The organism is Haloarcula sp. Atlit-47R (assembly GCF_003665985.1).
Classification (GTDB): domain Archaea; phylum Halobacteriota; class Halobacteria; order Halobacteriales; family Haloarculaceae; genus Haloarcula; species Haloarcula taiwanensis.
Genome location: NZ_QPLQ01000006.1, coordinates 57,672 through 141,765 on the forward strand (window position 1 = coordinate 57,672; position 84,094 = coordinate 141,765).

Genomic DNA, 84,094 nt, shown 5'->3' on the forward strand with positions numbered 1-84,094 from the left:
CAACCTTGCGCATCACTTGTTCACACGTTCAAGATAGTGGTTGACGACGACTTGTCCCTTTGAGGTGAGGACCGGACCATGAGCGCCAGACTCAATCAGGTCTACTTGGTGAAGACTGTGGAGATGATGTTTGACCTTCTCGGGTTCGACCTCGAGGACATTAGCGAGTGAAATATCCCTGTCCCTAGTCGAATAAATCGTCGTCAATACTTCCGTGTCGGTCTCAGATAGCGACAGCTCCCGCAGGTCTGCCATATGCTTCTCGTATTCGCGTCGGAGCAACCGACCAAGAATCGAGAGCGTACGTGTCGATTCGGTAGCCACTATCGTCGTCTTCGCGTCGCCGTTGTGCATATGGTCAACGATTAGTACTGGTCGGTCCTGGCCGCCGACAGTGCGCGTCTCACGGCTGAAATCAGTGACTGTGTCCAGAGAAACAACAACCGGTCCGTCTTCGGTTTCGATACGGACTGCGCCCGACTCGGCACTGAGAAGGCCACCTCGGAAGTCAGTATCGAGGACGCGCCCGCCAAGTTTGGCAGGATGTTTAATTGTCGCACGGGTCCCGTTCAGTATAGCTTTGAATAGTACTGTACTGAATTTCTCAATGACGGATTCATCAGCCGCAACGAGTGCGACCGCATGAGCGCTGTTCTGCCTGAACGCAACGCTTACTGGCGTGCCTGGTATTGGGTCAAACACTTGAGGAACCGACCGCGGTGAGATATCGATTACTGACGAGAGGGGGATTGTCACTTTCTGGTCGCCGCTTGCCGCCAGCACCAGTTGTCTCTTTCCGAGTACAATCCGTCCCTGAACCGGGGCGTCGATTTCGCCTGCCTCGACGTTGAACCGGGCAGTGAAGTCAGCCAACACCGAGGACATTGCTACCTGGTATGTACGCCAGTGGTATTCTTGAGAGTTCCCAAAACTCCTAATATTGCCACGTTACACTCTTCTACTGATAAGTCTCACTATCGTTGTAAAAAGAGCTGTACTACTGTGTCGACTCACTCTCAATCGGGAACACAAACACTATTACACATTGATAAGTTTCGAAAGCCGTTCGTATATAGAGCCCTTAGCGGATAGACAGTAAAGTTGGTACCAGCTACCCGTGCAGTCACGGCACAGTGCGACATTACTCAATATAGCCGAGGTTGCGGAGATTACTCATAATCTGCTCGTCACTGACAGCATCATCGATGGCTTCGTCGAGAGTCTCATGACGTTGTTGAACTACTTGAAGCAGTTGTCGGGCACTTCGGAGTTTATATCGTACATCCGGGTCACTGATGTCATCAAACGCCCCTTCTAGCAGTTCGTCTATCGTATCAAGTGTCGTTTCGGCCATGGCAACGCTATGCCGAACAATTTATTAAATTTTGCTGAATTTACTCTATATCCCTTACACAATTACTGAAACGAATTGAGAAAGAGGGGAGCCGTTGTTGGACGGCGCATGCACTCTCCTTACAACTGCACTTGCGCTGCGAAGCAGGCGCATGACAGAGGGTAGCTATATTAACAATTGAAACAAGTTACACACCGACCGTACCGCTATCGTGCGGTTGGGTGTGCATTGATTTTCAAAATCTACTATAACAGAGAATCACGCTGATAGCCGGCTTCTTTGGCGCTAGCGTGCAAATCTGGGAAATATATAAAATGTGTTAGGTAAAACACTCAGTTTGTTACAGTCATTATGAAGGAACATGTCTGCCACTGAGTCAGTGCAGAACTGGGACGTTCGCATCGAGGACAACACTGTTGTTGTCGAGCTGCCAGAAAACATCAAATTCGACCAGCAAACCGGTGAAAAAATTAACCAGCAGTTCTTCGTGGCGACCGGACAGACCCACGTTGAAAGCGTACTCACACTGTTACGTGTCGAGGAGCCCTTGAGCTCAGGACTGTTCGAAGAGGTCAAGCGCGGGGCTAATAAGGCGGCCGTGGATGGGGCGACCCGATGGGCCATTTATTTCCAGGAGAAAATCAAGGGAATGGCTTTCGAGAGCAATATCGAGGGGCTCGAAACGAAGGTTTTCGAGAACGAACAGCGGGCTCGCGACTGGGTTTATTAATAGGAGGCTCGCCTTCCTCCTGCCTAGGCAAGCCCGAGCCCGGCGCTCAGTCTGGTATGTAGTAGATCGATGTCCGGTCGTACTCCCCGCGGAGCGACCAACCGACCAGACCGACGGTCAGTATCGTGACTGTCGCTTTCAGTGTGATTCGGAGATGAGATATCTTTACAACTATTTGACGGTAAACAACTCCCGTAGGTCTGAGTAGCCGTGACGCTCGCATTCTTCCGCGAGTTTCTGCCGCGGGTCTTCAGCCGCCACAATGTGGTCACCGAATGTCTCCGTAAGCCACTCAACTGAGTAGTACTGCGCTTTGTAACTCTCATTATTATAAACTACCGTCACACCAGCGACGGTTTTTGTCGGGAACGTGGACCTGATCCACCCTGCTGGAGAAGATTGTCTTCGTGTCATCGAAATTGACACAGAGTTGTTTTGTACGTATACTTTGGCTGCATAACTATGCTATTCTAGCGTACAAGGTCGGAGCACCTCATTACTGGTCCATACAGGTTAGGGGTGTTTGCATCCTGATTTGCAGCAGTGTGGTCAACTCACACGCATACGGACCAAATGGTTCGTCCCACTGATCCTGAAGTCAGCTCTGTGGGAGCTGTCTGTTGACTCCATATCTGCTTATTCGATACCTGCTCGTGTGCCTCGCACTAATTAGCGGTGGTAACTCTCTTTAGTAGAGCGGTGTCTGCAGTTCAATCTCGCTGAGTCCGGATTCCGTCTCTCTGTATTCGATTTGCGCTCGTGTGTCTCGCGAATTCATGCTGGCAGCACTCTTCAGAAGACTTGTCGTGCTTCTCGAGTGACTCAGTGTCTTTCACTAACCGCATGACGAATAAAGCGGTTCAATGCAGCGCTCAGTCACTGCGAACCCCACAATAGTACAACTCGACTAGTTATTCTATAGATTTGTTTTCCTAAAATCTTTTTCTATCCAGTAGAAAGTACAAGTATGGAATTTGACTTCCTGCCCTCAGTGGTCCCGCTCGTCGTGATTGTTGCCGTTGCGACAGTCGCGCTCACGTCCGTGATGACTCCCTCGACGGTCTTCATGATGGTCTTGCCCTCGATGATCGTCTTCTCAGTCATCGCGTTCTTTTTCGGGATGAAATACGGGGAGTTCAACGCCAGTCCGTAGCGGTCCAGCTCGATAGCCAAGGTCCACGTTCGCCACAAGTTGCTTCCATCCCGAATAGCGCAATATTGGACCGGTTAGGTACGGGGTGTTCCACTGGAAGCGCGAAACTCGGGAGGCCACCAACAAGCCCACTGCGCCAGCAGTGAGTCGGTGACAATCGAAGTACTATTCTCTATAGTTTTGCCGGGTTATTGTTTTGAGATGAATAGGCTCTGGTGAATCGCTGTATAGCGTCGACTTCGACCGTCAGAACTAGAAAGTTGAAGCGGGAAACCGCCGATGGTTCATGTCTAAGATTTATCACTTCACGCAGAAAGCGGTCCAGTTAGCTAAAAATGCTGTTGGTGAGCGAGGTGAAGTCGCCGCCCCCGAAGGGGGTGGCGGCTTCGCCGAGTATGCGGTGGTGTCGCTGCACTGTCTGCGGGTTTACCTGGAAAAATCCTACCGCGAAGCACTTGATTTGCTGAGCGAGATGCCACAAATACTCGGGGAGATCGGCCTCGACGCGGCCGATCTCCCCGATCACTCGACGCTAGTCAAGTGGTTTGATAGAATCAAGACAGCACTCTGGCGAGTGCTGCTGCGCCTCTCGGCGCAGGAGCACGAGCCATCCGGTCACGCCGCTATCGATGCAACGTTCTTCGACAGAGAAAACGCTAGCAAGCACTACTGTCGGCGGACGAATTACCGGGTTCAGACGCTCAAAGCGACAGCTCTCGTCGACACGGAAAGCCAAGCAATTCTGGATGTTCATTGTACGACTGAGAAACGCCACGACACGCAGCTCGGCTGGCAGGTCGCCCGCCGCAACGCGGGCGCCCTCGCCAGCCTCGCTGCCGACAAAGGGTACGACTGGATGGAGTTACGCGACAAACTCCGCGAAGAGGGCGTAAGACCGCTAATCAAACATCGAGAGTTCCGGCCCATCGATCACGCGCACAACGCGCGAATCGATGAGCCGCGATACCGCCAGAGAGCCATGTGTGAGACCGTCTTCTCCACGATCAAGCGCACGCTCGGCGACGCCGTGCGTGCGCGAACCTGGTACGGTGAATTTCGTGAACTCGTTCTGATGTGTGCGGTTCACAACATCAAGCAATCGCTAAAACAGTGAAATCAAGCTATGTCTGGCGATTCACCACGGCCGATGAATACTATTTTTTGTCTACTGTTGGTACGGCCGGGCAATGCAACCGCTTGAGATCGGATTACGGATTCTTGGGGGTATCATTCTCATTGGGGTAAACGCATACTTTGTCGCAATCGAATTTGCCCTAACCCGTGTCAGGCAGTATCCTGAGTCAGAGTTCAACACACCCGGACTGGAACTCGCGTGGGAGATGACTAACGATCTAGAATTTTATTTAACAACGTGTCAAGTCTGGATTTCTGCTACAAGTATCGCACTTGGGATCATTGCCGAGCCCGGACTGGCAGCACTGTTCGAACCGTTGTTTGCAAACACCACACTCGCATCAATCGGGGCTGGCTCGTTACTTGGGTTTCTCCTTATTAACCTGGTCCACCTCACGCATGGCGAACAGACGCCAACGTACCTCGGTGTCGAACGGTCCAAACAGGTCGCTGGGTACGGTGCGCGGCCTCTATACTGGTTCGCCAAGATACTCGCCCCAGCCATCTGGGTCGGTGATTCTGTTGCTAAGGCAACACTGGGTTTGTTTGGTATCGAGATGACTCAAGCCTGGACTGAAACAGAGCGAGAAGTCATCGAGACACGGGGGGACCTTCGTAATCGGCTTGGCTCAGTGCTTAAGGAAGGTGACGTGGCTGACGACCGCATCGTGTTAACTTTGGCATCGGTTCCACCAGACAGCGAAGGCTTCAAGCCATGATTCTGCTGTCGTCGGTTCGACGTGGCTGAACGTATTTGAAAACGAAGAGGTTCGTCGTTTTACTTCACGAAAGACACGTTCGACGCTATTCCGATTTCCGTGACGACGAATATGAAATCGGAGTCCAAGTCTCGACAGTGCCGCTTGGAGGTGGTCGGCATCGTCGATGAGAAACGTTGCATCGTTGATGTCGTGTTTCTCGCGGAGTTCACGCAGAAACACGAGCGTTAATCCTGAATTTGTCGTGGGAAACAGACGTAAATGTAGAAATTCATTGGTTTTGGGATCGACGGCGGCGTACAGCCAGTAGCGCTCGGTCCCGACCTGAATTACGGTCTCGTCCACCGCAACGTAATTCGACGATCTCGTGCCAGTGGGCTGTAGTTCTGCTTTCTGCACCCAATTATGAATGGCGGTTCGACTGCGTTGGACACCCAACCTTTCAAGATGTTGTTTGGTATTCGAAAGTGATAAGCCAGCCAGATGCAACTGAATACCCACTTCAACAATCTGCTCGGGTGTCCGCTCGCGCTCCACAAATTCCAAATCAATCCAGCCGCTATCTCCGATGAGGCGGTCGATTTCGGACATAGAGCATTCGAAACTCTGACCGCCTCATCCTTATCTTAACACGACGGACGACCGGCGCGAAGAGATTATGAACGCTTTGACTATCGGCGAACAGTCAGTCAGTGAGATTATGATTCCGCCCGAGGAGATTGTGGCACTATCGATTGCGGACAGTCCCGACTCGAATTTCAAGAAACTTGAAGCCCATCCACACACTCGGTATCCACTTGTAGGCAAAGACCTGACCGAGTTCCGTGGTGTCGTCTACAGTCCAGCTCTCTTCAAACGTCGTGAAGAACTGTCAGCTGGTGACGTCGAGTTTACTGAATTGGCAGCCCCAACCATGACACTATCGCCTGATACCGATGTGAGCGATGCTATCGACCAGTTCCAGGCAGAGCGGCAGGAACTCGCACTTGTCATTGAGGATGGTACTGCTGTCGGACTGGTAACCGTAACCGATCTACTGGAGACAATCATCGGCGATCTCGAAGATCCGCTTGATACGGACGAAGACGTACTCGACTGAATCAATTTATACTCCATACAGAGAGATACTCCTCATTATTGACGCATGCACATGTGAGCAGACCGGCCATCAGTACGGAGACATCTATCAGCAGGAATTGCGAAAAATCTGAATGGTGTCAGGGTACTCGTGCGAGTTGCAAGTCCTATACGTACCAATTACAGGCCCCTCACAGAGTTTCGCAGCACTCTTTTTGCTGTTCGGAAGGTACAGATAGACATGTTCCACGACATCCTGATCCCGACGGATGGGTCCGATGCGAGCACAACTGCGTTGGAACAGGGAGTGGAAATCGCGTCGGGTACGGATGCCACAGTCCACCTCCTGCACGTTGTCGATGTCGGAACGGAAATGGCTGCATCCGGTGTCGGTAATATAGCAGACGGCCTCACCAAAACGCTCGACAAGGAGGCGAAAGAGGCGTTGAATCAAGCCGAAAAGATGGCCGACGAAGCTGGTGTTTCAGCAGAGCGGGCCATTCTCGAGGGGTTTCCCGAGGACGCAATACAAAAATACAGCAACGAGAACGGGATCGATCTTATCGTGATTGGAGAAAGTGAAGATTCGACCCTCTCAGAACAACTCTTCGGGAGCACGACAGACGACGTGATCCAGTCAGCGACTGTCTCGGTTCTAGTCGCTCGCCACTGAACCGGTTACCGTCTGAATCGCACTCAGTGAGTCCTGGATACCGGTGGGTCCCCGAAGCCACGAGTAGTAGGTGGCTTCGGTTAGTCGTCAATGCCGTGTTCAAAGGCTGGACTGGGCGATTCTCCGCTGGCTGTTTCAGCGGAATAGCTTGATCGATACGCGCTCACCATCTTGCACGGTGCTTAGAAAACATGTAAAAATTTTTACGATGGTGGCGATTCCTGTTGATTCGGATCTGGAACCAGCGGTATGATGGGTCCTTAGAATATTGGTCGTACTTGTCGCAGTGTGCTGGACCCTCAGCTATTGCGTTGTTTGAGGAACCAACACTCCTTTACCGTTGGCCACGAAACCAACATAGTACCGGATGGAACCAACGGCCGACAACCTCGATGGATACGATAACGCTACAGTGTACGAGGATGGGACCGTCATTCGCGTGTCAATCCGGCGGACGGACGACAATGCCTATCCATCGGGATGGCGGTACACGCTTCACTACGGAGCGCTGACCGCCGGTCCAGAGACACTCGACGACGGAACGATCCGTCGCTACGATAACTCACACGAGGATACGAAAGGCCATGAATTACACGTCGCTCCCGACCCAGAATCCGAGTTCGTAGATTTCCCCGGCATCGAGGAACTCTACGAACGGTTCTGGGACGAGATTCCGAAGCCACGATTCGGTCCATCCGACGACAACGGTGATACCAATGACTGAACAGAACGTACTCGTAGTCACGGTCGACGATGAGACCAATCCGTACGAAGAAGGCCTCGAAGCGATTCAGACACTCAAAGAGGGGAAACACCTCGACCGGCCGGCTACTGTCCGGTTTCCGAACGAGAGCCAGTTGACCGACGTGTTCAACGAACGGACGTACACGCTCTTGCGCGTGATCAGAGACGAAGAACCCGGAAGCATTCGCGAGACAGCACGACTGGTCGGTCGTGACAAAAAGAACGTACACAAAGAATTGACCACACTGGAAGCACTTGGCGTCATCAGCTTCGAGGCAGTCGGACGGGCAAAGAAGCCAGTATTCCCCTACGACAACCTCGTCGTCTCACCGCTTGCTCACGACCCTGGAGACGGGGCCACTGCAGCCCCCTGATATTTGTGTTCTCCCGGGCATTTCATATACGCCCGTTTACCCAATTCGGGCCGACAAATGAGCCGCCGGATAGGAACCAGAGGCTACCCGAAACTATGTCTTTCCCAGTATTATGGAACAGAATATGTCAAGAAAAGTCTGGTCGAGATTATCGCCGTAATCGGGACTGCATTCTTGACATTTCGCATCCTTTCCGGAAATCCTGGAAGCGACGGTTTACCGGAAACAGAACCGCATGACAACGGCAGAGTTGGCGATAAGAACAAACTAGAGACCCCAATTTCCGGAAACTACCCAGCCACCATTATATACCGCGCTAGAAAACCACTCTACTGATCAATCCATGATTCGCGATGCTCGTGTGCTTCGGGCGGGGTTCATACCGAAGGAAATTGAGCATCGCGACGCCGAGTTGAACCACCTTTCCAGCGTTCTGGAGCCGATTACGAACGGGGAACCCGCCGACACCGCCATCGTCACAGGCCCCAGTGGTGCCGGGAAGACGTGCATTTCGAAATTTGTCACCGAGAGACTCCGCGAGGAGGTACTAGACATCGAGACAACCTACGTCAACTGCTGGCGAAACTACACCCGATTCCGAACGCTGTATCAGATTCTCGACGACCTCGGCCAGACCATCGATATCCACCGGCAGTCCACACCCCACGACGAACTTGTCGACCGGATCCAACAGTACGATGGACCGCGAACGGTGATCATCCTCGACGAGGTCGACCAGCTGGAAGATCCGGGCATCCTCTACGACCTGCACAGCTTGGAGCAGTTCGCGCTGGTCTGTATCGCTAACAAAGAAGAGGAGCTGTTCAGCCGTGTCGACGACCGGCTCGTAAGCCGACTCCGCTCCAGCGAACACGTCCGGATGGACAAGTACCACGACGAGCAACTCTACGACATCCTGAGTGCCCGTGCGAAATGGGGTCTCGACGAGGATGTTATCACCGACGATCAGCTCTATCGCATCGCCGACGCGGCCGCCGGCGACGCCCGTCTCGCGATAGGGATTCTCCGTACTGCCGCTAGCGAGGCTGACAGAGAGGAACAAGAGACGATCACAGACGAAATGCTCTTGGACGCTGCGGATGACGCCCGGGCACAAATTAGGCAGACGAGCCTCGATTCACTTACACCACACCAACAATCCGTCTACGAAATCGTTCACGAGGATGGTCCCCTCGGACCGGGAGCCATCCACGAGCGCTATCGCGACGCCGTCGACGAGCCGCGAACGAAACGGACCGTTCGGACGTACCTCTCGAAGATGGTTCAGTACAACCTCCTAGAAGCCGAGGGGACAAGCCGAGACCGGCAGTATTCCGTCGTCACCGAACCAGTCAGTTCGCCGGCTAACTGAGTCTCACGCAGCGATTCGACGCTAGAGTTGCTTCGTTAACCAACAGTCGGACTGGTTTGACCCGTTCTGTTGGTTAATACACTCACAGCCGATTCCGGAGAGTTTCGCGGAAGCGGTCGAGACACTCAAAATCCCGGGTACAACGGTCTATTCCAGATTGCTCCGGTCGGTTTCCTGAAACACGGAAGCTACACGCCGCAGGTTATCGGATCCGTGGACCTCTACTCACGTATGTCAGACCACCCACCCTCGAATCGATTGGAAATTGAGCAACCAACGCGAGGAGCTGACCGGAATCGGTCCATTTCCAGCCAACCTGATACAGCGAGCGACGACATCCTACTTCCCTCACTTGAGGACGGCATCACGCTGTTGGACGTCGACGGCAGTCGGGGCGTGCCTATCCTGCAGTCGATAATCCTCGATCATCTCCTCATGCGCGACGGGCCCGCTTTCTGGGTTGACGCCAACGGGCACGCCACGACCACCACGCTCTCACGAATCGCTCCCAGCCAACGGTTGCTCGACCGGATCCACGTTGCACGCGGATTCACCGCCTCCCAACATTACGGCGCTGTCTGTGATCTCCCGACGGCAGTGAACCACTGTATTCAGGAATCGACGACAGAGGACAGCCTGCGAGGGCAACAGTCCACGGGTCATGACGAGGACACATCCCCGTATACGCCGTCGCTCATCGTCGCCCCAGCCATCGATGCACAGTACCGTGCCGACGATACCCTTGGAGAGGCACACGCCGAGACGCTCCAAGCCCGAGCGCTCGCCAAGCTAGCGACCTATGCTGAGGGGTACGACATCCCCGTTCTGGTCACCCGAAGCAAGCGCGACGAGTTCGCGGCACCGGTCGAGACGGCCGCTGATCACTATCTGGAGTGCGAGCAGACCCGGATGGGACCGAAAATTAGTGGCGACGACTTCGAGACACTCCTCTACCCCGTCGTCGACGGCGCTTACTACCAGACGACGTTTGCCTACTGGCGACAGTTGCTCGCGGCACGCGCCACGCAGGTCGGCGTGGAACCGGCGACGCCGTCAACGCCGACCCAGGAGGGCGTCGGGACAGGCGTCACAGCCGACGGTGAGACGGTTTCGGCCACCGCGGACCCCTTACTCGATGCGTGGACCGCGACCGGGACAGGAGGCCGATAGCGATGGGGCGCACCAACCCAACGTACCGAGACGCTCTCCGGGCCATCGAAGAACGTTGGGCGGAGTTCCGCCGGGCACTGCGGCGTCGCGACCAGCCCCGGTTCGACCGACTGTTCGAGTACGCCCGCGAGCATGCTGACGCGAGCGGGCTGTTGAACCACCAGAACCCGCTGCTGCCGGCGCTGCTTAGCATCAATCTCGAACAAGAGGCCCGCCTCGACGACCACGAAGAGCGTCTCGAGGAACTCGAAGCCGCGGTCGCAGTAAGCGAGGACCAGGAGACAGCTCCACCGGACTCGAACTCGTGACGATGCCGTTCACCATCGACTTTCTGGACGACGGCCGCGTCCTGGAGTGGGAAGCAACCGACGACGGCGCCGTCGCGACCGAGCGCAATGACTACACCCCTCGCTTCTACGTCGCCCCTCGCGACCCAGAGACTGACCTCGACCTCACGACACTCCAGTCGGTGTACGACCAGCACCCGGACGTCGTCGCGACCGAGATGGTTGCGCGACGGCCGGGCTTTCGGCGAGGCGAGGAGACAGTCCTCGCCGTCGACGCCGCCCAGATCGACCGCGTCACTCCACTCGCCCGGCAGGCACGCCAGCTGTCCGATTACCCTATCGGAGATCTCGCCTGTTTCAACGTTGATTTCTCGCGGGAGTTCCGGTACTGCTTGGAGAAGGGCGTCAATCCCACGCCGGCGAGCGAGCTGTCGACGCTCCGGCTCAGCGTCCCGGTGACCGAAACGAGCAACGATATCTATGGAGAGCTGTCCGTCGCCGGCGACACCGTCACCGGCTCGCCGACGGATATCCTGACCGCCGTCCAGGGGGCGCTCGAAGCACATGATCCGGACATCCTGGTCTGCTCAACCAGCGAGATTGTCCCGACGCTGTACGAGATGGCAACAGACACCGGCGTCGACGACTTCTCGCTGAGTCGGTGGCCGGAGGTGGACTACCAGCAACTCGCAGGTGCGTCGACCTACGCCAGCTACGGCCAAGTGGGCCACTCACCAGCACGGTACAATGTTCCGGGCCGGGCCATCATCGACGAGTCGAACACGTTCTTCTACGGAGAGACGAACCTCGATGGTGTCCTCGACCTCGTGTCGCGCTCGAAAAAGCCCGTCCAAGAACTCGCCTGGGCATCTATCGGGAACGTTCTCACAGCGATTCAGATCTGTGAAGCCCACGACCGCGGCGTGCTCGTCCCGTGGAACTCCTGGCGTCACGAATTCTTCAAGCCGATGGGCACGCTGCACGATGCCGACCGCGGCGGGTTCATTTTCGCGCCGGAGGTCGGTTTTCACGAGGATGTTCACGAACTCGACTTTTCGAGTCTCTACCCGAATATCATCTGTACGCGAAACGTCTCACCAGACGTCATCCGTTGTGACTGCCATAGCGACCGTGGCGATGTGCCCGGATTGGGGTACTCGATTTGTGACGAGCGTGGCTACCTCGTCGACGTCCTCCAGCCAATCATCGACGCCCGAGACGAGATCAAGGCGGCCATCCGTCGAGAACGCCAACGTGACGAGCCCAACGAAAAGTGCCTCGACGAACTCGAGGGGCGCTCGGGAGCGCTGAAGTGGATCCTCGTCGCGTGCTTCGGCTACCAAGGGTTCAGTAACGCGAAATTCGGTCGTATCGAGTGCCACGAAGCGATCAACGCCTACGCTCGTGAGATATTGCTCTTGGCGAAACAGCGCCTGGAGGCGGGCGGCTGGCGCGTCGTCCATGGTATCGTCGACTCAATCTGGGTCACGCCCGATCCAGACGTCGACAACGCGTACCGCGAGGACCTCGAAACGCTCGCGATGGACATTACTGAGGAAGTCGAGATTCGCCTCGAGTACGAAGCTCACTACGATTGGGTGGCGTTCGTCCCGCAGCGAGAGAGCAACGCCGGCGCGTTGACGAAGTACTTTGGAAAAGTCAGCGGCGAGGAGGAGTTCAAGCTCCGTGGCATCGAAGCTCGCCAGCGGTCGACACCGCCGTTCATCGAAGGGGTACAACGGGAGTGTATAGAGGTGCTTGATGAGACACGGTCAGCAGACGCAGTCATCCGCCGGCTCAAAGCCGCGATTGCGAGCCTGCATTCCGGAGAGGTTGCTGCCGACCAACTCGTCGAACGGAATCGAGTCTCAAAACCACTGGAAGGGTATACCCAGAACACGCAGAATGTGGCCGCGCTCAAACGAGCACGAGATCAGGAATTGGGCGTCCATCCGGGACAGGACATCAAGTACGTGGTCGTCGACGATCAGAAATCATCTCGGGACCGTGTCGCCCTAGCTCATGAAGAGATTGAGGAATACGATCCCGAGTACTACGAGACACAGCTCGTTCGTGCGGTCGAGAGTATACTCTCTCCAAAGGGTTGGGATCGGACAGATATTCGACGGGAGCTCGCTGATACGACTACGAGGAGACTGAGAGACTATTGTTGAGATGTGGTAAGGGGGACACCGGATTTCCGGTGAAATACAGTGCTGGTGAGAGTCACGGTAGTAATCAAGAGGGCTTAGTACCAACTATCACAGTGTTATTTTTGAAACGCCACAGTTTCTGCATGAAATAGGTTGATTGTACTATTCGCTAGCGGCTCTGGCGACATATTTCCCTGCCGCTTCAACCGAATATCTAAACGCAAGAGTCAACATTTACACTTCGATGACGGGGGGTGTGGCCGACAGATGATTTGAACGACAATATCAGAGCGTTATCCAAATCCAGCCAATCCACTCGCTGTTACACTTCGAGAACGGGGGGTGAACCACAGCAATGTACTTCGTTACCGGTACAGAGCCCAGATATTCCAGATTGGCAAATATGAGGGATAGCCCAAATGAGGCGGAGAGATATACATCGACGGAGGTTGATCTTTTTAGTACCTGCGTCACACAGCAGGAGTATGGCCGGCAGCAATCAGGGTGGGAGTGACCAATCTACGTTGGAAGGGGAATCAACGCAATCAGAGGTAGAGGAGAAGCCCAACGCCACTGAAGATAATCCCGCTGCCGACGACGCATCCCTCAGTCTTTCTGAAGAGGATTCTAGCGAGAGTACACAGCAGTCGATTCGGGATATGCTCAACGAGGAGGGTAACGGGTCAGTATTTGTCAATCGTGATCTCGTCGAGCCCGACACCATCATCGACGAAGAGCGAATCGTCGGTCGCGACGATCAGCTCGAATCGGTCGTGTCATTCCTGAAGCCGACACTGCAAGCAAACCGACCGCCGAATATGCTCCTCTACGGCCCCGCCGGTACTGGAAAGTCACTTATTATCGGTGCTGTGACCCAGCAAATTGTCGAGCTCTGCAAATCGAAGGGCGAGAGCTTCGGTGTTGTCGACATCAACTGCCAGCCGATCAATACGCTCGATCAAGCGGTCTACGAACTTGTCCAGACAGTCGCCAAAGACGTCGGCGCAGAAGTGGGCGTCCCCGAAACTGGCGTGTCGACGAAACGCAAGTACCGACGTCTCTACGAACTCATCAACGAACACTACGATTCGGTCATCTTCATCCTCGACGAGATCGACCTCCTGGTCGGACGCCGCGCTAACGACGAACCCGCCTACTCGAAGTTGCTCTACCAGCTCTCACGGGCCAGCAACACGAACGAAATAGAGGGCAGAGTATCCGTCGCAGCGCTGACGAACGACCCGAAATTCATGGAGGACATCGACGGCCGAGCCGAGAGTTCGTTCAACCCACGGGACATCTACTTCCCAGATTACGACGCTAATCAACTGCGCGAGATACTCCAGAATCGTCGCGATGCCTTCCGACCAGACGCCCTCTCTGATGACGTGATTCCACTCGTCGCTGCTTTTGCAGCGCAGAGTCACGGGGACGCTCGGAAGGCAATTGACCTGTTCCGTGGCGCCGGCGACCTCGCCGACGAGCGTGGTGAGGACAGCGTCGACGAACACCACGTCCGAGAATCCCAGGAAGAAATCGATAAGGACCGCTCGTTGAAACTCGTGGAGGGGCTCACGACGCAGAAGAAGATCTCGCTGTACGCCACTGCCGCCGTCGCACATTATTCGAAGCGCTCAGGCAGTTCCGTTCCGAGCCCAGTTGGATTCAAAGTGTATCAGTGGGTTACTGATGAGCTCGACGCGGATCAAATGACTCGAGAGACGTATGTCAAGTACGTCAAAGAACTTTCTACGTACGGGCTCATCTCGACATCGAGGAAGAGTCGAGGCCGCGGCGGGGGGATGTACATGGAGTTCACCTTCACGGGTGACCCTACGGGGATTATGGATCGAGTCACCGACGATACTCGTTTAGAGGGCATCGTTGGCCAAGGAGAACTACTCCGAACGGTGGTTAACGCGCAACTCAAAGAGTTCCACCAAGACTGAGGGACGGTATTTTCATCAAGTTCGAGTAGGGACACACCCCCCGCCGTCGATGTGTAAGTTCCTGACCCCACCCCCCGTCATCGAAGTGTAACTGATTTCGATGCAGTGACTGATTCCACGAAACCGGACAAGGGAGATCGTGATGATTGAATACAGAGTCCAGGTCGTCTATAGTGGCAAGCACTCTCGCTAGATTCTACTGATTCTGTAGGATGCATTCATTCAAAAGAGAGGAGAGAGGTCCCTGAAGAATTACCTCGAGTTGATACTGCAACCCCCTCCCCCCGTCATCGATGTGTAAAACCGTGAGAAGGGGGCGGGGGGAGAAGACAAAATCGAGGAAAACGGAGGGAACAGCCGCAAACACGGGCGAGAGGTCCTCACACTCTATAAATAACTTCTCTAGAACTTATGACTATAGTCTGACGAAGTTTTATGTGACCCCCGAGTTAACCTAATCCGCAGTGGACCTAGAGTGAGTGTCAACTGGAGTATATCTCCAGTTGATCGAACGAGGCCAATCGCTGTGGATGACTGTCTTTCTACACCCTTCTTCTCTTACTATCACAAGCGTTAGACGCTCTCTACCTGAATGAGACTACTTGTTCTGTCGCCTCTACCCATCCCTCACTGGTGATTTACACATCGATGACGGGGGGAGGGGGTCATCGCTTCCAAACTCATCGACAATCTTCACTTGGGGTTAACCGGGGCAATGTACTCATTCTTCCACGAATCGCCCTCTCGCCACTGCCAGTAAAAATATCGGTACGACTTATCGCCAGTCTCTTTTGTAGTCTTCACCGTGATGTAGGCTCCACCCGGAACATCGCTGTAGTCCTCGGAATCGGTCGAAATATCTCGTTCACTAAGCTCTTCAAGCACCTCTTCATCTACTTCTTCCTCAGCTCGACGTTGTTCCAGTTCTGCCTCTCGTTGTTCTCGTTTCCACTCGGCAAGGTCACTTGCGTAGGCCGCTACCGTTTCCAGCCGTTCCGGGGACTGTTTCTCGAGTGGCTCGCGAAGATACTTCGGAAGATCCGGAGTCGGGGGCCTCTCTGCCATAGTTACCCCACGAGGCGAATACACTTTGTATTTGTGGGGTAACTATGAAGAGCGTGTTCTATCCGATAATACATATCGCACACGGAGGGTGCTCGATTGGATATTTCAGCCGCTCAAACAGAAACTTCACACTACGGTTCCAAGTGTGACACTCGAACACTGCGCGAGTTCATATTCCATGCCGGCGTAACTACCCTCCGTAGATGACTACACCCTCCCAAAACGACGGGTCATCAGATGTCGATACCCCCAGCAATACGCCTAAGTACAGCCCAGTCACACTCAGTTCGATCCACGCTGCTATTGGCGAACTGGGTTACTCGAAAGAGTACATTCCTGTGGTCTCTCAAGCCCTCGATGAACTCCAGCTCGCGCTGTCGACCGCACAGGGTGGCACCTTCCTCTCTGTAGAACTCGCGAACAAAGCGAAATCCTCGAAACATCTTCACATCGACACTCATTCTGAACCCAAGAAAGGGCCGACCCAAGCTCTCACGGACCACTCTCCTGGATTCGATGAAATCATACTCGCGAGCGGCAGTCTCGTCCGGACGATACTCGATGAATTTCTCTGCGTCGTCGACCCCGCATGGCAGCACTCGCTCGCTGAGGAACCGTTCGCAACTCGGAGCTCCGAGTTGGGGAGTGGTATGCCTGGTGGCCTTTCAGCAGACTCTCCCAGTATGGACGCGTTCGCTGAGGATAGACTCATTCCCGGCGTCAACTCTCTTGAGATGCTGTACGCTGTCCACGCGATCGTCGAATTGGCTTTTTACATCTATCTCACAGAGCCTGGTTTCGCTGGTTCGTTGACGACTGACTTGGAACCCGACGTACCCCGATTAGTCGCCCGGACTGCTCACTTCGACTATCTTGTGATGAACGAGCCCGGCCCGTACCGCGCTCCTATCGCTAGCGACTAGGTCTCATCTCCGTCCAAGGTGTATCGCTCGATAAAACGCACATATCTGATTCTCACAAAGATATATTGCGCTTCGTACCCTATCCATGCTTATGACGGAGTTTGATCCGGCGCCAGAGTCACCAGCCACCGAACGACGGTGGCAGCAGGGGGAGGATACGTTCAGTCGTGTCTACGATGTCGCTATGGGGATTACGTCACCCACCCCCGCTGCCGAGATTGCAGACGTCGCAGATTGTTCTCCGAACGCTGCGAAAAAGCATCTTGATCGACTAGCGAAGATGGGTGTCGTCAGTGTGAACCGTGACGGCCGGCCTGTCCAGTACGAACGCAACGAGGGGTATCTCGAATGGCAAGATGCCAGCCGGATCGCTGACGAACTGACCGTCGAGGAGATTATCGACCGGGTAGGTGAACTGGAAGAAGAACGGGCCGACTATGAAGATGAATTTGACGCTACCGATCCAACTGCTGTGAGCGTTTACGACCAGGACAGTCACGAGGCTATTCATGACCGGATGACTGCAGTCAGTGAGTGGCACGGTGTTATTCGGGATATTCGACTGTACGAACTCGCCCGCCAGCTCGCAGAGAACGATGGGCACCTCATCCCGGCATAGATGGGGCCAGACCCAACCACACCGAATTCAGGTTCTCCCGGTCCACCCGACCGACAGACGCTGCAACTCCTGGCCCGGCACCTTCGAACTGAGGCACTCATTGCCGAGACGAAATTCGATCCCGACAGCTACGAGCCTCGTCTGCTTCACGCGTTAGTTGACGCGGGACAGTATCCTGAGGGCGTCGTAGCGGCTCGACTCGACATTCGCTGGTTCACGACGGGAGATTTCTCGTTCCACTACGTCGAAACACACGAGGATGAAAGCCGATGGGAGTGTCGCTGGGACCGTCATCCGAACCCACACAACGCACGACTGCACTTCCACCAACCACCAACCGCAGTGGACGCTACCGACTTGTCACTGTCATCACGCCATCCGCTGGATGTCTACTCTACGGTTCTTGATGCTATCGAGGGGCGTATCCAAACACTCTGGGAGAATTGAGCAGCTTGCAGTCTTGAGATTCGAAACGGTGGCTGATGTATAGGCCAGCCACAGGTGCCTCTGACAGCCGTTATCCAATCGGCACCTGCACATTACTTGCGGACGAAATAAATTCTCCCGTAACACCAGTGTCACCCCCCGAAACGAGTATCAGAAAACCGGGCGTGGGCAACACCCGGCTGGGATGCAGTTGGGCGAGGTCCCGGCAACTGGACAGTTGGAGGTGTGAAACTCGCGGAGACCGTCGCCCACACGGGAAAGATTCTCGACTCCCGATATACGTTTTGTGGTGAGTTTCTTTCATACCGACCGCTGACGACGTCGACGACTGGCTGAACGTAACCAACGTCCAGCCAAAGACACACGGGATTCGGATTTGAGGTCGGGAGCTATCAGGGGGTTTTGACCTCAGATCCGTGTCCCACTGAGACCGTACCTAAGGCGGTGTAATAAAAATTAGCCAACCGGGGCTCGTTGTATCGAGCTATCGGAAGCAAAGGGAAGCGTACGAGATGACGTTCCAAGAACTCGAAGCGATCGATGCCGACGACGAAAGGATTCAAACAATCAGCGACTGGGTCGTCGAGCAGATTCGTGAAAAAGAACGGCTCCTGTCGTCCCGAGCAGTACGCCGACAGGCGGCGAAGTTCTGCCGGGCGAACGGATACCAGGCTCGGAACGATGAGTGGCTCGGGATTTAGACCGAAACCCCGGGCATCCGTTTCGATGACTGTTGTCACGCGTGATCGGGACGGGTCCTCTCACTGGCCAGTAAGCGACTATACTCTCGTGAGACGCGCCCGTCCCGTGTGGAACTGGTACGGGGTTTATCATGTCAGTAGTACAACTTTTGGTATGGCATTCGACATTGAGGTCCCGGACCCACCGGACCTCTCGAACCGGGGCATGCCGTGCGAGTTCGAGTGGCAAGAAGAGACGCTGGGGTCGGAGGACTTCTACCGTGAGGACCTCGAAGACTTGCTCCAGGAGGGTGCGTGGAAGGAGGGGTTCAACGAATGGGCTGAGTACACGAACCTCGAGGAAGAGCATCTTCGACTCGTCAGTGAGCTCGACCTGTTCCACGCGCTCGATTTCTACTGGGACCCGACCGAAGACCGGCTTCGTTTCGACGCGCCACGGATTTCGGACGACTGGCGGGAGCGAGACGCGACTGCGTCGCTCGAGTCGAGCACGGTGTCGATGATAGACGGCGAGTTAGACGACCTCGGCCGGGCGGTACAGGAGGTACTGGAAGACTACCTCGAACGGAACGGGTATGGGTCCGACTTTGGGTTAGGTGAGGAAACGTACGGCGACCGAGAGGAGTGAATCCCGCCACTATAGCCTCTTGGACGGTGTCCGAGTCCGGTGACCGACCCAGTACTGCCAGTTACAGCGTGACCGCTACAGGAGTCGCGACCGGCACAGTAACCACCGTTCTGACGGCGTATTCACTGACCGAACTGGTCACTGTGTCTCCTCACTAGACAGGGTTAACTGTTCAGATGAGTTATAGATAGTGTGATTGACCAGTTTGTCGGTGATGTTATGACCCAGTCGGTTCAAACGGTTCCGCCAGAGACGACGGCCTGTGAGGTAGCCACACTGTTCGCGGATCACGATATCGGTTCGGCAGTCGTGGTCGAACCCGAGACGGGCCAGTACAGCGGCATCGTCACGGAATCCGACCTCATGCGGCTGGTGGCAGCAGGGGCAGATATCGACACCGTGACTGTGGACACGTTTCTCAGTACGCCAATCGTCACAATCGCCAGCACAGAAGATATCCACGCCGCCGCTGCCATGATGAAAGAGCACTCAATCCGGCGGCTCCCGGTTACCGATGACGGCGACATCGTCGGCATCCTCACGACCACAGACCTGACCCATTATCTGCCCCGGCTGCGGAACACAGTCCTCCGTGGACGGAACGACCTGGCCGCTCAGTGAACGTCCTTTACTGACTTGATTCGGGTTCGGTCGCTACGAGAAACGCGCTCTGTGTGCCGCAGCTCATCCAAGATACGCGGTCTCTGAGACAGTTCCGCTGTTCCATACGCACACTCATTCTAACAGACGATTCAGAAGAACAGAGTGAGAAAATAATCTGGCGTGCAATATCCAATCTCCAGTAACACCGTACGAATCGCCGTATCAGTAATACCCGCGCGTGCCTTGTCCAGAGTCCTCGAAGTCTTCCGCATCGATATCCGTGGTGTCTGGCGTACTAGTCCCAATCGGATCGTTTCCGTCAACACGGGGTAGCTCCTCGATGTCGTGATTCCTCATATCGGAGAGTTCCTCTAATTCCTCATTCGGTGGGAAGTCCTCTCGCTCAACACACTCCGCATCGCGTTCAGCTGCCTTTCTCCGCGCATCTTCGATGATGTCTTTCAATTCCGCTCCGGTGAGTCCCGCAGTGTGGCTTGCGAGTTCGGCTAGGTCTTCACCGGAGAGTTCCGATGGAACAGCAGCGAGATGGACGTTCAGTATGGCATGACGTGCCTCTTCGTCGGGGAGGCCGACCTCAAAGTGAGCCGATAGTCGACCCGGACGGAGTATTGCTGAGTCGATATCAGCAGGACGGTTCGTAGCTGAGACAACGATCGCTTCGCGATTCTCTTTCGTGAGTTGGACAAGGAATTCCGAGGTCACTTTGCGATCCTCTGCATGAATCGTCCCGTCACCGAGAGTACGTGCGCCGAAGAGATGCTCCGCTTCATCGATAAATATCACGCAGGGGCCCAGCGCTTGCGCTTCCTGAAACAGGACCTGAATCTGTTCAGTACTGGCGTTGACCCATCTGCTAGTGACATCTCCCGGTGACAGTTCTACGAAGGGAATCCCGAGTTCGCCGGCGAGTGCCCGAGCGAACATTGTTTTCCCTGTTCCCGGCGGCCCGTAGAACATGATCCCCCGAGACGGCTGGATTCCGAATCGCTCGTATCGATCATCGCCTTCGAGTGTGGTCCTCAGCGGCTTTAGAATACGCTGATTCAGCGCCTCTTTCACATCGTAGTACCCGCCGATATCCGCAAACGTGGTCTGGGAGTATCGCCAATCGTAGGATAACTGATCTAACTCTACTGACGCTGGAGTTATTGATACTTGCTTGGGCGGGCTCTTTCGGGCATCAGTGGCGGATTTTTCTGGTGGTTCCATACCCGTTGAGTCGACATTCGCTTCAGAGCCCGAAGTTGATAGGGCCGCTGTGGCACTTTGTTTGTCAGAATTTAGGCTCAATGGCTTCGTATCGTTGCGATACCAGGCTGCGAGCACTCCAACAAAGAAGATAGTTAGCCAGAGAGTTGGTTGAACGTACTCACCAACAAATCCCTGATTAAGAGCTTGTTCTCCTACGTAGTCCTCGACGAATGTCAGCCCGAAGCTAAACAGAAACAACAGGGCACTGCCTGTACCAATGGCTCCGTGGACCCTTCCATTCCATAGAGATGCAGGTATGAACATTACCGTATATACCAGCCCATACATCAGGATTCCATTTAACGCGACGCTATTGTCTATGGTTTCCCATTCCTGACCAAAAGGAAGTCCAATATAAGCAGCTACAATCAGCACTACGATTGTGCTTAGAGTTGCTTTTAGCCAGAACCGGTCGATCAAACGATAGGAGAGGTGCATTGGGATAGTCAAAAGAAGATCAACTACAAAGAGCAGCAGCGCGACTCCCAACCACTGTATGTATGACATTTTATACTGATTTCGTCTTCGTCTGAGTCATCGTCTATACTTCCTTCGTTTGTTCTATCACTTCAATAATATTTGAATAGAACGGTGGGCCTCCGATTATTTGAGACATTTTGATTCATTTGATGTCCCCAGAGTCACCGGCCTGGCCTGCCGCTGCCTTTCCGAATTCATCCAATGTCGTTTCCTCAGTAGGCCGCCCTGGAGAGTTCCCTGTCGTATTTGGCCGAATCATCATATTTGCCGAAGACCGTTTGGTCCCAGAATAAGCCAGATAAGGATTACCACCAGCTGCACCAACGAGGGCTGAAGCACCTATTTTCGAGACATTTTTTGGGATAGTGAATCCTGCCATCTTTGCTCCTTTTTTACTCCGACCGGCTGCAACTTTTCCAGCGGCGGACGTTTTCTCACCTGCCTTTTGCGCCATCTCTCTCCGGTTGATTGATTTCTGCTCTTTGTGTGTCCGATCTGCTGCAGCAGTTTGTTCTTCCGAAAGATTCACTGTCTGCATCCTGCCGCTGGAATCTTGATAGGAGGCCATCGTAGCCCCCGAGTCCGCATCTGTGTGCACGGTTGCACTAGCTCCTTCTGCTGGGCTTTGAGAGATAACTCCAAGTTCAGATGCTCTCTCAAGATCAAGTTCGCGGGAAGTGATTGCTTCAGAAACGAATTCACTAGCTTGTGATGCCTGCTCAGCATCCTTTCTCTTATTGTCGACCGACTTGTTGAACTGACTCACTGGATTCGCTTTATCGGCAACACCAGATGCCGTCTCACTCACTTTGTTTACCCCGGAGCTGACGCTGTCGTCGACTTTCGATAGCGTCTGGCTCTGACCAGTAGCGATTTTCCTTCCTCGCTGTGCTACACTTCCCATACGACTGGCCAGTCCAGAACCACCACTTCCTAAGCTAGACGCACCTGCACTGGCAGCGCCAGCGCCTGAAGCACCAGCTCCGGACGCCCCAGCGGCACCTCCTGCACCACCAGCACCACCGGCACCAGCAGCGCCGGCGCCACCGGCTGCTGCACCACCACCTGCCACAACGCCGCCGACACCACCCGTGGCGACGGTCCCGACTGCTGCAGCGGCAGCCAAGGTTGCAGTTGTCGCGGCTTCCCCGACGCCGAGTGGTTTGCCCGCCCATGATATCTGTTTCCAGACGACTACGACCAGTATTATCGGGAAGATCATAATCAGGGCTATCTCCGCAGCGAGGGATGCTGCAGTTCCAGCTATTCCGTCGGCACTCTCGACGAATCCACCGTTTTCAATGAGTGCCATCGTGAGGATGACCAGCGAGATAATCGGGCCCGAAAGTAGCGCGTAGACGCCCATCTTGAGATAGGTCGCCCCGACGTTACCAACGGCTTCCAGCGGCCCTCGTCCAACGAACCAGAGAGCCACGAAGAACGGGGTTCCGATGAACACGAGGTACACTATGAACCACCGGAGTAGCAGGAAGAATATCGTGAATATCACGGCTAGCATCGTCAGGAACGCCGTGAACAGAGAGATGACCATACTCAGCGTGGACGCTAAATCCCCAGCTGACTCGTAGGAACCGAAGGCCCCACCGACAGTTGGGTCGTAGTCTAGCATCCCAATCGTCACGGCATTGGTCACATCGATAGCGAACCCCCACGCTGGCTGGGAAATCCCGATGAAGAAAATCGCCATCACCAGCCGAATTATCATCTCAACGATGCTGAATTCCCTATTCTCCCCGAACGGCCATGCGACGAGTGCAACCGCGAAGAAAATCGGCAGCAGTATCAGCGAGATATCGAACACGCCGTTGAACACATTCCCAGCAGTCGCTGATTCATACGGATTCGGAACGACGATTAACTGTCGAATCATCCGCTCAGTGATTGCGGATGAAAACTCAGTCGCGGCATCCTCGAATATCTCCTCGACCTCGTCGAGGAAAAACTCGACAATGCCGGTCATGACATTTCTGAATGCGTCTTCGAGCTCTCCCATTATCGATCTCCCACAGCCGAGGTCGGCTGGGTGTTCTGAGAGGGCGCTTCAGATGCGTCCAGTGTGCCATCAATACCTGACGTGTCTTCTTGGACTGGTTGAAGCGAATCGATGTCTTCACCCATTCCAGCACTAACCGCTGGTTCGCTCGGTGCTACACCACCCTCTTGCTGGGCGATGTACGCCCATGGATCGAGATCGTTATCGAGGACGTGATGTTCGAATTCCCCCGTGTGAACCTCGATACGGCGACGGCCGTGTTCCGTGGAGGAGAGAAGACAGCCAGAAAATCCTGAGGCTTGGCCTCGAGGCGCGTCTGACTGTAGGTAGTTCACCTCTTCCGGAGAGAGGTCGAAGTACTCTCGCGTCTCCTCGGCCACTGACTGCGTGTAGAACAGCATCTTGATGTCGCAGTTATCGTAGACCTCGTGGGCCTCTGGTGTCCGGAGGAACTCGTGAGCCGTCTGGCTCATGAGCGTCAGACCGGCGTCGTAGTGCCGGGCGTGTCTGATGAAGAGGTTGATGAGATCACGCGTCGACTCCCGGCCCAGCAGATAGTGCGCCTCGTCGAAGGTGACGTCGAACCGGCTGGGTGAGCGTTTGGCCTCGAGATACGCCCAATTCAACATCGCGTGAAGAATGAGGGGCATCTCCCCGGTGTCAGCGAAGGAGCTCATATCCATCACGACGAGGCGTGAGTTGAGGTCCAGGTTCGTCTGCCCGTTCAAATTCTGGTTGATGCCTCCGGGCTTGAACGACTCGAATTTCGGCTCAAGCGCTTCGGCAAAGCTACGGTGTGCTTCCGATGGCTCGAATATCGCGTCAGGAACAGCGAATGGCGGTGTCTCTACCAGCTGTCCATCGGATTCTAGGATATTGAGTTCCTGTAACTGGAGGAGGTCCTCCATTGGGACAATCTCTTTTTCGAACGCTTTCGCGAAGCCGCCCACCGAGATAATTTTCACCCCACGGATGAGGTCACCGATAGTCGGTGACTCCTTCTCATAGGTGTCGTACTGCCCCATCACGATTCCTTTCGAGAGGTACGCGTAGTGCGCTGCCTGGGTCAGCATCCCTTCTTCAGCCGGTGGGAGTCCACCACTGGCTTCGAAGAGGGTGTGTAGCATCTCGACGATGGCCCGGACGGTCAGTGCATAGGTATCTTCAGTCTCCCCAATGTCTCTGTTCGGTGGTTCAAGATCCATCGGGTTGACTTTCTGATTCCCACCGAAGCGAATCACCTCTCCACCGAGCTTTTCGGCGAAATACGGGTAGTCGTCTCCAGCGGGGTCGAAGAGGACGAATTGAACATCTGGCTCACGGAGCATCCGGCGATACACCTCGCTCTTTCTGCAGTAGGACTTCCCCGACCCCGTTTTCCCGGTGATTGCGGCTGCAAAGCCGGAATGAGCGTAGCGGTCGATTACGACCGGACGGGATGTATCGTCGAATCCAAGCAGTATCCCATCTTCGTCGTAGATCGGCGGTTCGACGAGATTGAATAACGTCCCGAGTGCTTCCAATTGGACCGTGTGGGTGTTGTCGATAGTATCGGTCGCAAAGGGCGCGACTGAGCCGTTGGCTTCGAACTGCTGTCGTCGCAGGACGACCGTTTCGACATCCTGTTCGGCAAGAATGGTCTCGACCTGCGAGCGCGTTTCTGCCAGCTCCTCTTGGGACTCCCCGAGCAGTTCGATATAGACTGCAATCTGGAACATTTTCGTCTTGCCGCGGACGACGTCTTGGAGGATGCGAAGCAGGTCGTCCCGTTCGGCTTCGTCTTCCTGCAAGTCAGTACGCCCCTTCTTCGCCTTCCGCATCAACGATGTCTGCGTATGGGTATATCGAGCCTGAAGCTTGTTGCGAGCCTTCTTTTGGTCCGTGGGCTCGATGTGTAGCGACAGCCTGAGATTGGCGTCAGCCACCGTGAGGGGCACGAGCCAGCCGAGGCCGACTTTCGATGGGAACGCTGTGACAGTTAACGTCGTCGAGATGGTGCCGTTTCGAACCTGATATTCCGGCGTTCGCTCCATCGTTTTGGGCGCGATCAGCTTCTTGTCCAAGTTCTCGCGCTCCGCAAGCGATTCAACGGGAGAGACGAGCGGGACTTCATCAGTTTGGAGTTGATAGGCCGCCCACTCGATGTTCTCGCGGTTTGGCTCCCGGTTTATCAGTTGTAGATACTCTATCGCGACTTCGGTCTCGTTCCCGGTCAGATCGTCGATAGGGATGCGTTCTTCGTCGTCGTCGGATTCGTTTCCGAATAGGACATGTAATGGGTTCATTTATCCTCTCCTGCTTGCTTTTCACCTGGCTGTTCTGCTGGCGACACCTCTTCGCTAGATTCGCTCAGAGCCTTCTCAGACGCTTCTTCACTGTCGGCTGTTCCTGACTCCGTTTCAGTACGCTGCTCCTCGCTGTTCTGGTCTGTGGTGTCTGGCACTGCTGCTGAGATGCCAGCAGTGGTAAGCTGGCCGCCATCAGCTGCAACATCAGACACGACTGGACCGTCGTCATCGGCGTCGGATTCTACATCGATGCCTCCGTCTTGACCATCGTCACCACCAGTGTGACTCGGCAGATTGAGTCGACGTTGTGAACGAATCGCTACGGCCACAGCGAAGACCAGTGCAAAGACACCAGCTGCATACACCTGAATCGTGAACGTAGTCTGTGCCGGTGCGGACAGGTCCCATTGGAAGGGATACGCCCTGACGAACAACACCGTAGCGTAGGCTGTGACAGAGAGGCCTGCTGTTCCAACCAACTTGGCTCTCCTCCCGGTCGGCAGCAGTATGACGAGACTCAGAAGGAAGGCCGGTAGACTCACCGCTAGTCCAGCGAAGGATGCTGTTCGTGCGGTCCAGTAGATATCAGCGCCTCGTGGTGCAGCTTCCAGACTCCAGACGAACCCGCCGAGACCACCAAGCGCTAATCCCACGCTCAGGATGGCCAGAGAGAGCCCAGCGTACACTGAGGCGGGAATAATCGGCCGCTCACCGTGACCGATGGGGCCAATGTTTCTGGCATACCAGCGCAGTATGCGGTCTTTCGAGACCCGATCAGCCAAATCTGGGTGGGCAAAGCCTCCGTCGGGGATGGGGGCTAAATGAGTCGTATCGGATTCTGGATCAGGTTCTGGGTCTGTATCAGAAACCCGGCTGTACTCAGACTCATTCTTGCTGCTTTGCTCAGAATCCGGTGTGTCACTAACGGTGTCCGCGGAGCTAATTGCAGCGGCTTCGGCCACTCCCGAGGGCCGGGTGAAATTGCTCTGTGTGAACCCGAACGCTGGCTTCTCGTTGTTGTAGACCTCGTAGAGTATCTCCAGCACCGCCGGCCTGGTATCGATGAGAGTTGTTTCGACCTGTACCTGAGGCAGTTTCGAGGCAACGTGCGAGGCACGTGCTTTCACTTCCTCGATGTACGCGTCCTCATCTTTCTCTTCGGGTTCGCTCTCGCCCTGTACTTTAGACAGAAGCGAGTTTAGGGGACTCTCTTCGGATCGATCTTCGCCCTTGGGGACAGCCACTGCGACAAAGAACTCTCTATCTCGAATATCTGCGACGTCGATGACTTCTCTGACCCACTCTGCGTGATACTTCCGACCGTAATCTAACAGCGGGGACTCGTCAGGAGCGACATCTGAATCATCTTCGGTGTTCGATCCGATGACTAATTCGTCATCGACAGCAACTCCTTCGAGATACGGCTCAGGATTGTATGCCGTAGACATCGTCAGGATCTGTGTCGGGAACGACAAGCTTCGGAGATAGCTTAGGAACGAGCGGTAGATACTCTCTCGACGGTCAGTCGAAAGGACCAACCAGTCGGTTGGCTCAACCCGTACTATCATCGCATAGCTCGTTGGCGTCTCGATGATGCCACCATCTCGAATCGTGGTGAAGTCCATCAAATCGAGTGTCGATCCCGACCCGTCGACGGAGCTCATCGAGTCCCCTCGGATTCAACAGCTGACGGGCTGTCGGAGTCACTGACACTACTTTCCTCGTGGAACGCCCGCCCGGTTTCTTCGGCGGAGTATTCGTCGTGGGTGAGCCATTGGTCTGAGGTGTCACCATGGCCGAGGCTTCCCTGGTCGGGGGTCGGCGCTTGCCAAATGAACTCTTCAGGGTCCCGCAAGTCACGGAGAATTGCCTTCATGAAATTCAATGGGCGTTGCCCTGCTGGCGTCCGCCTGTAGACGAAGACCCCAGTACATACTCCGACCAAGAGGAGGGGAAGGGTGATCTGTAGCGGCAACCCGAGTGTGTACAGTATCACACACGGCAGCATCGGTGGGCCGATTGATTCCGCCAACTTTCGGACTTCGTAGCCACCGATCTTTGATTTCAGCAGATTCGAGGCCATCGGGATATCCTGGCTCACGGCGAATCCTCCGTACAATCCGTGTTGTCTCTGCCCGACGGGAGGCCGAGCTGTTGCTCGGTCGCGACGAGCTGCTGTTCGGCTTTCAACATTAGGCCACGCCACGTCAGGCCCAGATCTTCTCGTACGGTTACGAGCCACTCATACTCATCTGCATCGGAAATCTCGATTCGGGTCCTGTGGTTAGCGGGTGTCTCGGATGGCATCAGAACTGCCCCTCATCGAACTCGAGATGATACTCGTCATATCCGTAGTACGGGTCGACTGAGTCGAACTGACCGTCGTGAGTTTCCTCACCCTCTACCCATGGCTCAGAAATTGGTTCATCCTCAAACGCCTGGCTGTGGGTCTCTAAAGACTCGAACGCTTCATCTTCGCCGTCCCTGGATTCATTGCTTGGCTCCTCACCACTGTTGCTTAGGGATTCGTGTGACTGGAAAGACCTTGGACCAGCATCGCGATCTTCGTCGACCGATGAAACATCACTGGACGACCTGGTTGTATCGTGTGGACCACCTTTCTTGTCGACATCCGCCACGTCGTTAGCAGAGAATCCCTGCCCACTACTGGAGCATTTTGCTGTCCTGTCGAGGGTGCTCACCGGGCTGGTGGAGGACGATGGGTTGGTATGGGCCCGTAGGATCGCTTGGACGAGGTCGGTGCTTGCTGCGTCTTTCGCGCCTGCGAGGAGTACGCCGCGCCACAACAGCCCGTGGCGTTCACGGAGGTCACGGATTCGTTCGTATTCTTCGGCAGAGTGCCAGTCAATTTGTACTTCGGGCATTGTCGGGTGTCCTTACTGTTGAGCGGACTAGCCTCGCTTACACGCTCACGAACCGCCTGGAGGGCGGGCATCGCATTGTCGTGTGATTAGGGGGATTTTAGCGGGCTTTTCCGTTGGATGGTCTCTGTTGGTAAATGATATAATGGTAACAGGATTGCAAGGATTGTAACATTACAACCGTTGGAATCTGTGAGTCTACTTGCTGTAGGTCGCCCTCTCTGTGCGTACTCAGTTGACAGCGGGTTCCGCCGCTGGCAGCTCCTCCATCCCTCCAATGACATTCGAATCAACAGACCTGCTCGGGCATCTCATTCCCGTAGTTTCCAGTATCGGGTGGTTCCCCGCGTTTGGAGCAACGGCCGACGTATCGACATCTGCTATTCTTTCTCAGCTCCTCCATCTCAGCCCTGAGTGGGTAGCTGTGAGCCAGCAGCTGCTGGGAATGTTGCTCACATACCCACTCGGTGGCAGTTTCGATACGGTTGTGACTTTCCTCAGTGGCCACAGCGGAATTGTTGACGAGATTGCCGGCGCCGCTGAGATGCCCGCTTGGTTCGGAACATCAATGCAGACTCTCGGACTGATTCTGCTCGTTGTCGGAGCGATGGCGTGGGCCGTCAGTCCAAGTGCTCGAACGCGAGAACGGGGCTTCTATCTCGTATCCTCCGGATTCGTCCTCGCGATTGTCGGTTACGGATTCGAAACATTTCAGGAGTTGATTCAATATGTCTTCACCGCGTGACGAGGGGAACTCATCCTTCGCTCGTATCTTGTCCTGCTCGAGGACTTGGTCGCACTCGGTGGCGGCCTTTCGACAGAGAATCATCTTCGCTGTCCTCCTCCCAGCTATCGTTTTCAGTTCAGTCACGATGCCCGTCAGCGCGACTTCGCTTGACCCTATCTACGAAGTCCCGACACCCAGTCCCGGTGTAGAAACGTTCCACGACGGGACTTTTCGGATTCTGGCGAATAACGACGAAGACGTCTCACCATCGTATTTTGACTCAGATCCAGGTAGTGATGAGACATATCTTGGGTATCCCAGTGCGCTTGGTGATGAAGTAATGCCATCCGCAGATGCACTCTACGCGACGACGACTGGCGATGTTTACCGGACGCATCTCTCTGATTCTGTGCCTATCCCATATCAGGATGAGTGGATCACGTTTACCGAATGGCAACGCTCGGGTGGAACACCAGCCAGATTTTATCCAGTTAGCTCTGATTCGACGGTCCCAACAGACTCCTCTGGGCAGTGGCAAGTCATCACTCGCAACCGGAATCTAGAGGCCCGGACGGTCTACAACGCGCAAGTCTATAGGAATCCTCTCACCGACGAGCTTGAGATACTGAACTCCGATGATGCACTGGTCTACACCGCTCGCAGTGCGACCATTCAGGAGCGGTATCTGCACATTCGGGACCAGTACTTGCAATACAGTGATGATTCTTCCAGAGCAGTCATCCCGATGATTGATGGGGAAGAGGTCTATGCCACAGCAAGCGGTGGGTCTGTTCCGCTCCCGCACGGACCCGGTAGTGCTGACACAATATCGGATGCCTGGATTGGGATTTCCGATGTCCGAGAGAGCGCGTGGTATCGCGACTCCTACGTCACTGACAACGCCGACCTCGGTGCGTACATTTTGTACGACTATCGGGCCAGCGCCCCCGATGACTTCACGAGAAGGTCCAGCTGTACCCGTACTCACACCGTCACCCGAACAGTCACCGTTGGGAACGAGACAAAGACTGTCACGGATACGCATACGCACAGGTATCCCCGTACTCGATGGGCTGAGTTCGACCTCGTCGATTCGAGTGCGACCGTCACTTCCGTCTCCTTAGATGGGGTCGGCTACGATGGCGACTCAGCACTCGTCGAACAGGAGGAAGGCGTCTGGATGGCGACCGATGGAGGAAGGGACCGCTCAGCTGAGTTCATCCCCGGTGAATACGAACTCACCGCGACCCTAGAAGTCGAGTCCGAGGTAGAAGCCCGGTGGGGTGTACGGAGTAGCCGATGTAGTGAGTATGAACGCTCTCAGAGCTATACTCGGACGCTGACTCGAAGTCACTCCGTCCCGGTGACTATCGTCGACACAGACGCGTCGGGTCTTGAAATAGATGTCACCGTCCTCGACGGCGTCGAATCGGACCGGACAATCGTCCAATGGGATGGTGACCAGGACCTCACTGGCGCTCCGTGGAGCTCGATCGAACTCGAAATTGGCGACGCCACTTTCAGTGTTGATTCACCGTGGCGATTCTACGGGGTCTCACAGACAACGCATATTGAGGAACGGAGTGGTAGTGCCAGCGAGACATATCCAGTCACCCACACTCAGGGTGACGACTGGCCTGCGCTCGTGCATACGGTGACCAGCGTCGGTAACGTGTCCGTGTCTGCGGCCTACGGGCCAGATGGCGAATACGGCGGCTTGTGGATTGAAGATGAGACCGCGATTGACGAGGAAATTCCGGGAACAGAGCTACCCGCGGGTGTCGTCGACGAAGCCAACGGTTCACCGACGTATCTGTTCGAGAGGCTCGAAGGGGAATTCAGGCCACGAGATGCAAGAGTCGACGAAGCGCTGAATGTCCGGGCCTCGACGGTCTTCGATACCCAGGTTCCGGATGCGAATATTGACGCCCATATCGTGACATCTGAACTTTCGGAACTAGCCGTCGCCGACACCGTACCGGGAGACGACCCGAGCGACAGGCGTGTCCTCCTCCGGCTAACCGATCCCGATGGAAATCCAATACCGAACCGCGAGATTTCACTGAGCGGCGCCGTTGACGAGACAGTGACGACGAATGGAGACGGCGAAGCCTGGACAACGCTCGATGGGCCCTATCTTCGCGCTTCGTATTCTGGCGATAATCTGGCTGGTAGTGATGGGCGATACTTCGAGGGCGATTTCACGACCTACATGGCTCCCTATTCGTACGACGGCTGGGGAGCAACGGGGACGGTTGAACGGTATCTTGAGGCGGCTATCGGCAGCGTGCTCATGTTCGTCGAATGGATTGCGCTCGGTCTCTTGGCCTTCTGGTGGCGAAAATACATCAGCAGGAGAGAGGCACCCCAATGATGGCCGATTCCGGCTGCTGTGATTTGGCTAGTCTCGTGAGGCCACTCCATGTCTAGCGTTGACGGCCTCGTGGCACCTGCTGAAGCGCTTGCGACGATTGCTAACGTACTTGGGTACTACGGGACGCTTATCGCACTCATCGTCGGTCTCGTCGGATGGGTGAGTGCGACCCGAGATGCCGGGAGACAAGTTCGCTTCCGTGGGATGGCCATTGCTGGTGCTCTGGGGCACGTGGTTATCATCGGCGTTGAAGCGCTCTATGCGACAATCCGCTTCATCATGGGGACTGAGTTCCTGCCCGATAGCTGGCCGTATGAAGCATCCCTCTCCGGGTCAGGGGAGAGTGATTTGATACTCCTCTCAGAAGCGCTCAGTGGGTTGCTGTACCATCTGGGTCTGGCGATATTCATCATCAGCATCACTGCATGGGCCTTCGGCCATATCGGGCGTGAAGGCTCGCTCAGGAGCAACACTGGGGTGACTCTCGGGCTGGTGATGATTGCCACCTCGATAGGCGGGAATCTGTTCAGTGTATTCGCCTATATTTTACTGTGAAATCACTCAGGCCTCGTCAGACTGAATTATATCCACTCTGTACAAATCAACTGCAATTCTGCTCAAAAAGCGATGCAATTGGCATGTCTGGTCTGCTGCACACACAGTGCGTATTCATCGCTCGCCTTGCGACGTTTAGGCCGAAGTGGTGGACGAGTACACCGATTCGAACACTTTCCGTTCGGCTTTCCGGAGATGCTGGTGGAAGGTCGGCGGCGCAACATCGAGTAATGCAGCGACTTCTTCGCCCGAGGTATCACGAGGCCACTCGAAAAATCCGGTGTGGAAAGCAGTTTCCAGCGCAGACCGCTGTCGTGGTGTGAGATCGGTCAGCAATTCGGGAACCGTGGGTTTGCCATGGTCACGGATCGATCGCTGGCGGCGCTTCAGAAGGTTTGCATCGGGATACACCTCGTGCATTTTATCGATTACTTCCCGAACGTTCACGCTCGGTGAGAGATGGACCGTCAGGCGATAATCACCGTCTTCGATGACGGCCTCGGGAACGGAGCCGCCCAGCGAGGCAATGGTAGACAAGACCGGGGGCTCAGAGACTTGGAGTTCGAACATGGTCTCGTCACCATTGTCGCGGAAGGTAACGCTTTCGTAAAACGGAATGGCCTTGACCATCGTCTCCAGGGTATCGATATCTTCCGGCGTCGTCCGCCCGAAGAAGATGTAGTCGTCGTCGGCGATTGGAACCGTCTGTTCGAGGCGGATTGGGTCCGTTTCTGGAACATCTATATCCAGCGACTCGAAGACGTTCTCGATCTGGAACTGCAGTTCGACAACTTCGTCGCTCAACAGCGCGCGTTTTCGCTCGACGGCGGCGATTGCGTGGCCAATAATTTCGCCGAGTTGGACGATCACGTCACGTTCGTGCCCTTCGAACGCCTTCGGGCGCTCGGCGTAGACGTTCAATACACCGTAAGTAGTGCTTTCGTGGACAATCGGGATTGCGGCCGACGACCGGAAGCCATACTCTTTAGCGGCGCTGCGCCAGGGGTCGTAGCGGCCGTCGGTTGAGAGTTCGTGCAACGTCTGCACCTCGCCGGTGCGGAAGGCCCGTCCCGTCGGACCCTTGCTCCGTTCGTCGTCCGGGTCGACGGTGATAGTGATATCGTCAAGGTATCCCTTGACACCCGCCTCGGTCCGGAGATTCACGGTCTCCGTGGCGGCATCAACGTCGCCTATCCAGGCAAAGGAGTACGAATCAGCAGACGCGAGTCGCTCGCAAACGGTCGTTTCGATCTCATCGCGGGTTGACTGGTCGATGACAGCGTCGGTAATCTCCTGGACGACTTGGTTGATGTTGTCCAGTGCGACGAGTTCGGCACGCTGACGCACAAGTTCCCGTTCGTGGCCATGGCTCTCAATAGCGCTTGCGAGGATATTGGCGACTGACTGGACGAAGTTGACGTCGTGGTCGGAGCATCGTGCAGACTCGGTGTCGTGTGTTCCCAAGATACCCCATGGGTCGTCGTATGGACCGATGATTGTGCTAATCCCGCTACAGACACCGTGGCTTGTAAGCAAATGCGGTCCGCTGAATCGCGGCTCCGTGTCGAGGTCCTCGACTCTGACAGGTGTCTCGGACGCCAGGGTGTACGCCGCCTGCGAGTCGGCCTCGACAGCCGAGACGGTCGCCTCGCCGACGATGCCGTCGTCCCAGCCGACGCCCTGACGCAGCAGCAGTTCCTCTGCATCAGCGTCGAGTTCCAAGACTTTACAGTAGTCGTTATCGAGCGTTTCCGCGACGAGTTCGACGGCCTCCGTCATCAGTGCGTCGAGGTCTCGAACTTCTAGGGCGCGCTGCCCCAATTCGGTGACGACTTCCTGTTGACGGACGCGGGTCTCGAGTTCCCGTTCGCGTGTTTTCAACTCCGTGATGTCCTGCGACATTGCCGTGGCGGCAAAGATATCGCCGTCGTCATCGCGTACAGGAACGAAGTGGAACTGGTAGATCCTGCCGTCGATCACATCCTTGAACTCGGAGCTCTGCCCGGCAAGTGCGTCCTCATACCGTGGGACGACGATATCTGCGATTTTGGGTGGCAGGACGTCATGAGCGAGTGACCCCTCCAGATCTGCTCTCGTCACACCTGTCTCTCCTTCTGCCACACCCGCGAACGTAGTATATCGGAGGTTCTCGTCGACGAGGGCAACGGCCCCAGCGGGGAAGTTTTCGATAAGTGTCTCGAAGTGGCGCCTGTACTCCTCGAGTTTACGCTCACGGCGCTTCCGATCGGTAACGTCTCGGACGACACCAGCGGTTCCCTCGAACTCGCCATCGGATGGAAGTTCTGCATAACGGCTCTCGACCATGAGCCGTTCACCAGACGCCGTCTCGATTTCGAGTTCGACGCTTCCCGTGTCATCCTCGCCGTCGCGGAGTGCTTTACGGCGTTGCTCTCCGACTGCAAGTGCATCTTCGTCGACCACCGCAGTGATGTGACTGCCAAGCAGTTCTTGACGGTCGTAGCCGGTTAGCTCCGTGTACCCTTCGTTGACCAGGGTAAACTGGTAGTTCTCGTCGACCGAGTAGACGCCGTCGGTCACCGTCTCGACGATCGTCTCGTACTCTTCGAGTTGGCGTTTTCGCTCCTTGGGCCCGGTGACATCCCGGAAGTAGACCGACAAACCATCCTCGGAGGGATACACGTGATTTTCGAACCATGTCCCGATAGGTTCGTAGAACTCCTCGAACGAGAGAGACTGCTGGGTCTCGAGGGCCTCCTCGAAAGCGTCTACCGCTTTCGGCCCCGGTTCGAGCGCGTCCCAGATGTATCTCCCCTGGAGTTCGGCTGGCGACTGCTCTAGCAGCTCAACCGCGTGCTCGTTGACGTACGTGAACCGGAGGTCATCATCGAGCGCGAAGAACCCGTCGTCGACGCGCTCGAAGATTGTTTCGAGCTCGCTTTCGAGGTCGTCGCGCTGGCGTTCGAGACGCTGGGCCTGTGATTTGAGTCGTGTAATGTCCTCACCAGTGGTGATTACACGTTCGATCTCTCCGTTGGCATCGAATATCGGCGCCGCGTTCACGGACAACCACCGATGCTCACCGTCCGGACGTTCGACCTTCGCTTCCCAATCGAAGACGGGTTCACCAGTCTCTAAGGTTAAAGCGGCAGGATGCTCGTCAGGTGAAACGAGGTTCCCATCTACGTCGTAGACCGTCCGGTCGCTGGGTGAATAGGACTCCGCTTGATCATCTGGTATTCCGAGGACGTCCTTTGCACGTTCGTTTAGTCGGACTTGATTTCCGTCACTATCCAGGACCATGATACCCACGGGACTCGTGTCGATAATCCGGTCAGTGAGGTCGCGCTCACGTCGTAGCTGTCGCTCCTGTTCCCGGCGACCAGTCATATCGCGGGTGACCTTCGCGTATCCATCGAGGGTCCCGTCGTCGTCTCGAATCGCCGTGAGAGTGACATTGGCCCAGAAGCGAGATCCGTCGGCGCACATGCGCCATCCCTCGTCTTCGAACTCTCCCTCTCTTGCTGCTCTCTCCAGATTGTCAGCCGGGACATCCGCAGCACGGTCCTCATCAGTGTAGAACGTGGAGATGTGCTCACCGACGATATCCTCGGCGTCGTACCCCTTGATGCGCGCTGCCCCAGGATTCCACGTCTGGACATGCCCATCAGGGTCGAGCAGGAAGATGGCGTACTCCTCAACTACGTTGACGAGGGACTCGAACTGTTTTCGGTCGGTCCGGTGGGCGCTCTCCTCCGGTTTGCGGTCAGTCACGTCGTAGTATAGTTCGACCCGGCCACCGGCGTACGGCCCAGATTCGATGGGCTTACTCCAGTGTTCGAGCCATCGCTTCTGGCCTCCGTCGCCAGGAGTGACGTGACACTCGAAGCGTTCGGTGTACGTGTTGTCGTCGTACGTCGCCAGAACGGTGTCGACAAACGTCTCCGAGTCCTCGACGACTGGCGCGATGCACTCGTCAACGAGTGTCCGCTTGTCTCGGCCGAGCACCCGCTCACGTTCGACGCCGAAGTGCCGCTCGACTGCCTCGTTGATCCATGCCACCTCAAAATCCGCGTTGAGGACGAATACACCGACTGGGGCGTTGTCGAATACGTCGTCAATTAGGAACTCGGCCGGCGCCTCCCAGTCGGGCGTGGCGGAGTTGCGGTCCTCGAGTGGTCGCCACCACACGCGCCCATTCCCACCTACTTTTTTAATATCGAGTCGACCCTCATCGACGAGACGCTCCAATCGTTCGTACGTGCTTCGTCGGCCAAGCTCGAGGCGATCCGCTACCTCAGTCGTCGTCCGAGGAACTCCGGCTTCTTCGAAGAGCGAGAGTGTTTCCCGGAGCGCATCGGTTAGTGAGCTACTGTTCATTGCTGTGTACTCAAGCCTTCCCGATATCAACCCTCCGCTGTTGGAGGATGGGCCATTTAATAGAAGCGTTCAGACTTGCAGTGTGTTTCTGGAGTAACCCTTTGGAACGAAACTGAAGTGGTACGTGCTTGGCTGGTCAAACTACGAGAACTGTACCTAATCACTTATACTTCCACGTTACGGGTAATGGGCTCCGAGTGGTAGTTACACCGGCCGACGCCGGCTGGATGGGAGAGAGCAACTATGAGTCAATCTACACAGCAAGGGACGAGAGCGTATGAGATGATCGAACGGCTGAACGACAGTGAGTACTACCGAATACTCTCGTCAGACCGACGGCGAACCACGCTCGAGGTCCTCACCGAACAGACTGACCCGGTCGAACTTGAGTCCCTAGCGCGGGAGGTCGCTACCCGAGAAAACGATGGGGATGCAGTCACCGAAGAGATTGTAAATCAGGTTGCATGCACACTCCACCACATTCACCTTCCGAAGATGGCTGACTTCGGTGTGGTAGACTACCACGCGAACGCAACCCGTATTGAGTCTTATTCGTAAAACCACACCTGACGTAACAATACCCGTAGTTTGAGTCGAACCTTTTGACTGCAGGGAGTGATTTTTTGTCGTCTATATCGCGGTTGGGGCTAAATCAGGACAACAAAGCAAGGACCTTGTAATGAATATACTCTCTATATTTGGCGCTGTTTCGAGAACGGTCTCCGGAGGAGGATTTGAAAAGGTCTGCTATCCTCGGCGACTGTCGCTATTCGCCGTCTTCCTCTAGTTCTGGGAGTCCAATCGGCAGATGGGGACTCTGCAGTTCTTCACTCTGCGGGAACTTCATCGAGTCGAGGATTTCGTTGAGCGCTTCGTCGTACGACCGATTGACCAGCGGATTCCGGTGCTTGAAGGCCGTCATTCTCGCGTACGTGTCCGGCTTCAGTGGAATATTCTGATAGCGTGGAGTCTTCTTCTGTTCAGCGTTGGAGTCTGCTTTTCGGGTGTTTGCTGACATCTATCGCTCCGGGTAACACATCGCGCTTAGGAGGGTGCGTGTGTATGGCATCCCATTTAGCGCAATGAAGTATTAAGCATTTCCACACTAAATCAACACTATCAGCAGGGTAAGAGTGGCGTTTTGTAATATTACAATAGTTGCAACTTACTTTTGTTTATCATATCGACTCTCCTAAAGAAGGACGGGAAAATGAATATCCTCCGAACATCCCAACCGGTCAAGAGCATCTCCACGGCGCTTATCGCACTGCTAGTACTCGTCCCCCTGATGGTGGCCCCGGTGGCTGCACAGGAGGTTGGTGGCGATCCTGATGACGTCACTGGCGATGCAGGCACAGATAACTTCGAAGGAATCCTGAACAACATGTACGATGTCGTGATGACTGGCCTCCGCTATGTGGGTCTCATCGCGCTCGCTGCCGGTGGTGTCCTCTACTTCACTGCCCGCAAAAACAGTGACAGAGCTGAGAACGGCATGAAAATCGGTATCGGTGGAGCTGCACTAACGCTGTTCTACTTCGGCATGAACACCGTCATCGGCCTCCTCGAATACATCGCTGGAGGGGCGTAATCGTAACCAGCCGAGAGCTGGGATTCAGCCATCATCCAGAGCGCAGCACCGAGTATAATCACAACGAAGCCCACTTACGAGGTCCGGACACCGAGGCCTTGCACTTCTGTGGGCATTATCGAGCAGTCTCAGCACTCACACTGTGACTGACGTACTACAGTAATGATTGAAACCGAAATCCACCGACAGAACAACATCTGGTGCAAGAATTCGAGTGTTACACAGCCCAGTGAAAGCTGGTTCAAACTCAACAGGATTGGGTGGGGGCTGTGACGCCCACGGCAGACGACGATGAGAGCGGCGGCGACGTTCCGAATAATGGGTACAATGGCATATTCAGCGGCAAGGGCATCGATGTTCGACGCGCGAAGAAGCTTGACTCTCATGTCTCGGATGGTCAGGACAGCTCACCCGCTGGTTCCGAGTCGCCTCGGCGTTTCACGAACACGCAGAGAAGTGAGGAACGGAATCTACCAGCGCCAGCTGATGGGGAAGACGGCGCCGACTCTGTCGACCTCTCTGAGGAGCAGAGGGAGAGTGAGGAGAAAGTCGAGCCGTATGATCCAGCAAAGGATGATATCGGCCCTGGAAAAGCCCTCGGGGACCCAATCGAAGCTCGCCCGTATATCCATATCTCCCCTGCCCGTGAGCAAGTGACGCCCGGAAACGTAGTGAGCGGGCTCTTTGGATTGTACCGGGCTGGTGTCACCAATACCTCGCGCTTCAATCTCCTCTCCGCCTTCGGACTGAAGAACTACGATAAGACGTTCGAGTTCATCATCCACAAACCCCGGGCGACGAAGCGTTTCGACTTCTATCTTTCTGCGACACCGTACGATGCGACCTCGTTCAAGAATCTCGCCGCAAACGTGCGGGCGATGTACCCCGAAAGCTTCGAATTCGAGATCGTCCCGTTCAACCAAGTCGCGGCGTTCGCTTCGAACGACGGTAATGCGCAGGTCGGGGGTCGACGAATCGCTGCCCTAGACGACATCGAAGATCTCGAACGGCTCGATGGATTCGCTGACCCTTCGGTTTTCGAGCATCACGAAATCGGTGGGGGCAACGAGCCAACACCTGATGAGGCAGAGCAATCACTGCACTTGGACGGCGTCCCGTTGCGTCCGCGAGAGGTGCCACCAGAGAAACGCCCCTCGATAGTACAGTGGGAGGGTGTCCCCCGGAAGGGACTCGACTGGATGACGCTCATTCAGCCGTTCAGCGATATCGACATGGACGTCAATGACCAGTATCGCTCTCCTCTGAGTGTCTTGCTGGAGCAGGCAGTTCACACTGACGACCCGTTCGTGTTTCAGGCCGTCTTCTCTCCACGAAAGGACTGGACCGACGAGGCCGAGGAACACAAACGCGACCTCAAGATGGGCAACTACGGGGCACTCTCTGCAGCGACCAACGAGATGTCTCGACAGCTCTTCGGAAGTAGTGACCAGGAACGGCAGAATCTCCACCGAGGAGAAATCCCTGAGCAAGTCGGTGGGACGCTCAACGATGGCGATTCCAAGAAAACGACGGGCTCTCGGATGGCCCAGATAGACCACAAGCAACCGACCACGACGTTCGACCTGACGCTTCGGGCAGCCTCTGACCCAGATACCGTCCAGAGTATCTCGAACGCGTTCACCAGCCTATCAGGCCCATATTATGGAATTGAGGGCAAGATTCTCGATCAGAGTGACAAGCCCTTCTCGCAACTATGCCACGCACGGCAGAACAGAGAGAGCGCGCTGAGCGGGCTCTTGAGCAATCGGTCCCCTATCATCGTTGTTTCTCCTGATGAGCTAGCGAACTTCGTGGTCGCTCCCAGTACGGATGCGCTGCCTCGAGCGAGTCGGGGGTCATCTGGCGGCTCGCCGGATGCACGAGCGCCGCTTACAGCGACTGACGAGGATATGCTGTCGAAATACGACACTGGGATGCACATCGGAAGCGCAGAAACGGCCGTCGAAAACCGGCCAGACATCCCGATTCGACTGTCTGCAGAGCAACTCACCCATCACATTCTCCGAGCAGCGACGACGGGTGGCGGCAAGACGACCGCGATGATCAACGATGCCCTCAGCGCCTACGAGGCATTCGACGGGCCGACGTTCATCTTCGACAAGAAAGGTGGCTCAATGAGCGAGGAGTACAAACGGGCCCACTTCCACAAATTCGGCTCTCTGGACAACGTTATTCATCTCCCAGTCCCCGGCCCTGAAGAAGAAGTCCTCGCGTTCCCCTACTTCGATATTCGGCCCCAGCTGGCTGCAGGCGTGAGTCGAACCGTCGCAGTCCAAGAGAAAATCGACCGCTACAACGAGCTCCTAGTGTACGTTCTCGGGAGCGAACTGACGCAGCAAGCGTTCGTGGCACAAGAGATTCTCAACAACCTAATCAAAGCCCTCTTCGACCCCGAATACGGCCGCGATGCCTGGCCGATAGAGGACCTTCTGAAGGCTGCGTTCGAAATGCAGGAAGGCGAGATCCCGGAAGTGAGCGACGATACACTGCGTCTCACTCTGTCTCGTCATTTCCATGCCGATGAACAGCGCTTCCAGACGTCTATCGACGCGGTGATGAACCGGATTACGAAGCTCGCTGAGAGAAGTTTCATCTGGCGAATCCTGAATTTCGTGCCCGAGTGGGACGACGAGGCCGGGGCTTACGCTGACCAGTCGCCAATGTTCGACATCCAGGACCTGCTGGACTCACGGAGCGTGGTCCTCATCGACACTGGTGACCTACGGCCAGCTTCGAGCAACCTCTTCACATTCATGCTGCTGGATTATATCTGGAGCGGGGCACGGCTACGCCACCGAATCGGTGAAACGCCCAGTGTGCGTGACGACTACGTAATCAACCTGATCATCGACGAGGCAGCACCCCTCCTCCAGTCCGAACTGGTCCGGGATGATATGATTCCAGATGGACGAGAGTTCGGACTCGCGATGGAGGTTATCGTCCACTTCGCTGAACAGGTGAAAGCCGACGCGCTGGACGTCGCGAGCTACAAAGAGATTCTTCGCAATATCAACACCAAACTCATCGGGAAACTGGCTGTCGACGACGAACTTGTCATGACCCTCTTCCACGAAGGTATCGAGTCTGAAGAGCTCGTGGACCGAATCACGTCGCTTCCGCGTGGCGAGTGGGTCGCACAACTACCCGATACAGGCTTCATGACCGATATTCCTGAGCTGGTGACCCTCCTCCCTGTAGACATTCCAGCCGGCCACACCGCTTCGGGCGACCCTGTGACTGCAGAGACAGTCTCGCCATATGGGATTCTGTACAGCGATGCAGCCGATGAAATGTCACGGCGAACTCGTGATGACTACTGTCTGTTGCCGGGCAGCAACACGAAACCATCGGCACAGCAAGTCTCGAACGCGCAGGCAGAACCATCCGGTCCGTCTGTAACGCCAGATGGTCTTCCGCAGTCCCCCGCCACCTCCGGTTCTAGTGGCGACAGCGGCGCGACGAACAATCTCGGCACCTCACTTGGAGGTGGGCGCTCACCTACTGCGAAACGCGACGAGAAGGGGTCGGCCTCCAAATCCCGAGAAGACGAAGACGATGGGGGACCCCATCCTCGACCGGTACCAACGGACGATCTCGTCGACGACCTGGACGCGACCAAATCGAACGGCAGTAGGGCCACCCCCAAACCTGCTGATTCCTCCGGAACCAAACCAGACTCAGAGCCCGTTCCGAATCAGCAGAAGGGCGATTCAGGGGGCAAACCTGAATCTCCCGATGGTGGTCCCAATGCCGATTCAGAAATAGATACAACCCTGTCAGTTGACGAACGGAGGTTCCTCACCGAGGTCGTTACCACGGTCAACGGTCGGCATCCCACGTTCGACATCCTCGATTCGATGGCAGCTATCAAAAATCAGTTCTCTGATATAGATTTAGAGAAGCTGGAGGACCTCGGCTATCTTGAGGTGCACGAAGACCTGAGCCGGATTTACTACACTGTTACCGGCGACGGGCAGGTGGCCTGTGGAGCATCCGTAACTACTGGAGAGAACCAGGGAGATGTGAATGAGAAGACTGTCCACAAGGTACTGGTGGAGGCCTTAGCTCGGTCGCTCGCGAACGACCGAAACAACCAGTATTTCATCAGCAAATATTCGCTGATTGACGATGGGGCTGCCAAGCCTGACCTCGCGGCCTATGACGGTGAGCGGTTGGCTCTCATTGGTGAGGCCATATCGAACAGTCCACCCTATCTCATCGTCAAACACTTCGACGATTACAACGCGGTTGCGGCCGAGCGTAAAGTCTGGATAGTGCCGAATATCTCGGTCGCCTGGGAGATTGTTCGAGCCCTATCGAATGCAGGGCGAATTGGTGAACTCCCTGCCAAGCGAGAGGGGCTGACCTACGATGATCTGAACGCTGAGATCTGGGGCGAAAACAGTGAGTGGGAGTTCGCCGGCGGACGGGAATTGATCCGTGAACTTGAGTAACCGCGTGGATCCATTCGCGCAGAAAGTGCGCGTTCCGCGCACGGCAGGTAGAGAGCTCCTATCGCAGGAATTCCTCTCTGAAAACGCCCGACCGCTGTTGACGGGGACAAAAAGTGTGCAAAATGGCTTAGAGCCTAATTGGGCCTCTCTCAACACTCAGATTCCAAACTCGATTGCGTCTGGAAATCGGTTTGCGACAAAATCCGCGCAAGGCGTAAGGGTGGTTGAAAAGTGGGCAGGTGCAGAAATACAGGGTTTGAACCGCTCTAATGCCAATATTGGAAATGAGGGGGCGTTAGGGTGGTGCCCGTCGACGAGAGCATACCTAGAGGACCTATCGAGCGCTCTCCTGCCTCCATTAGCCATTCCTGAATTGATTTATCATAGTGTTGGGTGGGGACGGAGTCGATACAGCAGTGAAATCGCGTGCAGTCTCTCGGTTTCATCTCGTAGTGTTCCATCCACCCTGAAACCGGTTTGTCACGCCTCGGTGACGGAGGCGTATGCGCCGGAACAATACCAACTCAAACCATGCCGATAATCGACGTTAGAGACGAGGAAATACCCGAAGAAATCCGCCCCATCGAGAACTGGATCTGCTGGCGAGAGGGGGAGCGAGACGGGAAACCTACCAAAATCCCGACGAAACCGTATCGGACCAGTGGCAGCCCGAATCTGGATGTCACCGACCCGAACCAGCGTCGGGATTTCGAGCAAGCAGTTGCAGCCCACGGCGACAGTCGCGTCAACTCCGACGGCCTCGGATTTGTGTTTACCGAGGATGTCTCAATCGCCGGCGTCGACCTCGACAAATGCCGTGATGCCGACACCGGTGAACTCGAAGAATGGGCTGAAGATATCATCGACCGATTGGACTCCTACACCGAAGTCTCTCCATCCGGAACTGGTGTGCATATCCTCGTCGGTGGTGAGCTTCCCGATGGTGGGAATCGGAAAGGCAGGGTCGAAATGTATGACTCCGACCGCTACTTCACTGTGACCGGTGAGCACGTCGATGGGACACCCCGGGAAATACGCACCTGTCAAGATGACATAGAAGCCGTTCACCGAGATTTCATCCGAGGTGGTATCGACTCTGGCGGACAGGCGAGTCTAGATACTGCAGCCGCATCGAATATATCAAAAAACGGTGGAAACGAAGCTGATTCATCTTCCGCCTCTGGCGGACAGCACGAGTCAGAATCGCTTCGAGACAGATACGGTGATGACCTCGACACCATCGAAGCATCGGCTGTGAGAGACGCACTGGCGCGAGTCGATGCTCGGTATCTTCCGGAAGTCATGCCGAAAACGTTCGACGATCTTGCCGGGCCAGGCGTTGAACTATCGGACGAGGAGCTACTCTCCAAGATGTTCGACGCGAAGGGTGGCAGTCGTCGACGTCGCCTCTACGACGGCGACAGCTCGATGTGGGGCTCACCACAAGCCGAGTACCCTTCTCAATCTGAAGCCGACATGGCGATGGCTCACTACCTGGCTTTCTGGACGGGTAAAGACCCTGCTCAGATGGACGCCCTCTTTCGCGATTCTGGTCTGTACCGAGAGAAATGGGACCGGCGTCACTACAGCTCGGGGTCAACATACGGGGATGTCACTATTGCCCGGGCTCTACTCCGTGTGGACGACTACTACGAATTGCCCTCCGCCAATGGGAAGAAATTCGGCGGGTCATCTTCGAACGGGACACGCGAGGCAACTGATGCATCGACTTCTTTCGACGATTCATCGAAATCTTCGGGCCACGCCGCTGCGGCTGACCCGGGGACTGGTCTGAGCAACGCTAGCGGCGCTGGAGACGCTTCAGATGGCGTGGCGACTGATTCCCCATCCGCCGGCAGTAAAGCCGACACGGAGCCATCCAGCGCCTTTGGTGGCGATGCGACGCCGGCACCAGAGCCTCCCTCGCCCACAGCCCACACTGACCCACCTGTCCGAACTCCCGATGCAGTGTCCGGCGACTCCGTCGAAAATGGCTATGCCGCAGAACAGGACGAACAAGGACGCCGTTCTGCCTCTCCCCGTGGTCTCGACACCGACGATACGCTCCGTGAGAGTACACAGGAGGCTATGGAACTCACGGCTGCGGCAGCCGGTAAGGACTGGGAGCGTACAGACCCACATCTAACCGATGACGAAAAGCACGCGAACGACTGGAGTGTGCCTCGCGAAGGCCGGACACCGACACAGCAGGCCCTGGACATGGCCCGTGAGGACAACCGGATATTGGCCCGGAAACTTCGTCGGGAAAGCCATCAGTATGCTGACTACCACGCACTCGAGGAGGAGAACGAGCGTGTCAAGCTCAGTAACCGGGTATACCTCCAAGCCATCGACGAGCTGATGAGCGAACGCCATCGCTACCGGGAACTGCTTCGGAAGGAAGGCCTCCTGTCAGAGGAGGATGCTCGTCTTCCAGATCATCCAACGAAGCATCTCAAGGCAATTATCCGGCCGATGATCCGGCGAGAAGACACGCCGACAGCCAAGGAAACGCTCACTGGCATTGACGCGGTCCTTCAGCAATACACTGAGGCCAACGAACAAATCAGAGGAACGGAGCGAAAGACCACAGGAGGCGTTCGTGACCGCTTGTCACGACTGTTCGGGTAGTGTTTCTTGAGCAGCCGTGTGACCAATGTCTCGAGAATCTGTTCTCGCTTTATTGTCGTTGAGTCAGTCGTAGGAAGGGGTCTCTAAAGAAATCCCTCAAAGGCTCAATATCTTAATTTGATGTCCGGCAATACGGGCAGTGCTGCTCTGTGACTTTCGAATTATAAATTCGGCCGCAAGCAACGCATTCTTTGATGGGATTGTTGGTCATACGAGTCTTAAGCTATAATATAATATAGCAGTTCCCCTATTTTCTTGCCATCAGACAGTAGAAGGACTGTACTGACAGATTGAAAACCGCGAATAGGTCATTGTCAGGAATCCAGCAACGTGCGGTTTGTCTCGTCGCGTGTGGACAGAGCCTTGAGACCTAAACTGAAATAATCCAGTTAACAGTAGTTATTTCACAGAGAAATGCGTTAGTCCTTGTAAGTGACCTCGAATATGGATTTGACCGATACCCCTCAGGATATACCGGGAGACGATGAAGAAGCCCCTGACTTCGATGCGTGGGAGTCTCCCGACGATGTACTGAAGGAAGGACCGACCAGAGAGCGGATGCTGGACGTCATCATGCAGCTGCGAGAGCCAACGAAGGTGTCGACCATCGCGACGCGAGCAGACTGTGATACAGAGACTGCTCGCGACTATCTCCAGTGGTTTGCTGAGATGGGGATGGTGCGTGAGCTGTCCGGACGGCCTGTACGATATGAGCGAAACAACTCCTATCTGAAGTGGCGCAGAATCGAGCAGATTCGCCAACGGTACTCAGAGACAGAGATTGTGGCACGTCTCACAGAGACGCTCGATGCGGCCACGGAGTATCGAGAACGCTTCGAAGTCGACTCTCCAGACGATGTCTCTCTGGTTGAGGAGAGCTATGAGGAGTCAATAGAGGACATCTGGGAAGCGGTATCAAACTGGAAGACTCTCGAAGAGAGAGCAGCGCTGTTGGATGCTGCTCGCCGCGAGGATACGTCTGGCGGGCATACTGAGACAATCGATGCCTGAGGGGGACACAGACGGTGTTGGTGGCATCGATAGCGATGTCTTAGAACGGATCGGACGACGTCTTCGCGGGAGTACTCGTTTCGAGGCTGTAGAGTACCGCCCTGAGTATGCCCCAAACGCGGTCGTCGCCGAGTACGATCTCGGATATTTCCCCGCTGCCATAGAGCGTGCATATCTTCGCATCCGGTGGTTCGAAACAGATGATTTCAACATTCACTACTCCGAGCAGTATCGGGACGGAAACTCGTGGGAGTGCAGATGGGACTGTCATCCGAACAGCCACAACGACCGGGAGCATTTTCACCCACCGCCCGACGCAATGACGCCTGGCCAGGACATGGAGTTCGAAAGTGATTGGCGAGCAGTGATTTCGGAGATTCTGTCGGAGTTGGATGAGCGTATTCAGTCGTTCTGGGAGTGACCGTAGTACCCTCTGTTAGGGTCGGTGAGAACTTTTCTCAGCTACCTACTTCGCTCTTCCCGCGTATTTGTCCCCAAAGGAGACTGAGGGAGTCAGGGGTGTAGCGAATCACACTCGTCCGCCGATTGGTTCCATCGTTGCTCGCTTCCAACCGGGGCGAGTGAGCGTTTTTCTCCCGACCTCGGCCGCGAGTGCAGTGAGACACCTTCTCAGAAACCCGCTTCGCATTTCCCGCGTATTAGCCCCCAAAGGGGGCTGAGGGGATGTGGGGCGGAGCAGGTCCGAGAGATAGTTGTGATGTCACGACTATCGAGGTCTCGTATCTCGTGCCGGTCCACCCCGTGAGCCCCTCAGAGAGACGACCATGAGTGTCAACACTAACTCCGACGTAGCGTCCCGTGCGGCAACCATCAGCGGCGAGTTCGAGACAATCGGTGTCGACATGCCGCCGGCATCGGTGGAAGAGCAGATGGAGTCGATGACCGCGTTCAAGGTGCCTGTCGACGACGCACAGGTGGCGGTCGTTCGCAAGCTCATCGATGAGTTCGACCTTTCGGACGACGACGTCTCCGAGGACCTCGCGGCTCTGGCGGGCTACAGTTCCAGTGGCGGTCGGTCAGAAGACTTCGACCGAACGCTCCTCAGTGAGATAGCGGACCTCGGCGACGAAGAGTGGGTGGACGTTCGAGCACAGGTCATCGACCTCTGGGATGTAACGCATGACTCCATGGCTCAGGTCGGCCTCGTGGCAGACGAGAGTGCCCAGATGAAGTTCGTCAAGTGGGCGAAGAACACCGACGAGCTCCCGACTCTCGAAGAAGGTGTGACCTACGACTTCTCGTCGGTCATCACCAACGAGTACGAGGGCAAATTCAGTATCTCGCTCAACAAAGCCAGTAGCGTCGTAGAGGCCGAACAGGAAGTCATCCCGGCCGACGGCTCTGTGAGTGTCACCGGGACGCTCGTCGCCATCGAGGATGGCTCTGGGCTCATCAAGCGCTGCCCGGAGGAGAACTGCAGTCGACTGGTGACGAACGGCCGCTGTGCTGAACACGGTGAGGTCGATGGTGAGTTCGACCTTCGTATCAAGGCGATTCTCGACGATGGTCAGTCGGCAGTCCGGGCGCTGTTCAACGACGAAATGACCGAAGCGGTCACTGGCATGAGCCTGGAGGAAGCTATCGAGATGGCGATGGAAACAGTGGATCCCACTGTCGTACTCAACGCCTTCCGAGACCAGCTCATCGGCCGGACCTTCGAAGTCAGTGGTCCCGTCATCGGCGACTACTTCCTCGTCGACGATGTGGCCCAGACAGTCTACTCCAGTGAACAGCCTGGTCTGGAAGACGGTGCCCTCGATCCGGCACGAACGCAGCGCCAACCGGCCAAGCGTGTCTTCGCACAGGACCTGAATCAGGCGACGCACTCGTTTACCCGTCCCGAAGACGGTGAGGAGGACCGAGCGCCGAACTTCTCACTGCTCCCCTCCGGTGAAGCAGCCAACCGGGTCTTCGTCGTTGGAACGCTCATGGAGACGAAGGATGTCGGGACGGACTCAGAGTACTGGCGCGGGACGGTCATGGCGGCTTCTGAATCGGTCAGTGTCTACGCTGGTGAGTACCAGCCGGAGGCGATGCAGATCCTCTCTTCGACCGAGACGCCCTGCTATGTGGCTGTAATCGGGAAGATACACAGCTACGAGACGGATTACGGAATCAACGTCTCGCTCCAGCCTGAACACATTTCGGTGGTAGACGAAGCGGTTCGGGACTCGTGGGTAGCAGAGACACTGGACGCTACCCAGGACCGACTAGGCGCGCTGGAAAGCGGTGAGACTGAGGAAGCAGACGCTGTGTTGGCTGTTTACGAGGGGAATACGGCCGACGTCGAGGCGGCGGTTGAGGACGCTGTCGAGGAACTGGTAGCCGAGATGGACGTCCCGGAGACACCAGCTCAGTAGGAGCCCCAGTTCTGGTTGTCCTTGCTTAGTAGAGATTTCCAAGTGGATTGTATACGTACGGACGCTGACTTCGACTCTGTGTGTAGGTCATATTTAAGCGAGTATACGATACATAGACTCTCGACTGGCGTGTCGTCAAAAGTGCTGCTGGTATACTCTTTTCCGAAACTTCTGACAGCGAGTATCAGGCCCAAGTAGGAGGGTGCATAGTGCCCTCATCTGATTAGGAGGGTTATGAGGACACGAACATTAGTAGGGGACGCAGTAAGAAAAACTCAGAGCCTGATATTCACTATCTTCAATAATTTTGATACAATTTCAAGACAATGTCCTGTTACGAACCAGATTTGTGTATGTTGCTGGAAGTGGAAGGCTCTGTAGTCTCCTGACGATTCTCTGCCGGAAGACCGAGTTCAGCAAACGAGACAGATGAGTCCTCGATGTCGTCGACGGGGATCGAGTCGACGACTGTTAGTGGGATATCTTTCATCCGAGAGCCGAGTTCGCGTTTGACAAGGGTCGTACTTTCATCTACTGAGCTGGCCTCTATCTCCACTGTAATGTCCAGTACGACCATGGCGTAGCCGTGTGTGCAAAGCACTGCTTCCATCTCCCAGCTACAGCTTGGGCAGGCAACGTCTTGGACCGAAATACCGGCAGAACGAACCGCTGAGGCGTCTGCTCGACGGCCAACCTCCGCCACGGCGATATTGATCGCATCTTGGACGCCTGGAGCCCCCGGAACGACCCACGGCAGCGTGAGTCGTACTTGATACCAGTCTTCTGACTGCCCTGCATCCATGCTCATGGTGAGCTGTTATCTGGAGTATTCGTCTTCACACAGCTAGGCACATCGGGTGCTTCGTTGGCTGTTGAAACTGTGCTACTCTTCAAAATCTGGCTATGGATCATGATTGGGAGGGTATCTAACGAGCGCCAGCAGGAGGGCTGACACATTGGAGGGCCATGACCCCTGTCCCGTTATCGACGAGGGGTAATTTGGTGGGCTGACTATGGAGGGCTATCTCACCCGCAAGCGGTGCATTGCAGGGCTTCGATTCAGGCTTTCTCCGCAATGCACTCTTTAGCGGGGATTGATATAATGACTCCAGAGTTACAACAGTTGCAATGGTGCCTGATTCTTATCGATATGGTTGGGTCCATCCAATCGATAGCGATCTTCAATTGTTGCCGCAGCGGTGAATCCGCTCCCATTTTGAGAACTCCTTGCTACCGCGAGATTCATACCGTCGATGGCCTGTGTGTAGTCCCAAAGAAGTGCGTACGAGCCCGCAAATTGCCTCTGTGGGTCGGTAGCCGAACCCCTGATGGAGGAATCCTCGCGCTTTAGCGTGCGGGGGATATCAATCTCGCAATTCGACTGACTCAAGAACTCAAAGGGCGCATTTCTAATAACACATTAACCAACACTGGGTGGGTAAAGAACCGAATTGTTGGTTAAGACAAGAACACACTCCCACTCATGAGCCATCGAAGGGAAGAATAGAGATCTGAGTTCGTCGCTGAACTCGGGGGGTGTTAGTGGTCGTTACAGTTCTGTTGGACAGTTGCAGCACTCTCGTTGGTGTGAGAGACGTACCTTGAGATCCAAACGACGGTTCCAGTGGTGTTCACTGCTGAACCTCCTGGGGCCGGAGTTCTTCGTACTCAGAGCAGCTGTCGACACCAGCACGGTCGAGGCAGATTGGGTGATAGAACGCCCGGACATCGCTGTCGTAGGACATCGAGCCGGATTGATGTTGGCACACCCAGCAGGCTGAGGAATCCCATGCACTATCCGAAGATAGGTGGGTATCAGTCTGCTCATCCGCTCCGTTGGAGACAGTCTCCTCGGCGGTGGGCTGTGCTATCGTCGATTGACTGGTGACGGTAGCGATCTCGGCAGACATGATCCAATTCAGCCAGTCCGAATCGGGCCATTCAGTCGAGGTATCGCCAACATATCTCGCCATTGCGTTCGCAGATTCGCCCGTAGACTCGTCTTCACTGGCAGCGTTGCTGCGCTTGTGGGTTGGAGGAGTAGGGCGGTGTTGCGTTGGCGGTCGCCTCGTTGACGTTAGAGCGGCCTTCTCGAGGATGTGAATGTCGCTATCCCATCGAGAATTTAGCGAGGGCTGGTCGTTGAACTCCCCTTTGCGGAAGTCCGTGAGACGAACCAAATCGCCTTCGTTCGGTTCCACAAAGATGCTCTCAGACACAATCACCTCGCCGTCGGCATCGTCTGGATCCGAAGTCGAACGGGTGATAACTCGTTCGCTGGGTTTCCAGACTGCAACGTACGCGAAGCCGGAATCATCCTCCAGAATAAATCCGAACTTGATCTTCGGATTATCCGGATAATACACTCGCTTCACTCGTCCCTGAGTGGAGACATACCCCCTCGTAGAGTAGGTATTGGTGTACTGGATGTTGCCGATCTTCAGTACATTCCGAGGATCGTGTTTCTCCAGTTCTGACTGGCTCAGGACTGCAGATGAAAGATCCCGTCCATCTAACACGCAGCGTGCTAAGACAGATGCCATCTGGACAGGCGTCTTCGTTCGAATTTCGTGGGCATGCGGGAAGTCCGTGTAGAAGCGCTTGGCTTCAGCTAGGACTTCAGGCACACTCTCAGGATAGCTTGCTTCGAGTTCTCGAAGCGGGTCTGACTGTTCCTGAATCGATTGTTCGAATTGCTCGCTACGTCGCTGTGGGACGATGCTGTTCTGCTCCTCGCGATAGATCGCTAAGGCATCAGTGTGTGCATCGAGTACAGCAGCAACGCCAGACGTCTGACCGTGTTGGTCGATTCCGTTGGTCACCTTCTTGAGCTCGTAATCGAGTGCAAGTCGGCGTTCGATACCTGGAATCGAGGACCGCGAGTACTGCTCCGGGTTTGGAACGATTGCTCCGAGTGGGAGCGTCGAACCATCCGGGAGTGATACTTCGAAGTCGGTCGGTTCTATCCCCAAAGCAGACGCAGGCGTCTGCTCTGCGTTCGGGATGTAGTCACGCGAACGGAGTCGAAGCGTCCGGAAATCGAGTTGATTCCACGGGACGAGCTTCTGGTCCGTTGGCGTCGTGGTATCAGCGGAACCACTGGGGTAAGATTCATCGAGGCCAGAGGATACACCAACTAACTGGTCGCCAGTCGGATCGGTGAGTTTGTCTGCGCCTTTCAGGATGAGCGCGCTGCTCGGCGGAACAGAGTCAGGTTCGGACAGTGCATCGGGTGCGCTGCCAATCACGTTGATCTCTGCCCTCCGTTCGTCGCTACGGGAGGGAACCATGGGTTGCCCATCGAACCATCCGTAGCAGTCGCTCTCGGAGAGCGTTGCGCTTTCTTGCCCAGCCACGTCCCAGTCTGAAGGAATGTCGTCACTGCGAGCCTCGACCGCATCGAGGCCCATGTAGCGTCGGACATACGGGGACTGGGGAACGTCGCCATGGTGGGTGTCGGTACTTCCGCTCTTCTTGTGATCGTCCTCGTTGGAGCGATCGCTGTTGCTGTCGCTGTTCATTCAATGGAAGAAAGCAACCCGATGCTTTCCGTTCTCAAAGACGGGTGTACTGAGTATAACTGTAGCTGCTAAATACAGCTCTGTCTGGCGATTATCGAAGGACAACCACACAAAATCCACACATCTGCCGTGGAGGCTGGCTTCGGCTTCTGGGCGGGGAAATAGTGACCGTGGCTACACGCCAATCTCACACCTCAGCAGCGGCTCAGAAGTATCGAAAGGAAAGGCGAGGTTTGCCTTCCTCCATTGAATGGGACCGTTCAAGGTCCATTTTCGGATACGCTTGACGTAGATATAACCATAGCGGTGGTCAGGACTCCAACCTCACTGCCGGAGATGGGTTTTCTGTATATTTTGTTCTGCTACAGATGTAGGAAATGCCGACTCTGCTGAAACCCTCAGCTACAATCAGCTTACACATATTCTGCTAAGTAGAGCTGACAAACTCTAAAAAACACGAGCCAGACGCCACAGAAGAATAGGATAGTGGCGAGGGTGGTTGAGAAGGACGGAGTCGATGCGCAATCATCTGTACGGATTCTTTGCAATGTCCCATCGCCGCTCAGACATATTTGCCCGCGGGTTAGGATAACTTCGATACATTTCCAGCGTTTCCGGCAATGCACCAAGTGTGTCTGGTGTCCTATGCCGGATACTGACTGCGTGTCCAACCTCAAGTGGATTAGGGCCCTGCCAGTCGTGGCGGCGGGGATACTCTTCGAATAAAGTCTCTACAAATTCGAGATCCAAACGTTCTGACTCGAAATGGTCCGGTTCCAGCCAAGCTACGGAATAATCCGCTGAAATGTAATCATAGGTGGTTTCGCGGATATTTTTCGATCTATTTCGGTACTGTACTTCCAGTACTACCCCGCTGCCATAGAACTCATCCCGTGACTCAAATTCGACGAGTGCATCGGCCTGACGCCGATCATTATTGGTTGGAGTGTAGCTAACATCAACACCCATTTCCACACCGAGTCGTACAGCACGTTCGCCCCACTCGTCATTCAGTGCTGCTGCCGCGAGGGCTTTGCAGCGGCGGTGAGTTTCTGATTCTTCAGTACCTGGGCAGTCTTCACCACGCTGTTCGTTGATATGGTAAAAATGCCGGGCAACTTCGTTACCGCCTCGTGGATACATTCCCCCACCGCAATCCGGACACGCCACTACCTGCCGGTTCTTAATTTCGGCGGGAGCGACTATTCGTCCATGTAACCGTCCACGAAATGGCACTGTTCAGTTGCTACTAAGACTTGCTCTATACTATACTTTGTCCGGGTAAAACCCTATTTTCGGCAAAGCATCTGGATCTCAACTGCCCATATAAGAGTTCCCAGCATTAAGGTGAATTACACATCGATAACGGGGGGTATGGGTTGCGGTTTCGTTGGCCCCATACTGTACTATTCACTCGATACTGACTGGTGGGTCGCATATCGAGAATCGAAGTGGGTTCAGTCTCGAGTCCCAACATACAAGGGTGTCATATTTTACAACATATAATCAATTCACAGACTCTAGAATATCAGGATGAAAAGTAACGATATGAAACACGTACAAATAGAATTGATTGAGGACGAATACGAGTGATTTCGTAAGCTCGCGAAGGATTACAGATTCTCACTCAAAGAAGCCAGTCGTGAGGCAGTTGTTGAGTGGATTGAACGCCAACAGCAGGTTGATCCGAGTGATGTAGCTTTCACAGTCTTGAGAAATGGATGACTCTTCACTTTTCTCAAAAACGACAGCGGATTCCGGTCAGCAATATGATCTCGTAGAGGAACGGCATGGCGGCGGTGAATCGTTCGTTCTCGATGAAAGTCCCTCTTCAGACATCTAACACCACGCCAGTATTTGCCCCCAAAGGGGGTTGAGGGAGTTCGAGAGGTGGCGATGGTGACATCGTGGCCTTCGAGCCTCACGTGGTGTTCCAAGCAATGAGTGCTAACTATAGACAGCGTGGCCAGAACCGACTAACGAACGCAGAAATCGAGCAGGGTAGCCGCTTCGACGAATTAGATATGCGCGGCCTCTACGCGAGTCCGCATCTGCAGAGTGACTGCTTGGGGACTCGCTTGGAGAACGCCGGCGAACTGTTGCTCGCCGCTCGCTCCGAGCCCGAATACGATGAATTCGGGGAGCCAATCGAAGGCACTGGTCAGGTAGAACTTGATTCCCACTGGGTGAACGCTAGCCTCCGAACGAGCGTCGCTACGGATATCGACCCGATAGATCTAGCCGACGAGGATCTCACTGGCCTCCCACTGGAAGCGCAAGAGCGCCTGCATGGGCTTCGATCCGAACGCAAACGCCAGCGTGAGAAAGCCTTGGCTGCAGCTGTAATCGGTATCGACCGAGAGGCTCGTCGACGCGATGAACTCCTCGATGAGCAGCGCAATCGTCGGGGGGACTACCTGGACCGCATACTCGGCGCCGGCCTCACTCGCTACGATCCGTTTGCCCGACTCGACGATGAGACCGCAGCAAGCGTTCGCGAGACGGCCGCGAAACTGTCTAATCGGTTGCTCACTGGCCCAACACTCGAGGCCCTTGAACACCGCCTTGCGGGCAAGGTTCTCGGTGGGCAGTCACTCTACACAGCGATGTCGAACCTTCAGGATGAGTGCTTCCAGGAGGGAGGCGTTATTCAGCCCATCGCGACGGTCCCTGTTATCCCATCGAAGTACAACGTTGAGGCCGACATCCAGGGCGAGGTCACGACACTCTGGCAGCCAAAATCGTCGTCCCAACAGCAGGTCGGCATCATCAAAGACGACACGGGGACAATCAAGTTCACCATCTGGACTCGTTCAGGGCAGGATGTCATTCTCCACGAAGGCGACCTCGTCCGAATCGTCGCCGGAAAGGTCGGAAAGTACAACGACCAAGCGACGCTTGCGGCGGATTCTGAGACGCTCATTACTATCATCGACCGGGGGGATGGTCCGGCGCCGCGGGGCGACATCGCTGACGTCGACTGGGAGGCGGTCAAAGAGCGCAACATCAAGCGCGGAATCGAACAACCTCACCAAGTCCATTCGGCGAACACGATCCCGGCTATGGGTGCGCCTGGTGTCGAGAAGGTTTCTCGTCCTGTCCATACACCACCCGACCGGCTTGATGAGTCGGAGGGCAACGGCGTCGACGCTGGAGAGTGGCTGAAGGCGACAGAAATCTACGAAGAAGGTGGCGCGATTCCACTCCCCGAGTGGTGGCGGACTCAGGATAACGTCGTCACCGTCGACGTCGACGAGGATGCCTCCAGTCAAGCGGTCAACGCTGCTATCCAAGAAGTTGTCGCGAATACGTCAGCACCGGATTCTGACCCTGCATCAGCCGGATTGGGGGCCACTTATACTGCTCAGACCGATGCCGAACAAGTGGTTGTTCCCGATGGCGGGCAGACCTTACACACGGCTTCGATCCCTCCCGGGAAACGCCGATTCTGGGCGCTCATTCGTGATGAAGCGTTGTTCGGAACTGCACTGCAGTCAGCGAGTGAATCCGCGCCAGCGTCGACTGCAGCTAGCGAGCTCGTGGGTGTCGCAGAGCGGCAGGAAGATGTCGAAACGACGGCTACCTCAGAGCCGGATATCATCCTTCCGTCGACAAGTGCGACGTGTCCGGAGTGTACTCACGACCGGGCACACTATCGCCTCGTCCAGCTGCGTTCTATTGACGAACCTCCAACGAGAATGCTGACCTGCTGTAAGTGTGCTAATCGATGGCGAGAGGACAACTAATTCAAAGTCGTAAACAAAAATCCAGAATCATATAAATACGATTTTGACTTGCAGTTTACGCAGCTCCCTGATTACACCGTTCAAAACACCCGGTTTCTTCCCTCCCGGTGAAGAGAGAGGAGAGCCGGTGAGTCTCTCTTTCTGGGATTTTTCCCGCTTTCAGTTTCACATATCGTGAACCCACTCACCAGCGCTTCCAAGCACTATCATGAGCTTCTACGCTTCTATTTCCGGCTACATCACGTACCGTTCGAACGAACATCTCGAAGCTGTCCTTGACTATCTCAAAGAGGGAGACTGGATCAATGACAGTGAACAGTGGCTCGTCGACGGTGATTCAACTCACACCCGAGGCCAGCCCGCTGTTAATCACCACAGCAACTCTCTCTTCATCCCATTTGGACACTATCGCAATTTGGCCCGAGTGACGACGGAACTTTTTGCAGGAGCGACTGATGGGTGCGTCGTCAGCGCATCTACCGATGGTTGCTTCGATGCCTGGCGTGAGACACCGCTCGACACTGCTTCTGGTGTTTCACCGGGGGCAGGCGGAGCTGTTTCTTCGGTCGAATGCATCGATCTCGTTGACTACGCACGGCTCCGAGGGCTGGGAACCAGAACCCCCAGCGAACCTGGATATATTGAGTGGCAGCAGTCTGTAGTCGGTGCGTTCCACGATGAGTACGATCCCGATCTCCCTGAATATCTGACGCGGTCAATTTCTTAGACCAGTCGGTGCTCGATGGAGAGTACTGAATGAACTCTCGCTCCAGATGCTACGTTCTATTGGGACTAATCAGAAGGCAGCGATCCCGATAAGGAACTGTACGGATTCGTAGCGAAACAACTCTTCACGCTGATTTGTGCGCCCCCCGTTGGATAGGGGCCGACGAACTGTTGTCCCGCATTCAATGTCCACAGAATCTTCACCCGCAACTGGTCGTCGACATCAGAAACAAGAACGCTCAGAACTCTCTACGGAAGAAACGCCAACGTCCCGGCTAGCATCTGAGTGCTGCTGTCCTGAGTGTGAGAGCGACCATTTGGTCGTCGAGCAAAATGAAAGGTACTGCGAGGGATGTGGCCTCGTTGTCCACCGTGACGACCTTGATCGTCGCCGGAGGTGGAACTACACCGAGAGTGGACGTGAGCCCGAACGGACTGGCTCTCCAACCACCCATCGGCTTCACGACCGAGGCCTCTCGACCGATATCGGCTACTACCGGGACGGCGCCGGAAACCCGCTCAATGCGAATACTCAACGGCTGTTTTCGCGCCTCCGTCGCTGGGATGCTCAGTCGAAAGTCCCCTCAAAGCGGGATAAATCGCTGAGGGATGGGCTTAGCGAGATTGCTCGGTTGATTAGCGTTCTGGACCTCTCTGACTCGGTATTCGACGAAGCAGTGGATATCTATCGGAATGCGTGGGATGCGAACTTGCTCAAGGGTCGCTCTATCGAGGCGATTGCCAGTGGTAGTGTCTTCGCTGCCACCCGGTTGGAACAGCTACCCCGGCATAGAAGTGAGGTCGCCGACGTCGCCCGTGTCGACAGTGATGCGATCAATAACGCCTATACGCAGATGAATCGGGAATTAGAGTTGGCAATCCCACCACCCCTTCCGCAAGATTTCCTCCCACGTATTGCGTCAGCAATCGGGGCGGGCAATTACATTGAACAACGTGCCCGAGAGCTGCTTCTTTGTCCTGCGGTCGGCAGACTTTCGAATGGACGACCGCCGTCTGGCGTTGCAGCCGCCGCATTATATCACGCTCAACAGGCTGAGACCGGGGAAAAACGTGCATCTCAAAAGGCCATTGCTGAAGCTGGCTTCACCTCCACACTCACTATCCGAACAATCTGGCGGAAGCTTCAGGAGCTCGAAGAGGAAGGCAAATTGTGCGAGAACGCCGACACGATCCCTACGTTACACACCGACAGTAATCCAGTCAAGCAGTAGCGTAGGACGATTGGAAATGAACATCTCCAATGCTGATTTGTCACCCCCGATGCGGTGAGGGGAGATAAGCCTGCAAGTGTGCTATAAAAGAGCCACTGCATTCCTTGGACTTTCCCGCCACTGCGAATCTATCGCAGAGCAACTAATCGATTATGAGCACGAACACTGAATCCACAGCAGACGCACAGCCTGAAGACGATATCGACAATCTGGAAATCGAAGCCGACCCGGAAGGTACGGTTGAGGAAGACGCTACTGACGCAACAACAAACGAAGAGGTCGATGGTGAGGCTAATATCGACAGTGAGCCAGCAGCCGACCTGACCGACGAGCAAGACACCAGTGAGGAGTCGATAGCAGAGGCTTCCGACGAAGCTGATGCCGAAGACGAGACTGAGGAGGAAAGCGTACTCACGGGCCCTCCAGAGCGCTTTCAGGCTGCGATCTTGGGTGGCGAACTCAAGAATTTCATCTCAACGCTGCGAGTCATCGTCGACGAGGCGAAACTGACTGTTGGATCGGACGGCATTACTAGCAGAGCGGTTGACCCAGCGAACGTCGCGATGTACGATCTAGAGCTGTCGGCTGCTGCATTCGAATCCTACGAGTCCAGTGACGGCTTGCTGGGAGTCAATCTGGAGCGATTCGAGTCCGTTCTCAAACTCGCAAAGAAAGATGATCTCGTCCAGATTTCGTTCGACACTTCCACGTACAAGCTTCTCATCGTCATCGACGGTGTCGAGTTCACGATGGCGTGTATCGACCCCGATAGTATACGGCAGGAGCCCGAGATTCCGGAGATGGAACTCCCAATCAGCCTTACCGTCGAGGGGAGCCAGATATCGCGAGCGGTGAAGGCTGCTGACATGGTCTCCGATCACATCGGATTCCGCTGCGTAGAAGCTGACAAGACACTGTTCATCGAAGCTGAAGGCGATACCGATGACGTCTCGCTCAGACTCACTGCTGACGAATACGAGAGTCTAGACGCCGCTGACGGACGAGCACTATTCAGTCTTGACTATATCAAGAACATCTCGAAAAAGCTCCCCAAGACTGACGATGTCACTCTCACATTCGGAGACCAATTCCCGATGCTGGTAGACTACGAAATTGCAGACGGCGAGTGTAGTGTCGCAGCGATGGTGGCACCACGTATCGAGACTTGAAATCCCGGGAGGGTTATCCTGGTCTCTCTTCCGGTGTCTTTCGACGAAATTACAGTTGAGGTTTGGAGTATCTATGCCATCAAAAACAGACTACGCTAGAAAAACGAAATGGAAGAACGGCCCCTATCGAGGACAACGGGGTGTCGGAGGGAACGTTGTCTACGCCGACACGAGTCTACTCGACAAACACCTCTTCGTGCACAACGTGTCGCCGGGAGGATTTGACTGGGGACAGGATGCATCGGATGACAAAGCGGGCCAACTGGCCATCGCGCTCCTTGCCCCTTGGAAAGGGGTTGATTTCGCGGTGGAGAACTACCATCTCTTTGCCGAGAACTACATCCGCCGGGAACTCAGGGAAGATACGTGGGAAGTCCGAACGCGTGACTTCCGGAACAAAGATCACTTCACAGCCTACGCTTCCAGAGACTACCCACCAAACACGGCTCCCACCCCTGGAGATGTTCCTGAGCTAGAGGACACCGACTTAGACTCAATCACGTATGCCGAGGAGATAGCATTGGCTGAAAAATACAAGGAGGTCCTGTGGACCCACGGAAATCGACGGGATAACCTCCGCCGTCTGCTCAGAATTTGGGATGGTACCGAGACTCCTCGCGATGATTCAATCTCTTCGGGCACGCTCTACAGGATAAAGGGACTCAATATCCCCTCGAATGCTCGGTCGACATTGGCGCGAGAATTCAGCTCGATGGGCGACCTCGCGGCATGGGTACTCTACTGTCCCAATCACTCCCGAATGAATGGAATCAGTAGCACCTCTGCTGAGGGGATTAAGAAATCTCGACAAGGATTCATCCAGTATTTCGGTGGGGAGGAGTTCATTCCTGAGTACGACCACTCTGAAGTCCCACTCACCGATTCGCCAACACGTGATGAGTCTCAGCAAACTCTGAACACACTCTCAGATTTGTGAGGTGAATACTCTGTTAGCGCTGATTTGTTTTCCCCTGGACGGTGGGGGAATACCCGAACAAGAACCTCCTAACACTTCTGCTTCGTGCGACAGTCCGAGGCACGACGTTACGGTGGTCTTGGTCGGGTTCTCCAATCCCCTCGCGCTCCATCTGCTGTATCGCTAACCCCCACTCTCTCATGGCGGCTCTTCTCTATATATTTTTAATACTCACACAGACTCATGTCCGCAAAACGCAGTACGAGCTCTGAAACCGAGAGCCCGTCAACATCTGAAGAACAGTCCAGCAATCACGCCGCTGGTGGCGCCACAAATCACCGCGACTCGCCAACTGTACCGATAGCCGAGCTTCTGAAACAGGAATCTGTCCTTCGATTCGCTGGTCTCACTGAACACGATTCTCAGGACTATCCAAACGAACTCGAGAGTAACATGTGGTGTCGGTCGAGTACTCCACGGACGTTCAAAGATGTCGTAAAGGCACTCCCAGCAGCGTCTTCTGGTGAACTGTGGGCGACAAACGAGTTTATCGGGACCTCCGGAGACGTTGATATCGACGCTATACGCTCCGTCGAGGGGCTGGATATCGAGGCTCTGGAACGAGGCACTGGCTCAGCTCTGGAGACGATAGCACAACAGTCGGCTGCTGAACCTGTAGTAGAAGTACAGGACCACCAGGACATCGTCGACGAGCGACGAAAAGCGTTGCACGCTCTTGGCTACGATGTCAAATTCCGGTGGCAAATCGCCAGCGACTCATACACCATCATCAATCCGCAAGAGGCGTATCTCCCAATCATCAGTGCCCTCCAGCAACGTGGAGAAGATGACGTATTCGGATGGGCTTCTTACCGGGATTGGGGTGGACTATTGAAGATGGTCGTCATCTGTCCGAGCCTTCGCCGTGTCGTCTCTGCCGGTGAGGAAGATCTGGAAGAACTGGATGGCGATGGTCTCAAAGCTGCCACCCCCGAAGACGAAGCTCCGGAAACAGTGGTGTATGGGGGCTTTCAAACTGGCTACGATTTCCGGGGGACACAGACACTCTGGGCACGGCCTATTCTATTCTTTCCTGCTTCTGGAACTGTCCTTCCCGACACGGGAAAGCGATACACTCGCCGTCACTACGGAAAGGCCACTGATGCGGCTCACGAACGGGCAAACAATCGGACTCCTATCAACGAGTGGTGGCGGTCTATCTACGACGACATCGATACCCGGATGGTCACAGTCGAAACGGCAATTCAGCGGTCGCGGGCAATCGCGTATGACTTCGAAGAACTCCCGTTCAGTCTGCAGGAGTGTTACACGTACTGGGGGATCGCGAAGAAGTACGCCGAACGGGCGGCGAATCGAGCAAAGACAATTGCCCGTCCGACAACTCGCCCAACCGTGTTCAATATCCAGTTGTCGTTGCTCATTGCGCTCCTTGAAGAGTACAATGGGTCGATGGCCTCGAATTCCTATCAAGAGTACATCGAAGTCGCCGGCGAGCTCTACCGAACACCGTCGATGATGATTCAACTGGCGATGCAGGAGCACGACAAGCAAACTACCGATTCAACTGACCGAGTGCTACCTGAGGACCAGCAGACACTCTCTGACTCGTTAGAAGATCTCGTTGACGTTCCTGGTATCACCGTGGAAACGGAATTAGATCTCTCGAACGAACAAGCGCAGCGTGTCCAAGATGGTGTACAACAGCGTCTCGACGAGTCAGTTTGAACGAAATACCCTCCCTGTGCAATAGTACCTGAAATGGATGCGGGAAAAGAGAGGTTTCAAAACGTAGCCAGTTGAGAGTCCTGTAACGACCCTTCTATTCCAAGAGAGTGCACCAATGTCAAACGATGCTGAAACGGGCTGGGACTCGAATCGAGAAGGGATAACGTACGAACAAGGTCAGGAGGTCCTCAGAGCGCAGAAAGAAGATATCGATGATATTGACGACAAGGCGCTTAGAACTGTTCGGGTCACCGCGCTACTGCTAGGCGTTGGTGCGACCGGAGTACGAGTTATTAGCATCTCAGATATCAATAACTACTTAGCAGTCGCCAGTCTGAGTACTTTTCTCCTTTCTCTATTCTTTGGTGTGGTCGTCTATGACGAGTCAAACGAGGTGATTGGTCCTACATCAAACTACCTCGGACGGATGAGTAGATATGAAGTAGATGAACCGTGGGAGAAAGACTTCTTCCACCAGCTTGAAGGGTGGATCGAAGATAATCAAGAGATAGTAGAAAAGAATGCGTATCTACTCCGGGCTTGTGAGATATTCTTCGTCACCGGACTTGCACTTGGAGCTGCCGCGTTGCTAAATTTGGAGACAGGTGAGCTTCTGGTAATACTAATACTTCTCATTGTAGCGACTGTCGTAACGCTACTCGCAATCGGTGCCAGAATAAGTAATAACTGACCATCGGGGTTTTATACGTCATGAGCTACAACCTATATACAATGACAGACCAGACACGAGGCGAAGCGGAAAACGAAGATGAGGAGTACGATTACAGCGACCCCTCAGAGACTGGTCTGCGGAGCGGAAAAGGAAGCGGCTTCATCAGCAGCATCTTCTTCTAACCTGCGTCACACTTTTTACCCTTCTGTCGGGTCATATTGCCTCTGACACGGTATAGCTGAGGCTATCCGGAAGATATTCACACTCTGTTTGTTCTCTCCCAAATCTGCGAGGAGCAACACAATTTCTCACACATAGAAGCATGTCTACTGATTCAACCACGACACAGACGAGTAGCAATGGATCTCCGGAGGGACAGCGGATTCTCTCTCATTTGGTGAATCGACTCCTGCGAGCCGAAGGAGGGAGTGTCCCTGTCGAACGGGTCACGCTCAGAGTCTCGGACTTCACTGACTTGAGCGACCAGCAAGCAGCGGACCTCATCGACGAAGGAGAGAAGAGCGGAATATACACACTCACACGAACGAGTAGCGGTAGCGCCACTATCGACAACGTCGTTCCTCAGGGAGAGGAACCCGAGGTGATTACCGCCGCATTTGGTCAGGGTCCACCAGACGGCACTGTAGACTTCCGTATCCTCGGTGTCGTAACCGATTCAATCAACGATGCACTCCAGGAAGCCGGCTACACTGGCTTTCGCGCACTCTCGGAGGCAGACATCGACGACCTCGCACACTTGACTAGTACCCTCACTGAGAGCCGTGCTGAGGCTATCGTTGCGAAAGCTAAGCAACACGTTCCTGTTGGTCATACGCTGGCCGAGCGAGCGGCATCGTACTATGCTCAGCGAAGCAATCCAGCAAGTGGCGTCGGTGAGGCCCGCGTTACTGATCTCACCAATATTACTGAGACAGTCGGTGAGCCGCGCTACCTCTCTAAAGGATGGGATGCTAGCGATGAACGCGGGATGTACGTATCTGATGTCGGTCGCAATACGACTGAGCCAGTTCCGACTGGATTGCACATCCTCGATAATCCGGACTACCCAGGTGTTCCCAAAGCAGAGACTCATCCCGATGCCAGCTACGATGCCCTGCCTGTTGACGAAGATAGGGAGGTTATCCCTCCCGCTGTCCCCATCGATCCGCGTCTTCAGCTCCCACTCGACGAACTCATTGCGAAGAAACTCGCACGAGGACTCGTTCCTATCCGAGTGGTAGGACCGCGAGGGTCGGGCAAGAACTATCTCATCAAGTACCTCTGCCACAAGACAAATCGTGGCTATCAGTCCATCGACGTCGACCGGGCGACGGAGCCCGAGGACCTCTTTGGGCCACTTGTTCCCGACGGCGACGTGATCGTCCCACGCAACGGCGCCGTGAAACAGGGGCTGATCAACGGCGATACAATCGTCATAAACGAGTTCCCTGTCATGCAAGCCGGAGCAGCGATTGCGCTGCACCGACTTCTGAACGAGGGGACACTCCTGGTCAAGAGCCACGGCGAACTCGTCGAACCACACCCCTCGGCGCGACTCATCATTACGATGAATCCGCCAACCAGAGAATACAGAGACTCGGAACCGATGAACTCGGCAACGAGAGGGCGCTTTCGGTCGTTCGAGCAACCGTACATCCAAGATATCGACGAGGAAGTCGAGACATTGTACCCGCAGGTCAACGGTGAGACCGAAGTTGTTGACCGTACGACCCTGAAGCGAATCGTCCGATTTGCTCACAAGACCCGCGAAAACGAGAACTGGCCGACTCTCAGCACACGGAATCTCACAATCCTCTGTGAGCACATCGAAGACGGAGCATCCCCGAAAGCCGCTACAAAGAATGAACTCTGGGCTGTGGCAGAACCCAATCAGTACCCGGAAGATACTCACGAGACGCTGAACGATATTTTGTGAATCTGCCTACGGCGGGAAGGGAGGTAGCCACTATCCGTCGTCATACTTACTGACCCATCTTCTGTCTGTGTTACGTACTGCCGGTCTATCTCTGAGATGCGACTGAGCCGTGTAGGCTTGCAAAAAGTGTATGCACCACTTTCAGTTTCTATCCCCTCGTGGTCAGATAGTCGTTGAGCGACGTTCTACACGCCCATCGTTTACCGCGACGGCGTCTTTCCCTTCCAGACGTCTCACAATTTCCTGTACGTCCGCTGCAGGCCAGTCGAGTTCCTGTTGTAAGTCGGCCACCGACTTCGGTTCATCGAGGACGTGCAGCACTTCGAGTTCCTCGTAGACGTGCTCGGTGATCTCCGCAACGGGATCGTGCAATGGTGTCGTGAGGTTGTGTTCTTCGGTGAGATCAGCCAATGCTTCGTTCACATACGTCACGAACAGTTCTTGTTCAAGCAGTTCGACTTACGTCTCTAGCTCCGCTTCGACGATGTCGAAGTCGAGGCCGGTCTGTATCAACGAGAACATATCTTCGATGTCATCCACCCGACCGGCGACCGCTTTGAACAGAAAGATATCTTCTGGACTCACGAGCTCAACGACGAGATTTCCCGGGTCGAGATACCGTTCGCTCCGCTCACGAATGCCTGGTGAAAGGATTAGCTTGCCGATCACCTGCTGGTTGAAGATGTCGATGCGACACCCATCACCGTTCTCGAGGATGCGTTGGGCACCGAGTTCTTCGTACTCTTCGTCCGGCTCCTGGACGATCTCATATCCAAGTTCGAGAAGCACCACCTGTAGCTGACTCAGGTCGTCGCCGGAGGAGACGATAAGGTCGATATCTTTGGTCGTGGCTCTGTTGAAATCCTATTCTTCAGACATATTATTTCATGAAACATCCATTCCTGATGAGTACGAATAAGGCGATTAGAAGGTCAATTGGCGTTTCTAATATAGACGAAAAACGCGCGAGATACCACGCCAGACCAGACGAGTACAAGGAGACCGACCTCGCTAGAGGTAGACAGCCCCTCAGGAAAGAGAAGGAGACCGATGCCGATGAAAACCGCCATAATGAGTAGAAAGGAGACGTCGTTTTCCACGTACCTGCGACCGATACCTTGCTCGTCCCCGTACGTGAGGACGATGCCGAGAACAAGCCCAATGCCCACGGCAACCAAAAGAGTAACTCCGTACTCAATAGAAGGAACAGTCCCCTGCCACAATTCAAACCAGACCCACCCTGTTATGATAAGGCCAAGTACCAGCTCAAGGGCAATGGAACTATTCTCTCCTATCAGTCCATGCGAGGCCGCTTCGGGGGTATCTTCTGATTCCATATTATATCCTCTCTTGGTTCCAAGTTAATGATGGGTGTTTGTAACGAACCCAACGAGGCCCGACAAGTATATTCCTGTCTTGACTACTCAAAGTGACCTATCTACATTATGAATGAGACAGGCGATAGTGACTTCACGGAATTGCTTCCACCACCGTCGTGAGCGGACGAACGCACCGTACTTTCGCTTGAGCGTTGAGTTCACAGTCTCGGATTGACTCCGCTGGCCGTAGAGATCAGCGTCTAAGCGTGCGTTCCATGCCTTGTGGAGTGATGTGAACTCACGATGCTTAATCAGTGGCCGAACCTCGTGTTGCCGGGCGAGCCGTCTGATTTTCTGAGCGTCGTAGCCTTTGTCTCCGAGGAGAATATCGATACACTCGGGGTTGCGCTTGATCAACGACGGAGCGATCTGGCTATCGTGTTTTCGAGTCGTCGTCACGTGTAGATCGAGAATGGCGTTCACCTTCGCATCGACCAGCAACGTCACCTTGAGCTGCTGAATCGTGAGTTCAGCACGTTTCGTGTAGTGTTTCGAAGCGTGACTACGGTCGAACCCTGACGCATCAACTCCAACAACTCCGCTTGTCGGGAGTAACGTCGCTGAGAGAGTCAAAGTGATACGCCACACAGCCATATCAAGCCGGTTGAACGCCTTACAGAGCGTTGAAGCAGTAGGAAGTTCAGCTAATTCAAGAGCTCGACGAACGCGTGGCATCTCGATTAATTCGTCAAGCAGACCACGATAGGTCGTGTTCTTCCGAACTTTGAGACACAGCAGAACAACGTGCTGAGGAAGTGTGTAGCGGTGTTTAGAGAACTTCGAGGAGTATCGAGAGACCGCTCGACGTGCCAGATGGATCGCCTTCTCAGTAAACCGGAGAATCTGCGACTTCGGGAGGGCATTCATCTCGTTGAATTACAAGCCGAACATGTAACTCTCTGAGGATTTCAACAGAGCCTTGGTCGTCTCTTTGAGTCCGCGAAACGCCATCGACCCACCGCCAATCAAGAAGACGGTAAGTGGCTTGTCCAGCTGTTGGCCGATGCGCTCGATTTCCGAGCGAATGTATGAACTATCAAATCGCGCTCTCATGGCGTCACCTCGTACTCTTCAGCTAGTTCCTGGAAGTCATCCCACTCGGGAAGACGGGATGTCCGCTGGTCACCGCTGGTGTCGAGGTATGTGCAAAGATCGTCGACGACGTCGTCGACGCCGTACTTGGTGGCCTGAGCTCGGAGTTCGTCCCTGTCGATACTGGCGTGACTGAGCAAGAGTAGGCAATATGACTGAGCCCGTGCACCCGAATCAATCACGAGCATATGGCAGCACAATATTTCCGGTGAGAGTTCACTCGTCGACTCCGAATAGAGGTAGTATCGGCGGTCACGTGCCAACAGCGGCAGGTCATATCGTTGGAATTGGTCTGGCCCTGTCGGAATGAACTGCTCTTCGGTAATCTCAGTCGTCGTTTGGACCAGGAATTCGTCGAGGGATTCCCACAGAATGGTGTACGTGTTGGCCTGTTGTTCGACAGTCTGTCGGTGGACGTGATGGGCAAGCTCACGAGCGAATGCACTCAACTGTTCGAAGCCGTCATTCAGTGTATACGCGCCGTTGTCGGTTTGGTAAACGATTCCGCGATGCTGAAGCGGGGAAAGCGCACGGTGGACGGTACTCCTGTGGACATCGGTGTGACGTGCGAGATCAGTTACAGTCTGTGGGGTATCGAGAAAGTAGCAAACACGGAGAGCAGCCCCTGACAACAGCTCCGGCCAGTCGATGTGTGAATACTGCTGCGTGAGAGCGGCGAGTAACTCGAGTGCTTTTGCGTCCGATAATCGAATCTGCTTTGTTTTTCCTTGTCGACGTGTCTCGACGAGTCCAGACGTTTCGAGCTGGTCGACGAGTTCTGAGGTATAGCTGAGACTTCGATCGAGATTCGCCGCGAGCTCAGAGACCGTCTGCTCACCGCGGAGGACAGTGAGGGCACGAATCTCGCCTTCTGTGAGCATACTGTTGCATACTAGCGAATCGATATATAAATCACTTCGGTATTTTGCAACTCCAACTGCTATTTCACAGAGTGTTTGTTGCCATCGCCGAACTGATAGCAGGTGTTCCCACCAGTGCTGAATTAGAGAGCGAGGGTCGGTCAGTAAAGGCGGTACAGTGGCCGGCGAGCATTCGACGAACGGAGTGAGCGCAATTCACCGACCGCTCGGCTTCGCCTCGCGGTCAGCCTTTTTATCGTATATACTTTCGCCGAACGGTTTCCGCAGGCCGCGGCTGGCGTCAGAGGTAACCCAAGGCAGATCAAGGTACGTTCGTTTGCAAAATCGGTCGAACGCTAGAACAATGACGATTCTATTTATTGCACCAATAGAGGCATATCCACGCCAAAATTGGGCTCGTACAGAGTCGGAAATCCCATCTCGTCGGTACGCGACAATGTATAAGCTATCTCCAGTTGTTGGAATACCGTAATGGAGCAATGACCCACCCTATCTCAAAATCGGACGACAAAGATGTCGGAATTGCGGGTATAGTCCTGTTCTTGATTCTGACGTTCGCGTGGTCCTGGGGGTTCTGGGGATCGAAGGTCCTTCTCGAACTGGGTGTTGTTGAGGGTGTTCCGGTCTTGCCGAATCTCGGGGCGTTCGGCCCGACAGTCGCTGCGTTTCTCCTGGTCGCGTACGCGAATGGGTTCGCGGGGGTTCGGCAACTCGCTGGTCGAGCAATCCAGCTCGACTACCCCAAGCAGTGGATTCTCGTGGCGCTGCTGCTCCCACCGGCTATCGTCGGCGGCGCGCTCGCGGTAGCCGTTGTCACCGGCACGACACCGACGTTTCCCTGGGCGGGCCAACCGATCGTTCTCCTCCTCGCGTTCGTCTGGATCTTTCTGCTGGGAGGGCCAATCCAAGAGGAGTTCGGATGGCGTGGCTACCTCCTCGATCCGCTCCAGGAGCGGCTCACCCCACTCGGCGGTGGTCTCGCTGTTGGACTCGTTTGGGCAGTCTGGCATCTCCCGCTGTTCTACATCCCGAGCGAGACAATCTACTACGACAATCCATTCCTCGGGTTTGCCGTATCCATCACCTTACTCTCCGTGCTTATGACGTGGGTGTACAACAGTACGAACGGAAGCCTCCTCCCGGCGCTCCTCATGCACACCTCGTGGAACTGGGCCCAGGGGATGTTCCCCATTCTTGACTCCGATCCCGCGAGCCTCGCGATGGTCGGGCTCCTCGTCGCCGCCACCATCGTCGTTGTGGTGTATTCAGGATCAAAACGGTTAGGACAAACGGGCAGGGTCGCCCAATCTGACTAATTCCATCTCCTTTCAGAGTTGAACGCTATCTGACTCTCCTATGGTTGTTGTCTGAGTGGACGATGGTCTACGACGGTCGTGATAACCGATACGCACACCTACTGAGCAGATAGTTCAGTAGTCTCTGAGTGGTAAAATTCAGGCATCGTGCTGACTACACTGTCTATATTCCGCACCAAAGCAAAATTTGGCGCAAAAGAATATCTTTCAGGACCGGCTGGTTTGTGTCCCCCAACTCACAGAGGGCGTTCCATTCAGGAGTTTTCAACCGTGCCGCAATCCGCCACTAAGCTCACCGCCAGGAGTATCGTCAACGAACTCAATCCCCAGGTGACTGAAGTTACTCGCCTGTCGTCCCAGCGGGCTGACCGACTGCGAGAGTTTATCTGCGGCCATCTACCTCCCGACATATCGGTCGCTGTCCGAGTCTCACTGGGTGTGCAGACCGCAGCCGTGCTCCCTGCCGACGTCGACGCAGTTGTCTCATCAGATGCGACCGAAATCGAACGCGATCAAGCCAGAGCCCTCTTAGCCGATATCGATGCGGACTACCTAGTGCTGATAACGGGGAATGAGGCGGACTTAGACCGAGTACCACTCAACGACCAGCTCACTGCCGATCATGCACACCAGTTCGGACTCGCATTTCACGAACTGCTCCACATCCTCAAAACCGCTATTAGTGGCATCGGTGACCTCATCGAAGCTAACGTCGAATCCCAGTTCCACGAGCAGGTTCACGACCTCATCAATCTCATCGAGGATGGGGCAATCGAGTCAGAAGCTATTCACGGCGACAATTTCAGTGACAACGCTGGCATCCGTCTGGAATTGACTCGACGTCTCCACTCACAGACGCCAGAGGATTTACCTGCGGACAAGTGCCTCAAATATTCTTTCTGGGACGCAGTGACTGGATATCTCTACGACAGAGCTATCTTCGAGACTGGCACAATCGACTGCTTGCTCAACCCGAAGGATACACGACTCGAGTTCTTGACCGAGGCCGATAGAGATGCGTTTCTCAACGTCCGGAAACAGCTGGATGCGATGGTCGACAGTGCCCTCAAAATACGGAGCGCAAGTCGAGAGGATACCGACCACGGACATGATAAGACCGCTTCACTCCGCAGAGCACGGGTCGTAATCGACACCTGGAACAAGGGCATCAAGCCGTTGCTCGAAGTAGACGTCGGACCCAAGCAAACTTCCAGCGAAGATGGTGTTACGGCTCCGGAAGTAGACAACAGTGCTGCAAGGGGAGCTGAAGCACCTCACGAATCACAAAATGATGATCGAGGGGCAGATTCGAGTCGAAACGAAGAGGGATTGTCAGATTCACAGGCGCAAGAACCAGCTGGTGGACTGGGCGGAAATTTCGACACCGACGTTACACTCAACCGTCAAGCCACGGAGATGCCTGGACAGGATATCTTTGAGCAGCCGCTGATTACCCCTGAGCCCGATTCGACCACAACGCGGAGGTCAGACCCGTCTGATGGAGGCGGCGGAATTGAGCCAGAAACTGCTTCGGCATCTAATAGCCAACCCTCCCGGGGAAGTCCAGAACGATCGCCGGATAATTCGGATAATATGGATAATCCGAATTGTCAAGATACTGCAGGTGCCCGGACTGAGGGCGATACTGGTGAACCACAAACGAAGGCACAGGCAATCGCACAAGCGACAAAACGTGCAAGGGAGACACAGCAGGCCGATGATGGTCATCATGAGCAAGATGCGGTAGACGATGGTGACGACAAGCTGGAGTCAACGTCGGGTCAACTCACACTCGATACTTTCGAGCGAGACCGCCAACAAGCCCCTGGGAATAGTCCAAATTCGGAGGTCGAGGAGAGCGCCGGCGACGGCGAAGGAGGGTCGACGAATCTTCCCAGTCCCGATTTAGAAGGGGCGATAACGTCACCCAGCCCTGAGAGCAGCCGTGGTGAGGCGGAGATAGACCAGAGTGGCATAGTCGATAGTATGGCTCCCGAACTCCCAAGCGTCGACGAAACCCCGTCAGGACCGACTCACAGCCAGCAAGAGGATAGGTCCTCGGAGGGAGATATCCCGACCTTCGAGAAGGCGCTCTCTCAAGATAAGCGAGCAGCCCACGGTGAAGCCAAAAGAAATGGTATCGATGAAGAGGCCCTCGAAGTTGAATTCGAGGCGCTAGCGGACCAATTCGCTCGTGCTACAGGAGAAGAGCAGGAGAAATCATCCGCTCCCTTAGAACAAGATGAAGGCTCGGCAGGCGGCCCCGGCAGCCTTGAGGAATTTAATGTCTTGCCAGTGGGTGGAACTCCCGTTCCGAGAAACGAGTGGGCTGACGTAGAGAAAGGTGCTGAGCGGGTCGGAGACACGCTCGATATGTATCTCAGGTTAGATCGGCGAAAGAGTGTTCGTCGAGGACTCACAGCCGGCGCGTACGACATCAGGGCAGGACATCGGTTGGCAATCGGAGACCCTCGTGTGTGTAAGAGTCGGACCCTCGGAAACGAGAAGCAGTACTCCTTGGTCCTTATTCTCGATCGGTCGGGGTCGATGCGGAGAGGGACACCCGCAAAAATTGATGTCGCCACGAAAGCCGTCGCACGATTCGCTGTCGCAGCCGAAGGGTTGGGAATCAACGTTGCAATCGTAGACTTCATCGACAACGAAGCCCGTCTTGCCAAGCCGTTCAGTGTCGAGAGCAGGCACCTCCAGGCAACGTTGCTCGATACCTCCTGTGGCGGTGGGACGCCTCTGGCAGACGCTATCTCACTTGGGAACCAACTAGTGGAAACACAGCGTGACGAGCCGCTTATCATCACAATGACGGATGGACTCCCCAGTGACAGCGACGATGTCAAAGTTCAGATTCGGGACTCAATCGCTCCAGTCTGTTCGCTGACGCTCGCAACGGATTGTACCCCTGGGTCTCCGCCAGCTAGAGCTGAAGAACTGGCCCAGTATTTCGAGCGGGAGTCAGTAATCTACTCGGCCGAACGGCTTGATGATCGGCTCGAACAGTTCGCGAGTTTGCTCGCGGGCTTTTAGCCTCAGTTAGACGTCTGAGTTCACCGCTAGTTTGTGGCCCCCAGAGGGGTGAGGGTGCTTCGTCCGAACTCCATGAGCAGTCCAACTATCGAATCAGCAGACGACCGTGTGCCACCACTCTCGTTACCAGCCGGAGCTCTCTCCCGTAGCGACCGGCGGTATGAGTACGAGGTTGGCGTCGATCCGCCAGATATCGAGCCCATAGAACATCAAATCCGTCTCGATTTCATTAACGGCGAGCGGATTCGGGCCGACCACCTACTGAGCGATTACAATCATTGGACCTACGATGCTGATGATCCGTCTACCGACCCTTGGCTCCGAGGGCCGGCGAAACCGAATGGGCTACAATTCGCTGAGGAGTCCTGTCTTAACCGGGTGAGAGAAGAAGAACGCTTCTTCGAATGCCCAGAGGACAGCGCTGTGATAGCGGATGCTCCAGTCTACCTTGCAGCACAATTAGAGGAGGTCAGAGAGCACGACGACACCGAAAGCGCACTCGAAAAAGCGAGAGAACGACGCGTAAACTGGTACCGAGAATCGATTCCCGGTAAGAACCTGTACCAGATACTCAAGAAGTCCTCATATGGAACGCTCATCGGTGGTGGGAAGGGGCCATCAATAGCCACTGCTGCATTGACCGAGGATAATGTGTTTGAGGGAATAGTCGTTGTCAGTGAGGACACGGACCCGAAAAAATACGCCAGACAGCAGAACCTCCCGGAAGAGTTCGTCTATCGTGAGTCAGAATTCAGCCATACGGATTCGGATCCCGCTCCCTCTATCGCGGACTTTGGAATCGAATTGCCTGCACCACTATTGGTTGGTCGCTTTGTTAACGGTAGTCGGTACCCCTTCATTCCCTGGGGAGATGGATTGACCTGCTTCTGTCCGTACAAGCATGACCAAGCGTGGCGGGTCATGTGCAAACACGAATTGCTTGCGAGCAATATCTGTGGGTTCGAATCGTCATCGATCTTCATCCCGAAGGCCAGAGGTATCGATATTCCACATCGGGCACGGCGATTCGTCAGTCCCGAAATAGCCGCGACGCACCGACCGACGACCAACTGAGCCGACTTTCGTTTGTACACACATGACTACATTACTGGACGATGATATCCGAAAGAGGGTAACTGATCCTCTTGACTCGATTCATCAAGAAACCGGAGACACCCCGTTTCGAGTGTTTTCCGACTGGGTCAACCTAACACTCGCTAGCTTCAGCGGTGATGAAGAAAGCTATCAGAAAACACTCAGCCGATACGGGAGCAACGGATTCGATGAGGATGCTGTAGGCCAACTAGTCAATCTTCATGCCGAGGCTCTTGGGGGATTAGTCCTCGGAATAGAAGATTCAAATGAGGATATTCTGGGTGGGGTGTACGAACACTACGGCCTGACTAGCGACCGCTTTGGCCAGTACTTCACACCAGGACCGGTAAGCCGAGCGATGGCAGCGATGACTATTTCAGACGACGGGGATCTACGAGAGGCAACACTTGATGATCCACTGGTCATCGGTGACATATCCGGGTGTGGGAGTGGACGACTTATCGTGGACAGTGCTCGGCAGTTACGGACAGTTGCTCCCGAGGTCCCGGCTGTCTTCCTTGGATACGAAAAGGATTCGCTGTGTGCGAAGATGGCAGTAATCAACTTCGTACTCAACGATGTCATTGGGTATGTTCTCCTCGGTGACGCTCTGAAACTCAAGCCTCAGAAAGTGTGGTCCGCTGGAACAGGACGGATGCTCAAAGGGGAACGACCAGTATCCGTATTGACTGCTGAAGAGACGGATTGGGTCGTGTCACGATTCTTCGGAGAGGAAGACAGAAACGCTGCTGAAGAAACCTCACAGGGATCTCTTGTCGACTTTGAACTCGGATAGCCGATGTGGAGAGACTGAAATCGCCGAGAAACCGGGTTGTAACGGTTGTAAACTCCTCTATTTTATGCGGAATCTCGACGTGTTGCAAACCGTGAATGTCGCCCAAAGATATCCCACTCACAGTCCTAAATCCGATGTCGAAGCCGATTCTTACAGGATGCTAACGATAATGGATGGTCCGGGTGTCAAAGGGTTAGAGCGGTATTGGCTCGGTTATTACCGAGAGGATCTACACGATGATGATGGATCGTTTCTGGCACGACCAGTGGGACATCAAGAGCTACCCCACCCGATGACACGACCTGAAATTGAAGACTGGGCACTTGACCGGTTGAGTATTCCTGAGGACGCGTTCTAGAGATTGGGATCATCAGATAGAGTCTGAGTAGGTGGCCCCACCCTCCGCGAACTACTCTGGTTTATTTTCCGCGGGCGGACTGGCGGGAACGTGACGGCTATCTAGTGACGCCGTTAACGGAGTCTTTTCCGCCGACGAGGATATCATGTCTACAGAGAATCCTAAGAAAAGCAGCTGCACAGAGCGATCGTTCGCGGTCCATCATCAGAGTGTATTCGTAGAAGATACGGTCAGCTCTGACGGTATCGACGAGACTGAACTGCTCGAAATCGATGACACACCCTTCGAAACCACACTGTCTGACCACGGGCTGGATATCGACACACAGGCCAGAACCCCACGAATCGACAGTGGAGGGAGCCAAGAGTTCGTCGATGACAGACCATTGTCTGCTATCCGAGCGAGCAACGGAGGGAACGGCACGGAGGGGAGACAAGAAGCACTCTTCGTCAACACCGAGGTTGACCAGCGGACGTTGGGTGGCGGCCAAGCCAACGCCAGGTGCCTGTTCGAAACTGAACCTCGACAGAAATCCAGACTCAATGCCGATGAGGAATAGCTTGTATCTCCTGCAGGTTTGTCTCACCCGACGAGGTGATGGCTTCGAGAAGTACAGATAGGAAACCTGGCCGGGAACAGCAAGTCTACGATGTCGTAATCGAAATAACTCTGGAAAATACCGACCGAGAGGTAGCTGATGAGTTCTCGATGGCACTGCAGATTAGGGAACTCGACCTCGCCTCAATCGAGGTGATTCTATCGGTGGTTGCGCCAAACCAATGCGCTGCCTACGCCAGAGGGAACGCGCTAGCCCGGGCCGTACTGGATGCTGCCGGTCTCGTCGATGCATATCGTATCGGAGACGTCTCTCTAATCGAGGTACGATGATGCTCGTCTGTCCGGAGTGTCTGGAGGGTAAATTCTCGTGGGTTGTCGAACAGGTTCAGTTCGGTGCAGTGTACGAACTGGAGAACGGGGGATACACCGAAGAGACTTGGAAAAACGGGGATATTGTGGGTGACGACATCGCTGACAACGGGGTATTCTGCTGTAGGTGCATGGAAGCTCGAGCACACGAAGAACTTGTCCCAGCAAACGGGGCCACTGACGACGCTGCAGTCGGGGCAGAATAAGGCCAGTTTCTACCTGTGTAGATCCAGTAGTGTTAAAGACAGCTTTCAGAGCTTTCTATCAAGCCGTAGGATGTGTGAAACGGACTCAACCAAGATAGATGCAGGAAATAAATACTAATGAGTGAATCCTTCCCAAGGACAGAGAGTGGTGAACCGGATTACGAACAGGCGATTGCGGAATTGACGTTCGACGAAGCTACCCCGGCTTCGCCAGTGTATATTTCCGATGGTACGGAAACGCTGGGAGTTACCGACGTGGATGAGCAGAGCGGCTCAATCCGGTTGGAATATTCCGGAGGAGGAACTGGGACAGTCGACTTAGAACAGCTCTGGAACGACTGGGTAGACGGGGGACTCATTTACAAGCAAAAGCAATTCCTGAACACCGAAGAGAGCGTGTATGATACAGAGACACATGCGACAGTCGCTCGAACGGTTATTGCTGACGCACTGAGTATTGCCCGAGATGAGCTGGGGGATCTCGAATCACGTGCACCCGAGGGTGGTCCTTGGACAGAAGATGTCCGTAACACCATTACCCAGTTGCAGATGGCATTAGAGACGGGTGCAGAGCGGTAGCAATTGGATTTTGGCGGAGTATACCGTAACCAGAGCACATAATTTCGGCAATCTCAGCATAACGGAGCGAGGTCAGTACCCCGCTGTGGAGAACTTCGGAACGTGAGACGCAGCTGAATTTATCGGCGACGAGCCTGTGCGCCGCCAAATGCCCGGTTACACCTTCGTCATGGGAAACACCATTACTTCTAAGAATGTCGCGTCAGGGCCGACTGTTCAACCGGAAAGACGCTCTGAGGGACTCAATGACCACACCGATGTCGCCGAGAAAGTCGCACGAGCCCGACAAGCAACCTATGTTGCATTTCTGTCTCGGCACCCATTCGCGACAGACGCATATGAGGTAGGCTTCGTGACTGGGGTTCGTGAAGACTGTAGCCTGCAGACAACTACTCTCCGTAACGTCGACGTCCCAATACTGATGTTGGATAATGACTTCAAGAATCCAGACCTGCAGAGATATCTGTCGCGATTTCGGAAAATCGAGCCCGAAATTGATGTCGTCGGAGACGCACGTTCAGCCGATGAAGCACATATCTTCGTCGAAGCAGTCCGTGAGCTGAAAACAGAGTATCCAGACTCAACGCTCATCATAGTCCCAAAATGCCACGAGGCAATCGATATCGTCGGTTCAGCCGACGTACCGGGCACAGAGATTGTATTAGGCTACTCAATGGGATACTCAGATATCCTGGCCTCAGACTTCTCGGACTACTCGGACTGGCGTGGACGGCGTGTACACCTGCTAGGAGCAAGCCCAACCAAACAGTGGGAGGTGATTCAACAGTTGACCTCACCAACGTTGTTCGGCGATCCACCTGCAGATATCGTCGGGCTGGATTGGAACGGTGCGCACAAAGTCGCCTATATCGGTGAATATTGGAGTCGGGAAGGCTGGCAACGAAGCGACCATCTCTCCATCAGGGAAACAGTGAAGAAGAGCCTTCGTGAGATGCGCTTGTTCTGGAAAGAACGCGGTGTCTGGCCTCGTGAGGGGACGGCCCCGGTTGACCGTTTAGGTGAGGCTGTCCAGGTGCCAGACGATGAGGTGTTTGCAAACGGAATGCACATCTCTGAAGCGGGTGACTACGAGGGTCCGGATGATTGGGAGGATCGACTTGACCCCGAAGACGATGAGACGACACCACTCGAACATGCAATCGTCCACCAGTATACCGACGGCAGTATCCGGGCATTTCGCTCAGAAACCGAGCGGGCATACATCGAATACCACGAGGGCTTGATTACGCCGTAGACAGTCCGTAGATAGCAAAACCCACAATCACCACCGACTGTGGGCGAGCCTGTCAGCCATCAACTCTGCAAGGAGAATTGTAGCGTAGAAGAAGGAACTCCACTCTGGCGAATTTGTTTCCCCCAATAGAGGCGAGGGCTTGAATTCAATGGACTCCATCACAGCGTCACAAACCGTTTCTCGACCACCCGTTTTCTCAGAGGAAAGCATCGCGCACATCCGCCGTGTAAAGCACCTTCGCGCTATCGTCAGAGAAGATCTCGGTCCTGATGTTGAGCGTGACGGTCTGGAACAAAAAGTAGCTAGTTCACTGTATCACCACCATCCGTCGATTCGGCTCGAAGATGCACTGGAACTGAAGTGCCATCTGAAAGAGCCGTCTACGGAGGGTTCGACAGACTCTGCTATCAAGGGCATCGTCGACGAAGCTTGTACACTACTGGAGAGCTGGGATCGCCTCGGTCAGACCCAGTCTGAGGACCCGAATGCAGCCTTTGACTACTAATGGCCACCGACAAGGCGGTTCTAGAAACGATTCCTCCAGAGAAACTTCTTGCTGCTACAAGATTACGTGTCATTAGGGCAGCGATTCGAATGTTTACCGAGGCAGAGAGTCTCGACGCCTATATTTCTCACGAGAGAAATAGGGGAAGACGGGAGGGTATACTCAGAATGCTTCGTGACCGGAAAAACGAACTCAGTGAGGCATCCGACGGAAGCCCCCAAGATGGAAAATTGAAACAGTATCCAACAAAGGCCGCCCACACGGAACCATTAGAGATAATCCACACGGAATACGAACCTCGTTTGATACGGCGAGAGTTCGCACCCGACTGGAATGACCTATAAATAGTCCTGAGAAGAGTTCAATCCCTTTCGCAGAAAACTTGCTTGACCGGGTGGCGAAGCGCTGCTAGTCGGCTGAGATCGCCTTTTCGATATGGGACTGACCAGGTGCGAGTGTTCCCTTTCAGGTCTTTGCGGCCGATAATGATTCTTACCGGACCTCTCGGAGTCTTCGCGAGAGATAACCAACTCTCGCATAGTGATGTTCCACAGAAACTTATTGATGGTCCTGATACCCACAGGTTGCTATTCTCGTTCGAATACCCACGTTTGAACCAGGCTTGAGCGCTGTCCATGAACTGCTCAAACCGATCTGGTAATTCTTCGCCGATATGGCAGATGAGATATGATGAATTTCCCTTGTCCATGTCTTTCTTCCAGAACTCTAAGAAGACGTGATCAGACGGAGCTTGGATCACATTTACCCATGCTCGCTCCGTTCCCTTTCCGTGGAGCGATATAGAGGAAATTTTCTGCCAGCCGTCTGGTGATGTGCCCGAGTCATAGTAGCCCCGAAGCGGGGGGACCACTTCGAGGGCATGGGCACGGAGATATTCATCCGGGAACGGGACAGAAATCTCAACCGCATCGGGGGAGTCTGGTTTGAGGAGCTGTTGGACAACTTCAGAGTAGCCGTCGACATCTTCAGTAATTGGGATAGCGTGAGGCCATGGAGTCCGAAGTTGGTCTTCTGTAAAGGTCATATCATGGCCGTCGAAATCTTCCTGATAAGCCCAGTAGACTGCGTAGCCCGCCAGGAGAAGCTCACTCGATATAGCGTCTACTTGTTTATCGTCATTCGTTGGCCGGAACTCGACGGCAATGCCGTTCCCGTACGGAAACACGGGCCTTTCGAAGGTAGCAATGACATCAGCAGTATGCTCTATCTTTGGGATCGGTTCTTCGTGGGCAACAGATGCCGACGGAAAGAACTCCCTGAGCTTCATTGCCGCAACGGTTTTCATTTTGGCTGGCTCTGGTGAATCGCTGTATAGCGTCGACTTCGACCGTCAGAACTAGAAAGTTGAAGCGGGAAACCGCCGATGGTTCATGTCTAAGATTTCCCACTTCACGCAGAAAGCGGTCCAGTTAGCTAAAAATGCTGTTGGTGAGCGAGGTGAAGTCGCCGCCCCCGAAGGGGGTGGCGGCTTCGCCGAGTATGCGGTGGTGTCGCTGCACTGTCTGCGGGTTTACCTGGAAAAATCCTACCGCGAAGCACTTGATTTGCTGAGCGAGATGCCACAAATACTCGGGGAGATCGGCCTCGACGCGGCCGATCTCCCCGATCACTCGACGCTAGTCAAGTGGTTTGATAGAATCAAGACAGCACTCTGGCGAGTGCTGCTGCGCCTCTCGGCGCAGGAGCACGAGCCATCCGGTCACGCCGCTATCGATGCAACGTTCTTCGACAGAGAAAACGCTAGCAAGCACTACTGTCGGCGGACGAATTACCGGGTTCAGACGCTCAAAGCGACAGCTCTCGTCGACACGGAAAGCCAAGCAATTCTGGATGTTCATTGTACGACTGAGAAACGCCACGACACGCAGCTCGGCTGGCAGGTCGCCCGCCGCAACGCGGGCGCCCTCGCCAGCCTCGCTGCCGACAAAGGGTACGACTGGATGGAGTTACGCGACAAACTCCGCGAAGAGGGCGTAAGACCGCTAATCAAACATCGAGAGTTCCGGCCCATCGATCACGCGCACAACGCGCGAATCGATGAGCCGCGATACCGCCAGAGAGCCATGTGTGAGACCGTCTTCTCCACGATCAAGCGCACGCTCGGCGACGCCGTGCGTGCGCGAACCTGGTACGGTGAATTTCGTGAACTCGTTCTGATGTGTGCGGTTCACAACATCAAGCAATCGCTAAAACAGTGAAATCAAGCTATGTCTGGCGATTCACCACGGCCTTTTGGCTTGAACAGTAGATTCTCCCGGACACATCGACCCCGCAGGATGAAAGAAATGCTCTGCAACAAAGTTACCACGATTATAATGGGAGCTTCGAACGCGCAGATTGCACTCACACAGTGGGCACAGGACGTGGTCATTTACCCCGACGTCGAGCGGAAGGACACGATCTCCGTCGGGATTCATTGCTAGATAGGGCATTTCAATCGGTGACGAAAGTCTCTCTTCGCAAGCTAGTACGTGATACGATGATAAATACAGAATAGACCGTTCAGGTCCAGAACCTCATAATATCCACACATACGCACTATCGGGAGTCCTCGCCAGACTGGCTGTAGCTCAACTCTGATGAGAAGGCGACTTCACACTCACGTCTACCCACACCGATAGTCAAACACCCTCCAATGGTGCAGCTATCGTCGAAGCACCCTCCTAAAGGCTCGAAAATGATTTGCTCATTTTCTGCGGGTCAGACTTGATGAGTATGCTTGTCGCTGTGGTATATCGATGGCTGAGGTATATATCAGTACCTGTCAACCTCTCGGAACTGATATTCACCAAAAGCGATGTGGGCAGTAAGTGAGTTATCTTCAAATCTATTTGCTTCGCTGATTCAAAACAATCTCCTCAAGATCATCATGATCTAGACCAGCCTTGATCAGACCTTCAAAGAAGTGTTTGTGCTTCTCGATTTCTTCCTTGCCGTCGATCATCAGCTGGCCATTGATCTTCCGGTATCGCTCGTCGACTTTCTCCACGAGATCCTCTGAAATGTAAATCGCAGTATGTGGCCTCGACCGTCTGGTATCAGTATCCGATGAGTCAGAATCGTCGGAGGTCTGACTGTCCGGTTCGCTTTTGTTCGGCGAGGTCTCGGTTGTCTCCTCTGCTTGTACCGCTTCTGTATTGTCCGAGTTATCCGTATTATCCGAAGACGCTGTCTCGTCGCCCGTTGAGGAGTCCTCATCTTCGTCGCTGCTCTGAGGTTTATGCTCCTCAAACCGGTCCATCAGTGGATTATCGTCGCTCATTGGTATTGCTCCAGGTGATCAGCGATACGGTCGTACGCTGCGATCACATCCTGCTGAGGACCGTCATCCCAGGGATAGCCAGCATCGTCCGGATCGTACTCGAATATCGATGTCCGATATTCTATCGCGTGTTCTACGACATCGCGTTCGGGAACATCGAAGACATGGTCTTCACCGAAAGTCTCGAAGAACCACTCCTCGACCTCACGAGCGACATTGCCTTGAGACGGAACTTCATTGAGTACGGCTCCAAGCGTCGTGATACTGTACTGGTCGAATTTCGCCTCGATTGTATCTATCTCCTCGAACAGTATCTCCAGACTGTCTCGCGCAATCGTGTTGGGATGACTCGGGAACAGGACGTTTTCAGCTGCTATTAGTGCCCCGTCAGAAAGTGGGCCAAGGTTTGGCGGACTGTCAATGACGATGAAGTCGTAATCTGTGTCCAGCCGATCTACGGCCTTTCGCAAAGATTCGTGGCCGCCAGCTTCGGAGTACAGGTATTTTTCGAGGTTGAAGTTCTTCAGGTGGCTTGGGACGATATCGAACTCTGCAGAGTCGATAATTAACTGGTCTAAATCATCATACGTGAGGTCGCCCATATCGCTGAGAACGTCAAACAACGCAAACTCACCAGACCGGTACTCCTCTCGAAGCCCCATTTTGAGTGTTGCACCCCCTTGTGGGTCGGCGTCGACGACGAGAACATCGTGGCCTCTGGCATTCAGCGCCCCTGCGGTATTGATACTGGTCGTCGACTTTCCAACGCCGCCCTTCTGCATTGATATTGTAACTCTAAACGTCATGGATTGTTTGTATTAGTCGTATTATCCGGATTATCCGTCTTATCCGACCCATCCGTGTTATCTACATTATCTCTCTGTGACAGCCAATCTTATAAAATTACGTCAGACACAGTATGTACGGAGTGTTTAGCGTTCTAAGGGAACTTTGACCATACTGGATTATACGGATAATACGTATGTGAGGGGACTCTGGAACAGAGTGAAATACGGATAATCTATATAATACAGATAATCAAGATAATCCGTCAGTCCACATGTCGGGGATAATTTGGATTACCTGGATAATCTGTTTAATCCAGCTAACATCAGTAATCCCGATTGCTGCGGATTATCCGTATAATCCATTGAGGCACAAAAAAGACGGAATCTACTCAGTAGAATCTTGATTATCAGATTGTGGGGCTTCGTCGAAGGCTTCAGCAGCGAGATCAGCGAGCTCTCCGGCCTCGATATGTGAGTAGTGCTCTCGAACAACCTGCTCAGAGTTATCCAGCAGTCGGGCAGCTTCACCATGTCCGTATTTTCGGACCATTACTTCACCAGCCGCTCGACGAGCCCCATGAGGAGCGAGATATCCGTGGGTGTCATCGTCTAATTCAATTCCCGCCCGATCAGTGAGACGCTTCATGACGTCGCGACCGCCATGCGTCGTCATAGCGGAGGGTGCTACCCCGTACTCAGCACAGAGTTCTATCATTGAGAGTTCCCCTTCAGAGACTTTTTCAAGGCGTATTTTTTCTATTTCTTCGTTATCGTACCCTCTCTCCAGTAGACTGTTAGAGAAGTCCTGAACGAGCGTTGAATACGAGAGCGAAGGGAAGACAGGCCAATCATCAGATGGTGGGTCCAGAACCTGCTTCAACCGTTCCAGGGACGGTACAGCGGGTGCTGGCAGTGCTCGGTCATCCCAGCGCTGCTTCTTCGCGAGCACCTGGAGACTGTTATCCCCAAGCGAAAGGTCGGACCATCGTAGGCCATCTCGACCACGGCGGCCATCGTCGATGTCAGCAAGAATCTCAGCACCGCGAACACCGGAAAAACAGAGCAAATTGACCAATGCTCGGTTTCGACAGTCTTTGATCGCGGCTTTCGGGTCATCACTGATAGCGTCAATCGCGTTGTAGGCCTGCTCGTCGACATATGAAAGCAACTGCTCCCGGTGCTCACGGGACCACGCCTGTTGCTCACCCGATTTTCGTCCCGTGTCTTCTGGCAGCGGTTCCTTGGCCCGAGTGCGCTGGGCTGGGTTCTCTGAGAGATGCCCTTCCCGAGATGCCCATCCGAGGAAGCCCGAGACGTGCGCGTAGTAGTTCTTGATAGTGCCTTCAGCCCAGCCCTGGCGGGAGAGATATCGAGCGTACTCTCGAAGGTCAGCGACAGACAGCTCCTCGAAGGTCGCAGGAGAACCAGGTCTGTCAGAGAGGAATTCGAGGAATCGGTCGATCTCACGCTCCGCGTGTCGTCGATAGTTCCCACTCTCGCCATCCCGCCCCTTGCCCTTGTCGAGCAGATAGTCCTCGACCACGGAGGAGATGGCGATGGCACCCGTCTCATCGTCGGAGTCCGTCTTTGGCTCGGATGGCATCAGTACGTCACTCCATGGAGGACGGTGAACCGCTGCACTGGACCCAACAGAAGTGTTCGGGTGGTTTGTTGGGGTTTACCCCTGGTTCTGGGCCGAGACATCATGTTCGCGTTGGGGGAGGGCGGCCATGTTGAAAAAAGTGCTTACGTTTATTGGAGTAAACGTAAGCACTCTGTCTCAAACGAATATACCTTGAATTGGGGCACTTGAAGCTTGGAAAGGGCCGTTTTGGGCTAATATAAATTGTGTATATCACATACCGCTATACTATTTCCGGCAGGGTGGAAGTTGAGACTACAGCGGGTTTAGCGGGGCTATGATGCGTGCATTTGGACGGTTAAGTGATCGAGGATATCTTCAGATTAGCTCTCAACCACTCGATCATGTTGTACTGGTGATAATAATGCCA

71 protein-coding genes and 4 pseudogenes are annotated in these 84,094 nt (G+C 54.7%); 50 read left to right on the plus strand and 25 right to left on the minus strand.

The features are described from left to right. Positions 1 to 12: 12 nt before the first annotated feature. The gene (locus DVK00_RS18340; RefSeq protein ID WP_121578181.1) at positions 13 to 885 is read right to left on the minus strand and encodes a CheF family chemotaxis protein; all 873 of its coding nucleotides are present in this window, start codon (positions 883 to 885) and stop codon (positions 13 to 15) included. Positions 886 to 1,141: 256 nt separating this feature from the next. Next, positions 1,142 to 1,354, minus strand: coding sequence for a hypothetical protein (locus tag DVK00_RS18345; protein ID WP_121578182.1), 213 nt, complete (start codon positions 1,352 to 1,354; stop codon positions 1,142 to 1,144). Positions 1,355 to 1,715: 361 nt separating this feature from the next. Between DVK00_RS18345 and DVK00_RS18350 the strand changes: the two genes are divergently transcribed. The 4 genes and pseudogenes from DVK00_RS18350 to DVK00_RS18365 form a co-directional block, all read left to right on the plus strand. Then, positions 1,716 to 2,084 carry a hypothetical protein gene (locus DVK00_RS18350; protein WP_121578183.1) on the plus strand — a complete coding sequence of 123 codons (369 nt, stop codon included), beginning with the start codon at positions 1,716 to 1,718 and terminating at the stop codon, positions 2,082 to 2,084. 967 nt (positions 2,085 to 3,051) lie between these two features. Continuing rightward, complete coding sequence (locus DVK00_RS18355) at positions 3,052 to 3,237, plus strand: hypothetical protein (protein WP_121578184.1); 186 nt, start codon at positions 3,052 to 3,054, stop codon at positions 3,235 to 3,237. Positions 3,238 to 3,523: 286 nt separating this feature from the next. Then, on the plus strand, positions 3,524 to 4,351 hold the full coding sequence (locus DVK00_RS18360; RefSeq protein WP_121578185.1) for an IS5 family transposase: 828 nt from the start codon (positions 3,524 to 3,526) through the stop codon (positions 4,349 to 4,351). Positions 4,352 to 4,424: 73 nt separating this feature from the next. Further along, positions 4,425 to 5,036 (plus strand): annotated as a pseudogene (locus DVK00_RS18365) (CNNM domain-containing protein); the annotation flags it as partial. A gap of 6 nt (positions 5,037 to 5,042) precedes the next feature. Here the strand turns inward: DVK00_RS18365 and DVK00_RS18370 are convergent. Then, positions 5,043 to 5,681: an IS6 family transposase gene (locus DVK00_RS18370; protein ID WP_121578186.1), complete on the minus strand. Its 639-nt coding sequence runs from the start codon at positions 5,679 to 5,681 to the stop codon at positions 5,043 to 5,045. Positions 5,682 to 5,724: 43 nt separating this feature from the next. Between DVK00_RS18370 and DVK00_RS18375 the strand changes: the two are divergent. The 9 genes and pseudogenes from DVK00_RS18375 to DVK00_RS18415 form a co-directional block, all read left to right on the plus strand. After that, positions 5,725 to 6,189, plus strand: a pseudogene (locus DVK00_RS18375) (CBS domain-containing protein); the annotation flags it as partial. A 219-nt stretch (positions 6,190 to 6,408) separates the two neighbouring features. Then, entirely contained in the window at positions 6,409 to 6,840 is a 432-nt protein-coding gene (locus tag DVK00_RS18380; protein WP_121578188.1) for a universal stress protein, read from the plus strand. Positions 6,841 to 7,207: 367 nt separating this feature from the next. Continuing rightward, entirely contained in the window at positions 7,208 to 7,564 is a 357-nt protein-coding gene (locus DVK00_RS18385) for a DUF6516 family protein (RefSeq protein ID WP_121578189.1), read from the plus strand. Then, the gene (locus DVK00_RS18390) at positions 7,557 to 7,958 is read left to right on the plus strand and encodes a hypothetical protein (protein ID WP_121578190.1); all 402 of its coding nucleotides are present in this window, start codon (positions 7,557 to 7,559) and stop codon (positions 7,956 to 7,958) included. The genes DVK00_RS18385 and DVK00_RS18390 overlap by 8 nt, the downstream gene beginning before the upstream one ends. 343 nt (positions 7,959 to 8,301) lie before the next feature. After that, positions 8,302 to 9,330 carry a Cdc6/Cdc18 family protein gene (locus DVK00_RS18395; protein ID WP_121578191.1) on the plus strand — a complete coding sequence of 343 codons (1,029 nt, stop codon included), beginning with the start codon at positions 8,302 to 8,304 and terminating at the stop codon, positions 9,328 to 9,330. Positions 9,331 to 9,561: 231 nt separating this feature from the next. Beyond that, a complete protein-coding gene (locus DVK00_RS18400; RefSeq protein ID WP_121578192.1) occupies positions 9,562 to 10,500 on the plus strand; it encodes a hypothetical protein in 939 nt (312 codons plus the stop codon). Between the two features lie 2 nt (positions 10,501 to 10,502). Further along, complete coding sequence (locus DVK00_RS18405) at positions 10,503 to 10,808, plus strand: hypothetical protein (protein WP_121578193.1); 306 nt, start codon at positions 10,503 to 10,505, stop codon at positions 10,806 to 10,808. Positions 10,809 to 10,810: 2 nt separating this feature from the next. Then, positions 10,811 to 12,961: a type B DNA-directed DNA polymerase gene (locus DVK00_RS18410; RefSeq protein ID WP_121578194.1), complete on the plus strand. Its 2,151-nt coding sequence runs from the start codon at positions 10,811 to 10,813 to the stop codon at positions 12,959 to 12,961. A 638-nt stretch (positions 12,962 to 13,599) separates the two neighbouring features. Beyond that, positions 13,600 to 14,889 carry an orc1/cdc6 family replication initiation protein gene (locus DVK00_RS18415; protein ID WP_121578242.1) on the plus strand — a complete coding sequence of 430 codons (1,290 nt, stop codon included), beginning with the start codon at positions 13,600 to 13,602 and terminating at the stop codon, positions 14,887 to 14,889. A gap of 693 nt (positions 14,890 to 15,582) precedes the next feature. Here the strand turns inward: DVK00_RS18415 and DVK00_RS18420 are convergent. Further along, entirely contained in the window at positions 15,583 to 15,954 is a 372-nt protein-coding gene (locus DVK00_RS18420; RefSeq protein WP_121578195.1) for a hypothetical protein, read from the minus strand. Between the two features lie 203 nt (positions 15,955 to 16,157). Between DVK00_RS18420 and DVK00_RS18425 the strand changes: the two genes are divergently transcribed. The 6 genes and pseudogenes from DVK00_RS18425 (at position 16,158) to DVK00_RS18450 (ending at position 19,893) form a co-directional block, all read left to right on the plus strand. Next, complete coding sequence (locus tag DVK00_RS18425) at positions 16,158 to 16,877, plus strand: hypothetical protein (RefSeq protein WP_121578196.1); 720 nt, start codon at positions 16,158 to 16,160, stop codon at positions 16,875 to 16,877. Between the two features lie 91 nt (positions 16,878 to 16,968). Next, on the plus strand, positions 16,969 to 17,496 hold the full coding sequence (locus DVK00_RS18430) for a winged helix-turn-helix domain-containing protein (protein ID WP_121578197.1): 528 nt from the start codon (positions 16,969 to 16,971) through the stop codon (positions 17,494 to 17,496). Continuing rightward, a complete protein-coding gene (locus DVK00_RS22490) occupies positions 17,497 to 17,943 on the plus strand; it encodes a hypothetical protein (protein ID WP_121578198.1) in 447 nt (148 codons plus the stop codon). It abuts the gene before it with no gap. Between the two features lie 494 nt (positions 17,944 to 18,437). Further along, positions 18,438 to 18,644, plus strand: a pseudogene (locus DVK00_RS18440) (hypothetical protein); the annotation flags it as partial. Positions 18,645 to 18,849: 205 nt separating this feature from the next. Then, on the plus strand, positions 18,850 to 19,272 hold the full coding sequence (locus DVK00_RS18445; protein ID WP_121578243.1) for a hypothetical protein: 423 nt from the start codon (positions 18,850 to 18,852) through the stop codon (positions 19,270 to 19,272). Positions 19,273 to 19,464: 192 nt separating this feature from the next. Continuing rightward, positions 19,465 to 19,893, plus strand: coding sequence for a cyclic nucleotide-binding/CBS domain-containing protein (locus tag DVK00_RS18450; RefSeq protein ID WP_199722486.1), 429 nt, complete (start codon positions 19,465 to 19,467; stop codon positions 19,891 to 19,893). Between the two features lie 204 nt (positions 19,894 to 20,097). Here DVK00_RS18450 and DVK00_RS18455 read toward each other — a convergent pair whose 3' ends face one another. The 7 genes from DVK00_RS18455 to DVK00_RS18485 form a co-directional block, all read right to left on the minus strand. After that, on the minus strand, positions 20,098 to 21,654 hold the full coding sequence (locus DVK00_RS18455) for a 26S protease regulatory subunit (protein WP_121578199.1): 1,557 nt from the start codon (positions 21,652 to 21,654) through the stop codon (positions 20,098 to 20,100). A 115-nt stretch (positions 21,655 to 21,769) separates the two neighbouring features. Further along, the gene (locus tag DVK00_RS21430; RefSeq protein WP_158598824.1) at positions 21,770 to 23,641 is read right to left on the minus strand and encodes a hypothetical protein; all 1,872 of its coding nucleotides are present in this window, start codon (positions 23,639 to 23,641) and stop codon (positions 21,770 to 21,772) included. Then, positions 23,641 to 25,926 carry a VirB4 family type IV secretion system protein gene (locus DVK00_RS18465; RefSeq protein WP_199722487.1) on the minus strand — a complete coding sequence of 762 codons (2,286 nt, stop codon included), beginning with the start codon at positions 25,924 to 25,926 and terminating at the stop codon, positions 23,641 to 23,643. Before DVK00_RS18465 ends, DVK00_RS21430 begins: the two co-directional genes overlap by 1 nt. After that, positions 25,923 to 27,593: a hypothetical protein gene (locus DVK00_RS18470; protein ID WP_121578200.1), complete on the minus strand. Its 1,671-nt coding sequence runs from the start codon at positions 27,591 to 27,593 to the stop codon at positions 25,923 to 25,925. The genes DVK00_RS18465 and DVK00_RS18470 overlap by 4 nt, the downstream gene beginning before the upstream one ends. After that, positions 27,590 to 27,805, minus strand: coding sequence for a hypothetical protein (locus DVK00_RS21210; protein ID WP_147435898.1), 216 nt, complete (start codon positions 27,803 to 27,805; stop codon positions 27,590 to 27,592). The genes DVK00_RS18470 and DVK00_RS21210 overlap by 4 nt, the downstream gene beginning before the upstream one ends. Positions 27,806 to 28,026: 221 nt before the next feature. Continuing rightward, positions 28,027 to 28,236: a hypothetical protein gene (locus DVK00_RS18480; protein ID WP_121578202.1), complete on the minus strand. Its 210-nt coding sequence runs from the start codon at positions 28,234 to 28,236 to the stop codon at positions 28,027 to 28,029. Then, a complete protein-coding gene (locus tag DVK00_RS18485) occupies positions 28,236 to 28,814 on the minus strand; it encodes a hypothetical protein (protein ID WP_121578203.1) in 579 nt (192 codons plus the stop codon). The genes DVK00_RS18480 and DVK00_RS18485 overlap by 1 nt, the downstream gene beginning before the upstream one ends. A 274-nt stretch (positions 28,815 to 29,088) precedes the next feature. Here DVK00_RS18485 and DVK00_RS18490 point away from each other — a divergent pair, with 274 nt between their 5' ends. The 3 genes from DVK00_RS18490 (at position 29,089) to DVK00_RS18500 (ending at position 32,467) form a co-directional block, all read left to right on the plus strand. Continuing rightward, on the plus strand, positions 29,089 to 29,556 hold the full coding sequence (locus tag DVK00_RS18490) for a hypothetical protein (RefSeq protein WP_121578204.1): 468 nt from the start codon (positions 29,089 to 29,091) through the stop codon (positions 29,554 to 29,556). Between the two features lie 322 nt (positions 29,557 to 29,878). Continuing rightward, entirely contained in the window at positions 29,879 to 31,912 is a 2,034-nt protein-coding gene (locus DVK00_RS18495) for an Ig-like domain-containing protein (protein WP_147435899.1), read from the plus strand. Positions 31,913 to 31,960: 48 nt separating this feature from the next. Beyond that, complete coding sequence (locus DVK00_RS18500; RefSeq protein WP_121578206.1) at positions 31,961 to 32,467, plus strand: hypothetical protein; 507 nt, start codon at positions 31,961 to 31,963, stop codon at positions 32,465 to 32,467. Positions 32,468 to 32,602: 135 nt separating this feature from the next. On the opposite strand, the gene DVK00_RS21850 is transcribed toward DVK00_RS18500, so the two are convergent. After that, the gene (locus DVK00_RS21850) at positions 32,603 to 36,826 is read right to left on the minus strand and encodes a PAS domain S-box protein (RefSeq protein WP_199722488.1); all 4,224 of its coding nucleotides are present in this window, start codon (positions 36,824 to 36,826) and stop codon (positions 32,603 to 32,605) included. A 243-nt stretch (positions 36,827 to 37,069) separates the two neighbouring features. Here DVK00_RS21850 and DVK00_RS18525 point away from each other — a divergent pair, with 243 nt between their 5' ends. After that, the gene (locus tag DVK00_RS18525; protein ID WP_199722489.1) at positions 37,070 to 37,384 is read left to right on the plus strand and encodes a hypothetical protein; all 315 of its coding nucleotides are present in this window, start codon (positions 37,070 to 37,072) and stop codon (positions 37,382 to 37,384) included. 208 nt (positions 37,385 to 37,592) lie between these two features. Here the strand turns inward: DVK00_RS18525 and DVK00_RS21435 are convergent, their stop codons facing one another. Further along, positions 37,593 to 37,748, minus strand: coding sequence for a hypothetical protein (locus DVK00_RS21435; protein WP_158598825.1), 156 nt, complete (start codon positions 37,746 to 37,748; stop codon positions 37,593 to 37,595). Between the two features lie 288 nt (positions 37,749 to 38,036). Between DVK00_RS21435 and DVK00_RS18535 the strand changes: the two genes are divergently transcribed. From DVK00_RS18535 to DVK00_RS18560, 6 genes are all read left to right on the plus strand, one after another. Then, complete coding sequence (locus DVK00_RS18535) at positions 38,037 to 38,417, plus strand: TrbC/VirB2 family protein (RefSeq protein ID WP_121578209.1); 381 nt, start codon at positions 38,037 to 38,039, stop codon at positions 38,415 to 38,417. Positions 38,418 to 38,686: 269 nt separating this feature from the next. Next, entirely contained in the window at positions 38,687 to 42,892 is a 4,206-nt protein-coding gene (locus DVK00_RS18540) for an ATP-binding protein (protein ID WP_147435900.1), read from the plus strand. Positions 42,893 to 43,423: 531 nt separating this feature from the next. Beyond that, on the plus strand, positions 43,424 to 45,523 hold the full coding sequence (locus tag DVK00_RS18545; RefSeq protein WP_121578211.1) for a hypothetical protein: 2,100 nt from the start codon (positions 43,424 to 43,426) through the stop codon (positions 45,521 to 45,523). A 444-nt stretch (positions 45,524 to 45,967) separates the two neighbouring features. Then, on the plus strand, positions 45,968 to 46,534 hold the full coding sequence (locus tag DVK00_RS18550) for a hypothetical protein (protein WP_121578246.1): 567 nt from the start codon (positions 45,968 to 45,970) through the stop codon (positions 46,532 to 46,534). Beyond that, entirely contained in the window at positions 46,527 to 46,955 is a 429-nt protein-coding gene (locus tag DVK00_RS18555; RefSeq protein ID WP_121578212.1) for a hypothetical protein, read from the plus strand. The genes DVK00_RS18550 and DVK00_RS18555 overlap by 8 nt, the downstream gene beginning before the upstream one ends. Before the next feature lie 364 nt (positions 46,956 to 47,319). Then, complete coding sequence (locus tag DVK00_RS18560) at positions 47,320 to 48,915, plus strand: hypothetical protein (RefSeq protein WP_121578213.1); 1,596 nt, start codon at positions 47,320 to 47,322, stop codon at positions 48,913 to 48,915. A gap of 334 nt (positions 48,916 to 49,249) precedes the next feature. On the opposite strand, the gene DVK00_RS18565 is transcribed toward DVK00_RS18560, so the two are convergent. The 3 genes from DVK00_RS18565 to DVK00_RS21215 all read right to left on the minus strand — a co-directional run bounded on the left by DVK00_RS18565 (position 49,250) and on the right by DVK00_RS21215 (position 53,579). Continuing rightward, positions 49,250 to 49,717: a DUF555 domain-containing protein gene (locus tag DVK00_RS18565; protein WP_158598826.1), complete on the minus strand. Its 468-nt coding sequence runs from the start codon at positions 49,715 to 49,717 to the stop codon at positions 49,250 to 49,252. An 829-nt stretch (positions 49,718 to 50,546) separates the two neighbouring features. Beyond that, the gene (locus DVK00_RS18570; protein WP_121578215.1) at positions 50,547 to 52,436 is read right to left on the minus strand and encodes a hypothetical protein; all 1,890 of its coding nucleotides are present in this window, start codon (positions 52,434 to 52,436) and stop codon (positions 50,547 to 50,549) included. A 525-nt stretch (positions 52,437 to 52,961) separates the two neighbouring features. Then, the gene (locus DVK00_RS21215; RefSeq protein ID WP_147435901.1) at positions 52,962 to 53,579 is read right to left on the minus strand and encodes a hypothetical protein; all 618 of its coding nucleotides are present in this window, start codon (positions 53,577 to 53,579) and stop codon (positions 52,962 to 52,964) included. A gap of 797 nt (positions 53,580 to 54,376) precedes the next feature. On the opposite strand from DVK00_RS21215, the gene DVK00_RS18575 reads away from it, so the two are divergent. From DVK00_RS18575 to DVK00_RS18605, 9 genes are all read left to right on the plus strand, one after another. After that, entirely contained in the window at positions 54,377 to 56,182 is a 1,806-nt protein-coding gene (locus DVK00_RS18575) for a hypothetical protein (RefSeq protein WP_121578216.1), read from the plus strand. A gap of 208 nt (positions 56,183 to 56,390) precedes the next feature. After that, the gene (locus DVK00_RS21220; RefSeq protein WP_147435902.1) at positions 56,391 to 56,909 is read left to right on the plus strand and encodes a hypothetical protein; all 519 of its coding nucleotides are present in this window, start codon (positions 56,391 to 56,393) and stop codon (positions 56,907 to 56,909) included. A gap of 316 nt (positions 56,910 to 57,225) precedes the next feature. Next, positions 57,226 to 58,140 (plus strand): transcription initiation factor IIB family protein, encoded by a 915-nt coding sequence (locus DVK00_RS18580; RefSeq protein WP_158598827.1) that lies wholly within the window; start codon positions 57,226 to 57,228, stop codon positions 58,138 to 58,140. A 152-nt stretch (positions 58,141 to 58,292) separates the two neighbouring features. Continuing rightward, complete coding sequence (locus DVK00_RS18585; protein ID WP_121578218.1) at positions 58,293 to 59,309, plus strand: DNA polymerase sliding clamp; 1,017 nt, start codon at positions 58,293 to 58,295, stop codon at positions 59,307 to 59,309. A 73-nt stretch (positions 59,310 to 59,382) separates the two neighbouring features. After that, on the plus strand, positions 59,383 to 60,246 hold the full coding sequence (locus DVK00_RS18590) for a DUF6166 domain-containing protein (RefSeq protein WP_121578219.1): 864 nt from the start codon (positions 59,383 to 59,385) through the stop codon (positions 60,244 to 60,246). Between the two features lie 432 nt (positions 60,247 to 60,678). Next, entirely contained in the window at positions 60,679 to 61,971 is a 1,293-nt protein-coding gene (locus DVK00_RS18595) for a hypothetical protein (RefSeq protein WP_233560836.1), read from the plus strand. 115 nt (positions 61,972 to 62,086) lie between these two features. After that, the gene (locus DVK00_RS18600) at positions 62,087 to 62,662 is read left to right on the plus strand and encodes a hypothetical protein (RefSeq protein WP_121578220.1); all 576 of its coding nucleotides are present in this window, start codon (positions 62,087 to 62,089) and stop codon (positions 62,660 to 62,662) included. A gap of 41 nt (positions 62,663 to 62,703) precedes the next feature. Further along, positions 62,704 to 62,826: a hypothetical protein gene (locus tag DVK00_RS22335; protein WP_255410833.1), complete on the plus strand. Its 123-nt coding sequence runs from the start codon at positions 62,704 to 62,706 to the stop codon at positions 62,824 to 62,826. A 140-nt stretch (positions 62,827 to 62,966) separates the two neighbouring features. Further along, on the plus strand, positions 62,967 to 64,580 hold the full coding sequence (locus DVK00_RS18605; protein ID WP_121578221.1) for an AAA family ATPase: 1,614 nt from the start codon (positions 62,967 to 62,969) through the stop codon (positions 64,578 to 64,580). Between the two features lie 162 nt (positions 64,581 to 64,742). Here the strand turns inward: DVK00_RS18605 and DVK00_RS22495 are convergent. The 5 genes and pseudogenes from DVK00_RS22495 to DVK00_RS18625 all read right to left on the minus strand — a co-directional run bounded on the left by DVK00_RS22495 (position 64,743) and on the right by DVK00_RS18625 (position 67,932). Beyond that, a pseudogene (locus tag DVK00_RS22495) lies at positions 64,743 to 65,417 on the minus strand (hypothetical protein). Positions 65,418 to 65,512: 95 nt separating this feature from the next. After that, positions 65,513 to 65,917, minus strand: coding sequence for a hypothetical protein (locus DVK00_RS18615; RefSeq protein ID WP_121578222.1), 405 nt, complete (start codon positions 65,915 to 65,917; stop codon positions 65,513 to 65,515). A gap of 87 nt (positions 65,918 to 66,004) precedes the next feature. Next, positions 66,005 to 66,826, minus strand: a complete 822-nt coding sequence (locus tag DVK00_RS18620; protein ID WP_121578223.1) for an IS5 family transposase — start codon at positions 66,824 to 66,826, stop codon at positions 66,005 to 66,007. A 9-nt stretch (positions 66,827 to 66,835) separates the two neighbouring features. After that, complete coding sequence (locus tag DVK00_RS21440; RefSeq protein ID WP_158598828.1) at positions 66,836 to 67,012, minus strand: hypothetical protein; 177 nt, start codon at positions 67,010 to 67,012, stop codon at positions 66,836 to 66,838. After that, entirely contained in the window at positions 67,009 to 67,932 is a 924-nt protein-coding gene (locus DVK00_RS18625) for an ArsR family transcriptional regulator (RefSeq protein WP_121578224.1), read from the minus strand. The genes DVK00_RS21440 and DVK00_RS18625 overlap by 4 nt, the downstream gene beginning before the upstream one ends. 479 nt (positions 67,933 to 68,411) lie before the next feature. Between DVK00_RS18625 and DVK00_RS18630 the strand changes: the two genes are divergently transcribed. From DVK00_RS18630 to DVK00_RS18680, 11 genes are all read left to right on the plus strand, one after another. After that, the gene (locus DVK00_RS18630) at positions 68,412 to 69,248 is read left to right on the plus strand and encodes a CPBP family intramembrane glutamic endopeptidase (protein ID WP_121578225.1); all 837 of its coding nucleotides are present in this window, start codon (positions 68,412 to 68,414) and stop codon (positions 69,246 to 69,248) included. A 438-nt stretch (positions 69,249 to 69,686) separates the two neighbouring features. Beyond that, a complete protein-coding gene (locus DVK00_RS18635; RefSeq protein ID WP_147435903.1) occupies positions 69,687 to 72,290 on the plus strand; it encodes a vWA domain-containing protein in 2,604 nt (867 codons plus the stop codon). A 72-nt stretch (positions 72,291 to 72,362) separates the two neighbouring features. Then, positions 72,363 to 73,364 (plus strand): hypothetical protein, encoded by a 1,002-nt coding sequence (locus DVK00_RS18640; protein WP_147435904.1) that lies wholly within the window; start codon positions 72,363 to 72,365, stop codon positions 73,362 to 73,364. Positions 73,365 to 73,386: 22 nt separating this feature from the next. After that, positions 73,387 to 74,181 carry an N-6 DNA methylase gene (locus DVK00_RS18645; RefSeq protein WP_121578228.1) on the plus strand — a complete coding sequence of 265 codons (795 nt, stop codon included), beginning with the start codon at positions 73,387 to 73,389 and terminating at the stop codon, positions 74,179 to 74,181. Positions 74,182 to 74,684: 503 nt separating this feature from the next. After that, on the plus strand, positions 74,685 to 75,098 hold the full coding sequence (locus DVK00_RS18650) for a hypothetical protein (protein ID WP_121578229.1): 414 nt from the start codon (positions 74,685 to 74,687) through the stop codon (positions 75,096 to 75,098). A gap of 38 nt (positions 75,099 to 75,136) precedes the next feature. After that, positions 75,137 to 75,427 carry a hypothetical protein gene (locus DVK00_RS18655; protein WP_121578230.1) on the plus strand — a complete coding sequence of 97 codons (291 nt, stop codon included), beginning with the start codon at positions 75,137 to 75,139 and terminating at the stop codon, positions 75,425 to 75,427. Continuing rightward, the gene (locus tag DVK00_RS18660; RefSeq protein WP_121578231.1) at positions 75,424 to 75,672 is read left to right on the plus strand and encodes a hypothetical protein; all 249 of its coding nucleotides are present in this window, start codon (positions 75,424 to 75,426) and stop codon (positions 75,670 to 75,672) included. The genes DVK00_RS18655 and DVK00_RS18660 overlap by 4 nt, the downstream gene beginning before the upstream one ends. Positions 75,673 to 75,789: 117 nt before the next feature. Next, entirely contained in the window at positions 75,790 to 76,251 is a 462-nt protein-coding gene (locus DVK00_RS18665) for a hypothetical protein (RefSeq protein ID WP_121578232.1), read from the plus strand. Between the two features lie 148 nt (positions 76,252 to 76,399). After that, a complete protein-coding gene (locus DVK00_RS18670; RefSeq protein ID WP_233560839.1) occupies positions 76,400 to 77,506 on the plus strand; it encodes a DUF6610 family protein in 1,107 nt (368 codons plus the stop codon). Between the two features lie 148 nt (positions 77,507 to 77,654). Further along, the gene (locus tag DVK00_RS18675) at positions 77,655 to 78,011 is read left to right on the plus strand and encodes a hypothetical protein (protein ID WP_121578233.1); all 357 of its coding nucleotides are present in this window, start codon (positions 77,655 to 77,657) and stop codon (positions 78,009 to 78,011) included. Continuing rightward, positions 78,011 to 78,355 (plus strand): hypothetical protein, encoded by a 345-nt coding sequence (locus DVK00_RS18680; protein WP_147435905.1) that lies wholly within the window; start codon positions 78,011 to 78,013, stop codon positions 78,353 to 78,355. The genes DVK00_RS18675 and DVK00_RS18680 overlap by 1 nt, the downstream gene beginning before the upstream one ends. Before the next feature lie 17 nt (positions 78,356 to 78,372). Here the strand turns inward: DVK00_RS18680 and DVK00_RS21225 are convergent, their stop codons facing one another. Beyond that, positions 78,373 to 79,317 carry a hypothetical protein gene (locus DVK00_RS21225; protein WP_147435906.1) on the minus strand — a complete coding sequence of 315 codons (945 nt, stop codon included), beginning with the start codon at positions 79,315 to 79,317 and terminating at the stop codon, positions 78,373 to 78,375. Positions 79,318 to 79,402: 85 nt separating this feature from the next. Here DVK00_RS21225 and DVK00_RS18690 point away from each other — a divergent pair, with 85 nt between their 5' ends. Next, complete coding sequence (locus DVK00_RS18690) at positions 79,403 to 80,230, plus strand: IS5 family transposase (protein WP_121578236.1); 828 nt, start codon at positions 79,403 to 79,405, stop codon at positions 80,228 to 80,230. A gap of 629 nt (positions 80,231 to 80,859) precedes the next feature. Here the strand turns inward: DVK00_RS18690 and DVK00_RS18695 are convergent. From DVK00_RS18695 to DVK00_RS18705, 3 genes are all read right to left on the minus strand, one after another. Further along, positions 80,860 to 81,294, minus strand: a complete 435-nt coding sequence (locus tag DVK00_RS18695; protein WP_121578237.1) for a hypothetical protein — start codon at positions 81,292 to 81,294, stop codon at positions 80,860 to 80,862. Further along, positions 81,291 to 82,100: a ParA family protein gene (locus DVK00_RS18700; RefSeq protein WP_304999843.1), complete on the minus strand. Its 810-nt coding sequence runs from the start codon at positions 82,098 to 82,100 to the stop codon at positions 81,291 to 81,293. Before DVK00_RS18700 ends, DVK00_RS18695 begins: the two co-directional genes overlap by 4 nt. A gap of 367 nt (positions 82,101 to 82,467) precedes the next feature. Then, positions 82,468 to 83,685, minus strand: a complete 1,218-nt coding sequence (locus DVK00_RS18705; protein ID WP_121578239.1) for a phage integrase SAM-like domain-containing protein — start codon at positions 83,683 to 83,685, stop codon at positions 82,468 to 82,470. Positions 83,686 to 84,094 lie beyond the last annotated feature (409 nt).

What these genes read in the sequence shown, in the direction of transcription:
- DVK00_RS18340 (WP_121578181.1), bottom strand. Translation starts at nt 885, where the DNA reads ATGTCCTCGGTGTTGGCTGACTTCACTGCCCGGTTCAACGTCGAGGCA.
- DVK00_RS18345 (WP_121578182.1), bottom strand. Translation starts at nt 1,354, where the DNA reads ATGGCCGAAACGACACTTGATACGATAGACGAACTGCTAGAAGGGGCG.
- DVK00_RS18350 (WP_121578183.1), top strand. Translation starts at nt 1,716, where the DNA reads ATGTCTGCCACTGAGTCAGTGCAGAACTGGGACGTTCGCATCGAGGAC.
- DVK00_RS18355 (WP_121578184.1), top strand. Translation starts at nt 3,052, where the DNA reads ATGGAATTTGACTTCCTGCCCTCAGTGGTCCCGCTCGTCGTGATTGTT.
- DVK00_RS18360 (WP_121578185.1), top strand. Translation starts at nt 3,524, where the DNA reads ATGTCTAAGATTTATCACTTCACGCAGAAAGCGGTCCAGTTAGCTAAA.
- DVK00_RS18370 (WP_121578186.1), bottom strand. Translation starts at nt 5,681, where the DNA reads ATGTCCGAAATCGACCGCCTCATCGGAGATAGCGGCTGGATTGATTTG.
- DVK00_RS18380 (WP_121578188.1), top strand. Translation starts at nt 6,409, where the DNA reads ATGTTCCACGACATCCTGATCCCGACGGATGGGTCCGATGCGAGCACA.
- DVK00_RS18385 (WP_121578189.1), top strand. Translation starts at nt 7,208, where the DNA reads ATGGAACCAACGGCCGACAACCTCGATGGATACGATAACGCTACAGTG.
- DVK00_RS18390 (WP_121578190.1), top strand. Translation starts at nt 7,557, where the DNA reads ATGACTGAACAGAACGTACTCGTAGTCACGGTCGACGATGAGACCAAT.
- DVK00_RS18395 (WP_121578191.1), top strand. Translation starts at nt 8,302, where the DNA reads ATGATTCGCGATGCTCGTGTGCTTCGGGCGGGGTTCATACCGAAGGAA.
- DVK00_RS18400 (WP_121578192.1), top strand. Translation starts at nt 9,562, where the DNA reads ATGTCAGACCACCCACCCTCGAATCGATTGGAAATTGAGCAACCAACG.
- DVK00_RS18405 (WP_121578193.1), top strand. Translation starts at nt 10,503, where the DNA reads ATGGGGCGCACCAACCCAACGTACCGAGACGCTCTCCGGGCCATCGAA.
- DVK00_RS18410 (WP_121578194.1), top strand. Translation starts at nt 10,811, where the DNA reads ATGCCGTTCACCATCGACTTTCTGGACGACGGCCGCGTCCTGGAGTGG.
- DVK00_RS18415 (WP_121578242.1), top strand. Translation starts at nt 13,600, where the DNA reads ATGCTCAACGAGGAGGGTAACGGGTCAGTATTTGTCAATCGTGATCTC.
- DVK00_RS18420 (WP_121578195.1), bottom strand. Translation starts at nt 15,954, where the DNA reads ATGGCAGAGAGGCCCCCGACTCCGGATCTTCCGAAGTATCTTCGCGAG.
- DVK00_RS18425 (WP_121578196.1), top strand. Translation starts at nt 16,158, where the DNA reads ATGACTACACCCTCCCAAAACGACGGGTCATCAGATGTCGATACCCCC.
- DVK00_RS18430 (WP_121578197.1), top strand. Translation starts at nt 16,969, where the DNA reads ATGACGGAGTTTGATCCGGCGCCAGAGTCACCAGCCACCGAACGACGG.
- DVK00_RS22490 (WP_121578198.1), top strand. Translation starts at nt 17,497, where the DNA reads ATGGGGCCAGACCCAACCACACCGAATTCAGGTTCTCCCGGTCCACCC.
- DVK00_RS18445 (WP_121578243.1), top strand. Translation starts at nt 18,850, where the DNA reads ATGCCGTGCGAGTTCGAGTGGCAAGAAGAGACGCTGGGGTCGGAGGAC.
- DVK00_RS18455 (WP_121578199.1), bottom strand. Translation starts at nt 21,654, where the DNA reads ATGTCATACATACAGTGGTTGGGAGTCGCGCTGCTGCTCTTTGTAGTT.
- DVK00_RS21430 (WP_158598824.1), bottom strand. Translation starts at nt 23,641, where the DNA reads ATGGGAGAGCTCGAAGACGCATTCAGAAATGTCATGACCGGCATTGTC.
- DVK00_RS18465 (WP_199722487.1), bottom strand. Translation starts at nt 25,926, where the DNA reads ATGAACCCATTACATGTCCTATTCGGAAACGAATCCGACGACGACGAA.
- DVK00_RS18470 (WP_121578200.1), bottom strand. Translation starts at nt 27,593, where the DNA reads ATGAGCTCCGTCGACGGGTCGGGATCGACACTCGATTTGATGGACTTC.
- DVK00_RS21210 (WP_147435898.1), bottom strand. Translation starts at nt 27,805, where the DNA reads ATGAAGGCAATTCTCCGTGACTTGCGGGACCCTGAAGAGTTCATTTGG.
- DVK00_RS18480 (WP_121578202.1), bottom strand. Translation starts at nt 28,236, where the DNA reads ATGCCATCCGAGACACCCGCTAACCACAGGACCCGAATCGAGATTTCC.
- DVK00_RS18485 (WP_121578203.1), bottom strand. Translation starts at nt 28,814, where the DNA reads ATGCCCGAAGTACAAATTGACTGGCACTCTGCCGAAGAATACGAACGA.
- DVK00_RS18490 (WP_121578204.1), top strand. Translation starts at nt 29,089, where the DNA reads ATGACATTCGAATCAACAGACCTGCTCGGGCATCTCATTCCCGTAGTT.
- DVK00_RS18495 (WP_147435899.1), top strand. Translation starts at nt 29,879, where the DNA reads ATGCCATCCGCAGATGCACTCTACGCGACGACGACTGGCGATGTTTAC.
- DVK00_RS18500 (WP_121578206.1), top strand. Translation starts at nt 31,961, where the DNA reads ATGTCTAGCGTTGACGGCCTCGTGGCACCTGCTGAAGCGCTTGCGACG.
- DVK00_RS21850 (WP_199722488.1), bottom strand. Translation starts at nt 36,826, where the DNA reads ATGAACAGTAGCTCACTAACCGATGCGCTCCGGGAAACACTCTCGCTC.
- DVK00_RS18525 (WP_199722489.1), top strand. Translation starts at nt 37,070, where the DNA reads ATGAGTCAATCTACACAGCAAGGGACGAGAGCGTATGAGATGATCGAA.
- DVK00_RS21435 (WP_158598825.1), bottom strand. Translation starts at nt 37,748, where the DNA reads ATGACGGCCTTCAAGCACCGGAATCCGCTGGTCAATCGGTCGTACGAC.
- DVK00_RS18535 (WP_121578209.1), top strand. Translation starts at nt 38,037, where the DNA reads ATGAATATCCTCCGAACATCCCAACCGGTCAAGAGCATCTCCACGGCG.
- DVK00_RS18545 (WP_121578211.1), top strand. Translation starts at nt 43,424, where the DNA reads ATGCCGATAATCGACGTTAGAGACGAGGAAATACCCGAAGAAATCCGC.
- DVK00_RS18550 (WP_121578246.1), top strand. Translation starts at nt 45,968, where the DNA reads ATGGATTTGACCGATACCCCTCAGGATATACCGGGAGACGATGAAGAA.
- DVK00_RS18555 (WP_121578212.1), top strand. Translation starts at nt 46,527, where the DNA reads ATGCCTGAGGGGGACACAGACGGTGTTGGTGGCATCGATAGCGATGTC.
- DVK00_RS18560 (WP_121578213.1), top strand. Translation starts at nt 47,320, where the DNA reads ATGAGTGTCAACACTAACTCCGACGTAGCGTCCCGTGCGGCAACCATC.
- DVK00_RS18565 (WP_158598826.1), bottom strand. Translation starts at nt 49,717, where the DNA reads ATGGATGCAGGGCAGTCAGAAGACTGGTATCAAGTACGACTCACGCTG.
- DVK00_RS18570 (WP_121578215.1), bottom strand. Translation starts at nt 52,436, where the DNA reads ATGAACAGCGACAGCAACAGCGATCGCTCCAACGAGGACGATCACAAG.
- DVK00_RS21215 (WP_147435901.1), bottom strand. Translation starts at nt 53,579, where the DNA reads ATGTATCCACGAGGCGGTAACGAAGTTGCCCGGCATTTTTACCATATC.
- DVK00_RS18575 (WP_121578216.1), top strand. Translation starts at nt 54,377, where the DNA reads ATGAGTGCTAACTATAGACAGCGTGGCCAGAACCGACTAACGAACGCA.
- DVK00_RS21220 (WP_147435902.1), top strand. Translation starts at nt 56,391, where the DNA reads ATGAGCTTCTACGCTTCTATTTCCGGCTACATCACGTACCGTTCGAAC.
- DVK00_RS18585 (WP_121578218.1), top strand. Translation starts at nt 58,293, where the DNA reads ATGAGCACGAACACTGAATCCACAGCAGACGCACAGCCTGAAGACGAT.
- DVK00_RS18590 (WP_121578219.1), top strand. Translation starts at nt 59,383, where the DNA reads ATGCCATCAAAAACAGACTACGCTAGAAAAACGAAATGGAAGAACGGC.
- DVK00_RS18595 (WP_233560836.1), top strand. Translation starts at nt 60,679, where the DNA reads ATGTGGTGTCGGTCGAGTACTCCACGGACGTTCAAAGATGTCGTAAAG.
- DVK00_RS18600 (WP_121578220.1), top strand. Translation starts at nt 62,087, where the DNA reads ATGTCAAACGATGCTGAAACGGGCTGGGACTCGAATCGAGAAGGGATA.
- DVK00_RS22335 (WP_255410833.1), top strand. Translation starts at nt 62,704, where the DNA reads ATGACAGACCAGACACGAGGCGAAGCGGAAAACGAAGATGAGGAGTAC.
- DVK00_RS18605 (WP_121578221.1), top strand. Translation starts at nt 62,967, where the DNA reads ATGTCTACTGATTCAACCACGACACAGACGAGTAGCAATGGATCTCCG.
- DVK00_RS18615 (WP_121578222.1), bottom strand. Translation starts at nt 65,917, where the DNA reads ATGGAATCAGAAGATACCCCCGAAGCGGCCTCGCATGGACTGATAGGA.
- DVK00_RS18620 (WP_121578223.1), bottom strand. Translation starts at nt 66,826, where the DNA reads ATGAATGCCCTCCCGAAGTCGCAGATTCTCCGGTTTACTGAGAAGGCG.
- DVK00_RS21440 (WP_158598828.1), bottom strand. Translation starts at nt 67,012, where the DNA reads ATGAGAGCGCGATTTGATAGTTCATACATTCGCTCGGAAATCGAGCGC.
- DVK00_RS18625 (WP_121578224.1), bottom strand. Translation starts at nt 67,932, where the DNA reads ATGCTCACAGAAGGCGAGATTCGTGCCCTCACTGTCCTCCGCGGTGAG.
- DVK00_RS18630 (WP_121578225.1), top strand. Translation starts at nt 68,412, where the DNA reads ATGACCCACCCTATCTCAAAATCGGACGACAAAGATGTCGGAATTGCG.
- DVK00_RS18640 (WP_147435904.1), top strand. Translation starts at nt 72,363, where the DNA reads ATGAGCAGTCCAACTATCGAATCAGCAGACGACCGTGTGCCACCACTC.
- DVK00_RS18645 (WP_121578228.1), top strand. Translation starts at nt 73,387, where the DNA reads ATGACTACATTACTGGACGATGATATCCGAAAGAGGGTAACTGATCCT.
- DVK00_RS18650 (WP_121578229.1), top strand. Translation starts at nt 74,685, where the DNA reads ATGTCTACAGAGAATCCTAAGAAAAGCAGCTGCACAGAGCGATCGTTC.
- DVK00_RS18655 (WP_121578230.1), top strand. Translation starts at nt 75,137, where the DNA reads ATGGCTTCGAGAAGTACAGATAGGAAACCTGGCCGGGAACAGCAAGTC.
- DVK00_RS18660 (WP_121578231.1), top strand. Translation starts at nt 75,424, where the DNA reads ATGATGCTCGTCTGTCCGGAGTGTCTGGAGGGTAAATTCTCGTGGGTT.
- DVK00_RS18665 (WP_121578232.1), top strand. Translation starts at nt 75,790, where the DNA reads ATGAGTGAATCCTTCCCAAGGACAGAGAGTGGTGAACCGGATTACGAA.
- DVK00_RS18670 (WP_233560839.1), top strand. Translation starts at nt 76,400, where the DNA reads ATGCCCGGTTACACCTTCGTCATGGGAAACACCATTACTTCTAAGAAT.
- DVK00_RS18675 (WP_121578233.1), top strand. Translation starts at nt 77,655, where the DNA reads ATGGACTCCATCACAGCGTCACAAACCGTTTCTCGACCACCCGTTTTC.
- DVK00_RS18680 (WP_147435905.1), top strand. Translation starts at nt 78,011, where the DNA reads ATGGCCACCGACAAGGCGGTTCTAGAAACGATTCCTCCAGAGAAACTT.
- DVK00_RS21225 (WP_147435906.1), bottom strand. Translation starts at nt 79,317, where the DNA reads ATGAAAACCGTTGCGGCAATGAAGCTCAGGGAGTTCTTTCCGTCGGCA.
- DVK00_RS18690 (WP_121578236.1), top strand. Translation starts at nt 79,403, where the DNA reads ATGTCTAAGATTTCCCACTTCACGCAGAAAGCGGTCCAGTTAGCTAAA.
- DVK00_RS18695 (WP_121578237.1), bottom strand. Translation starts at nt 81,294, where the DNA reads ATGAGCGACGATAATCCACTGATGGACCGGTTTGAGGAGCATAAACCT.
- DVK00_RS18700 (WP_304999843.1), bottom strand. Translation starts at nt 82,100, where the DNA reads ATGACGTTTAGAGTTACAATATCAATGCAGAAGGGCGGCGTTGGAAAG.
- DVK00_RS18705 (WP_121578239.1), bottom strand. Translation starts at nt 83,685, where the DNA reads ATGCCATCCGAGCCAAAGACGGACTCCGACGATGAGACGGGTGCCATC.